At 40.0% G+C, this 110569-nt stretch carries 118 protein-coding genes, 1 rRNA gene and 1 other annotated feature (1 of these 120 only partly in view); of the genes, 86 read left to right on the forward strand and 33 right to left on the reverse strand.

What is annotated here, in order from left to right:
* The 9 genes from anmK to ACYSNU_RS04820 all read left to right on the forward strand — a co-directional run.
* Positions 1-49, forward strand: partial view of an anhydro-N-acetylmuramic acid kinase AnmK gene (anmK, locus tag ACYSNU_RS04780; protein ID WP_461736056.1) — the 3' end only. The gene continues 1097 nt to the left of window position 1, outside the view; 49 of the gene's 1146 nt are visible here — the last part of the coding sequence; the start codon falls outside the window, past its left edge; its stop codon occupies positions 47-49.
* Between the two features lie 70 nt (positions 50-119).
* Positions 120-1421 (forward strand): PTS sugar transporter subunit IIC, encoded by a 1302-nt coding sequence (locus ACYSNU_RS04785; RefSeq protein WP_461736057.1) that lies wholly within the window; start codon positions 120-122, stop codon positions 1419-1421.
* 63 nt (positions 1422-1484) lie between these two features.
* Positions 1485-2372, forward strand: coding sequence for a BadF/BadG/BcrA/BcrD ATPase family protein (locus tag ACYSNU_RS04790; RefSeq protein WP_461736058.1), 888 nt, complete (start codon positions 1485-1487; stop codon positions 2370-2372).
* Between the two features lie 183 nt (positions 2373-2555).
* Entirely contained in the window at positions 2556-2906 is a 351-nt protein-coding gene (gene rnpA, locus ACYSNU_RS04795) for a ribonuclease P protein component (protein WP_461736059.1), read from the forward strand.
* Between the two features lie 4 nt (positions 2907-2910).
* Entirely contained in the window at positions 2911-3738 is an 828-nt protein-coding gene (locus tag ACYSNU_RS04800) for a membrane protein insertase YidC (protein ID WP_265459440.1), read from the forward strand.
* 14 nt (positions 3739-3752) lie between these two features.
* Positions 3753-4529 carry an RNA-binding cell elongation regulator Jag/EloR gene (gene jag, locus ACYSNU_RS04805; protein WP_461736060.1) on the forward strand — a complete coding sequence of 259 codons (777 nt, stop codon included), beginning with the start codon at positions 3753-3755 and terminating at the stop codon, positions 4527-4529.
* Positions 4530-4789: 260 nt separating this feature from the next.
* Positions 4790-5239 (forward strand): LytTR family DNA-binding domain-containing protein, encoded by a 450-nt coding sequence (locus ACYSNU_RS04810; RefSeq protein WP_265459442.1) that lies wholly within the window; start codon positions 4790-4792, stop codon positions 5237-5239.
* Positions 5240-5359: 120 nt separating this feature from the next.
* The gene (locus ACYSNU_RS04815) at positions 5360-5884 is read left to right on the forward strand and encodes a CcdC protein domain-containing protein (protein WP_461736061.1); all 525 of its coding nucleotides are present in this window, start codon (positions 5360-5362) and stop codon (positions 5882-5884) included.
* Positions 5871-6254 (forward strand): DUF3021 family protein, encoded by a 384-nt coding sequence (locus tag ACYSNU_RS04820; RefSeq protein WP_461736062.1) that lies wholly within the window; start codon positions 5871-5873, stop codon positions 6252-6254. Before ACYSNU_RS04815 ends, ACYSNU_RS04820 begins: the two co-directional genes overlap by 14 nt.
* Positions 6255-6322: 68 nt before the next feature.
* Here ACYSNU_RS04820 and ACYSNU_RS04825 read toward each other — a convergent pair whose 3' ends face one another.
* Positions 6323-6628: a heavy metal-binding domain-containing protein gene (locus ACYSNU_RS04825; RefSeq protein WP_265459445.1), complete on the reverse strand. Its 306-nt coding sequence runs from the start codon at positions 6626-6628 to the stop codon at positions 6323-6325.
* Between the two features lie 214 nt (positions 6629-6842).
* Here ACYSNU_RS04825 and mnmE point away from each other — a divergent pair, with 214 nt between their 5' ends.
* On the forward strand, positions 6843-8237 hold the full coding sequence (gene mnmE / locus ACYSNU_RS04830; protein WP_461736063.1) for a tRNA uridine-5-carboxymethylaminomethyl(34) synthesis GTPase MnmE: 1395 nt from the start codon (positions 6843-6845) through the stop codon (positions 8235-8237).
* 27 nt (positions 8238-8264) lie between these two features.
* Positions 8265-10166, forward strand: a complete 1902-nt coding sequence (gene mnmG / locus ACYSNU_RS04835; protein ID WP_461736064.1) for a tRNA uridine-5-carboxymethylaminomethyl(34) synthesis enzyme MnmG — start codon at positions 8265-8267, stop codon at positions 10164-10166.
* Between the two features lie 70 nt (positions 10167-10236).
* On the opposite strand, the gene ACYSNU_RS04840 is transcribed toward mnmG, so the two are convergent.
* Together ACYSNU_RS04840 and ACYSNU_RS04845 are read right to left on the reverse strand one after the other, a co-directional pair.
* A complete protein-coding gene (locus tag ACYSNU_RS04840) occupies positions 10237-11403 on the reverse strand; it encodes a site-specific integrase (protein WP_461736065.1) in 1167 nt (388 codons plus the stop codon).
* Between the two features lie 129 nt (positions 11404-11532).
* Positions 11533-12135: a helix-turn-helix domain-containing protein gene (locus ACYSNU_RS04845; protein WP_461736066.1), complete on the reverse strand. Its 603-nt coding sequence runs from the start codon at positions 12133-12135 to the stop codon at positions 11533-11535.
* Between the two features lie 175 nt (positions 12136-12310).
* Here ACYSNU_RS04845 and ACYSNU_RS04850 point away from each other — a divergent pair, with 175 nt between their 5' ends.
* From ACYSNU_RS04850 to ACYSNU_RS04930, 17 genes are all read left to right on the forward strand, one after another.
* Positions 12311-12541: a helix-turn-helix domain-containing protein gene (locus ACYSNU_RS04850; protein WP_461736067.1), complete on the forward strand. Its 231-nt coding sequence runs from the start codon at positions 12311-12313 to the stop codon at positions 12539-12541.
* On the forward strand, positions 12529-13236 hold the full coding sequence (locus ACYSNU_RS04855) for a BRO family protein (protein WP_461736068.1): 708 nt from the start codon (positions 12529-12531) through the stop codon (positions 13234-13236). Before ACYSNU_RS04850 ends, ACYSNU_RS04855 begins: the two co-directional genes overlap by 13 nt.
* A 14-nt stretch (positions 13237-13250) precedes the next feature.
* A complete protein-coding gene (locus ACYSNU_RS04860; RefSeq protein ID WP_461736069.1) occupies positions 13251-13550 on the forward strand; it encodes a DNA-binding protein in 300 nt (99 codons plus the stop codon).
* A gap of 115 nt (positions 13551-13665) precedes the next feature.
* On the forward strand, positions 13666-13944 hold the full coding sequence (locus tag ACYSNU_RS04865) for a hypothetical protein (protein ID WP_461736070.1): 279 nt from the start codon (positions 13666-13668) through the stop codon (positions 13942-13944).
* 3 nt (positions 13945-13947) lie between these two features.
* On the forward strand, positions 13948-14073 hold the full coding sequence (locus ACYSNU_RS04870) for a hypothetical protein (RefSeq protein ID WP_461736071.1): 126 nt from the start codon (positions 13948-13950) through the stop codon (positions 14071-14073).
* Positions 14070-14309 carry a hypothetical protein gene (locus ACYSNU_RS04875; protein ID WP_461736072.1) on the forward strand — a complete coding sequence of 80 codons (240 nt, stop codon included), beginning with the start codon at positions 14070-14072 and terminating at the stop codon, positions 14307-14309. The genes ACYSNU_RS04870 and ACYSNU_RS04875 overlap by 4 nt, the downstream gene beginning before the upstream one ends.
* An 18-nt stretch (positions 14310-14327) precedes the next feature.
* Positions 14328-16871 carry a DNA primase family protein gene (locus ACYSNU_RS04880; RefSeq protein WP_461736073.1) on the forward strand — a complete coding sequence of 848 codons (2544 nt, stop codon included), beginning with the start codon at positions 14328-14330 and terminating at the stop codon, positions 16869-16871.
* 158 nt (positions 16872-17029) lie between these two features.
* Positions 17030-17338, forward strand: coding sequence for a hypothetical protein (locus ACYSNU_RS04885; protein ID WP_461736074.1), 309 nt, complete (start codon positions 17030-17032; stop codon positions 17336-17338).
* Between the two features lie 4 nt (positions 17339-17342).
* Complete coding sequence (locus ACYSNU_RS04890; protein ID WP_461736075.1) at positions 17343-17492, forward strand: hypothetical protein; 150 nt, start codon at positions 17343-17345, stop codon at positions 17490-17492.
* 162 nt (positions 17493-17654) lie between these two features.
* Positions 17655-17789 carry a hypothetical protein gene (locus ACYSNU_RS04895; protein ID WP_461736076.1) on the forward strand — a complete coding sequence of 45 codons (135 nt, stop codon included), beginning with the start codon at positions 17655-17657 and terminating at the stop codon, positions 17787-17789.
* A 122-nt stretch (positions 17790-17911) separates the two neighbouring features.
* Complete coding sequence (locus ACYSNU_RS04900) at positions 17912-18415, forward strand: hypothetical protein (protein WP_461736077.1); 504 nt, start codon at positions 17912-17914, stop codon at positions 18413-18415.
* A gap of 61 nt (positions 18416-18476) precedes the next feature.
* Positions 18477-19007 (forward strand): hypothetical protein, encoded by a 531-nt coding sequence (locus ACYSNU_RS04905; RefSeq protein WP_461736078.1) that lies wholly within the window; start codon positions 18477-18479, stop codon positions 19005-19007.
* Positions 18985-19554 carry a hypothetical protein gene (locus ACYSNU_RS04910; protein WP_461736079.1) on the forward strand — a complete coding sequence of 190 codons (570 nt, stop codon included), beginning with the start codon at positions 18985-18987 and terminating at the stop codon, positions 19552-19554. The genes ACYSNU_RS04905 and ACYSNU_RS04910 overlap by 23 nt, the downstream gene beginning before the upstream one ends.
* Before the next feature lie 84 nt (positions 19555-19638).
* Entirely contained in the window at positions 19639-19977 is a 339-nt protein-coding gene (locus ACYSNU_RS04915; protein ID WP_461736080.1) for a hypothetical protein, read from the forward strand.
* An 836-nt stretch (positions 19978-20813) separates the two neighbouring features.
* Positions 20814-21236: a hypothetical protein gene (locus ACYSNU_RS04920; RefSeq protein ID WP_461736081.1), complete on the forward strand. Its 423-nt coding sequence runs from the start codon at positions 20814-20816 to the stop codon at positions 21234-21236.
* 22 nt (positions 21237-21258) lie between these two features.
* Positions 21259-21762, forward strand: a complete 504-nt coding sequence (locus ACYSNU_RS04925) for an ImmA/IrrE family metallo-endopeptidase (protein ID WP_461736082.1) — start codon at positions 21259-21261, stop codon at positions 21760-21762.
* The gene (locus ACYSNU_RS04930; RefSeq protein ID WP_461736083.1) at positions 21756-23216 is read left to right on the forward strand and encodes a hypothetical protein; all 1461 of its coding nucleotides are present in this window, start codon (positions 21756-21758) and stop codon (positions 23214-23216) included. Before ACYSNU_RS04925 ends, ACYSNU_RS04930 begins: the two co-directional genes overlap by 7 nt.
* Before the next feature lie 451 nt (positions 23217-23667).
* Here the strand turns inward: ACYSNU_RS04930 and ACYSNU_RS04935 are convergent, their stop codons facing one another.
* Positions 23668-23952: a hypothetical protein gene (locus ACYSNU_RS04935; RefSeq protein ID WP_461736084.1), complete on the reverse strand. Its 285-nt coding sequence runs from the start codon at positions 23950-23952 to the stop codon at positions 23668-23670.
* Between the two features lie 373 nt (positions 23953-24325).
* Here ACYSNU_RS04935 and ACYSNU_RS04940 point away from each other — a divergent pair, with 373 nt between their 5' ends.
* From ACYSNU_RS04940 to ACYSNU_RS04950, 3 genes are read left to right on the forward strand one after another with little or no spacing between them, the layout of a single operon-like run.
* Positions 24326-24919, forward strand: a complete 594-nt coding sequence (locus ACYSNU_RS04940; protein WP_461736085.1) for a TetR/AcrR family transcriptional regulator — start codon at positions 24326-24328, stop codon at positions 24917-24919.
* Positions 24873-25592, forward strand: coding sequence for an MBL fold metallo-hydrolase (locus ACYSNU_RS04945; RefSeq protein WP_461736086.1), 720 nt, complete (start codon positions 24873-24875; stop codon positions 25590-25592). The genes ACYSNU_RS04940 and ACYSNU_RS04945 overlap by 47 nt, the downstream gene beginning before the upstream one ends.
* 7 nt (positions 25593-25599) lie before the next feature.
* Entirely contained in the window at positions 25600-25941 is a 342-nt protein-coding gene (locus tag ACYSNU_RS04950) for a YrdB family protein (protein WP_461736087.1), read from the forward strand.
* Between the two features lie 307 nt (positions 25942-26248).
* On the opposite strand, the gene ACYSNU_RS04955 is transcribed toward ACYSNU_RS04950, so the two are convergent.
* The 4 genes from ACYSNU_RS04955 to ACYSNU_RS04970 form a co-directional block, all read right to left on the reverse strand.
* Positions 26249-26410, reverse strand: coding sequence for a hypothetical protein (locus tag ACYSNU_RS04955; RefSeq protein ID WP_461736088.1), 162 nt, complete (start codon positions 26408-26410; stop codon positions 26249-26251).
* Between the two features lie 42 nt (positions 26411-26452).
* Entirely contained in the window at positions 26453-26626 is a 174-nt protein-coding gene (locus tag ACYSNU_RS04960; protein WP_461736089.1) for a PspC domain-containing protein, read from the reverse strand.
* Between the two features lie 200 nt (positions 26627-26826).
* Positions 26827-26961: a hypothetical protein gene (locus ACYSNU_RS04965; protein ID WP_461736090.1), complete on the reverse strand. Its 135-nt coding sequence runs from the start codon at positions 26959-26961 to the stop codon at positions 26827-26829.
* Between the two features lie 197 nt (positions 26962-27158).
* Positions 27159-28439 (reverse strand): MFS transporter, encoded by a 1281-nt coding sequence (locus tag ACYSNU_RS04970; protein WP_461736091.1) that lies wholly within the window; start codon positions 28437-28439, stop codon positions 27159-27161.
* A gap of 432 nt (positions 28440-28871) precedes the next feature.
* On the opposite strand from ACYSNU_RS04970, the gene ACYSNU_RS04975 reads away from it, so the two are divergent.
* Entirely contained in the window at positions 28872-29645 is a 774-nt protein-coding gene (locus tag ACYSNU_RS04975; protein ID WP_461736092.1) for an HAD-IIB family hydrolase, read from the forward strand.
* A 361-nt stretch (positions 29646-30006) separates the two neighbouring features.
* On the opposite strand, the gene ACYSNU_RS04980 is transcribed toward ACYSNU_RS04975, so the two are convergent.
* Positions 30007-30903: a LysR family transcriptional regulator gene (locus ACYSNU_RS04980; RefSeq protein WP_461736093.1), complete on the reverse strand. Its 897-nt coding sequence runs from the start codon at positions 30901-30903 to the stop codon at positions 30007-30009.
* Positions 30904-31027: 124 nt separating this feature from the next.
* On the opposite strand from ACYSNU_RS04980, the gene ACYSNU_RS04985 reads away from it, so the two are divergent.
* The gene (locus ACYSNU_RS04985; protein WP_461736094.1) at positions 31028-31870 is read left to right on the forward strand and encodes an aldo/keto reductase; all 843 of its coding nucleotides are present in this window, start codon (positions 31028-31030) and stop codon (positions 31868-31870) included.
* Between the two features lie 15 nt (positions 31871-31885).
* Entirely contained in the window at positions 31886-32737 is an 852-nt protein-coding gene (locus ACYSNU_RS04990) for an aldo/keto reductase (RefSeq protein ID WP_461736095.1), read from the forward strand.
* A 343-nt stretch (positions 32738-33080) separates the two neighbouring features.
* On the opposite strand, the gene ACYSNU_RS04995 is transcribed toward ACYSNU_RS04990, so the two are convergent.
* Positions 33081-33962 (reverse strand): AraC family transcriptional regulator, encoded by an 882-nt coding sequence (locus tag ACYSNU_RS04995; protein ID WP_461736096.1) that lies wholly within the window; start codon positions 33960-33962, stop codon positions 33081-33083.
* 116 nt (positions 33963-34078) lie between these two features.
* On the opposite strand from ACYSNU_RS04995, the gene ACYSNU_RS05000 reads away from it, so the two are divergent.
* Genes ACYSNU_RS05000 through ACYSNU_RS05020 form a run of 5 tightly spaced genes read left to right on the forward strand, consistent with a single transcriptional unit; the run spans position 34079 to position 38260 of the window.
* Entirely contained in the window at positions 34079-35701 is a 1623-nt protein-coding gene (locus ACYSNU_RS05000) for a glycoside hydrolase family 43 protein (protein WP_461736097.1), read from the forward strand.
* Positions 35694-36119: a PTS sugar transporter subunit IIA gene (locus ACYSNU_RS05005; RefSeq protein ID WP_461736098.1), complete on the forward strand. Its 426-nt coding sequence runs from the start codon at positions 35694-35696 to the stop codon at positions 36117-36119. The genes ACYSNU_RS05000 and ACYSNU_RS05005 overlap by 8 nt, the downstream gene beginning before the upstream one ends.
* 24 nt (positions 36120-36143) lie before the next feature.
* Positions 36144-36650, forward strand: a complete 507-nt coding sequence (locus ACYSNU_RS05010) for a PTS sugar transporter subunit IIB (protein WP_461736099.1) — start codon at positions 36144-36146, stop codon at positions 36648-36650.
* Position 36651: 1 nt separating this feature from the next.
* The gene (locus tag ACYSNU_RS05015; protein ID WP_461736100.1) at positions 36652-37443 is read left to right on the forward strand and encodes a PTS mannose/fructose/sorbose/N-acetylgalactosamine transporter subunit IIC; all 792 of its coding nucleotides are present in this window, start codon (positions 36652-36654) and stop codon (positions 37441-37443) included.
* A complete protein-coding gene (locus ACYSNU_RS05020; protein WP_265459486.1) occupies positions 37427-38260 on the forward strand; it encodes a PTS system mannose/fructose/sorbose family transporter subunit IID in 834 nt (277 codons plus the stop codon). Before ACYSNU_RS05015 ends, ACYSNU_RS05020 begins: the two co-directional genes overlap by 17 nt.
* A gap of 146 nt (positions 38261-38406) precedes the next feature.
* On the opposite strand, the gene ACYSNU_RS05025 is transcribed toward ACYSNU_RS05020, so the two are convergent.
* Complete coding sequence (locus tag ACYSNU_RS05025) at positions 38407-38592, reverse strand: hypothetical protein (RefSeq protein ID WP_461736101.1); 186 nt, start codon at positions 38590-38592, stop codon at positions 38407-38409.
* Positions 38593-38677: 85 nt separating this feature from the next.
* Between ACYSNU_RS05025 and ACYSNU_RS05030 the strand changes: the two genes are divergently transcribed.
* Positions 38678-39337: a cyclic nucleotide-binding domain-containing protein gene (locus ACYSNU_RS05030; protein ID WP_461736102.1), complete on the forward strand. Its 660-nt coding sequence runs from the start codon at positions 38678-38680 to the stop codon at positions 39335-39337.
* Positions 39338-39472: 135 nt separating this feature from the next.
* Positions 39473-39802 (forward strand): winged helix-turn-helix transcriptional regulator, encoded by a 330-nt coding sequence (locus ACYSNU_RS05035; RefSeq protein ID WP_265459489.1) that lies wholly within the window; start codon positions 39473-39475, stop codon positions 39800-39802.
* 49 nt (positions 39803-39851) lie between these two features.
* Here the strand turns inward: ACYSNU_RS05035 and ACYSNU_RS05040 are convergent, their stop codons facing one another.
* From ACYSNU_RS05040 to ACYSNU_RS05060, 5 genes are read right to left on the reverse strand one after another with little or no spacing between them, the layout of a single operon-like run.
* Positions 39852-40802 carry a zinc-binding alcohol dehydrogenase family protein gene (locus tag ACYSNU_RS05040; protein WP_461736103.1) on the reverse strand — a complete coding sequence of 317 codons (951 nt, stop codon included), beginning with the start codon at positions 40800-40802 and terminating at the stop codon, positions 39852-39854.
* A complete protein-coding gene (locus tag ACYSNU_RS05045; RefSeq protein ID WP_461736104.1) occupies positions 40803-41438 on the reverse strand; it encodes an ABC transporter permease in 636 nt (211 codons plus the stop codon). It abuts the gene before it with no gap.
* Positions 41435-42208, reverse strand: a complete 774-nt coding sequence (locus ACYSNU_RS05050; protein WP_461736105.1) for an ABC transporter ATP-binding protein — start codon at positions 42206-42208, stop codon at positions 41435-41437. Before ACYSNU_RS05050 ends, ACYSNU_RS05045 begins: the two co-directional genes overlap by 4 nt.
* Positions 42201-42836 (reverse strand): ABC transporter permease, encoded by a 636-nt coding sequence (locus ACYSNU_RS05055; RefSeq protein WP_461736106.1) that lies wholly within the window; start codon positions 42834-42836, stop codon positions 42201-42203. The genes ACYSNU_RS05050 and ACYSNU_RS05055 overlap by 8 nt, the downstream gene beginning before the upstream one ends.
* A gap of 2 nt (positions 42837-42838) precedes the next feature.
* Complete coding sequence (locus tag ACYSNU_RS05060) at positions 42839-43135, reverse strand: hypothetical protein (protein ID WP_461736107.1); 297 nt, start codon at positions 43133-43135, stop codon at positions 42839-42841.
* A 301-nt stretch (positions 43136-43436) separates the two neighbouring features.
* Between ACYSNU_RS05060 and ACYSNU_RS05065 the strand changes: the two genes are divergently transcribed.
* The 4 genes from ACYSNU_RS05065 (at position 43437) to ACYSNU_RS05080 (ending at position 46232) form a co-directional block, all read left to right on the forward strand.
* Positions 43437-44342 (forward strand): glycine betaine ABC transporter substrate-binding protein, encoded by a 906-nt coding sequence (locus ACYSNU_RS05065; RefSeq protein ID WP_461736108.1) that lies wholly within the window; start codon positions 43437-43439, stop codon positions 44340-44342.
* A gap of 13 nt (positions 44343-44355) precedes the next feature.
* The gene (locus tag ACYSNU_RS05070) at positions 44356-44715 is read left to right on the forward strand and encodes an antibiotic biosynthesis monooxygenase (protein ID WP_461736109.1); all 360 of its coding nucleotides are present in this window, start codon (positions 44356-44358) and stop codon (positions 44713-44715) included.
* A gap of 95 nt (positions 44716-44810) precedes the next feature.
* Positions 44811-45422 (forward strand): family 16 glycoside hydrolase, encoded by a 612-nt coding sequence (locus tag ACYSNU_RS05075; protein ID WP_461736110.1) that lies wholly within the window; start codon positions 44811-44813, stop codon positions 45420-45422.
* A gap of 141 nt (positions 45423-45563) precedes the next feature.
* Positions 45564-46232, forward strand: a complete 669-nt coding sequence (locus tag ACYSNU_RS05080; RefSeq protein WP_461736111.1) for a type 1 glutamine amidotransferase — start codon at positions 45564-45566, stop codon at positions 46230-46232.
* 81 nt (positions 46233-46313) lie between these two features.
* On the opposite strand, the gene ACYSNU_RS05085 is transcribed toward ACYSNU_RS05080, so the two are convergent.
* A complete protein-coding gene (locus ACYSNU_RS05085) occupies positions 46314-46643 on the reverse strand; it encodes a hypothetical protein (RefSeq protein WP_461736112.1) in 330 nt (109 codons plus the stop codon).
* 834 nt (positions 46644-47477) lie between these two features.
* Positions 47478-48335: a LysR family transcriptional regulator gene (locus ACYSNU_RS05090; RefSeq protein WP_461736113.1), complete on the reverse strand. Its 858-nt coding sequence runs from the start codon at positions 48333-48335 to the stop codon at positions 47478-47480.
* A gap of 237 nt (positions 48336-48572) precedes the next feature.
* On the opposite strand from ACYSNU_RS05090, the gene citD reads away from it, so the two are divergent.
* The 4 genes from citD (at position 48573) to ACYSNU_RS05110 (ending at position 51795) form a co-directional block, all read left to right on the forward strand.
* Complete coding sequence (citD, locus tag ACYSNU_RS05095; RefSeq protein WP_461736114.1) at positions 48573-48869, forward strand: citrate lyase acyl carrier protein; 297 nt, start codon at positions 48573-48575, stop codon at positions 48867-48869.
* Entirely contained in the window at positions 48870-49781 is a 912-nt protein-coding gene (locus ACYSNU_RS05100; protein ID WP_461736115.1) for an aldolase/citrate lyase family protein, read from the forward strand. It abuts the gene before it with no gap.
* A gap of 16 nt (positions 49782-49797) precedes the next feature.
* Positions 49798-51354: a citrate lyase subunit alpha gene (gene citF / locus ACYSNU_RS05105; RefSeq protein WP_461736116.1), complete on the forward strand. Its 1557-nt coding sequence runs from the start codon at positions 49798-49800 to the stop codon at positions 51352-51354.
* Positions 51355-51519: 165 nt separating this feature from the next.
* On the forward strand, positions 51520-51795 hold the full coding sequence (locus ACYSNU_RS05110; protein ID WP_461736117.1) for a hypothetical protein: 276 nt from the start codon (positions 51520-51522) through the stop codon (positions 51793-51795).
* Positions 51796-52148: 353 nt separating this feature from the next.
* Here the strand turns inward: ACYSNU_RS05110 and ACYSNU_RS05115 are convergent, their stop codons facing one another.
* Positions 52149-52976, reverse strand: coding sequence for a LysR family transcriptional regulator (locus ACYSNU_RS05115; protein WP_461736118.1), 828 nt, complete (start codon positions 52974-52976; stop codon positions 52149-52151).
* A 97-nt stretch (positions 52977-53073) separates the two neighbouring features.
* Here ACYSNU_RS05115 and ACYSNU_RS05120 point away from each other — a divergent pair, with 97 nt between their 5' ends.
* Positions 53074-54096, forward strand: a complete 1023-nt coding sequence (locus tag ACYSNU_RS05120) for a YeiH family protein (protein ID WP_461736119.1) — start codon at positions 53074-53076, stop codon at positions 54094-54096.
* Between the two features lie 70 nt (positions 54097-54166).
* On the opposite strand, the gene ACYSNU_RS05125 is transcribed toward ACYSNU_RS05120, so the two are convergent.
* The 3 genes from ACYSNU_RS05125 to ACYSNU_RS05135 form a co-directional block, all read right to left on the reverse strand.
* Positions 54167-54967 (reverse strand): TraX family protein, encoded by an 801-nt coding sequence (locus tag ACYSNU_RS05125; protein ID WP_461736120.1) that lies wholly within the window; start codon positions 54965-54967, stop codon positions 54167-54169.
* A gap of 190 nt (positions 54968-55157) precedes the next feature.
* Positions 55158-56756, reverse strand: coding sequence for a hypothetical protein (locus ACYSNU_RS05130; RefSeq protein WP_461736121.1), 1599 nt, complete (start codon positions 56754-56756; stop codon positions 55158-55160).
* A gap of 417 nt (positions 56757-57173) precedes the next feature.
* Positions 57174-60272, reverse strand: a complete 3099-nt coding sequence (locus tag ACYSNU_RS05135) for a coiled-coil domain-containing protein (protein ID WP_461736122.1) — start codon at positions 60270-60272, stop codon at positions 57174-57176.
* 1178 nt (positions 60273-61450) lie between these two features.
* On the opposite strand from ACYSNU_RS05135, the gene ACYSNU_RS05140 reads away from it, so the two are divergent.
* The 5 genes from ACYSNU_RS05140 to ACYSNU_RS05160 all read left to right on the forward strand — a co-directional run bounded on the left by ACYSNU_RS05140 (position 61451) and on the right by ACYSNU_RS05160 (position 65318).
* Positions 61451-62362 carry an ABC transporter ATP-binding protein gene (locus ACYSNU_RS05140; RefSeq protein WP_461736123.1) on the forward strand — a complete coding sequence of 304 codons (912 nt, stop codon included), beginning with the start codon at positions 61451-61453 and terminating at the stop codon, positions 62360-62362.
* Positions 62355-63113, forward strand: a complete 759-nt coding sequence (locus ACYSNU_RS05145; RefSeq protein WP_265459514.1) for an ABC transporter permease — start codon at positions 62355-62357, stop codon at positions 63111-63113. The genes ACYSNU_RS05140 and ACYSNU_RS05145 overlap by 8 nt, the downstream gene beginning before the upstream one ends.
* Positions 63103-63810 carry a hypothetical protein gene (locus tag ACYSNU_RS05150; RefSeq protein WP_461736124.1) on the forward strand — a complete coding sequence of 236 codons (708 nt, stop codon included), beginning with the start codon at positions 63103-63105 and terminating at the stop codon, positions 63808-63810. The genes ACYSNU_RS05145 and ACYSNU_RS05150 overlap by 11 nt, the downstream gene beginning before the upstream one ends.
* Positions 63811-63979: 169 nt before the next feature.
* A complete protein-coding gene (locus ACYSNU_RS05155; RefSeq protein ID WP_461736125.1) occupies positions 63980-64816 on the forward strand; it encodes a MerR family transcriptional regulator in 837 nt (278 codons plus the stop codon).
* A complete protein-coding gene (locus ACYSNU_RS05160; RefSeq protein ID WP_461736126.1) occupies positions 64809-65318 on the forward strand; it encodes a ClbS/DfsB family four-helix bundle protein in 510 nt (169 codons plus the stop codon). The genes ACYSNU_RS05155 and ACYSNU_RS05160 overlap by 8 nt, the downstream gene beginning before the upstream one ends.
* A gap of 239 nt (positions 65319-65557) precedes the next feature.
* Here the strand turns inward: ACYSNU_RS05160 and ACYSNU_RS05165 are convergent, their stop codons facing one another.
* Positions 65558-65857 (reverse strand): bacteriocin immunity protein, encoded by a 300-nt coding sequence (locus tag ACYSNU_RS05165; RefSeq protein ID WP_461736127.1) that lies wholly within the window; start codon positions 65855-65857, stop codon positions 65558-65560.
* Between the two features lie 271 nt (positions 65858-66128).
* Between ACYSNU_RS05165 and ACYSNU_RS05170 the strand changes: the two genes are divergently transcribed.
* The 3 genes from ACYSNU_RS05170 to ACYSNU_RS05180 all read left to right on the forward strand — a co-directional run bounded on the left by ACYSNU_RS05170 (position 66129) and on the right by ACYSNU_RS05180 (position 67769).
* Positions 66129-66710, forward strand: a complete 582-nt coding sequence (locus tag ACYSNU_RS05170) for a helix-turn-helix domain-containing protein (RefSeq protein ID WP_461736128.1) — start codon at positions 66129-66131, stop codon at positions 66708-66710.
* A gap of 469 nt (positions 66711-67179) precedes the next feature.
* Positions 67180-67434 (forward strand): AbrB/MazE/SpoVT family DNA-binding domain-containing protein, encoded by a 255-nt coding sequence (locus ACYSNU_RS05175; RefSeq protein ID WP_461736129.1) that lies wholly within the window; start codon positions 67180-67182, stop codon positions 67432-67434.
* Positions 67428-67769: a type II toxin-antitoxin system PemK/MazF family toxin gene (locus ACYSNU_RS05180; protein ID WP_461736130.1), complete on the forward strand. Its 342-nt coding sequence runs from the start codon at positions 67428-67430 to the stop codon at positions 67767-67769. Before ACYSNU_RS05175 ends, ACYSNU_RS05180 begins: the two co-directional genes overlap by 7 nt.
* Before the next feature lie 192 nt (positions 67770-67961).
* On the opposite strand, the gene ACYSNU_RS05185 is transcribed toward ACYSNU_RS05180, so the two are convergent.
* Positions 67962-68372, reverse strand: a complete 411-nt coding sequence (locus ACYSNU_RS05185) for a hypothetical protein (RefSeq protein WP_461736131.1) — start codon at positions 68370-68372, stop codon at positions 67962-67964.
* Positions 68373-68690: 318 nt separating this feature from the next.
* Between ACYSNU_RS05185 and ACYSNU_RS05190 the strand changes: the two genes are divergently transcribed.
* Genes ACYSNU_RS05190 through ACYSNU_RS05200 form a run of 3 tightly spaced genes read left to right on the forward strand, consistent with a single transcriptional unit; the run spans position 68691 to position 72729 of the window.
* Positions 68691-69140, forward strand: coding sequence for a MarR family winged helix-turn-helix transcriptional regulator (locus ACYSNU_RS05190; protein ID WP_461736132.1), 450 nt, complete (start codon positions 68691-68693; stop codon positions 69138-69140).
* Between the two features lie 51 nt (positions 69141-69191).
* Positions 69192-70958 carry an ABC transporter ATP-binding protein gene (locus tag ACYSNU_RS05195; RefSeq protein WP_461736133.1) on the forward strand — a complete coding sequence of 589 codons (1767 nt, stop codon included), beginning with the start codon at positions 69192-69194 and terminating at the stop codon, positions 70956-70958.
* On the forward strand, positions 70948-72729 hold the full coding sequence (locus ACYSNU_RS05200; RefSeq protein ID WP_461736134.1) for an ABC transporter ATP-binding protein: 1782 nt from the start codon (positions 70948-70950) through the stop codon (positions 72727-72729). Before ACYSNU_RS05195 ends, ACYSNU_RS05200 begins: the two co-directional genes overlap by 11 nt.
* Before the next feature lie 245 nt (positions 72730-72974).
* Here ACYSNU_RS05200 and ACYSNU_RS05205 read toward each other — a convergent pair whose 3' ends face one another.
* The 3 genes from ACYSNU_RS05205 to ACYSNU_RS05215 all read right to left on the reverse strand — a co-directional run bounded on the left by ACYSNU_RS05205 (position 72975) and on the right by ACYSNU_RS05215 (position 75736).
* Positions 72975-74006: a lysostaphin resistance A-like protein gene (locus ACYSNU_RS05205; RefSeq protein ID WP_461736135.1), complete on the reverse strand. Its 1032-nt coding sequence runs from the start codon at positions 74004-74006 to the stop codon at positions 72975-72977.
* Positions 74007-74200: 194 nt separating this feature from the next.
* Positions 74201-74842, reverse strand: coding sequence for a lactate utilization protein (locus ACYSNU_RS05210; RefSeq protein WP_461736136.1), 642 nt, complete (start codon positions 74840-74842; stop codon positions 74201-74203).
* A 60-nt stretch (positions 74843-74902) separates the two neighbouring features.
* Positions 74903-75736 (reverse strand): metallophosphoesterase, encoded by an 834-nt coding sequence (locus tag ACYSNU_RS05215; RefSeq protein WP_461736137.1) that lies wholly within the window; start codon positions 75734-75736, stop codon positions 74903-74905.
* A 455-nt stretch (positions 75737-76191) separates the two neighbouring features.
* Here ACYSNU_RS05215 and ACYSNU_RS05220 point away from each other — a divergent pair, with 455 nt between their 5' ends.
* From ACYSNU_RS05220 to guaB, 16 genes are all read left to right on the forward strand, one after another.
* Positions 76192-77088, forward strand: a complete 897-nt coding sequence (locus tag ACYSNU_RS05220; protein WP_461736138.1) for an ROK family protein — start codon at positions 76192-76194, stop codon at positions 77086-77088.
* 40 nt (positions 77089-77128) lie between these two features.
* The gene (locus ACYSNU_RS05225) at positions 77129-77944 is read left to right on the forward strand and encodes an AraC family transcriptional regulator (protein WP_461736139.1); all 816 of its coding nucleotides are present in this window, start codon (positions 77129-77131) and stop codon (positions 77942-77944) included.
* A 122-nt stretch (positions 77945-78066) separates the two neighbouring features.
* Positions 78067-79416: a carbohydrate ABC transporter substrate-binding protein gene (locus tag ACYSNU_RS05230; RefSeq protein ID WP_461736140.1), complete on the forward strand. Its 1350-nt coding sequence runs from the start codon at positions 78067-78069 to the stop codon at positions 79414-79416.
* 203 nt (positions 79417-79619) lie between these two features.
* Complete coding sequence (locus tag ACYSNU_RS05235; protein WP_461736141.1) at positions 79620-80492, forward strand: carbohydrate ABC transporter permease; 873 nt, start codon at positions 79620-79622, stop codon at positions 80490-80492.
* Positions 80493-80507: 15 nt separating this feature from the next.
* Positions 80508-81377: a carbohydrate ABC transporter permease gene (locus ACYSNU_RS05240; RefSeq protein WP_461736142.1), complete on the forward strand. Its 870-nt coding sequence runs from the start codon at positions 80508-80510 to the stop codon at positions 81375-81377.
* Between the two features lie 214 nt (positions 81378-81591).
* A complete protein-coding gene (gnpA, locus tag ACYSNU_RS05245) occupies positions 81592-83751 on the forward strand; it encodes a 1,3-beta-galactosyl-N-acetylhexosamine phosphorylase (RefSeq protein ID WP_461736143.1) in 2160 nt (719 codons plus the stop codon).
* Complete coding sequence (locus ACYSNU_RS05250; protein WP_265459537.1) at positions 83735-83890, forward strand: DUF6903 family protein; 156 nt, start codon at positions 83735-83737, stop codon at positions 83888-83890. Before gnpA ends, ACYSNU_RS05250 begins: the two co-directional genes overlap by 17 nt.
* A gap of 413 nt (positions 83891-84303) precedes the next feature.
* Positions 84304-85302, forward strand: coding sequence for an acetamidase/formamidase family protein (locus ACYSNU_RS05255; RefSeq protein ID WP_461736144.1), 999 nt, complete (start codon positions 84304-84306; stop codon positions 85300-85302).
* The gene (locus ACYSNU_RS05260; protein ID WP_461736145.1) at positions 85295-85660 is read left to right on the forward strand and encodes a nuclear transport factor 2 family protein; all 366 of its coding nucleotides are present in this window, start codon (positions 85295-85297) and stop codon (positions 85658-85660) included. The genes ACYSNU_RS05255 and ACYSNU_RS05260 overlap by 8 nt, the downstream gene beginning before the upstream one ends.
* Before the next feature lie 242 nt (positions 85661-85902).
* On the forward strand, positions 85903-86619 hold the full coding sequence (rsmG, locus tag ACYSNU_RS05265; protein ID WP_461736168.1) for a 16S rRNA (guanine(527)-N(7))-methyltransferase RsmG: 717 nt from the start codon (positions 85903-85905) through the stop codon (positions 86617-86619).
* Positions 86620-86709: 90 nt separating this feature from the next.
* Positions 86710-87471 (forward strand): ParA family protein, encoded by a 762-nt coding sequence (locus ACYSNU_RS05270; RefSeq protein ID WP_461736146.1) that lies wholly within the window; start codon positions 86710-86712, stop codon positions 87469-87471.
* Positions 87464-88357, forward strand: a complete 894-nt coding sequence (locus tag ACYSNU_RS05275) for a ParB/RepB/Spo0J family partition protein (protein ID WP_461736147.1) — start codon at positions 87464-87466, stop codon at positions 88355-88357. The genes ACYSNU_RS05270 and ACYSNU_RS05275 overlap by 8 nt, the downstream gene beginning before the upstream one ends.
* Before the next feature lie 53 nt (positions 88358-88410).
* A complete protein-coding gene (locus ACYSNU_RS05280; protein ID WP_265459542.1) occupies positions 88411-88599 on the forward strand; it encodes a DUF951 domain-containing protein in 189 nt (62 codons plus the stop codon).
* Positions 88600-88606: 7 nt separating this feature from the next.
* The gene (ychF, locus tag ACYSNU_RS05285) at positions 88607-89707 is read left to right on the forward strand and encodes a redox-regulated ATPase YchF (RefSeq protein WP_461736148.1); all 1101 of its coding nucleotides are present in this window, start codon (positions 88607-88609) and stop codon (positions 89705-89707) included.
* Between the two features lie 82 nt (positions 89708-89789).
* The gene (locus ACYSNU_RS05290) at positions 89790-90479 is read left to right on the forward strand and encodes a DUF1129 domain-containing protein (RefSeq protein WP_461736149.1); all 690 of its coding nucleotides are present in this window, start codon (positions 89790-89792) and stop codon (positions 90477-90479) included.
* 250 nt (positions 90480-90729) lie between these two features.
* On the forward strand, positions 90730-92214 hold the full coding sequence (guaB, locus tag ACYSNU_RS05295) for an IMP dehydrogenase (RefSeq protein ID WP_265459547.1): 1485 nt from the start codon (positions 90730-90732) through the stop codon (positions 92212-92214).
* A gap of 103 nt (positions 92215-92317) precedes the next feature.
* Here guaB and ACYSNU_RS05300 read toward each other — a convergent pair whose 3' ends face one another.
* Complete coding sequence (locus tag ACYSNU_RS05300; protein ID WP_461736150.1) at positions 92318-93133, reverse strand: helix-turn-helix domain-containing protein; 816 nt, start codon at positions 93131-93133, stop codon at positions 92318-92320.
* Between the two features lie 173 nt (positions 93134-93306).
* Between ACYSNU_RS05300 and ACYSNU_RS05305 the strand changes: the two genes are divergently transcribed.
* Genes ACYSNU_RS05305 through buk form a run of 5 tightly spaced genes read left to right on the forward strand, consistent with a single transcriptional unit; the run spans position 93307 to position 98960 of the window.
* The gene (locus tag ACYSNU_RS05305; protein WP_461736151.1) at positions 93307-94440 is read left to right on the forward strand and encodes an iron-containing alcohol dehydrogenase family protein; all 1134 of its coding nucleotides are present in this window, start codon (positions 93307-93309) and stop codon (positions 94438-94440) included.
* Between the two features lie 12 nt (positions 94441-94452).
* Positions 94453-95775, forward strand: coding sequence for an aldehyde dehydrogenase family protein (locus ACYSNU_RS05310; RefSeq protein WP_461736152.1), 1323 nt, complete (start codon positions 94453-94455; stop codon positions 95773-95775).
* Positions 95776-95809: 34 nt separating this feature from the next.
* Positions 95810-96694 carry a phosphate acyltransferase gene (locus ACYSNU_RS05315; RefSeq protein ID WP_461736153.1) on the forward strand — a complete coding sequence of 295 codons (885 nt, stop codon included), beginning with the start codon at positions 95810-95812 and terminating at the stop codon, positions 96692-96694.
* Positions 96695-96706: 12 nt separating this feature from the next.
* Positions 96707-97933, forward strand: coding sequence for an MFS transporter (locus tag ACYSNU_RS05320; protein ID WP_461736154.1), 1227 nt, complete (start codon positions 96707-96709; stop codon positions 97931-97933).
* On the forward strand, positions 97908-98960 hold the full coding sequence (gene buk, locus ACYSNU_RS05325; RefSeq protein ID WP_461736155.1) for a butyrate kinase: 1053 nt from the start codon (positions 97908-97910) through the stop codon (positions 98958-98960). The genes ACYSNU_RS05320 and buk overlap by 26 nt, the downstream gene beginning before the upstream one ends.
* 103 nt (positions 98961-99063) lie before the next feature.
* On the opposite strand, the gene ACYSNU_RS05330 is transcribed toward buk, so the two are convergent.
* Positions 99064-100830, reverse strand: coding sequence for a 1-deoxy-D-xylulose-5-phosphate synthase (locus ACYSNU_RS05330; RefSeq protein WP_461736156.1), 1767 nt, complete (start codon positions 100828-100830; stop codon positions 99064-99066).
* A 198-nt stretch (positions 100831-101028) separates the two neighbouring features.
* Between ACYSNU_RS05330 and ACYSNU_RS05335 the strand changes: the two genes are divergently transcribed.
* Positions 101029-102447: a helix-turn-helix domain-containing protein gene (locus tag ACYSNU_RS05335; protein WP_461736169.1), complete on the forward strand. Its 1419-nt coding sequence runs from the start codon at positions 101029-101031 to the stop codon at positions 102445-102447.
* A 3-nt stretch (positions 102448-102450) separates the two neighbouring features.
* Here ACYSNU_RS05335 and ACYSNU_RS05340 read toward each other — a convergent pair whose 3' ends face one another.
* On the reverse strand, positions 102451-105006 hold the full coding sequence (locus ACYSNU_RS05340; RefSeq protein ID WP_461736157.1) for an HAD-IC family P-type ATPase: 2556 nt from the start codon (positions 105004-105006) through the stop codon (positions 102451-102453).
* Between the two features lie 230 nt (positions 105007-105236).
* Between ACYSNU_RS05340 and ACYSNU_RS05345 the strand changes: the two genes are divergently transcribed.
* The gene (locus ACYSNU_RS05345) at positions 105237-105710 is read left to right on the forward strand and encodes an RNA polymerase sigma factor (RefSeq protein WP_461736158.1); all 474 of its coding nucleotides are present in this window, start codon (positions 105237-105239) and stop codon (positions 105708-105710) included.
* Complete coding sequence (locus ACYSNU_RS05350) at positions 105707-106372, forward strand: hypothetical protein (RefSeq protein ID WP_461736159.1); 666 nt, start codon at positions 105707-105709, stop codon at positions 106370-106372. Before ACYSNU_RS05345 ends, ACYSNU_RS05350 begins: the two co-directional genes overlap by 4 nt.
* 57 nt (positions 106373-106429) lie before the next feature.
* On the opposite strand, the gene serS is transcribed toward ACYSNU_RS05350, so the two are convergent.
* The 3 genes from serS to croR all read right to left on the reverse strand — a co-directional run bounded on the left by serS (position 106430) and on the right by croR (position 109879).
* Entirely contained in the window at positions 106430-107710 is a 1281-nt protein-coding gene (gene serS, locus ACYSNU_RS05355; protein WP_461736160.1) for a serine--tRNA ligase, read from the reverse strand.
* A 47-nt stretch (positions 107711-107757) separates the two neighbouring features.
* Positions 107758-107966: a binding site (T-box leader), on the reverse strand.
* Between the two features lie 34 nt (positions 107967-108000).
* Complete coding sequence (locus tag ACYSNU_RS05360) at positions 108001-109200, reverse strand: sensor histidine kinase (protein WP_461736161.1); 1200 nt, start codon at positions 109198-109200, stop codon at positions 108001-108003.
* Positions 109190-109879 carry a response regulator transcription factor CroR gene (croR, locus tag ACYSNU_RS05365; RefSeq protein WP_265459560.1) on the reverse strand — a complete coding sequence of 230 codons (690 nt, stop codon included), beginning with the start codon at positions 109877-109879 and terminating at the stop codon, positions 109190-109192. The genes ACYSNU_RS05360 and croR overlap by 11 nt, the downstream gene beginning before the upstream one ends.
* A gap of 604 nt (positions 109880-110483) precedes the next feature.
* Here croR and ACYSNU_RS05370 point away from each other — a divergent pair.
* Positions 110484-110569: ribosomal RNA gene (locus tag ACYSNU_RS05370) — 16S ribosomal RNA — on the forward strand; the annotation flags it as partial.

Here is a 110569-nt window from a genome sequence, read left to right on the forward strand (position 1 = left end):
TGCTATACGGCCAGTGATTCTCGGCAAAATAATTTACAGTCCATTTTGATTGTGACAGGTCTAAGCGACTAGCTGGCTTGAAGCAATTTTTAGGAAATATATTTTAGGAGGAAGAAAAAATGTTAGAAAAGTTTACCAATTTTGTTGAACTGCATTTAGGTGGTCCAATGGAAAAGCTAGCGAATCAACGACATTTGCGTGCGATTCGTGATGGGATCATTGCTACTTTGCCATTAATTATTGTTAGTTCTTTTTTCATGATCTTAGCCTTTCCGCCATTGCCGCAAGACTGGGGCATCTACAAGTTCTTGTCTGAAAATGCTGCAACGATTCTCTTACCATACCGCATGACGATGTACATCATGAGTTTGTATGCGGCCTTTGGGATTGGCCACAGCTTGTCGAAGTCTTATAAATTAGACGGCTTGTCTGGTGGGATTTTAGCAACGATTGCCTTTCTATTAACCTTTACACCTGTAAATATTCCCGCAGAAGCGGCCGATGCAGCTGGCGCAGTTGGTTTTGTTTTACCGATGGCCAACTTAGGCGGTTCAGGAATGTTTGTGGCAATTATTACGTCAATTTTAGCGGTTGAAGTTTATCGCTTAACTGACAAATCAAAATTCAAAATTACCATGCCGGAGCAAGTACCACCGGCAGTTGCCCGTTCCTTTGAAGCATTGACGCCTACTTTGGTAATTATTTTAGGTATGGGCATCATCACTTATTACATTGGCTTTGACTGGCATTCATTTATTTCCACTTTAGTGAGTCCTTTAGTGAAGGCCGCTGACTCATTACCAAGTGTCCTGTTGATTACCTTCTTGACAACCTTCTTCTGGTCCTTTGGGATTCATGGAATGTCAATTATCGGCTCATTGGCTCGACCTTTATGGCTGCAGCTTTTAGAAGGCAATACCACAGCTTTAGCCAATGGCGATGTGTTGCCAAATATTGCCGCAGAACCTTTTTACCAATGGTTTATCTGGATTGGTGGTGCTGGTTCAACAATTGGTTTGGCTATTTTACTAGCCTTCCGCACCAAATCACAATACGGTTCAAAATTAGGGAAGACGGCTTTAATTCCAGCAATTTTCAATATCAATGAACCCTTAATTTTCGGAACCCCAATCGTTTTAAATCCGATTTTAATTCCGCCATTTATCTTAGCGCCTTTAGTAAATGGTACGATTGCTTGGATTGTAACTTCTCTTGGCTGGGTCAGCCGGGTTACCGTCACTGCACCGTGGACACTGCCTGGGCCAATTGGTGCCTACTTGGCAACCGGTGGTGACTGGCGCGCAATTGTTTTAAACGTTGTCTTGATTATTTTATCCATTTTGATTTATTATCCATTTGTTAGAGTGTATGATAAAAATGAATTGGATAAAGAACACAAGTCAGAAACAGTTACTGAATAAGCTAAAGCGGCTGGGTCGATGCAGGGTGCATAGTCCAGCTGCTTTTTTTAAAGAGGTGGAAAAATGTCTTATGTGATTGGAATGGATTGCGGCGGCACCAAGACCAAATTAGTTGCCTATCGAGCCGGAGTGCCTTTTTATTCCCTGACCGGCGGACCGGGAAATATTATTTTGCAGCCGGCAGCCACGCAGGAAGAAATCAAAGGGCTTTTGAAACAGGCCTTGGAGGAAATCACGGGCGAATTAGTTGGCGTGGTCATCGGCATTGCTGGTTTGGCGACGTATGGTAGACAAGAGGCAGTCAAGGACTATTTATTGCAGGAGCTGCCGCTACCTCCTGCAAAAATGAAGCTGATGAGTGATGCGCAATTAGCATTATTGGCAAATTTCAAAGGTGCTGACGGCATTTCTGTGATTGCCGGCACTGGTTCGGTTGTCTATGGCTATTTAGCAGGTAAATTTTATCGGGTTGGCGGCTGGGGTCATCTGTTTGGCGACCAAGGGAGTGCCTATTGGATTGCCAAACAATTGTATCTTGAGTTGACCGCTCAGCTGGATCAAAATTTGCCGCTAAAAGCTTATCATCAGCTTTTTTTAGATTACCTGGAAGTCGCAACGGCACCACAGGCAATTGCAGAAAGTTATTCATTTTCCAAGGATCAATTTGCTCAAGCCACGCTCTTTTTGGCGACTTTAACTGAGCAGTACTCGGAAATTCAGCAAATTTTTTATCGAGCTGGCCAAAGTTTGGCCCAGCAAACCCGTCAGCTTTTAAAAAATGCTGACTATCAACACGAGCAGCTTGCCATTAGTTTCAGCGGCAGTGTGCTGACGAAAAATCCCGTGGTTGCCACAGCTTATCTGGCTGATTTGCAGCAGGATTTTGTTGTGGAACAAAATCCAACCGGGACCGATCCGACAAGAGCGGCCTTGGTTTTATTTAAAAATTAAAGAAGATTGCGGCGGCTGACTAGCATTTTAGCGGTCGCCGCTTTTTTATTGTCTGCGGCGACGGTTAAAGTCCGCGGGCAACTTTGATAAGTTTTTAGCTTCAGCTTTTAAAAAATGCTGAAGCTACCTCTTGAATATGTTATTATTGTGAAGTGAATGCAAGAAAGAAACGAAGGAAATTAAATGAAGAAGGCTTATCGAGTTAAACGTGAAAGTGACTTTCAAAAAGTTTTTAAACAGGGGCAGTCTTGTGCCAACCGTAAGTTTGTCATCTATACCCTTGATAAACCTGAAAATCAACATTTTAGAGTTGGTCTTTCTGTCGGGAAAAAAATTGGCAATGCGGTGACCCGCAACCGAGTGAAACGCCAAATTCGGGCGGCAATTTATCAGCTGAAGGATCAGTTAAAGCCTCAGCAGGATTTTATCGTGATTGCCAGACCGGCTGTCAAAGATCTCCCCATGGCAGAAATCCAAACCAATTTGCTCCATGTTTTAAAACTTGCAAATTTAATAGAAGCAAAGGAGAAATAATAATTTGAAGAAGAAGCATCGACGTCTCTTACTTTCGCTGGCTTTGGTCGGCTTAGTAATCGTCTTATCAGCCTGTGGCGCAACTGGTGAGGTTAATTCCAGCAGCACCGGCGTCTGGGACCGTTTTATCGTCTACAATTTTGCCCGGGCGATTCAAGCTCTGTCCTTTGGCAATATCGGGGTCGGAATTATTTTATTCACGATGGTCATTCGGATCATCCTCTTGCCGCTCATGCATTTCCAAACGAAGAATATGCGCAAGACCCAAGAATTGCAGCCGAAATTAAAAGAGCTGCAGCAAAAATATTCCTCAAGAGATCCTGAAACGCAAAATAAAATGCGGGAAGAACAGCAAAAACTTTACGCAGAAAATAATGTTAATCCTTACATGGGTTGTTTGCCATTACTAGTGCAAATGCCGATTTTAATGGCTTTGTGGCAATCCATTTCGCGAGTTCCAGAATTGAGCCAAGGAACTTTCTTATGGTTGAATTTAGGGGAACGGGACCCTTACTTTATTTTACCGGTCCTAGCGGCAATCTTCACCTTTGCCAGCACCTATTTATCTAGCATGAGCCAATTGGAATCCAACATGTCATTAAAGATTATGAACTTTGCAATGCCTGTGATGATTTTAGTCATGGGGGTTAACTTGGCCAGCGGGTTATCCTTATACTGGGTGATTTCCAATGCCTTCCAAGTTGGACAAACTTTATTAATTAACAATCCATTTAAAATTCGGGCAGAGCGGGCAGCAGAAGCTCAAAAAGTTAAAGATCGTCAACGGGCCCTTGAAAAAGCCCGCAATCCGAAGAAAAAACGGAGAAAATAAAGGAGCGAAGAAGCATGGCAGTTTTTGAAGGAAAGACAGTCGAAGAAGCAATCGAGAGCGGCTTACAGCAACTAGGCATTTCCAAAAAAGATGCAAAGATTACGATTATCGAAGAATCTAAAAAAGGCTTTCTCGGTTTAGGTAAAAAAATGGCGCAGGTGGATATTTCACCGAAGGAGCCAGTTGTTGAAGAGGTTATGACCGAAACTGTAACGGAAACCGCCGATCCAGAAGCAGTTGCAGTGATGGAAACGGAAATATTTGAGGCGGAACCGCAGGCAGCTGAAGAAGTTTCAGCACCGCAGCTGAAGGTTTTTGAAAACTTAAGTGATGACGAAGCTTTGACTGAATTAGCGTTATACATGACGAATATTTCGCAGGAATTAGGCGTGCCGGCCTTAGTAAAAATTTCCCGCAAAGCCGATGTGGTAACATTAAATCTCGAAAGCGACAAGCAGGGGATTTTAATCGGCAAGCACGGCAAAACTTTGAACGCTTTACAATACTTGGCCCAAGTCTTTATCCATCGGGCAGCGGCTAATAAATTATCTGTAGTCATTAATGTGGGGGATTATCGGGAAAAACGTCAGGCTATTTTAGAAAAATTAGCCAAGCGAACAGCCGATAAAGTTAAACAAACTGGTCAGGCGGTCTTTTTAGAACCGATGCCCGCTTACGAAAGAAAACAAATTCACTCTGTTTTGAGTCAGGATGAATACATCAAGACTCATTCTGAAGGGGAAGAGCCTTATCGTTACTTGGTTGTCGAACCCGCCAAAAAATACTTTTAATTTTTAGTTTACTGGCAAATGTGATTGACAAAGCCTGTGAAACAAAGTATATTTTACTAGAAATCATTCTTATCAAAGTAGTATACGACGCTGAAGTAATCATACTTTGATATTAAAAAAGCCCCCGGGAGACTGGGGGCTTTTTTGTGTTTAGAATTATTTTTTGCAGAGGAAGCTTCCGCAAGCTACATTTTCCTTTATAATGAAGTAAACGCTACTTAGTAAATCAGTAACTTAGTCAGGCTAAAGGAGAGTCGTCGATGAAAGTTGAAATCAAACACTTATCTGATCAGCAGCAGGAGGAGTCGGCTCTCTTGGAAATTTTTGAGCTGACGGCCAATATTGAAACGGCCGTTACGCTACTGCAAGAAGATGATTTTTTATTTGAGGCAAAAAATATCGAAACAGAAGCCTTCGTGAAATTAAAATTTTCCCAGCTTGTCTATGCGGAGTATTTGGAACGGAATATCTTTTTATATACAGCTGAGGCTGGCTATTCGATGCGGCTGTCTTTAAGTAATTTTCTCAAGCAGCTGCCGCAAAATTTTGTACAGATTTCTAAGAGTGTTGTCGTCAATTTATACGGTATTCAAAACTTTTCAGCAACCGGCAGCGGCAATCTGATTATCACCGTGACAACTGGTGAAAAGCTGGTGGTCAACCGCCGCTATGTTAAAAATTTAAAGGAATTATTGCACAGTCAGTCATAAAAAAGCCGGATGTGCAGCGGAAAAAACCGGATGTGTCTGAGGCTCTTCTTTTCTTTTAAAATCCCTTCTATACTAAAAGTGACCAAAGAACTAGTCACTAAAATGAAGGAGGAAAAGAAAATGATTGCTTTAGAAATGTTAGGAATGATTGTCCTCAATACACCGTTGTGGGCGTGGCTTTTATTATTATTTTTTATTAAGAAAGGTTTGGCTGCTAGAAAAGATCGCCCCGTCTCATTGAAAAATTCCATCTTGATGCCAGCAATTTTTATGCTGCTGGGACTGCAACAAATCATCATGGATTTTCGCTATTCAAAAGAAGCTCTACTGGTTTACTTAGGGATGCTGCTAGTTGGTTTAGCGGTCGGCTCCCTTTTATATGGAGCCACACAGAAATTTTATTGCCAAGCAGGTCAGCTGATGAAAAAAGGCAGCAATGTTCCGATGATTGTCAGCCTCTTAAATTATCTGGTGCGCTACGGTTTAACCGCAGCTAAAAGTGTTGATCCCGGACTTTTAAATCTGCTCGTTTTCAATATCGCCTCGGCAATGATTTCTGGTTTTACAGTCGGATTATTTATCGGCGGCATTTTAAATACGTTGAAGCATAAAAACTTACTGGAGGAAAAACATGAAATGGCATAAACGCATTATCGGCGGTCTTGAGCTGGGCTCATTTGTCTATCTGCTGCTTTGTCTTTTGGGAGATGGCGTTCTGGTCAGTCCAAAGACCGTCCTGATGGTCTTTGCCATTTCGGCTTTTGTCGGGCTGACAACGGTACTCTTTGATTTGGAAAAATTAAATTTCCTGCAGGCTTTAATTATCCATTATCTGTTAGTCAGTGCTTTTGTGATTGCCAGCTTTGCAATCTTTTACCGCATCGAAAGTTTACTGCAATTTTGGCTGAATCTGACAGGAATTTATCTGATTTCTTATCTAGTGATGATGGTCAAAACCAAACTGACCGCCCGCCAGCTGAATGAACAGCTAACGCAGCTTAAAAAAAATCAATAAAAAAATGAAGGCCGTTTTGCCAGCAATCCAAAATTTTCCAGATTGCTGCTAAACCTGCCTTCATTTTTTTAGCCGATGGTACTTTGAATAAATTGCACGACGGTCCCATAAGCCAAGACATCAATTTTATCTTGATGGCGATGATAATCAAAGTGACAATTGATAACTGCATCTGCTCCGTAGCTTAGGGCCTGTTGTTTTAAATCATTTTTTAAGGGAGTTAAAATAGCGTTTAAATCCGTTTCCGGGGCGAACAAGTTAGTGCTTGTTTCCGTTCCGCAAAAAATAATATCCCGCACGATGTATTTCCGGTCGACGTCGCCAGTGGACAGTACAATTTCTTCCAGGCGGTCAAAGTTTTCTTCAGTTGTCATAATGCATCATCCTCTCCTTCTAATTTTACCTAAGGGCAGGCGAGGCGTAAAGGAAAAGGTAAGAAAGGCAGAACTTTGTTGAAAATTTAGCCATTCTGTGATAATCTATTGCCAGTCAAATAAACAAGCAGTCAAAGTGCTTAATCCATTTCGTTTTTTCAAGGGGTGGAGTAGGCACTTTTTTGTGTCCAAAAATAATTAGGAGGCCCAATTCATGGCGAATATTACCTTAGAATTTGATACGATTGCCGCAATTTCAACCCCACCAGGCGAAGGGGCAATCAGCATTGTCCGTCTGAGCGGAGATCAAGCGATTGCGATTGCCGATCGGGTGTTTAAAGCCAACCAGACGTTGGCACAAGCCAACAGTCATACGATTCATTATGGTCATATCTATGACTCGACATCCGGAGATTTATTGGATGAGGTGATGGTATCGGTGATGCGGGCGCCTAAAACGTTTACTAGAGAAGATGTCATTGAGATAAATTGCCACGGCGGCATCTTAGTCACCAATCAAATGCTGCAGCTTTTATTACGAGAAGGCGCACGGCTAGCAGAACCCGGCGAATTCACGAAGCGGGCCTTTTTAAATGGCCGCGTGGATTTATCTCAGGCCGAGGCCGTGATGGATTTGATTCGGGCGAAGACCGATAAGGCGATGAGTGTCGCCATCAACCAATTGGACGGCAATTTAACCAAATTAATCCGCAGCCTGCGACAAGAAATTTTGGAAACCTTGGCACAAGTTGAAGTCAATATTGATTATCCGGAATACGACGATGTTGAGGAATTGACCACAAAATTATTATTGGAAAAAGCTTATTTTGTTCAAGAGCAGATTAATGCTTTGCTCTTGACCGCTAAGCAGGGCAAAATTTTGCGGGAAGGCCTCAGCACGGTGATTATCGGCCGGCCGAATGTCGGCAAATCTAGTTTGCTGAATCACCTTTTGCATGAGGAAAAAGCGATTGTCACCGATATTGCCGGCACTACTCGGGATGTCATTGAAGAGTATGTCAATGTCCGCGGCGTGCCGTTGAAATTAATCGACACAGCTGGTATTCGGGAAACCGAAGATATCGTGGAACGCATCGGCGTTGAACGCAGCCGCAAAGCCTTAGCGGAATCAGATTTAATTTTATTAGTTTTAAATCAAAGCGAAGCCTTAACTAAAGAAGACCGTGACTTGTTGGCAGCAACCCAAGGCTTGAAACGAATTTTATTATTGAACAAAAATGATTTAGCCAATCAATTAGACTTGGCCGAGTTAAGCGAGCTGGCTACTGGCGATCCGATTTTTTCAGTCTCCGTTTTAAATAATGAAGGGCTGGCGCCATTAGAAGAAGCGATTGCCGATTTATTCTTCGGCGGCAATGTCGGGGAAAAAGATGCGACTTACGTTTCTAATACTCGCCATATTGCCTTATTAGATCGAGCCAATCAATCTCTAACAGAAGTTATCAGCGGCATTGAAGCCGGCATGCCGGTGGATTTAGTCCAAATCGACATGACCCGCTGCTGGGATTATTTAGGGGAAATCGTCGGCGACAGCGTCCAAGATGAATTAATCACCCAATTATTCAGTCAATTTTGTTTAGGAAAATAATCAGCAGTTTTATGGAGGAATTTAAACATGCAGTATCAAGGAGATACTTTTGATGTGATTGTCGTCGGAGCCGGCCACGCTGGTTCAGAAGCGGCCCTAGCAGCAGCTCGAATGGGAAGTAAGACATTGCTGTTGACAATTAATTTAGATATGGTCGCCTTTATGCCTTGTAATCCGTCAGTCGGCGGACCAGCTAAGGGCGTTGTTGTGCGGGAAATTGATGCCCTCGGCGGTGAAATGGGAAAAAATATTGATAAAACCTATATTCAAATGCGGATGCTCAATACCGGTAAAGGCCCCGCAGTCAGAGCCTTACGGGCCCAAGCGGATAAACATGCCTATGCGACAGAAATGAAGCATACGATTGAACAGACGGAAAATTTAACGTTGCGCCAAGGAATCGTGGAAGAATTAATCGTTGAAGATGGCGTTTGTAAAGGTATTGTGACGGCGACCGGCACACGCTATGCCGCTCAAGCGGTGATTATTACTGCCGGTACAGCTTTGCGGGGAGAAATTATTATCGGTGAGTTGAAATATTCTTCTGGTCCGAATAATTCTCAGCCTTCAATTGGTTTAGCCAATCATCTAAAAGATTTAGGTTTAGAGATTGCCCGCTTTAAAACCGGCACACCACCCCGGGTTAAATCCAGCTCGATTGATTATTCTGTAACAGAAATTCAACCCGGTGACACCACGCCAAATCACTTTAGCTTCAGCACACCGGATGCTGATTATAAAACAGATCAAGAGCCCTGTTGGCTGACGTATACCAGTGAAACGACCCATCAAATTATTCAAAATAATTTGCATCGGGCACCGATGTTCACCGGGATTGTCGAAGGTGTCGGCGCCCGCTATTGTCCGTCGATTGAAGACAAAATTGTGCGCTTTGCCGACAAGCCCCGCCATCAATTATTTTTAGAACCAGAAGGCTTAAACACCGAAGAAGTTTATGTGCAGGGCTTATCGACTTCTTTACCGGAAGATGTGCAGGTGGAAATGCTCCACTCAATTCCCGGTTTAGAAAATGTCGAATTGATGCGAACAGGCTACGCCATTGAGTATGATGTCGTCGTGCCCCATCAATTACGGCCAACTTTGGAAACCAAGGTGATTGACGGTCTATTTACAGCCGGCCAAACTAACGGCACTAGCGGCTATGAAGAAGCTGCCGGTCAAGGCCTGATTGCCGGCATCAATGCGTCATTAAAGGTCCAAGGTAGAGAACCTTTTGTGATGAAGCGCAGCGATGGCTATATCGGCGTGATGATTGATGATTTGGTTACTAAAGGGACGCAAGAACCTTATCGCCTTTTAACCTCGAGAGCAGAATATCGATTAATTTTACGCCATGACAATGCTGATTTACGCTTAACAGAAGCCGGCCATCAAATCGGTTTAGTTAAAGAAGAACAATATCAGGCTTTTCAAAATAAAAAAGTTGCCGTCGAAGCCGAAATTGCCCGCTTAGAAAAAATTCGCATCAAACCGACAGCAGAAGTCCAAGCCTTCTTAAGAGAAATCGGCGGTGCCGAATTAAAAGATGGCGTCTTAGCCAGTGACTTCTTAAAACGACCAGAAATCAGCTACCAAGATTTGCTGAAATTTATTCCTGCTGACGAAGCTTTAAACAATAAAGAAATCGAACAAGTCGAAATCCAAATCAAATACGATGGCTACATCAAAAAAGCCCAAGAAAAAGTCGAAAAACTCAAACGGATGGAAGCTAAACGCATCCCCGATAAAATTGACTACGAAGCCATCAACGGCCTGGCGACAGAAGCCCGGCAAAAACTAACCAAAATTCAACCAGAAACAATCGCCCAAGCCAGCCGCATCAGCGGGGTTAACCCCGCTGATATCAGTATTTTAATGGTGTATATTGAACAAGGGAAGATTGCGAGGGTAAGTGAGGAAACGGCCTGATATAGAGCCGTTTCTTTTCTTTTTATCTACCCTTATTTTAGTTATTGACTGCATTTTGACTGCATTTGCTTTAAAAAGCCATATATTGAGCAAATTTTTCGGCTGTTTCATCTTGCTTAGATTGAGTAACCATGATGTAAATATCCATAGTAACTTTGGTTGATTTATGGCCAAGTCTTTGAGACACATCTTTGATAGTAGCTCCACTTTCAAATAGCAAAGAAGCATTTGTTTTTCTAAAGTCATGAACCTTGATAATCTTCAATTCTGGAAAGTGGCGATGAATTCTAGCCATAACATCATTTGCATAGTTCTTATACAAGTATTGCCGGTCACGGTATAGAACTGAATTTCTAAAGACTACAGTTTCTGAAAAATTGTCATCACGAATACCCAATTTTAGTTTTTCTTGGATAATATGATTACGCCAGTCTTTCAAAATCTCAACTGTCCGATCATCAATAGTTACTACCCGGTTAGAGCTTTGAGTTTTAGTATCTTGTACCAGGGGCTCCCCACTTTGCATTTCAGCTAACGTTTTGTTGATGATGATACTTTTATTGCTGAAATCAATATCTTTCCAAAGCAATGCTTGAGCTTCACCTTTACGCAAGCCAGCAAAAGCCAATACTCTAAAAAAGGTATAAGCTCTTTTATCATTGAGTAGAGCTAAGCACTCAAAGAATTGTTTGAGCTCTTCTTTTGTATAGTAGCTGTCAGCAATCTCACGCTTGTTAGTCTTTCGTTTAGGTATGATTGTCCGCTCCATAGCATTATCAGTTAACGCTCCTAATAAGAGGCCATAACCCAGCACCATCTTAGTATAAATTCTAAGTTGCTTATAGGTTGATAGTTCATCCGCCCATTTGTTTAAAGCTTTTTGGCAATATATCGGAGTTATCTTGCTGATGGTTAAATTACCGAAAACTGGTAAAATATGATTATCAAAATGGATACGGATACGCTGCTCAGTCGTTGCTTTAATACCTTTTTTATGTTGCTCAAACCAAAGGTGATAAAGCTCTTCAAACTTCATAGTGCTAGCATCTCTATCTAACGTTTTATTTTTATCGAAGTCCACTTGCATTCTCGATAGTGCAAGCTGGGCTTCTTTTTTTGTGCTGAAATTCCTCTTTGTAACATTAATTCTTTGGCCAGTGATTGGATTTACGCCAAGATAAGCTTTAAACATCCAATACTTGCCATCCTTCTTTTCATACTGCTTGAATGTTGCCATTGTGTTTTCCTCCCAGTACCTAGCGTGGGGCGCTTATGTATCGGGGGATATCCTATCTATAACTAACGCCAATTAGAGTAGATATGCATAAAGGAGTGTTGCTAATGGGGTACAAGCTAGAGAAGTTATTTATTTTGAATCATTATCTGATTCAAAGTTTATAGATACGCTGTAATCATATTTATCTTCTCTATTCTTTTCAATATCCTCTTTTTGCAATTGTTTTTTTACAAAAGATGCAAAGTCTTCTTTTAACTGAATTTGAAATGGAATTGACAATTCTTTGATAGACTCCTCGATGTTTTGTACTGGTTTTAAGCTAACAGTGAAACCGTAAACATGAGAATTATTGGAAATATAATCTACGGGGCCTATGTCTATCATTTCTCCTATAAACTCTATCGCATCAATCCTTTTATCGAACTTTGTAAGATTGATAAAACCAGTTACTCCAAACATAAAGGGCGCCCCTTTATTCAAATCAGATTGAGAAGTCAAGCTATCACCAATTTCGAAATAGAAAGTTGCATCAATTGGTGAGTACTCAAAAAAATCACAAGGTGTTACTTTTAAATATTTACAAAGAGTATTAATTGTATCCATCTGTATCATCTTATTATCGTTTTGATTAAGTGCGGTCAATGTGGTTCTTGAGATACCCGTATCGTTAGCAACGTGAGTTATTTTCAAATTTCTTTCTGTGAGCAACAGGGATAGATTATTTCTAATCATGTGTTTTCCTCCGATTCAATAATAGCTTTTGTAGACATATTGTAAACTATACTGAACAAAATTTCAATTTATATTAAAAAAAGACTTGACAACAAAAAAAAACGGAGCGTACTATTATCAAAGTAAACGTTCAGTTAAGTTTACAAAAATAAAAAAAGAAAGGGTTTTTGTGCGTATGGATAACAACTTATCAAAAATATTAGGTGAAAGATTACTTAAGATTTCGGACATCAATGTAAACACAGGTATAAGCAAATCGACATTGACACCATTTTATTATCAGCGATCAACAAATATTCAATTGGAAACGCTCATGAAGATTTGTGACTATTTGCAGATTCCGTTGAGTGAATTAATTGAGTATGTACCACAAAGAAAGGAGGTGCAAAAACAATGCAAGATTTAGTTTTAGCGCAAGAAGAATTGTTTCAAGGAATCCATTGTGATTTATGGATGGACAAAAAGCGTAATCCGTATATGACCATTCAACAGATGGCGGATGCTTTGGAGTATGAAAGTAAATCGGGAATTGAGAATATAATCACGAGAAATCCTTATTTGAAGGATAGAGAGTTTTCAAGTACCCACAAATTGGGGGTACTTGAGGGAAAGCGAATAGTTCAACGTGAAACAATTGTTTTTACGAAAGATGGAATCATGGAAATTGGGTTTCTATCTCATAAGCCGAAAGCTCGTGAGTTCAGAGCCTGGGCGAGAAAAGTTTTGACTGCTTTTATGGATGGTCAAATTATTTGGAAGGGTAAGAGAGAAAAAGTCAAAGAGACTAGCTTCACACTTAGAGATGCAATAAAAGATGCTGGGTACACTGGCCATTGGGATTATTCTAATTTCTACACTCTCATTTATAAAACGGCAATTGGATTTACAGCAAGACAGTTGCGTGAAGAACGGAATGCAAAACCTAAAACAGTAGCGGTCGATTTTATGACCACTGAGGAATTAGCTGCTGTAGATGCTAGAGAAAAAGAAGTCGTCACTTTATTGGGATTAGGTCTTTCTCGTGATGAAATGAAAACTATCTTTGAGCGTAAAGGTGTTTTATATCAAACCACGCTTAAGTTGCCTGAAACGGCTCAATAGGAGGAGGTGATAACATGGCCAAGTTGAGCATTGATGAATTAGACCTTTCTCCGGCACTTAAAGAGATGGTGCTAGAAGCGGCTGCAGAGGAAGGACGGCAACAAGCGAGTATCTTTATTGATGAGTACAAGAAAAAATTAGAAACGCCAGTAGCGATGAATTATAAGCAAGCTGCGAAGTATTTAGGTACAAGTTACAATACATTGACAAAAAAGCTCATTCGCAAAGGATTAATCAAAGTGATTTTAATTGATGGGTACGAACGGATCAGCAAAAAAGAAGCTGATAGATTTTTAAACGATAATGCAAAATAAATAATCATCGAGCGTGGGGCGCTGAAAAAACTCCTCAATCATGAGGACACATAATGTTGAGATGTCACAAAGTCAATTGATAGTTACTAATGAATGAAACAGGAGGAATTTAATTATGAATAGAAATGTGAAAGATTTAGTGAATCAAGTATTAGATTTTGAACCAGATACACCGCTGGAGTCCATTCAAGAGGAGATTATCCAGTTAGCTGATGAAGTGCTTTTCAAAGAAACGCCGACTGTAAAATCAGTATTAGAAGAATTGTATGAACTTAACCAAGCTACCGATATTACAACAGAAGGTAAACCAATCACTATGGAAGATTACCAAGATTTAGTGTATCAGTACATTGAACAATTAAGTGATTTATTAGGAATTGAGCTGGAGGACTAAACCGTGATTATGGCAATAAAAAAAGCCTTATCCATTCAAGTCTTGGCGGACAGGATAAAGGCAAACACGGGAGAAATCCCTATTTATTGCCATAATTATACCAAAGATTATGGAGGAAATCAAAAATGACTAAACAACTAGATATCGATGATGTAAGGAATGAAGTGAGGGAGGCAGAACATCTACTTTTCTTTCTTGGTGAGTCCTTAGACAGTATTCAAAGAGGAAGTGTAAATTACCGGCGGCAGAAAGGCAATTCTGCTAAATTACTAGCCTATGAAATTGATCGCAATATAGATCAGTTAGTGACGTTGCAATATATCTTAATAGGGAAAATTCAGTTATTAAGGGAGAGCTTTGAATGATGGGGATGGTGAGGCAAATTGAGTAATTCGCTTTATACAAGTGTTGGTTATAGTACAAAAAAAATGAAGAAAGTTCAAACAGAAAAGACACCATTCCAATATCTATGGGATTATACACCCAAAGAAGTTCCTATTGATGAAAACTTTTCAAAAGAAACTGTTGAGGCTACCAAAGACGCCATAGCACCGTTTAAAAAGAAAGTGGTGTATTTCTTAGCCGGCGAGCTTAAAAACGAACAGCGGAGCAATGAGCACCTTTTAGAGAAAGACATGATTGTCATTGATTACGATAGCATTGACATGATGTATTCAGTCTTTTTAGATCAGTTGCGGGACAGACTTCAAGACGTGAGATTTATTCTCTACCCCTCAATTTCTAATTATGTAGGGCAAATGGGAATGCGGTTTCGTTTGATAATTGAAACTAGCCGGCCATATAACAGAAATGAAAATGATAATTTACTTCAAAATGTGATGGATTATATCGGAATCCCTGCGGATAATGCTTCTAAAACTTGGGGGCAATTGATGGGAATGCCAACGCTTAATAAATTATCTCCTGCAAGTCTTATTACTAAACAAGAAGGAGAGCCTTTGGATGTTGAAAAATTTATTTTTGAACCATCAACAAAAACAGAGTATGTTTCAAGCGTTACTTTTACTGGTGAATTAACCCATGATACAGCTATTGCTATGGTTACGGCTTACACGCAACGAGTAGGAAACAAATTGTTGGACCGTGATTATTTCATCAAGTATCCGTACATGAACATCAAACATAATTTTGAAGTTGGTGCTATTGATTGGGAGACAGTTCAAGAATGTTTAACTATTTTGGCAATGGGAAATGACGATTGGGCAGTAAATAATATTGAACATTTCAAGCACGACACATCCCAAGTTAAAAATGGAACACCGTTTGCGGACTTCTTTGGTTGGGCATTAGGCACAACTCCGGAAGAAGATTTTGGAGATATTTCTAATTTTGATGATAAAGATTGGTCAAGAGAAGAAAATAACCTTAAATCATTTCATATAGGAATAGAGTTGAGACAAATAGAAAAGTCAATGCAATCTATTGCTTCCCTAGATGAACAGGCAGAATATATAAAAAACGCTTTAAACAGTCTTAATAAGCAAACTCCTGATTGGTTTTGGGCAGCACCGAATGTGAAAAAAGATTCCAAAGGAGGGGTTCAAAAAGTTAGTATTTCTCATGGCTATGATCATGTAAAAATGGGAGATAGTTTAATATCAAAATTTTATTTAGTAAGATTCCCAAGATTACTTCAAGGTGCAGTATATGACAATAAGCGTGGTTATTGGCGTTATTTTGGGAAAAATGAGATGCGTGATTTTGTTGAGCGTGAGACACTCCGAGAATTACAAAACTGGGGATATTATGACATTAAACACATTTCACCAACAAGAATCTATGTCCTTCAAAAAACTTATGACAAAAGTTATCCCAGCACCACACCATTTGAAAATAGTAAGCCTGAACTTGTTGTGTTTAGGAATGGTACTTACGACATCTTGACAAATAATATGAAGCCAAATAATCCGGAAGATTACATTTTGAATGCCTACGACTATGAATTAGATATGACAGGCAAGGAAACGTTTCGCACGGATGCTCTGCTTATAGGCCTAGTTGGAGAAAATGCCTTGTTTCTTAAACAATATATCGGTTATATGTTCTATCGCAGTCACGCACCAGCACAAGAAATGTTGTTTTTAAAAGGATCTGGCGGGGAAGGCAAAAGCACGTTTATTTCGTATATTGCTAATCATCTTCTAGGAAGTGATAACTATTCAGCGGTAACGCCACAAGATTTAGCCAATGATCGCTTCCAAGTGATTGAGTTACTAGGCAAAGCTGCAAACATAAGTGCGGATATAAAAGACGATTTTATTGATGATTCTAGTATTTTGAAACGTCTTACTGGTGGTGATCCTGTGTACGCCCAATTTAAAGGAATTCAAGGCTTCAAAATTCTCAGCTATGCAAAGATGCTATTCAGCGCAAACAGACTACCAAAGTTCAAAGATTCAACGGATGGTTTTTCTGACCGTTTGGCAGTGATTCCATTTATTAACGGAAACCAGCGGAAAGAAGGGGCTACGTTTTGGAAGGATCATGACATGGATCTAATCGAAAAAGAAGCGCCAGCATTCGCATTCGCTTGTATCCAAGAGTTTAAAAAAGTGTTTGATGGTAAGAAAGTGCAGTTTACAAAAAGTGAGAGTATGGAGAAGGAAAAGGCGAGATGGGCGCTAGATAACAATCATATTGCTGAATTTGTTATTAGTTCAACTGAAATCAATTTAGATGATCCAAGAGGCGAAATCGCTACTAAAGTGCACAAAGAATACAGTCAGTTTTGCAAAGATAATGGGTACTTTTCTAAAACGCCCCAAGCAATGCGTGATTATTTAGAATCGCTGGGTGTATATAAAGTAAAAGGTCGTAATGGTTTCAGTGATGGAGGAAGCAATCAATGGCGTTATCAGGGGTTGAGGATGACCATTTCGTACATTGCACAGTTGGATTTTGAATAGTGTTCCAAGCTGTTCCATAAAGTTCCATTAGTGTTCCATAAAAAAACGTTGATATATCAGGGTTGTTCCAAGAGTTCCATAAAATCGCTATTTCTTTAAGTTTAAAAAAAATAAAAAAAAGAAATATATGTATATAAAAAAAAGAATAGGGAGATTTTATGGAACTTATGGAACATTGCCTATATATCAGGGTTAGAGCTAGGAACAACATGGAACGTAATGGAACTTTATGGAACAGCGAACAAGAAAAGAGGCTAAAGCGAATGGCAACAAAGAAAAGCTTATGCTTTTGGGAATCAGATTGGGGAGCCAATTTGAATAAGATATCGTTGACATGGAAGGCGGATGAATTTTTCCGCGATAGGAATGTAGAATACATTGATATGAAAATCAATTCTACAATTGATGCAGAAGGAAATTTATATCAAACATTTATTATTGCTTATTATGAAATCGAGGAGGCGTAATCTTATGGCTATTAAACGACACTATTTACCTAGCGGAGACATTCGCCGTTATCACGGAGAAAAAGACCGCAGTGCTTCTAAAGGGGCATCGCCTAAAGAGCAGGAACATCGCAGACTTGCTAAACGGTTGAGAAAGCTTAAACGGAAATGCTAACAATTGGTAAGGTCATAATATAGGAATACTATTTTGTTAACTAATGTTAACCTTACGACTCGTTAAGAAAAGTTAAGGTTCATCGTATGTTGAGATTTAGAAAATGTTTAGAAATGTTGAGGTTTACACACACTATAGAAAATATTGAAAAGAGGGAAGAGAATGGATAAACTATATATAGATACAAATAAAAAGGCGGTCACAATTGACTTGCCAGAATATGGCATAGTGAAAGTTATTATCCAAGATGGCAAAGTGATTCGCACAGAAACAACAACTTCACAAAAAATTAAATAGTCTGACTAGAAAACTAGAGGACATAAGAGGTTAGCCGATTTTTTGGCCAGCCCCTTATGTCCTCTAGTAGTGTTTAGAAAAGAAATTAAAAAAGTCGGCCTTTTCGGCTGGCATAAAAAGGAGTGATTTGTTTGGATCCTTTTGATGAAATAATGCTTAAAAGCTATTTCAATATGAATACTATTTTTCAATCATTACAGCGATACAAAAAGAGGCTACGAACAATTTTCTATTCTCAAAACATGTCAACTCATATTGAGTATGGAGAGCTGGGAATAGTCACTAGAGGATTCAGACCAGACAGAGAAGTTGAAAAGCTTTTGGATTGTATGGACTTAGTTGATAAGCGGTTTAATCGCTATGTATACAGAGATAGGCATTTTAATAACTACCTAGATAGTTTATCACCCAATGAATGCAACTTGCTTTGTAAAGCGTTTAAAAGTGCTGATGTATCGCCAATACTCCCTAGGCAATTAATAGACCAGACAATTGACGAAATATACGAGATAGAATCTTCCTTGTGTTTTCGTGAAGGTATTGATCCTGGTGAGCTTGAAAGGATTGAGTTAGTTGAGGATGTAGATGAAAACTTAGAAAGGATGTGTGATTTTTTTGCTCTATGAGTCTGTTAGAGTACCCTTCCATCTTAAGAGATGGAAGTTTTACGAGGTAGCCAGATACGAATTGACAGAAATTGAAGTGACTAATGCCAGGATATTTTTTACCGGGCTTAAACAACTCACTGAAGAGGATAGGAAAGTATTAGCCGATAAATACTATTATTCCACCAACTTATGCTCGTTTGATGCGAAGAGAGATGTTTATCAAACTGTTGCTCCAGTCAATGACGTTGAGCTATCACATAAATATGGGTTGCCACTTCATCAGTTTAGAACTAAGAGAATTGAAGCTGAGGAAAATTTAGCTTCAGCAATGAAGCGTATATTGCGCCAAGGATATGATAATCTGCAAACATTTTGTCTTCAACTATCGGGCAAACTCTTTTTTTCGAGAATACCTTCTCAAAAACGGTTCATGTATCAAAAGGAGTTTGTTGTGACAAGTGAGGAAAGCTTAGCTAAGGTATTCCATTCTTTTGACGAGGATAGCTTAGTATTACAGCTTTTAAGCTTTGGGTTTAAGAAAGTTCCAGTATCAGAAAAAAATAAGAACAATCATAAGGAGAGTTACGATGAAAACATTAAATCAAATTAAAGAATTATTGAACGACAAGCTAGACGAGAACAAGCAGAGCATAGACGCAAAAAAGAATAATATCATGCAGACGGAGCAATGTATAAAAGCTATCAATGATGATTTAGTTAAAGCTCAAGAAAATGAGGATTTTAAAGCGTATGATGAAGCGAAAAAATCGCTATGGACTGCAGAAAATACAAAAGATTTACAGATTAAACAATTAGAGAAGATGCAGCAAACAAAAATAATCTCACCAGAAGAAGCTAAAGAACTGCACAAAGAGGTATTAACACTTGCGAATGCTGCTAGAAAAATGCAATTCAGACGAGCGTCTGAGCTTTTACAAGAGCTGAAAGAGATTTCTGATCAATCACTTGAATTAAAAGAGTTGACAAATGAACTATTGAAATTAATCAAGAATGACTTGCGAAGTGATTTTACCCCTGTATATAGTATCTCAGACGAGTACAAGCCGGATATGGTTTACGGACTATATGGACAAATTAAAGATACCCCAATGTTTGAACCGACAATGAAGGAAGGCTTAGACAATGATAGAACATAAACAAGGCAATCCGTATAGTTGGTATGACAACATGGTAAGTGGAGCAGAGTACGAATAGCAAGAGAAGACAAAGGAGAATAGGTTATGAAAGAACGAAAATATATTGATATTGAAGGCATGAAAAAACGTGCTGACGCTGAGCTTCAAGCGAGGGTGGAGGAGTCTAAGAATAGAATGCGTAAGCAACAAGAAGCTTATATAAAGAAGAGAGAAGAAGACCAGTCACTCTTCAATAAGTCGTTGGAGTCAATGCACGCTAAGAATGAGAAGAAGCGAGAGATTGAGGCGGAGAAAGAAAAAGCCAAAGCAATTGCTGAGGTTGAAGCAAAGTATGAAAGTAAAGGCGTTAAGTCAACAAAACGAATCGAATTAGAAAATTCTTATAGAAACTTGTTAGGTGGTCTAAAAGGATTGGGCGATTAAATAGATCATCAACAGTAATTAGAGAAGCTATGGAAACTAAAGGAGGGGGGGGGTACCTCCCCCTCCACGCCTGTGTCCGTACTTCACGCCGTCACTGTACATTTTTTCTCGTGTCCTATGCCAATATAAAGAAAGAAGGAATGTCATGAGCCTAAAAAAATGTGTAATTTGCGGTTGTTCTTTTGGAACACAGCGTGCGAATGCAAGATATTGTAGTGAAAATTGCAAGCGTATGGCACATAATGAAAGCCGTAAGCAATGGAGGCTGAAGAATCCTGAGTATATGAAAGACTATATGCAGTCTCGTAGAAAGAATTAAAAAAGTCGCTCAACTAATCTTGAGCGGCTCTTTTGAATTATATCATTTAGGCAAAAGGCCGAGTATAGATTTATTGAAAATGTTGATTTCACCGTGTTGGACAAAAATGTCATTATTGATATCTTAGTCTTTTTGAACCCTATTTGTGAATAGCTGTGGGTAAAAGTTCTTTAAGCTCAAATAAGTCGACAGCAGAAGTAAGAGAGCTCAAAATTTTGGCATCATGGTATAATCTTAGATTTAAGTAGAAAAAACGTGTGTGCAAAGAAAGAGCGAATTGCACAATGGATTAGGTATATGAGTTTATCTGTGGTTATTTTCTAGTTAATATCTCTCTTGAAGAAAAAAACGAACAAACGTTCCTTTTTTGTGGTATAATTTCACTAAAAGGTATATATGTCAATTATTTGAAGCAATATGGAGCTTTACTTTTTCTCATACTTATAGTTATAATTGCTTTACACAGAGAAATTTATGATTCTAAAATTAAATTCTTGAAAAAAAGGATGTACTTATAATGTATGAGAAAATATACAAGGATTTTTCTGATTGGTTAAAATTTACAGAAGCAAAAATATTAGCTACCCTTACAATTCAAATTGGTCTTTTGTACTTTATTTATAAAGTGGAAAATATGAACTATAAAAATCTGATGATTGCAATTGGGACTGTCGTTTGTATAATTTTAATATTTTCCATAGTTCCCAAATTAAATACTAAAAGCGATAATGTGTTATATTATGGTTCTTGGCTAAATAAAGACTTTAACACAAAAGATAAGACAATTGAAGATTTTGATTATTGGAAGCAGTGTAGTGATTTAGCTTATCTGATTAAGAAGAAAATGATTTTTTTTAGAGTTAGTATTATACTATTAATGCTGGAAGGTTTGGTTATTTTAGTTCCTTTTGTTCTTAGCATATGTGAGGCTCTTAAGTAAAAAAGAAAATGGTGAGTAAAAAATGCAAAATAAAAAATTAGTTATTGCTAAACTGGCCACAGAAGTTAGAAAAGAACTGAATATGAACGATAAAATTAACATTGATATGCTTAAGGTATTGGAAGAGCTTGATGTCACGTTAGAGGAGAATAGTTACAGAGGAGCTGAAGGTACTATACGTTTAAAGGATGGGAAATATATTATTTCACTTGAGCGAAGCTATAATGAAAATAATCCTAGAGATAAGTTTACCTTAGCCCATGAATTAGGACATTTATTTTTGCATATAAATGAAGACGAAGAAAGCAAAAATAAGGTGTTTACAAGAAATGGGACAACTCAGGCAGAATATGATGCAAATGAGTTTGCCGCTAATTTTTTAATGCCAGAAGGATTATTTAGAAAAACTGTAGAAGACCTAAAACATAACAACATGGTTGATGTTAATGACTTGGCAAGAAAGTTTGGAGTTTCATATGATGCTGCGCTTACTAGAGGAAGATTTTTAGGTGTATTCAAATGGTAGTTTCAAAAATTAATAACAAACTAACTAATTTGAAAAAAAAGAATGAAGATTTGCTCACTGAATACACAGAGTATACAGAAGAAGATTTGAGGCAAGAGAAAGAGCATTATTCGGGATTATATGTCTTTGCCTCTTTTGATATAGTTAATTCAACTCAATATAAATCTATTGAACAAGATTGGCCCAACTTAATTGATGCTTTTTACGACCGAGTAGCATCTGAACTTAAAAATCGTAAATCTACAGAATCATTTAATGTTTGGAAATATATTGGCGATGAAGTTCTTTTTTATGGCAAAGTAACAGATGCAAAGCAATTGGTAGAGATACCCAGAGATGTTATGATAACGCTTAATAAAACTACTAAATATATATTCGGAAATTTTGAAGAGTCAAAAGGATTGCTAGGTTTAAAATCTACTATTTGGTGTGCAGAGGTTGTTGAATTAGAAAAAGATAGTAATACAAAAAAAAGGCAAAATTATTTATTAAAAAAATTGAATTCTTATTTGTATGAAACATCTTTTCCGATGACTGTATATGACTTTTTAGGACCAGACATTGATGCAGGTTTTAGATTGGCAAAACAGTGTGCAAAAAAAAATCAAGTTGTTGTAAGTGCGGAATTAGCTTTTTTAATATTATCTGAAATAAATTTGTTAAGTGATGAAGACAAAATATTGGGATTAAAAAAATATAGAATAATGGAATTAGTTCCATTAAAAGGAATATGGCATGAGAGACAGTATCCAGTTGTTTGGTATAGGGAGCAATGGGATCAAGGTGTTTTTGAGTACGATCAAAATGATGATACTTATCCGTTTTATAGACAAAATTACTTATATTCAAAAGAACAAGCATTTGATACTTTTGCTCATTTAAGTTATATCATGTCCAGTGTTGGTAAGGATGAATTAGTTTCTAAGTTCTCTTACAGCATTAACAACTCATCTCAAGACAAGTTAGAAAGTATACATAAACCAGAAATGAACGATCCGGTAGAAGTACATTTAGTGGCTGTTACTTTTAATAAGGATAATCAAGTAATTGTATTGAAAAGAGGCCCTAAAAAAAATGATGCTGGAAAGTTTGATTTCGGTTGTGTAAATATGACGCATACAAAATGTGTTAAAGATTCTCTTACTGATTATTACAGTGAACTTTTTGGCATAAGTAAAGAAGATTATTGTATTTTAGAAGACAATCAAGGTAATCCAATACCTATAGCTACATACAATTATAAAAAAAGAAATGGTAATAGAGTTAGTGGTTTTATATTTACGGCAAAAACTGAACAAGAAATCCAAGTAGATTATAATAAATTAGAAAAATATGAATATGACAAGTACTTGTTTGAAGATATTGATTTGGAAAAATTGAAAAAAATCGATATGTATGATAATGGTGCGCAAAATATTTTAAAATGTTGGAAAATGTTGAATGAACAAAGATAGCGCCCCACGCTAGATGAGAAATTTTTTGACTGCATATTGACTGCATTTAAAATAATTCTATGCAATCAAATGAAATGTAATTTAGTTAAAATGCTTATTTAATAGGCATTTTAACATGGTATAACACATCATAAAAATCAAGCTGCAATCTATATTGAACAAGGGAAGATTGCGAAGGTCTAACAAAAAAACGGCGTGAGATAGCGCCGTTTTTTTTCACGTTTTATTTACAGAGCCGGCTAGATTGTGAAGGCTAAGCTAGTTAGTCACTTACTTAACTATCGGATGAAATCTGAGACTGATAGTTAAAAAATGACCTAGGTAAATTTTTTTATTTACAGTGTACGTTTAATTGGATTTTTACTTGTGAGCGTTCTGAGGAAATAGCAAATTTAAGCTACGGAATGCGTAAAACGGGTAGGAAGAACGAATAAGACCAACAAAATCAATTTTACATACTAAAAGCAGCATCTGAAAATTTAGCTGCCAAACTTTCATAAGTTCTAAAGGCTCTAGGATTTAGGCGTTCATAATAATCGGGCTTATCTTCTAACAAAGTTGCTAAAGAAGCGGGGTGAATATAATACGGCTCATCGTTTTTGAAGGCTTCTATCCAAGGAGCATAAAAGAAACAACCAAATTCCACAAGTTCCTGTTGCTTCTTAGTCAAATCAGAATATTTTTCAGCCCGCAAAATCGCTTCAACGGTTAAGTATTCCTCTTCTATGCTAAACATTTGAGGTCCTCCTTATCATTTTAATGGTTACCACCAGTATAGCATGGAAAGAAAATCCTCTTTTAGCATAAATTTAGCCAATATAACAAGATAAAGATTGATAATTCAACTTTAATGAAAATGTTTTAATTAATTTATTTTAATTTCTCGATTTTTAATAATTTTATTTATTATATTGATAAATAAAAATGAAATTAGCCAGATTTGTTAAATGAATTCTATCCTTTTCTGGCTCAATGTATTTTCCAAATATATTAAATGGGGAATTAATTTTCAAAAAATTTCTGAGTTCTGTTACAGAATAATTGACAATTAGTATTTCGACACGTATCATGTAACCAATGGTTAGGTGTTAATTTGAAAGGATTATTAGATGAATAATACAGAGAAAAAAATTTTAAGTGTATCCCGAAATTTATTTGCTGAAAAGGATGCGAGTCAAGTTACCGTGAGGGAAATCGCTGAAAAATCTGGTATTTCCCATACGACGATTTATTTGTATTTTAAAAGCAAGGAAGAAATAATTCGGGCAATTGCTTTGGAGCCGTTGGAAAATTTATTTGAAGAACTCTTGGAAATTACCAAAGGCAACGAAGAGTCAGCAGAAAAATTATTCAGCCTCTGCAATCATTACATTACTTTTGGCTTTGAACAGAAAAATATCTACAAATTGGTTTCGCTATATGAAGGAGAGCGGGTGGATTTGCCAAGCTATTCAGCTCTTTTGAGTAAAAATCGCATGAAGAGCCTAGAGTTATTGCGGGAAGCAATTTTTGAATGGCTGCCGGCGGATTTGGCGGAAGAGAAAAAAATTAATATTGTGCGGGGTGTTTTCTTTTTTCTCCATGGCATAATTATGACCTATGAAAATGAAGAGCAACAAGATTTGAAACGAATTCAAACGATTGTGAGGGACTATCTTGACTACACTATTTTATCCAATCATCACGAAGAAAAAAAATATTAGCCAACACATTGAAAAATTTGAATTCAACTTAGGCATCATGGTAGTTAGTTGTTGGCGAGTGGAGCAGGAGGGGCGCTATTACCTAATCGATTCTGGCATGGGCCAGATGACCAGCTACCTGCTAAACAACTTCATGGAAAATCAGCAGCTTGAGGCTGTCTTTTTAACGCACGGTCACTCTGATCATATCGGTGGAGTTGCCACAGTAAAACAGAATTTTCCTGACGCACCTGTGCTTATTTCTCAGCTGGAATTTCCCTATATTAGCGGGGAAAAACCATATCCTAAAAGGAAAAAAACAGAGAAAAAAGTTTTTCCTTTGTCGACCTTTTTAAGTTTGGAAAGTGAGTCGGGTCAACAGCTGCAAAAAGATGCGGGTATTGAGGCCGTCTTCACGCCCGGCCATTCACCTGGGCACCATTGTTTTTATCATGCTGAGGATGATGTACTGATTGCCGGCGATTTATTTACAACAAATCGTGCCGGCCAGTTAAAACCGCCAATGAAAAAATACACAGCTGATTTACCGTTGGCGCTGAAAAGCGGGCGTACTATTTTAGAAAAGTATCCAAAATCACTTTTAAGCATATGTCATGGGACTGAGGTTGAAAATAATTTTGGCGAAAGCGAGCAATTATCATGGCTGACTAATCCGACCAATAAGGAGCAGTAACAAGCAGATGGACATCATTTTTTTAATCAATTCTGGACTAAGGTTTCTGCTTGAAATAGGCAGCGTTGTGATTTTAGTCATCGCTGGTTTTTCAAAACAAAAATTTCAGCAAAATATTTTGGTTGGTCTTATACTGCCGACGCTTTTTATTCTTTTATGGGCCTTTTTTGTGGCACCGGCTTCGACAACTAGAGCATCAATTCCAATTCGATTATCTATTGAATTTGTGATCTATCTATCAACGGCACTGGTGATTTACAAAAGTTATACTGTTAGGCTGGCAGTCATGTACCTTATTTTTTCTCTACTCAACAGCCTATTAAATGTGTTCAGCGACACATATTTTTGAAAATTGATGGAGCTTTAGCTTAGTTGCGGAAACTTCCATTAGATTTCTTCTTGGTGAACCTCGGTAAAAGTTTGTGCAGTTATAAAATAAGTGGACATCAAAAAACAAATAAAAAAGAAACGGCTTGAGCAGCCGTTTCCACCAATATTCAGATGTTAAGTTATTACTACTTTAGTGCTCAACGTATCATTCATCAACCACGAAAAAATTAGAACATCAGAAATTCAAACTCCACTACCAAACATGATAACTAAAGCAAACCACTCAGCGCTGTTCCTCAACTATTCTTACCAAAGCTCAAAAATAGCTACTTACTGACTCTGGCTTTTCTAACATAGAAAAAGCTGTTCAAAATTGCATTCAGTAAAAACAGCACGCCAGCAATTTTTGTAAGGTTTCCCGGCAAAATCATAATAATAATCGCAGCAACCAGATTAATCGCGGCAGTAATTCCATAGTAATTTTTCATGTTAGCTTCTCCTTTCAGTCTAGTGAAAATTGCCTAGTGCAATCACCAACTATTTGAACTGGGTAAAAATAAAGCTAAGATAATGTACGGAATCACCAATCCAGGCAACAGAAAAAGCAGACGAAACATGATGGCCGGGGCTCCAAAGTATTCTGCTAAACCGCCGCAGACACCCGCAATCACTTTATCAGTAGATGATCTTCTTAGTTGTTTCATGCTCATTTCCCCTTTTAGATAATTATATCATAATGGCAAGTAGCTGAAGTGGGCTGAACAATAAGCCATTTGGCAGGCAAATTAATAGCGGCTGCCTTAAACTACGTGTTTTGATAGCTTTTTTACGGAGTAAATCGATTTAATTTTTTAGAAAGATATTTTTATACGAATAGGCTAAAAGCACAAGGCCTGTCAGCGTATTATAAATTTAGCGGAGTTACTTGAAATACAAAGAAATAAAGGATTTCTAAGGTTAAAATACTCAAGGCAATGACAAAAATAAATTTATAAAGTAATGGAACTAAATTTTTGTTTTTTTCTGGTTTATTCGACATGCAGCTCACCTCTTAGTTAAATTCTATCATAAAAGGACTCGCCGGTTTTGCATTTAAAAAAGCAATGCAAAATTTATTGGAATAACGGAAATTTCAAAATAGTTACACTAAAAAACATCCTGAACTGGATTGCAGCAATCAATTAGTGCGAATTGTTGCAGTAAGTTCAGGATGTTTAAATATATTTTGGCTAAAATTTATTCAGGAATAATCACGGCTTCATCAAGTTTCAGCTTAGAAAGCTTGGAGGTCATGATGGTAAAAATAATGAGTAGCAGGCCTGTTGCGACAAAAAGGATACTGCATAAAGCAACAGTCGAAACAGCTGTCAAATCAAACAAGTAACCAAAAAGTAAAATACTAATCGGCATGATGGCCATCCCGCAGGTGGACATGACGCTGAAAACCCGACCTTGCAGTTGGTGAGGAATGTTTTTTTGCAACCAGACAGTATAAGGCACATTTAAAGTTACAATTAAATAACCGTTAATAAACATCAAACCATAGACAGCTAGAATGCCTAGGAAATTAGCAGGTATCAAAACGACGAAGCCAAACAGAGTGATTAATAAGCCTAACTGTAGACATTTATTGTAGAGATGCTGGATTGGCTCTGAAACATCCTGTTGTTTTTTGATTAGGATGCCGCCGATTAAAAAACCAAAACCGTTAATGGCTTCACCAAAACCAAATTGTAAATTGCTGGCTTTTAAAGCTTGGAGAAATAAAACCGGTAAGCCAACACTGAAAATGCCTAAGAAAAAGTTGACTGACAACGCTAAAGTCATTCCGAAAAGTAGGTATTTTTGACCCTTGATAAATTGCAAGCCTTCTTTAAAGAGGGTTAGCTGGGATTGTTTTACTGGAGCGGCTTTTTCAGCCGCTTTTTGGAAGTTGAAATTTAATAGGCTTGTAAAAACTAAAGTCAGGATTTCAGTCATTAATTCTAGTAGGATAAACAAATAAAAAGGCAGCAGTGTGTAGAAAAAGGCGCCAAAGATTGATGAGATAACACCAGCGGTTGAAGAAGTCATCTGCGAATAGGCGGATAATTTGCTCAAATGTTTTTCAATCACTAAATGAATGGTGGATGCTTGACGTGCAGTTGAAGTAAATTGATCGCTGACTTTCAAAATAGCGATTAAGACAACAGACGCTGGCAATAAATGATTTTGAATATAAGGAAAAACCAGCCAATAAGCAAGCAACCCAACTATTGTGAAGGATTGACTAAGAATAATAATTAATTTTCTTGAATACTTATCAATCAGCGGTCCCACAAAGGGCAAAAGAACCAAGCCAATAATCGGAGAAATAATTGCTGATAATGCAAAGCTATAGACGGAGCCAGTTCGCTCTAATAACATAAAGCTCAAACCAAAAGTAAAAATACTGCTGCCAAAATCGCCAAACAAACTGCTCAAAACGGTTAAATGAAGTTGGCGGGCTGATTTTTTTTCTAAAGTAATGGTATTCATAAGTCTTCCTTCTCTCTGTTTTTTTCTTTGATTTGTATTCAGTGTACAGCTTTAATTCAATTGAAAAAAAATATGTTTCAGATTTGAAACAAATTAGTGGAAAGTTAGTTTGAATTTTTTTCCCATTGCTCAGGAGAATGTTGCCATATCCTCTAGTATAGTCAGAGGATTTTCTGCAACTGTTGTTGTAATGATATCTTTTTTTACCTCTTTTAAAATTTATTAATCCGCAAAAGGTTGTTTCTCTTCTTTAACGTTCCATAAAATATTTTGCTTCTTCCAATCGTGTCTTTTTTAAGCCGAATCGTCATGAAAAAATTGTTTTGCACCATGTTATATATTTTTTGATTTAAAGTTTTCAGGAACTTTAGTACGATATGAATAATTTAAAAAACTTTGGGAGTTGGGAGTTCAAAGAATGGAGGCAAACAGATGAAAAATATCATTGTCAGTGATTTAGATGGAACGCTTTTAAAAGAAGATAAAACCCTAAGCGAATACACGAAGATGGTTATCGAAAAACTTAAATCAGCGGGTTTTATTTTTGTGATAGCTACTGCTAGACCTAAGGATGCCGCTTTGAAACTGATAGGGGAGTTGCCCTTTGATGCGGCGATTTTTCAAAACGGCGCCCACGTCTTGTTGGCAGACTCCAAAGAGGAATACGCTGTAATCGAGCAACAGGCTGCGTATGCTATCATTCAAAATATCAGCGAAGTGACAGGCCAAGCAAATGTGGCCATCGAGACGATAACAAGTCGTTATGCTAATTTTGACTGTTCTTCCTTATGGCCTGATGTCACCTTTGCCAAGGAAAATTTCAGAACCGCTGCCCATGATGATATTTTGAAAATATTGGTACCATTAGGTGAAAATCATTTTTTCGATAAAAGTTGGTTAAATCGAGGACTGCATTTGTCTATTGCTGAGGGAAAATTGGCTATGATAACTAAAGAACAGGCTACCAAATGGGGCGGCTTAACGAGGATTCTCGCCTATTACAATTTGCCTGCGGAAAAGCTAATTTCCTTTGGTGATGATTTGATTGACTGTGAGATGCTTCAAAAAGCTGGCAGAGGCGTTGCCATGAAAAATGCTCTGCCTGAGGTTAAAGCGGTGGCAAATAATATTACCGTGGATGATAATAATCACGATGGGGTAGCAAGATGGTTAGAAGAAAATATTTTGAAAGATGAACTGAAGTAAAAATGAGAAGCTGTGATATTAATGAAAACAGAACTGATTTTTCCTAACAGAATCTAGCAAGCATTATTAACTATTGAGAATTTATGATGAAGACTTACTAGAGCGCAGCCGCACTGTTCTTTCTGTCTCAAGGACTAACTGGACCACAGAGACAAATACAATACAATTCGGGATTCCATCTGTTAACAGGATTAATGTCACAGCCGCTTAAGGTATTTTCAAGTAAAAATTTTTTAGCAAATCTAATTTTTTCCAAATGAAAAATTACCTTAAAGCAGTTTTGTGAGCTTAGACATCTAGTTAGATATTTCCGCTAGCTTAGCTCAAAAAGCGTGATTTTAAATAGCACGCTACAGATTATCTATTCTCTTCTCTGCACAAGAGCAACATACTCTAAAAACTTTTTCACCTCTCGGCTGGGATGCAAGGGGTATAGTAAGCCAAAAATATTTTGATAAGACCAATTGATAGGCAGCGTTACAAAATTCGGCTGCACGTATTGCCATTGGGGTAAAGAAAGTAATAATTTGTCGGACTGGTCATATTTATTAAAGACATTCATGTCGTAAAATTCTGATGTGATTTCCTGTTGAATTTCGGGATATTTTTCCGCTAAGTCTGCCTGTAGCTGGCCGACGGGGCGATTAGGCGAACTTTTTCCTGAGACCAGCGTTTCACCAAACAAGTCGCTGATTTCTAGTTTTTCCTTTTGGGCCAGCGGATGGCTTCTGGGCACGGCGATAGTAAATGTGACAGGATATAATTCCAAATAATTAGCCAGTTTTTCGGTGATATCGGCGGTATAGGAACCGGGAATGATGTCGTAAGTTTCTCCTAGTTGATGCAAAACTGAGATAATTGTTTCGCGATTATCATCGAAGGGGACAATTTCAAAGGAAAAACGATTATTTTCCTTTAGCACTTGATTCAGCAGTTGAGAAATTTGCTGGCTGGGATTCAAAATAGAGCTGCCAATTTTTATTTTCCAAGGATTGTCCGTTAATAAATTATCTGCACGAGTCATTGCTTCTTTCGAAAAAGCAATGATTCTTTTTGCGTCTGTGTAGACGGATTGGCCGACCTCGGTCAAGGTAATGCCTTGATGTGTCCGCTCGATTAATTGCAAATCCAATTGTTCTTCTAATAAATTCATCTGCTTCATCACAGCAGGGGCTGAGATAAACAGTGCTTCAGCGGCTTTGGCAAAACTGCCGGTGTCGGCCACTTTGATAAAGGTATCTAAGAGATGATTATACATAGCTAACTCCTTTGCATTAACTGTTAGTTAACGCCATCTTAACATTTTTCAAATTCTCAGACAAACGAGAAGGTGTTAATCTAAGTTCACAGCAACGAAGCAACACAGAAAGGAAGAAAATAAAATGGATTATGTTACTTTAAATAATGGTATCAAGATGCCGCAACTAGGTTTTGGCGTGTTTCAAATCCCCGATTTAAAAGAAAGTGAAGCAATTGTCAGCGCTGCGTTAACAGCTGGTTATCGCTTGATTGATACGGCGGCAACTTATTTAAATGAAGAAGCCGTCGGTAAAGCAATTGCCAAAAGTGCGATTCCCCGAGAAGAAATTTTTGTTACAACGAAACTTTGGCTGCAGGACGCCGGCTATGAGGCCACCAAAAAAGCTTTTCAAACATCATTGGATAAGCTGGGCTTAGATTATGTCGATTTGTATTTAATTCATGTCCCCTTTAACGATTATTACGGCTCATGGCGGGCCATGGAGGAATTATATAAAGCCGGCAAAATTCGGGCGATTGGTGTCAGTAATTTCAGCGAGGATCGTTTAGTCGATCTGATTATGAATAGCGAAATTAAACCGGCCGTCAATCAAATCGAAATTCATCCTCTGCGGCAACAACGCCGAGCTTTGGAAGTTATGAAGGAATACGATGTGCAGGCGGAAGCTTGGGCGCCATTTGCTGAAGGAAATGGCAATATTTTTCAAAATGATACCTTAATAAAGATTGCTGAAAAATATGATAAGTCTCCAGCACAAGTTATGCTTCGCTGGCAGCTGCAAAGGGGAACGGTCGTGATTCCCAAGTCAGCCAATGTCCAACGGATGCAGCAAAATATTGATGTCTTTGATTTTGAATTGAGTTCAGCAGATATGGAGGCAATTCAATTATTGGAGACCGGTTTTAAAATTGTCGATCATTTAACAGCAGACATTGCCCAATCATTTAATGAAGTCAGAATGTAAAAGGAGAAATTTATTATGGAATATGTAACATTAAACAACGGCATTCAAATGCCTATTATTGGTTTTGGAGTTTATCAACTAACAGATGATAAGGAAACTGAAAGAATTGTTGGCGAAGCTATCAAAGCCGGCTACCGTTCCTTTGATACATCATCAGCCTATTTCAACGAAGAAGCTGTCGGCCGGGCCATTGCTAACAGCGGCGTGCCTAGAGAAGAATTATTTATCACCTCAAAATTATGGGTCCAAGACGCCAGCTATGATAAAGCAAAAGCGGCTTACCAAGCCAGCTTGACTCGTCTAGGCTTAGATTATTTAGATTTATATTTAATTCATCAACCCTTCGGCGACTATTATGGTGCTTGGCGGGCCATGGAAGAATTATATGCAGTCAAAAAAGTGCGGGCAATTGGTGTCAGCAATTTTGATGATGCCCGCTTGGCTGATTTGATTTTAAATAATCAAATCACACCCGCATTAGACCAAGTGGAAACCCATCCCTTCTTCCAACAAAAAACAGCGCTGGAAACCATGAAAAAATACGGTGTTCAAATTGAATCGTGGGGACCTTTTTCACAAGGTGGCCAAGGCATTTTCACTCAGCCGGTTTTGGTTGACCTAGCAAAAACCTATCAAAAATCAGTCGGCCAAATTATTTTACGCTGGCATGTCCAACGGGGCGTGGTTGTAATTCCTAAATCCACCAACCCTGAACGCATGAAAGACAATTTAAATGTCTTTGATTTTAACTTGTCAGATACCGATATGGAAAAAATTGCCGCACTTGACTTGGGCCACAGTGAAGCTATCAATTATCTAGACGCAAGTGCCGCAGAAATGCTGAATGGTCTAAAAATTCACGATTGATGTTAGTGGTTTAAGAATAAGTGGGCAGGTTGATGGATGAAAAAATATTTTTTTGATAGGTTGCTATGCAGTTTGTGATGGCGATTAGAAACTATTCATAACGATGACAAGCTTATCACTTTAAGTTTTTTAAATAAAGATACTGAAAAAGAGGTTTCTGACTTTTCAGAGATATTTCGAGCTTTAGAAATATAAAAATAAAAAATTTCCAGACTATTATAGACACATCCTAATAAAACACAGTTTTGCTCATCGATTGCCGTCGATGAGCTTTTTTACCTTCAAGAAAATGATTGAGAGTCGTATCACTTTAAAAAAAGAAATTTTATAAACAAAGGTTTGATTATAAATCCGTGCTTTTTAATTTACGATATTGCAAAGGGGAGTGGCCACTCCAAAGTTTAAATTGCCGACTAAAGTGGCTGGAAGTACTGTAGCCTATTCGATCGGCTATTTGTTCAATGGAAGAAAATGGATATTGTAATAATAACTTGGCTTCTTGATACTTCAAATCATCTAAATATTTTTTTGGAGATATTCCATAAACCTCTTTAAAAACGTTGATAGCATGGTTTTGACTAATACCAATTTCTTTTATCATAGAATTAATACTCAATTTATTTTTGTCTCTAAAACCTTGACTAGTAGAATATTCTCTAAAATTTCGTTTTATAGTTTGAGCTAATTCACTTGCATAAAAAAAGCCCAAAGAGTTAGTGCTCTTTTTTTCGGCGATAAATAAGGTGGATAGAACAATCAGTAGCTCAGTAAAAATAGTTTGGGTTTTTAAACTATCAATTAAGTCAAAGGGACTTTCTTTATCTAATAAATTAATCCACTGAGCAATCACCGCATTTATTTGATCATAATTTTTAAAATCCTTTTTGATAATTAGAGGTAGGGAATTAACAAGGGCATAATTTAAAGTAGGTTCATCAATATGAAAGTGAATACAAAAATACGTTAAACCTGCTTCATTTTTACAGATATTATGATGCAACAACTTTGGTGGCAAGATTATGATGTCATCTTTTTTTAGGCGTATTTTATCTTCGTTGATATAAGAAATTTGTTCACCGTCAATTACTTTTAGTATTTCAAAGGAAGTGTGAATCTCTTCACCGACATCCCAGTTCATTTTTACAGTTTGTTTGTGAGCAGATGTTAGCCGGATGGAAATATCTTGATTGGGTAACATTCTGATATTAGTAAAATCAGCTTTCATCATAAACCTCCAGATTAAAAAATGGTAAAAACACCATGATTTTTGATATTTCAAACACCTTCTAAAAAAACTATAATTCATTTATAGAAAGCGTTTTAAATAGAAGGGAGTTTACAATGATTATAAACCCGATTTTAAAAGGATTCAATCCTGATCCAAGTATCTGTAAAAAAGGAGACACTTATTATATTGCCGTTTCAACATTCGAGTGGTTTCCAGGGGTCCGAATATATGCATCTAAGGATTTAAAAAATTGGCAGTTTGTAACAAGTCCGTTAAGTAGAGTGAGTCAGTTAAACATGTATGGTGTGCCTGATAGTGGTGGTGTATGGGCACCTAATCTAACTTATAGCGACAATAAATTTTGGTTAATTTATTCTAACATGAAAGAGCATCGCGCATTTAAAGATGTTTACAATTATTTGGTGATAGCAGACGAAGTAGATGGTGAATGGTCTGAACCTGTATTTTTGAACAGTAGTGGATTTGATCCGTCACTTTTCCATAATATTGATGGAAAAAAATATATGCTAAATCTAATCTATAATTATCGGAATTATAAGCCTTGGTATGGTGGAATTGCGATTCAAGAGTATTCACCACAAGAGGAAAAACTAATTGGAGAAGAAAAAATTATTTTCACCGGGACTGACTTAGGGAAGACTGAGGGCCCCAATCTATTTTTCAAAGATGGTTTTTATTACCTAATTACAGCTGAAGGAGGTACTAAATATGAACACGCAGTTACGGTTGCTCGTTCGAGGTCAATGTATGGTCCTTATGAAGTTCATCCTCAAAATCCTATTTTATCTACATGGTCAGACCCAAGAAACCCTATTCAAAAAGCAGGCCATGCTGATTTCTTTGAGACTGATTCTGGAGAATGGTATATCACCTATTTAATGGCACGACCAATTAAACGTGCTGGAAAAGCTATCCTAGAAGAACGTGGTTTTTGTCCTTTAGGTAGAGAAACCAGTATCGCAAAAATTTACTGGGATGATGATTGGCCTTATGTTGACGGTGGAAAAATTGCCAAAACCGAAGTAGATACTCCAAGAGGTCTTCCAGAAGATAAAATAGAAGTATCTAAATGGGACGGAGATTTTTCTGTTACTATCTTGCCAAATGAATTTCAAACTTTACGAGTTCCTTTTTCAACTAGCATGGGTAGTTTGAGTGAGCGACCAGGTTATTTACGCTTAATAGGTGGGGAATCATTGTATTCTGTTTTTCAGCAGTCACTGGTTGCTAGAAGATTTGAAAGTTTAAATTTTACAGCAGTTACTCAAATAGAATTTGAACCAGATAATTTTCAACAAATGGCGGGTATCACCTGTTTCTATAATACAAAAAATTGGATATCCTTGTACCTTTCTCGAGATGAAAAAATTGGTAAAGTTATCGATATTATGCAATGTGAAGGACAAGTGATGAACTGGCCTTTGGGTGAAAATAAACTACCTGTAAATCAAGGACCGATTTTTTTGAAAGTAGAAGTGACACCAGAAAAAATTTCATTTTTCTTCTCTCAAGATAATCAGAAATGGGTTAAGATTGAAAAAGAATTTGAGACATACAAACTTTCAGATGATTATATTGCAAAACCTTTCACCGGAAGTGTAGGGAGTGCCTTTACCGGAAGTTTTATCGGATTACACTGCAATGATTTATCGGGAAAGAAAAAAGTCGCAGATTTTAAATATTTCAAATATATCGAGGAGGAGAAGCATGAATAAAAAAATTGCGATTGTTACCCATGGAAATTTAGCAACTGGTTTTGAGAGCGCCTTAAAAGTTCTAATTGGAAATCAAACAGGTATAGAATTAGCGGCGATCCCAGCCTATTTAGAGGACGACCAGAGTTGGCAAGACTCTCTAAAGGATTTTTTGGGAACAATTGACGAAGAAAATTTAAATATCGTATTCACTGATATATATGGTGGTAGCGTAAATCAAAATACATTTATTGAGTACAATGAAAAACCCATCACCATTATTACAGGAACAAATTTACCCATACTCATGGAGATTCTGCTAACACCATTTGAGACAGTAGCTGAGTTTACACGAGGGTTAGCCGCAATCGTTGAAAATAGTAGAAATCAATTGAAGATTACCAAAGTTGAGGAAACAGAAGACGATTTTTTTGATTAATATTGAAAATATGGAGGGAAAAAAATGATTGTAGCATTACGCTTAGACGATAGACTGATTCATGGACAGACTGGAATGATGTGGACAAAAGAGCTTAAAGTTGATGGAATCGTAGTAGCAAATGATACTGTAGCAAATGATAAAACACAGCAAATGGCTTTGAAAATGGCAACTCCTAACAATGTAAAAGTTATCATAAAAAGCGTGCATGATGCTATTACTTTATTAGAAAATCCTAAAGCCAAAAATATGCGGATTTTGTTATTGGTTAATAATTTAGACGATGCCTTAGCCTTAACTCAAAAGTTATCAGAAATTGAGTATGTAAATTTAGGTAATTATGGAAGAATGGTTCAGTCTGATAAGAAACGAATATCTATATTACCAAAAATGAGAATTACGATTGACGATTATCGAAAAATTCAGCAACTAGAGTCTTTGAATGCTGAAACTTATTTTCAAATGTTACCTGATGATAAGAAGACCAAGCTAGCTGATTTAGTAAAAGAATCAGATTTTAAGGAGGAATAATATGTTAGGCACAGCAGCGTTATTAGCATTAGTAACCTTTGTAACATTTGGTGGTAACTGGCTTTTAGGTCAGAGCATGCTTGACAGACCAATTGTGGTTGGCTCTTTGGTCGGCTTAGTTCTAGGGGATTTAGAAAAAGGTGTGATGATTGGAGCGGCTTTAGAGGCTGTTTTCATGGGAGCGGTCAATATTGGCGGAGCTGTTTCGGCTAATCCTAGCGTTGGGACTGTTTTTGGAGCAGGTTTTGCCATTATTTTAGGTGGTGGTAACGAAGTGGCACTTGCATTAGCTTTGCCGATTGGTATTTTAGCTGCCTACGTTGAAACACTAATGAATGTAGTCATGAGTGTTTTTGCACCCACTTATGACCGATTGGCTGCAGAAGGTAAAGATAAAGCGATTTTTCGAATGCATTATGCTTTGTGGGTAGTTAAATTTTGTGTGTTTCCAATAATTGTCTTTATTTCAGTTTTAATTGGCTCAAGTGCAGTAGAAGTTTTTGTAGATAGCATCCCTGAAGTAATTATGAATGGTTTGCAAGTATGTGGAGGTTTGTTACCTGCTGTCGGAGTGGCAATTTTACTAAAAATGCTGTGGACGAATTCTTTAGCTGTCTATTATTTCTTAGGATTCTTAGCTGTCGCATACTTAAATATTCCTTTAATAGCGTTGGCAGGATTTGGTCTAATTTTTGTTATTACTATGGCAGTTAATGACTTTAGATTTACTAAAGTTAATACGGTAACACCTGAAGAAACTGTTTTATCAGAGGGGGATGAATTTTTTGGCTAAATTCGATAATATAACTGCGGATGAGAAAAAAATGATTAGAAAAATGTTCTTTAGATCATTTTCATTATATGCTGATGGTAGTTTTGCAAAATCTGGTGGAGTAAACTTCTGTGTTTCTTTAATGCCCTTTATCAATAAATTTTATAAAAATGAAGAAGACCGCAGACAAGCATTGCAACGACATATGACTTGGTTCAATACAACAGGAAATGTAGTTCCCTTTATTATGGGAATATCAGCCGCAATGGAAAAGGAAAACAGTATAAAACCTGATTTTGATGTCGAATCTATTCCAGCTGTTAAAACAAGTTTAATGGGACCTCTTGCAGGCATAGGAGATTCGATTTTCTGGGGAGTTTTACGAGTGCTAGCTGCCGGAATTGCTATCAATCTTGGACAACAAGGCAATATTTTGGCGCCTATTGTTTTTCTAGTTTTGTATAATGTACCCTCAATAATTGTTCGATATTATAGTGGTTTTATGGGTTATAGTCTGGGAGCAACCTATATTCAAGAATTATATGATAAAGGTTTAATGGATATTCTCACTAAAGCTGCCTCCACGCTTGGACTTATCATGGCCGGTGGGATGACCTTTAATACTGTTTCGTTTACAACTATCTTGGAATATACGGCAGTTGAAGACAATCCACTCGTGATTCAAGATATTTTAGATCAAATTTTTGTTGGTTTGGTTCCTCTAACAGTAACCTTACTCTCACTATATTTTATGAAAACTAAAAAAGTAAATTTGAATTGGGTCATTTTGGTCATAGTAATTGTATCTATGCTACTATCGGTTCTCGGTATTGCATAAAAACTAAAATGATTTATCTTTGAGGTATAATCATTATATTGCTTAGATTATTCTATTTGGTAAAACATTGGGAAATGAATGATCTCATATACGCAACCCACAAAAAAACTCAGCTTAAGGTTTGAAGGAACCGAAGCTGAGTTTTTTTATTCTGCATGTAATTGTTTCCGATAATATTTCAAAGCGTTAGTCTTTTGATAGCGGATTTCATTTTGTTGGACTTTTTTGGCTTGCTGCAACATTTTTTTGGCCGTATTAACACGGACTACTTTAACAACGAGCATAGTCACTGCCAGCATGAGCAAAGCAAGTATCAATTCGATTGAGGTCATTTCCCTCACCTCCTGTAAGTTCATGATAACGGAAATTGTTTTACAACAACTAGGACATATGTCATACTTTTTGCGAGGTGATTTGATGAAACGAGAGAAATTTTCAAAAAAATATGAAAATGTGTTAACTCGCTGGCAGTTAGATCCAATTGATTATCAAAAATGCGAAATTTTCACTTATAAACCGCGGGAAACAGTTTTAGACGAGGGCAGCCAAGTCGATTATGTTTTTCTGGTGGTTTCTGGCCTGGCCAAGGTCTGCAATTACACCACAAATGGTAAAAATTTGGTGCTAAGTTATTTCATTTCTTCAGGAATTTTTGGCGATATCGAATTGATTTCAGAACATCAAACCGCTACAGCGACGATTATCACTGTCTCGGAATTTGTCTGTATTGGTATTCCAAAAAATATTTATCAACAGCGGTTGTTGAATAATTTAGGATTTGTGACTCTAATAGCCAAGGGTTTGGCGGAAAATGTCGTGACCACCTCTAAAAATCAGCTGGCTTCTTCTTTTTATGCCGGCGAAGAGCGCTTGGCCTTTTATCTCTGGCAAAATGCCTATAAAAATTATTTTGAAGATAATTTAACAGACACAGCGGCCTCTGTGGGTCTGAGCTATCGCCATTTATTTCGGATTCTCAATCAATTTGTCGCTGAGGGTTACTTAAAAAAAGAGGGCAAAGGCTATCTGATTTTAAATGAAGCGGCTTTGAAGGCGCTGAGTTTTCCGGAGAATTAACGAAGAAAATTCACAGCAGGGATGGAAATTTTTTGACTTTAGTTTTGGTTTGCAACTCCCCGTTGAAAAAGTCAAAAAGAATTGCTAATATAAAATTAGTTAGTTACTTACTTTTTGAAACCAAGGAGACGCTGCATGCTTACAAAAGATGAATTACCCTATTGTCCAGTAGCCACAACGGTGGACTTGATTGGAAATAAATGGAAATTATTAATTATGCGGGAGTTGCTGAAGGGGACACAACGCTTCAATGCGATTCACAAGGCAGTCGATGGCATCAGTCAAAAGGTGCTCACGGAGAATTTAAGAAAAATGGAACAGGATGGCATTGTTGCTAGAGAAGTTTTTCCTGAAGTTCCGCCCCGTGTCGAGTATTCTTTGACGGACTTAGGCGAGTCATTACGGCCGATTATCAGCTCAATGAGTGATTGGGGCACAGCCTATATTCAAGAAAATTTAATGTAGAAAATTTGTGGGACAAGCGAAAATATAAGCTTGTCCCACAATTTTTATTTTAAGGGAGCACTACCACTTTGCCGAAGCTTTGGCTGCTCTCTAAATACTCATGGGCTTTGGCAGTATCTTTTAAAGGAAATATTTTTTCTGGAGTGACAGTAAGCTGATAATTATCAATGAAAGCAAAGAGTTGCTGTATGCGGGGGGCATCGACATCGCCGGAATGAAAGCCGGTCAGATATGCGTTATTGGTGTCAAAAATCGGATCAAAGCCCTCTAGGTACCATTGACCGCCTAATAATCCTGTGTTGCAAACAATACCCTCCGGCAAAATATGCTGAAAACTATTTTTGATTGTGACCGGGCCGATTAGTTCAAAAATTTTATCGAATTTTTGCTCTGTTTGCAGTTGGCCTTCTTGATCCAAAATGACCTCGGTAAAACCAGCAGCCAAGAGACTGTCTTTTTTGCTGAGGCTGCGGCTGGTGCCGACAATTTTGATATCAGGAAATTGGCCTTTAACTAATTTTAAAAAGGCCAAGCCAACACCGCTAGTACCGCCACGCACTAAAATTTTATCTTCAGCTTTGATTTTCAGGCGCAAATAGGAACCAAAAGCGGTGTAATAAGTCTCTGGTACGGCGGCTAGGTCAGCCCAAGATAGCTGAGTGGTCACTGGAAAAATTTGTTTATTCGGCAGTAAAACATATTCGGCATAGCCGCCATCAAATTCCCGGCCCATTTCCCCCATAATCGAGACGACTTTTTGGCCAACAGGAAGGTGTTGCTCATCGGTGGTTGCAGTAATTTCCCCGACTGCTTCAATACCTAAAATGCGGGGGAACTTTACCGACGGAGAGAGACCTTGGCGGGTGAAAATTTCCGAGTGATTGACACCGAAGCCCTTCACTTTGATTAATGACCAACCGGGTTTGACTTTGGGCGTAGGCACTTCTGTGTAAATTAATTTTTCTGGTCCGCCGGCTTCGTAAACGACAATAGCTTTCATTTAAATTTCCTCCAGTGCTAATTTTTTTATGGTGATATATTCGATAATTTTTAAGATGCTGCTGCTTAAGAGGCACAGCAAAATTGTCAGCAACGTTCCCCAAACAATTTTTATCAAGCTTTGTGTTCGCAAGCCGTCAAAAAGAATGGTGCCTAATCCGCCGGCATTAATGGTGGCGGCGATAGTGGCGATGCCGATGATGGAAGTCAAGGCTAAGCGAATACCGCTGAAAATTCCTCTCGCAGCTAAAGGCAGTTGAATTTTTTTAAAGACTTGCTTCTCGGTCATACCCATACCGGTGGCCGCTTCAAGTAAAAGCGGGTCAATTTGCTGGATGCTGGTGACAAAGGTGCGCAACAAAATATATTCGCTATAAAGGCTTAAGACTATTATAGCAGTTGTGTTCCCTAAACCGGTGAAGGGAATCAGCAGTGCAAAAAAAGCGTAGCTGGGGACTGCATATAAAGCGGAAAAGAAATAAATAAAAGTAGTCAGCCATTTAGGTTTGGCTGAGAAAAAAAGAATCAACAGGCCGGCCGCCACCAAAGCTACCACTAATGAAAACAAGACCAGCTGTAAATGTTGTACCAGGGCCGTCGTTAAACGCCCGTGAAAGTTTACCCAATAAGCAATCATTGATACTGCCTCCAAATTTCTTCTTCGGCATAAACAGTGGCCAAAAGATTTTTTACAAATGTTGTTTTCGGCTGGCGAATGATATTTTCAGGGGTGTCAAATTGTTCGATTTGACCAGCCTGCATAATCATCACCTTCGTGCCGAGGAAAAATGCTTCGGTGATATCATGGGTTACAAAAAGAAACGTCTTGCTTGCTAAACTTTGGTGCAATTGTTTTATCTGCTTTTGCAATTCTTTTCTAGTAATCGCATCGACAGCTCCAAATGGTTCATCCAGCAAAAGGATGTCGGGATTTGCCGCCAATGCCCGAGCCACGCCGACTCGCTGTTGTTGTCCGCCGGAAAGCTGACGAGGGAAACGCTTGGCAAATTCTTCGTAGGGCAGTTGGATGGTCGCCATCAATTCTTTGATGCGAGCCGTTGTTTTTGTTTGTTCCCAATTTAATAAATCAGGAACAGTGGCGATAATTTTTTCGATTGTGTAATGGGGAAAGAGGCCAATTTGCTGGACAACATAACCGATTTGCCGCCGCAGTTGATTGACATCAAAACTTGCGACAGCTTGTCCATAAACTTTAATTTCACCAGCGTCTGGCTCAATCAGGCGATTGACCATTTTTAAAGTGGTGGTTTTTCCAGAGCCGGAAGTTCCGAGAATGGTGACAAATTCTCCTTGGTGAATTGTAAAGGAGAGTTGGTCAATAGCCGTTTCTGCGGCTCCGATAAATTTTTTTTGAACATGTTTAAAGGAAACTGCTACATTAGACATAATTTTTTTTCACCTTTCTAATCATCAGGTCAAAGAGGGCAATGCTAAGCAGCGACAACAGAGTGACTGAGCTGCCGCCAATCAAAAGTAAATCCATACGATACAAACCTAGTCCGGTAAAAATTAACGTCCCCAGCCCGCCAGCGCCGATGTAAGTTGCTAAAGTGGCACTGGCTAAAATTTCCACCAAGGCTAATTTTAAGCCGTTCAAAATAAAGGGCAGGGCCAACGGGATTTCAATTTTAAAAAATAATTGCCGCTGATTCATGCCAAGACCGCTTGCGACCTCTTTGGTAATTTTGGACACTTCATGAAAGCCCAATGCAGTATTAATCAAAATTGCAGGGATGGCCAAAAAAGTTAGCGCAATCAGCGCCGGCAATTCTCCCACGCCGATTAGCGGAATTAGCAAAAAAAGCACCGCTAAACTGGGTATGATACGCAATAATTGTGACATCGTTTGAAATAATTCAGCCAGCGGTTTAATGCGATAACTTAAAAAACCAAGGGGCAAACCGATTAGAGCTGCAAAGAAAAGGGCTTTACCGCTGATGAGTAAATGGGTAATAAGGTAGCCGCCATATTGCGGGCTGCTGGTTTGAAAATAGGTTAAAATTTCTGACAACATGACTAATAGCCTCCATAAAATTGATGTTCCTTTGACCAGATCAGCAGCTGGCCGACAATTTTCAAATAGTCTTGGCCCATGTCGGTTAGCTGATAAAAACAAGTGGTAGAAGTTATTGTTTTGCTGACTAAACGAGCATTACAGAGCTCCCATAAGGCTTGCGTGGCTTCTTTTTTATTTCGCCAAAAATGCAATTGAATAGCCGGCATACTTTGAGCCGGCTGATAAGCTAAAAAATTTAAAATGAAAAGTTTAATCCGCGGTTCAATCATCGTAATAAAAAGTTCCTCTGGCTTCATGTGCCTGCTCCTTAGTGCATCTATTTAGTAGCAATGCTAGCTAATTATTTCCTCCAATAATTTCAGCGGAAAAAAATCGTTGAGTGAAATAAAGAATTAAATCAATTCATCGTATTCGTTTAGCTGAAATTTTTACTAACTAACTTTTGTTGTTCTCAGCATAACTTGAAAATAATCAGAAAAATAGTAGGCACTTTTTTATTAGATAGTTACTAAAAGGTAAGTGACTAATAAAAAAGTGCCTACTTCTCAAAATATTTTCCACCGGTTAAGATGATTTTAGCGAAACGGAGGAGTAGAAATGAAAAAATTAATCATCAGCGGGCTTGTCGCCCTAACAGTAATGGCTTTAGCCGCCTGTGGCAATAGCTCCGGTACTGCCAGCAGTTCAGATGCTGAAAAAGGAACGATTAAAGTTGGTTCAAAGGATTTCACTGAAAGTTTGGTAATCAGCGAAATTTATGCCGATGCCTTGGAGGACCACGGTTATACAGTGGAGCGGGTCCAAAATATTGCCAGTTCCGTTATCCCCCAATCAATTGAAGCTGGCGAGGTTGATATTTATCCTGAATACACCGGCACGGCACTCTTGAGTATTTTTGATTTACCTTTAGAAACGGATCCAGATGCGGTCTTTGAAACGGTTAAAGCAGCCTATGAAGCAGATGGCGTGTTGACTGTTCTAGATTATGCACCGGGAAATGACGGCCAAGGGATTGCCATTAAAACTAGCGTGGCCGAGGAATACGGCATTGCCACCATCAGCGATTTACAGGCTAATGCTGATAAAATTCGCTTTGCCTCTCAAGGAGAATTTGACGAACGGGCAGATGGACTCAAAGGTTTAGCGGAGGCTTACGGGGAATTTAATTTTGCTTCTTCAACGGTCTATGACAATAGTTTGAAATATCAAGTTTTATTGAGTGATGAAGCCGATGCGACCCCCGCCTACACAACAGAAGGCCAACTATCAGATAAATCTGAGTTCACCGTTTTGGAGGATGACAAACAATTTTGGCCGCCTTATAATTTAATGCCAGTTGTTCGCCAAGCTGTTTTAGCAGACAATCCAGAAGTCGCCGAAAGTATTAACCAGATTGATGCGGGCATTGATACTGATACTTTAATCGAACTCAACGCTAAAGTTGATTTAGACGGCGAAGATTATGCCACGGTTGCTAAAGAATATTATGAATCTGTCAAATGAAGGAGCTATTCAAATGAAGGACCAAGTATTGTATGCTATTGAACTTGCAGTAGTGGCGGGAGAAGAAGCGGAGATGGAGCAGCTGATTGAAGCTTTAATGGCGAGTACGGCTAAAGAAACGGGTGTCCTAAACTATCATTGGGCCAGAAATGCCAATGTCTACACCTCGTTAGAGCATTTTGAATCCAGTCAAGCAGCCTATGACCATCTAACTAATTTTGCGAAAAAATTTGCTGAGGACTATCTATCATTAGGCCAGGTCTTAAGCACAAAAGTGTATGGCAATCCTAATGTAGCAGTCAAAAAAAATTTGGATGGCTTTGGCGCAGTCTATGAAGAAACTGTCGCAAGTTATGCAAAGATGTTAAACTGATTTTGAAATGTTTAAAGGCTTTTAATTGAAGATTATTTTTTGCGGAATAATTTCGCAACTAGCTAAATAAGAAAATAAATTTAAGGAGCGAGATTATGAAATCAGAAAAAATTCCCATGAAGGCTGAGCTGTTTACTGCCAATGATGTATTTTTCACGGAAGAAGTTTTAGCAGGAGAGCAAGTGTTGCGGGTCACGAAAAATCCCGAAGTTTTAGCGGATGATGAGGCAACTTTTGCCCAGTTTGCCACCGATTTTAAAGATGGCACCATTGAGGTTGATGTTTTGAGTCGGCTTTTGCCAGATGCGCCAGAGCATGCTCGGGGCTTTATCGGAGTTGCTTTGAGAATTGATGACCAGAAAAATTTTGAAGGCATTTACGTTCGTCCGACAAATGGCCGAGCTAAAAATCAACTGCGGCGCAACCGAACTGTCCAGTATTTTTCTTATCCAGAGTATAAATTTGATCGCTTTCGGGCAGAAAATCCTGGCGAGTATGAAACCTATGCCGATATTGATATCAATCAATGGATTCATCTCAAAATTGTAGTTAAAGGGACGACTGCTGAATTATTTATCAATGATGCCCAAGAGCCTTCCTTCAACGTCACAGATTTAAAACACGGCGAAGATCAACATGGCGCTATTGGCTTGTGGGTTGATTTAGGCACAGAAGGATTCTTTAAAAATTTAGTCGTATCAAACTAATTTCTGTAGACTTTTACACGGATTTTTATTAAAAATTTCTTTGGTGGACTAAATATCAGCTGGCTGTTAAAATTTTGATATCAAAGGGTATTTGCAGGCGAAACCTAAGTCAAACATTGCCGTTGTTGAGAAAGGATGCTTATGCGAATTGCTATTTTGCAGCACACACCAAACGAAGGCCCTGGATCGATTAAAGACTGGGGGCAGCTTCACGGACACGAACTGTCTATTTATCATCCCTATCAGTTTGGAATTTTGCCGACTGCCAATCAAATTGATTTGTTAATTATTTTGGGCGGACCCATGAGTCCCAATGACGAGTTCCCATGGATTATTGCAGAACGAACCTTAATCCAAGAATTAATGGAACAAAACGTCCCAATTTTTGGGGCCTGCTTTGGCGCTCAACAAATCGCCAAAACACTTGGCGCCGCTATCACCAAAGCCCCTTATAAAGAAGTCGGTTGGGCTCCAGTGTATCTTAAAAGTCAGAAAATTACCGGCCTTTCAGAGAAGTTCACTGCTTTACATTGGCACGAAGAAATGTTTGAGATTCCTGATGGAGCTGAGCTGTTATTCAGCAGCGATTTAGTTGAAAATCAAGGCTTTATTTTAGGGGAGAAAATTCTCGGACTGCAATTTCATTTTGAACCGCAGGCAACAGATGTCCGAGAAATTGCCCTAAATGATGTGGACTATCCACAGGAAAACAATGCTTTAAATCAGACTGCTGCTGATATTTTACAGACGGCAGTGCCTAAAGAAAATAAAGCGCTGATGTTTACCTTGTTGGATTATCTGGTGAAGTAGACTATAGAATTTTTACGCCATCCAATTTTTTGGATGGTTTTTTTGTTGGGGATAGGGGGGATTGGGAAATATTTTTCAGAATTAAAAATAAACCGCTGAGATAGTCCATTCTAGAAGAATGACAAATGCAGCTAGCACCACGGAAAGCAAGCGGATAATCTCCCAAGTTCCTGCACTTATGCGTTCATGCTTTGGTTGGAATCCGGGATTGAGGCTCCGTGTCTGGTAATCGACACTGGAGGAAAATAGCCCACCTTTGGGAATTAAAAAGAAGATGAAAATCACAAAGATAGCCATAGTTGTCAGGTGCCAGTCCTGATTTATTAGCAGTGAAAGGATGATGCCGATTATTATTGGAATGATAGCGTAGAGCAAGCAAGTTCCTACTTGCTTTAAAGAATTATTTTTCATAAGCACTCCTTAAATGAGATATTAATAAAAATTCTACACATCATTTTAATCGTAGTCAAATTTATTTTGTGTTAAAGTTAAATGGAATCGTTAGTCCATTTGCGATGAAAAAAGTATTTTATATGCGTTGCAGAATAGTAATTATGATAAGCAAACTGCAAGCAGTTGAGGTTTGAACTTGTTTGCGCTAAAGTCATCTGCAGTCACGCTTTAAACTTTCTTACAAAATCTTCCAATAATCGCTAAGCACCAAACACAAAATCTTCACAATTTCCGGTTATTATTAACTCATCCCAATAAAACAAACCCAATAAAACACTTTTTCATTTTTTACTCCTAGCCCATCGGTCCCCGCCGATGGGCTCCCTTTTTGTCTTCAGAAAAAAGAGCTCTTTCTGAAAAGCATTGGGTCGCATACAGTCCAACTAAGAGTGAAGCGGAAAATTGTATAAGAGTTGATGGAAGTTGAACTAGCATCCTAACCCGCCAGTCCCTGCTGGCGGGTTCCCTTTTGTCCTGAGAAAAAAGGCTTTTTCTCAGATACACCGGGCCGTATACAGTTCAACTAAGAGTGAAGCGGAAAATTGTATAAGAGTTGATGAAAGTTGAACTAGCATCCTAGCCCATTGGTCCCCGCCGATGGGTTCCCTTTTTGTCTTCAGAAAAGGGAGCTTTTTCTGAAAAGCACCGGGACGCATACAGTTAAACTAAGAGCGAAGCAAAGAAGTCGTTTAAGTGTTGATGAAAGTTGAACTAGCATCCTAGCCCATCGGTCCCCGCCGCTGAGCTCTCTTTTTGTCTTCAGAAAAGAGACCCTTTTCTGAAGAACAACGGTTAATTAGAAAAACTACGAACAAGCTCAATAAATTTTTCTATTTGCGGTAGCTTCAAAACAATCGGTGAAAACATTAAGTATGTTGGTCTGACGAAGGGCTCGCCGTTGGCAAATTTTAACGGTAAAATATCACCGTCAAAATCCTGCAAACAAATTTCTGGGACAATCGCCCAGCCGCCATCATTTTTAACCATCTCAACACAGGTGGTAATATTATCGACGTAGAGTCCGTTTATTTGCTTTGTATAATCATTTTCATGCATCCATTGGAGCAATTCTCGCTCAAAGGCCAAGTCTGTTTTTCTGCCAATGTAAGGAAGCTCCCTAAAAGGAATCGAGCTGTTGCCTTTACTTTTAATGGCACAGATACTCTCTCGGTCTAAAAGAATTTTCTCGCCCTTCCAAGGGTAATCTCCTCTGACAATAGCGACATCAATACTGCCCTCTAAAAGCTGGTTATATAATTTACGACTATGATCTGTGGTGACATGCATGTGTACTTCAGGAAATCTTTTACGGTATTCCGTTAAAATTTGCGGTAACTTATACAAAGAATAATTTAAGGAGATGCCTGCCTTGAGAAATCCTGAAATAATATTTTTGGATAAATCAAGTTTTTCTCTCATCAGTTGCAATTCCTGTGCGATATTTCGTAACGAGCTTAAGACGATTTCTCCCTCAGGCGTAAAGTAGACACCATTACGGGAGCGAATTAAAATCGTGATATTCAATTCCGTTTCAATTGCAGTGATTCTTTTTGATAAAGAGGATTGGGAGACATATAAAAGTTTAGCGGCATGGGTAATGTTTCTAGTTCGATCTAGTGTTAATAAGATTTCAAAATCTCTTTCATCCATAAAATATCACCTCTTGCTATTGATTTTTATATTTATAAAACCACTTAATCATTCCGTTTAGTAATGGAATGATTTTTTTGTTATGCGCTTTCTTGTTTTGATTATAACTTATTTGCTTTGGATATCGAATGTTTTTACAATTCTCTTTCGGAATGGCTGAAGAAGAAAAAATGGACTTTTACACTTTTTACACTTTGTTGTTTACTTAAAAGTAAGAAGAGAAAGGACTGGTAATGAATGAAAATTGAAAAGAATGCTATTGCCGGAACGTTAGAATCTAGTGATGTTCAAGTGACGATTCGCCCTTTAAATCAAGGATTGGATGTGTCCATTCAAAGCAGTGTGATGAATCAATATGGACGGCAAATCAAAAAAGTCGCACTAGAAACCTTAGAAAAATTGGAAGTTGAAAATGCCTCAGTGACAATTGTTGATAAGGGAGCTTTGGAATGTACCTTAAAAGCGAGAATTGAATGTGCAATTTTTCGTAGTGTCAATCAATCAGAAAAAAATATTTCTTGGGGGGTAATGTAGATGATAACTAGACCAACACCTCAAAAAATTCGTTTAAGAAGAACAATGATGTTTATGAACGCCCAAAAGCCCGGCCTTATCAAAGACGCCTACATCTACGGCAGCGATAGTATCATTTTAGATTTAGAAGATGCCGTAGCTGAAAATCAAAAAGATGCTGCTCGGTTTTCGCTGTATCAAGCGTTGAAAAATATCGATTATGGTACAACGGAAGTGTTAGTAAGAATTAACGGTCTGGACACCCCCCATTGGCAGGAAGATATTCGGTGTGTAGTTGCTGGCGGAGCGGATGGCATCCGCATTGCCAAATGTGAAAGTGCGGCAGATGTTAAGCTGGTGGAAGAACATGTAGAAAAAGCTGAAAGGGAATTTGGTATCGAAGTTGGTCGCACACTTTTAATGGCGGCTCTGGAAAGCCCGCTAGGAATTCTGAATGCTTATGAAATTGTTACTGCATCAGACAGAATGTTTGGCTGTGCGATTTCTGGTGGCGATTTTAGAAAGAGTATGCATGTTCAAATTGAAAAAGATGGTATTGAGATGCTGACTGCTCGAGGACAAATGCTTTTAGCTGCCAGGGCTGCGGGTGTTCAATGCTTTGATACGATGTTTCCGAATATTGATGACATGGAAACATTTAAAGCAGAAGTGATTCAAAATAGAAAAATGGGCTTTGATGGGAAAAGCGTGGTAAATCCGAAACAAATCCGTTTCGTTCACGAAACGTTTGCTCCGACGAAAAAAGAAATTGCCTACGCTGAAAAATTAATTCGCTCATTTAACGATCAGGCTGATTCTGGTGTCGGCGTTTATACCGTTGATGGAAAAATGGTGGATATTCCATTTTTTGAAGATGCTAGACGGGTATTGGCATTGGCAAAAGCAACTGGTGTTTATCACGGAGACCTTTAAGAGGAGGGAAAACAAGATGAAGAATGCTGTAAATAGAGAGATTCCAGACACGGTATTAACTAACGGTAAAGAAGTTTATCAAGGAAAATATTATATGGATGGGAAATATATTAAAAAAGATTCTCCAAGAAGCCGTCGCAGTGTCAAACCTGTCGAGACTAAACTATGTCAAAGTATTCGTGAGGCCTGCGAGCGTTGCGGTGCTCATGATGGTATGACTTTTTCATTTCATACAGAATTTCGTGAAGGGGATTATGTGGCTAGCATGGTCGCAAAAGTTTTAGTGGAGGAGATGGGCTTGAAGGATATCACAGTAGCCGCCACTTCTTTAGGTAATGCCCAAGAAATTATTGCTGACTATATCGAAGAAGGAAAAATTATCGGTGTGCAAACTTCTGGCGTTCGTGGAAAAATAGGCGAAGCAATCTCTGCAGGAAAATTAGCAACACCAGCTATTATTCGTAGTCATGGGGGACGGCCTCGGGCAGTCGAAGCAGGCGAAGTTCATATCGATATTGCGTTTCTGGCCGCTTCAACAGCGGACATTTTTGGTAATGCAAAAGGTGTTGATGGAAAAAACAATTGTGGTTCAATGGGCTTTGCTGTTCACGATTCTCACTATGCAGATCACACAGTAATTATCACTGATACTTTAGTTGATTTTCCCAACCTGCCTTCATCCATTTCAGCTATTGATGTCGACTGCGTTTGTCTTGTCGAGGATATCGGGGATGCGGCAAAAATTTCGACTAAAGAAGCGCGGATGACAGATAATCCTCGGGAGCTGATGATGGCTGAAGACGTAGCTAAAGTTATCGCAGCTACGCCTTATTTTAAAGATGGTTTCTCTTTTCAAACAGGTGTTGGCGGACCGTCTTTGGCCGTCAATCGCTTTTTAGAACAATATATGGTCGAGCGTAAGATTAAGATGAGTTTCGCTTTAGGTGGCACAAGCAGTGCAATTTGTGAACTGCAGGATAAAGGTCTGGTAGGGAAAATTTTAGATACACAGGATTTTGATCAAGGAGCAATAAGTCATATTTTTAAACATCCTGATCATTTAGAAATTGATTTGAGTGAGTATGCTAATCCAGCAAATAAGGGCGCCTATGTAAATAATTTAGATTTTGTTGTACTTTCAGCATTGGAAATAGATACAGATTTTAACGTCAATGTTATCACAGGCTCAGATGGTGTCCTGCGGGGTGCCCCTGGGGGACATCCTGATACAGCAGCCGGGAGTAAATGCTGTATTATCGTTACACCACTAACTCGCGGGCGGATGGCAACTGTCTGTGACAGCGTGGTGACTGTTGCTACACCAGGTGATTGCGTGGATGTTTTAGTGACCGATTATGGCATTGCGGTCAATCCATTGCGAAAAGATTTAATTGAAAATCTTGACGCCGCAGGAATCGCCCATGTCACTATTGAAGAGCTGAAGGAAAAAGCATACGAACTAGTCGGAACTCCGGATAATTTGGAATGGGAAGACAAAGTTATCGCAGTCGTCGAATCAAGGGATGGGACAATTCTAGATGTCGTGAAACAGGTCAAACCTTTTGAATTTTAGCCCGCTGTAGGAAAATTGTGTATGAATCACTTTAGAACTTTGGCAAAGCTGAGATATACGCATCTTTCTTTTTGGATTTAAATTGAAATGAAGCTTAAGTTGCCATCGTTTCATAAAATATTCTCTTTCAAATGTAGAGACAAAAATTAAGGTGGAGGGGTTATTATGAGTGAAGATATTATGATTCAAGAAGGGATATTCTTTGGGATGAAGCTAAAAAAGAGGCAAGACAGCTCAGAAATTTTGCAAAGAATTGAGCTTGAGGCTCAGAAACCATCTGCTTCCTCCGATAAATATTATGAATTTTTCAATCAATATATTGCAGCCTGTTCAGTCCTATGCTTGAGAGCTTCCAATCTTCTTTATCAAGCAATTGACAGCGATAATTCGAGTGAGTTAATTTTCTCATTCCTAATCGGAGCAAAAAAAGGTGCACGGTAAACTTTCTTACAAAATCTTCCAATAATCACTAAGCACCAAACACAAAATCTTCACAATTTCCGGTTATTATTAACTCATCCCAATAAAACAAACCCAATAAAATACTTTTTCATTTTTTACTCCTAGCCCATCGGTCCCCGCCGATGGGCTCCCTTTTTGTCTTCAGAAAAGGGAGCTTTTTCTGAAGAGCAACGGGCCGTATACAGTTCAACTAGGGGTGAGGCAAAGAATTTGATTAAGCATGATGAAAGTTGAACTAGCATCCTAACCCATCGGTCCCCGCCGATGGGTTACCTTTTGTCTTCAAATTACAGCCATTGCGTTTGACTCACCACAATTAAAACCCACTCACCTCATCGTCCTAATCTCCGCAATTCAAACCAATGCAAAATTGCTTTTTGGCAATCATCACTGAAATCAGCTGTTGCTTGTTTTTTTCTGAGGAGATAAAAGGCCCGCTGATATTTTTCAGGAAGAATTTGATAAGGAAAATCTTCAACGGCTAATTGCGAGATAATCGAGCGGCCGATGCCTCTATTTAACAATTGGAGGATGACTGCATTGCTATTGATTTCCATAAAGGGGCCGCTGATATTATTTTCCTCCAGAAAAGCTTTAGTGTAATGAAAAACGCCGGAGGTACTTTCTCGAATCAGCCATAAATTTTGATCGGCTTGTCCGGCTAAGACTAATTGATCTTGTTGCAGCAGGGTCCGTTCAAGCTCACGGGAGACTAGCGGCTGTTCAATAAAGGCAAAATCAGCGGAGTGCTTGGTGACCGCATCAAAGGCTTCAAAGGAATTGCAGATGGTCACTTGAAATTGCAGATTGGGAAACTTTTCCAACAGATAATTTAATAAATCCGGTAGCAGATAGCTGGCAAAAGTTTGTGAGACTGCCAGATTGCAAGGGGTCAAAGCGGCTTTTTCTTGTTGCAGCGACTGAACGGTACTATGCCACTGGTCCAAGATTTCCAAAGCTTTTTGATACAATAAATCCGCTTGTGGGGTAGCGACAATTTTTGAGCGGCCGTTGCGCACAAAGAGGCTGACCCCCAGCTCGTTTTCCAAGGCTTTTATTTGATTGGAAACAGTTGGCTGAGATAAAAAAAGTTGTTCAGCGCTGAGGGAGAAGCTTTTAGTTTCATAGACGCTGCGAAAGGTTTCCAGATAATGCATCATGTAATCACTTCCATAAAAATTTTTTTCCTATTCATTATAGTAGTCTATCCAAGTGACAGAATTTTACAAGTATAGTGGTAGTCGAGGAGGGAATAGGATGATAATTTTGAAGGAAAAACCAAGCCAGTTAGTTCTGCAATTAAAAAAAATTTTGCCGGGTTTGGCCCTCGCAATTGCCGTGGCTGTAATCAGCAAGTGGTTGGAACCAGTTTTCCCCAAATTTGGTTCTGCGACAATTGCAATTTTCTTAGGCATTATTTTAGGCAATACTTTTTTTAAAGGAAAGAGACTTGCACACGGTACAAAATTTGCAGAAAGTCGTTTGCTGGAAATCTCGGTGGTACTGCTGGGAAATAGTGTGACCTTTCAGACGATTAGCCAACTGGGATTGAGTGGAGCGGCTTTTATTTTGTTGCAGATGACGGGCACGATTATTTTTACCTATCAAGTGGGCCGCAAACTCAAGTTTAATCAGGAAATGTCTTTAATGATGGCGGGAGGTAATGCTGTGTGTGGTTCTTCGGCGATTGCTTCTATTGCGCCGGTGATTCGCGCTAAAGATGCTGAAAAAGGGCAGATTATTACCTTGGTTAATCTTTTGGGGACGGTGATGATGCTAGTGCTGCCAATGATTGCGACCAGTTTTTTTCAAGAAAATATCTTATCCAGCAGTGCACTTTTAGGCGGTACGCTGCAATCAGTTGGTCAAGTGGTGGGGGCTGGTAAAATGTTGAATGACTCCGTGGTGGAATTTGCGATGCTTTTCAAGCTGCTGCGGGTGGTGCTGATTGTTGCGGTTGTGATTTTGTTTGAAAAATTTGTCAATCAAAAACAAGCTTCACCTGTTGTAGGGCAGAAAAAAATTAATCTGCCCTGGTATATTTTAGGCTTTTTGGCGCTTTGTCTGTTTCACAGTGTCGTTGGTTTTCCTGAAATTTTGAAAGCCGGCGCCCACGATGTCAGTAGTTGGTTGGAGCTAACGGCTCTCGCGGCGATCGGATTGCGTCTGGATTTCACTGTATTTCTTAAGGAAGGGCCTCGCTTTTTAAAATACATTCTCTGTGTTGGCAGCTTCCAGATTATCTTGGCTTTGAGCCTAATCTACTTTTTCATTATTTAAACTTTTCTGATGCAGAATAAAAGAAGACCGCTGGAGGCAATCCAAATTGCTCCGGCGGTCTTCTTTTAAATTATTGTCGTAAGAAAAAGCTGATTATAGCGAAGGCAATGATGTGCAGCGGGTAAAAATAATAGAAAAAGTTGCGCATGCTGCGGCCCTTTTCACCGTTGTATAAAATAATCGGCACGGCGGCGATAATCATCATCCATTGATAATTTTCCGTGAAGGGATTGCCGCTGCCAAGCACTAGATTTAATAAAGCTATAAATAACAGACTAGCAATTTGCCAGAATTTTTTTCCATGGAATAGATAGAACAACACCGCCAATAAGACGAACACGACGCTGCCTTCTGTAGTCAGCAGTGACGGAATGAGTATGCTTAAAATTTGTGTGATTCGACCAGCGATTTGATTGCCGGGAGCTATCAGAATCCCAAGAAATGGAATAACGCTAGCGACAATCGGCAATAGAAATACCAGCAGTCCTTTTGCAATATCTTTGCCTTTTTTATGTTTGAAGCCAGCTTTAAAATAGTCAACGCTGAGCATGTAAATGGTTCCTAAGAATAATGTTTCAAAAATATTATTAAGGACAATTTCATTGTCGACAGAAAAATATGTATTGAGGATTTGATTGGCAATTCCCATAATCCAGAAGCCGTAAAGTAAGCGCAGCATATATTTCTTGCGATTGCGGGTATAGACAAATCCTTCAGAGCTTTCAAATAAAAAAATCGGAGCGGCTATCCGTCCAATCCAGTGAAACCAGAGGGGCACGCCTAGAAAGGAAAAAAATTCAGCCAGATGGTCAATCACCATCGTGACGACACCGAGCATCTTCATTTGAAAACCATTGAGCATTTTGTTCATTGTGAGCACCAGTCCTTTTTTAATCTTTAAATAAAATAACAGATTTTTCTGGTAGCTTCGATAGAATCAGATGACACGCAACGAACAATTTTGTTAGGTGAGGAGAAGCTTCTAACAGTTATTCAACATAATAAAACAGCTTCCCCCAATCATTGGCTTAAAGTAACCGCCAATCAGGGAAAAGCTGTTTTTACAATTTATAAAAGCTGTTAAGGAAATGATAAAATGCTCGGTAGCCATCGAGAAAGGCCAGGTTTCGTTTGGAAATCCGTCCGTAGCCGCCGCTCTCTAAATCGGTGGTGCCGGCATTTTCTTCAATGTCAGTAACTAGCGCTGGGATTGCGGCAATCCAAGAATCCAATAGCTCAAAAGTTCCGCTATCTAATGTGGTGCATTGTTTTAAGTCAATGACATCCCAAAAATATTTGCAGTAGCCGATTTTTGAAATGCCGTCTTTAAGAATGCGGGAGCGAATCTTTTTTTTGCTGCGATTCTGGGTGTTTTTAGCAATCTCAAATTTATTTTTTAGATGCTTAATTTCTTTAACGCAGTCGATTTTTTCCTGATCGCCAGCCATTATCTGTGGGTCCCACGCAAATCTTTCAGGCGGTGGAGCAGTTCGTGTCAAACTGCTCTCTGTATCAATAATATCGGCAAAATTGAATTCAGGAATGTCAGCTGAGGTCTTCAGCTGCTGATTTTCGACAGTCAGTTCGCGGATTTTTAATTCCAGCTGCGTATTGACAGCTTCTAACTTTTCTACTTGCACCGTCAAATTATGCACTTGAATATCGAACTGGCGATTTTCTTTTTGCAGCTGTTGATGCTTCAGCTCAGTTTGATGCTGGAGAATTTTCAGCTGTCGATTTTCAGCCTGCAGGGCCTCTTTGCGGATAATCAGCTGCTCTTGAGCAGTGGATACCTGCTGCGATTTTTCCTGTAGCTGCAGCTGGTCGGCTTTCAAAAGTGCTAACTCGGTTAACAACTCTTGCTTTTCATTTCTCAGAGCGGCGGTCTCAACGCCAGTTAAGTCTGCTTGCTCCTTTGAATTTGACGCTAAATGTTCATCTGCGTCAGTCCCTTTCCCTTGAAGGGTGCGTTCTTTTTCAGACAAGGCTACTTCCAATAAAGTTAGCTGCTGATCCTTTGTCTGCAAACGTCTTTTTTCTTCTTCTAATTGAGCCGCCATTAGCTGTAATTCATTAGCAATGGCCGGGTCTCCATTTGGTGAAGAATTGCCAGCTGCCAGCATTTCTTGGTTGGCAGTCTTTAATTGAAGATTTTCTTGCTTCAGGGTAATTTTTTGTTTGTTTAACTCATCTAATTCGGTGTCCAGCAGCGCTTTATCAAAAATCAGCTGCCGATTTTCACTGTCTAAAATTTTTTTATCCGTGTGGAGTTGTTGTTTTTCCTGCTGTAATTTTTGATTTAGGCGGTCAGCTTTTTTGGTGGACTTTTGCTGTTTTTGCAGCAATTTTTGGGCATGGCTGTAAAAAAGCTGATAGAAAAATTCATAGACTTGTGGCTTGAATTCCCCTAAATTCAACGCAGAATCATCTTCTAAATAAATGATCAAAGAAAAGTCGTCGCCTTCTTTTAGCTTCCACCGGTACAAACGCAGTTGACCGTCGGCTTGATTCAGCACTTTAATTAATCGCTGTACATCCTTTTGCGTGACTTCCTGTAAAATAGTTTCGGAGGATGAAACGGTAATTTTCCGTAAAACTAGATTATCAGAACGCTTGCGGGGATGATAAATTTTTACTGTAAATAAATTCCCAATAACCATAAGCTTTCCCTCTAACGTTAAAAATTCGAAAATGATATCGCTTAGCCTCAATTTAATGGTACATGATTGGTCGTTAAATAACAAGTTAATTTTATATTTTGATAAATGACTAGCTAAATTTAATAAAATGCTGATAAAAATAATAGTTTTCTAGATTGACTTAAAAAAATTTTTTCAAAAATTTAATTCAACTGGTTTAAGGCTTCTCCTACTGAATAGGCCTTACCGTTGTATTTTTAGAAAAGAAGCCACTCAGCTAGGTTTTAAAAAATTATCTTTATTAAAACAGAAAATAAGAAATGTTCTCCTCTGGATTTTATAAATAACATTTTTAATAGTTTGAAATTTTTTTGTTCTATTCTAAAGAAGCAGCGCACCTGAATTTTACTGAAAAATTCAGGTGCGCTGAAGAGCTACTTATAATTTATAAAAGGTGCCTAAAAAGTCATATAGGGCAGTATAGGCTTCAATATAAGCGGCATTTTGGCTGGATATTTTGAAGGTGCCTTTGGTTTCTGCATGCTTGTAATTGGTCTCAATCTCGATTTTTTCAATAAAATTTGGAATATTGCTAATCCAAGAATTGAACAAAATATAAGTTAGATTGTCTAGGTCGCAGATATTTTTTAAATCGACAACTTCCCAATAATACTTACAATATTCGACTTTGGACATATCGCTTTTTAAAAATTGCGCCTTAACTCGCTTTTTCGTCCGCAGTTTTACCCCTTGAGCTCGTTTGAATTTTTGCTTCAACTCTTCAATGTCCTGAGTCGTTTCTAAGCGGGACTGTCTGCTGGCAGGCTCAGTTGCTTCAACAATTTCATCCTGTTGAATAATTTCTTTGTTGGCCAATTGCAGCAAACGTGATTCAAGATCTTGATTAGTCGCTTCTAACTCTTGAACTTTTTCCTTCAAACTAGCTGTTCGGTCGGCTTTATATAGGCGGACATATTTATCATTGAGCTCTTCGAATTTTAAAACCAGCTGTTGATTTTTTGAAGCTAATAGCGAGCGCTCATCCTCCAACTGCTGTCTTTCCATTTCCCAAAATTCCCTTTCCTCCGAAAGTTTAGTATTTTCACTGAGGAGTTCGCTAGGGTCAGTTTGCAGCCGCTGATTTTCGTTTTCCAAATAGTGGCTTTCTTCGATGAGCCGTTGATTTTTCTCTTCGATGGCCTCTTTCTCTTGGGCTAATTGCAGGCTCTTTTCTTCTAGCAATTCTTTTTCAGCCTGTAATTGTTGAACGATGGTATCAAAATCATCCTTTTGTCCTAAGAGCTGCTGATTTCTGGCTGTTAGCTCTTGTAATTTTTGTTGAGCTTCCTGCTGATCTGATGCAAGCGGGGGAGTCATTTCTAAACGTGCCGCTTCATTTGCCAATAATTCTTTTTCATCTGTCAATTGTTGGTTGGCAGATGCTAATTGTTGTTTCTCTTCAGCTAATTGTTGATTGGCATCCTGTAATTGCTGAACTTCATTTTTTAATTCTTCAACTTCAGGGTCAGCTGTTCTTGGACCAGTCACCGGCAAGAGAGCAGCAACGGAAAATTCTTCATTTTCTGCTTGTAGCTGCTGATTAGTGGCGGCTAATTGATTTTGCGATTGCTGCAGCTGTAAATAATCTGCCTGCAATTGTTGGTAATCAGTCTCAAGCTGATTGAACTTTTGCTGTTCTGCGAGTAATTGAGTTGCTTGTTGCTGCCAATGTTCCTTCTCTTGGCTAAGCTGCTCGACAGAGGCCTGTTGCTGTTCTTTTTCGGTTGCCAAAGCTTGATTGGCAGATTGCAAGGCCTCTTTTTCTGTTGCTAATTGTTGGCTAGCTGTTTGTAAGGCTTCTTTTTCAGCGGCAATTTGTTGCGCTGCTGCTTGTAAGGTTTCTTTATCTGCATTTAATTGCAGGCGCGTCGCCTGCAAGCTGTCTTTTTCTGTCGTGAATTGTTGATTTGCGGTCAGCAAACTTTCTCTTTCAGTAGTGAGCTGCTGATTAGCACTGCTGAGGGTTTCTTTTTCAGCGGCCAAAGCTTGATTAGCAGTTTGCAGAGTTTCTCTTTCTGCGATTAATTGCTGGTTCATTAATTTCAACGAATCGTGTTCGGCTTTTAATTGCTGCGCTTCAATGCTGTTAGGGCCGGCTTCACTTTGCAGCCGTTGATTTTCCTGCTGCAGCATTTCTTTTTCGTAGCCCAGCTGCTGATTTTTAGTTTCAAGAATTTCCTTTTCAATTTCAAATTGCTCGGTTTTGGAAGCAAAGCGTTCTACTTCGCTTTCCAACTGACTGTAATTGCGGGTCAGCTGAGCCTTTTCCGCCGTCAATTGATTAAGTTTTTCTGCCAATGGTTGACTTTCGTTTTTCAATCGGAGAATTTGTTCGGCTAATTGACTCTTTTCTTGGGCTTGCTGAGTTTTTTCTGCCTGCAAAAGATTACTCGTTTCAATCAATTGCGCTTTTTCAGTTTGCAATTGCTGAACTTGGATTTCCAAAGTTTGACCAGTCTGGGCTGTTTGCTGAAGTTCTAGCGTGAGTTGTTCCTTTTCAGCCTGCAATTCTTGAAGCGTCTTTGTTAACGTTTGTTTAGCGTTATTCAGCTGTAAAATATCGGCAGTCAGCTGCTGTTTTTCCAGCTGGAGCGTTTCACTCTCCTGTGTTAATTGCTGAATTTTATTGGTTAAAACTTTTTCGGAATTGTCCAGCTGCAGGTTAGTCGCAGTCAATTGTTGTTTTTCCAATTGAAGCTGTTCTTTTTCCTGGGATAATTGCTGAATCGTACCGGCTAAAACTTGCTCTGATTTATTTAAGTCGTCATTGGCTGCGGCCAGCTGTTCTTTATCCTTTTGCAATTGACTGATTTGCATACTAAAGGCTTTGGTTTCAGTCTTAAGCAATTCATTTTTAGAGGCCAACAGCTCTTTTTCCCGAGTGAGTTTTTGGTTTTGCGTATCCAAGTCAGCTTTTTCGGCCTCTAGCTGTTGTTTAACTTCGTTGAGCTGGTTAGTGTCAGCAAGCGAAGCTACTGTTTCAGCCGGTAGTGGACTTAAAAGCTGCTGCTGATTTTCTGCAGCGAGGCGGTCTTTTTCCAGCGCTAGCTGCTGGTTTTTGACATCCAGCAGTTTGCGGTCCTCCTCCAACAAATCATTTTTAGTCGTCAACAGACTAGCTTTCTTTTTCAGCTGAGCCAACTCTTCCTGCGTTTTTTGGAGAGTCTGCTGATACAATTCATCAGAAAAATGGCGATAGACAAGGTACTTCAAATCAGGGGCATTTAAAGACGCACGCTCCCGTAAGAGAATCGTCAAAAAATACTCCTGTTGCTGATTGGATTCTAATTTCCAGCGATACAATTTAAAATTATTGTAGGCTTGGTTCAGTTCGTGGACCAATTCCAGTAAATCTTCCTCTTCAATTTCAAGAAAAGCCGGGTTGGTGGACTCGATTTCGATTTTTCTAATCAATAAATTTTTCGGATTTTTCCGAGCTGAATGGACAGTTACGTGTAGAATACCTCGGTTAGGCATATAAATTCCCTCTTATTTCAAATATATCTGCGTTCATTTTCATTTATGTTTATGTTAACTTATTTGTCTTAAAATAACAAGTTATTTTAATATTTTGGACAATATTTGCCAAGCTCATTAAAATGTAAAATAATAATCCCCTATATAATTTTTAGCTAATAAAATTAACCAAAAGTAAGGGAGGGGAGTGTTATATTTCTGCCTAGGGTTTCTTGTCTTGGGTATCTGTTATTTTAATTGCAACAGCTCATCATATCTCCAGTGGTTATGAAGGCGTAAAATTGAAAAGAATTATTTTTAAAATAACAAAAAAACTTAGCAATAAGCAAAAAGAAGAATATCAAATAGTTTGGCTCAAAACTAATTTTAATACTTGATTAGCTGCTGCAAATTTTTGAAAGCTGCGTAAAGAAAAATAAGTAGTTTTTATCCTATAAAGAAAAAGTGAGTATGACAATTTGCCTTTGGGTACCCTTCGGCTGTAGAAAACCAAAGGCAAGACTAAAAGGTTTCTTCAAAGGGTATTTGGAGAGCGCTGTTCAAATAGACAGCTCAAAAAGATTCTTGTTTATAACTTGTAGCATTTTTTCTAACACCAATCAGATGCAGTTGTTTGTTTTGTTAGACACTCTTATAAGATGAGAAATTCTGAACAGTCGTAGCGGCGAGAAGGCTGAGAGTTATAAAACGGGAGGGAGTTTAAAAGGCGACATGTTGTTCTGACAAATAAGTTTGTCATTTCGCAACTAAAACTACCGCCAGTTGAGAGCTGCAGTTCTTTTTTGAAGCAAAATAAAAAATTTTGACTCAAATCAGCGCTGTTAGTTTCAACTAATTTTGTTATAAAGGTCTAATCGGAGGCGGCCTAATTAAAAGAATAAAAGGTTGGCAGGCGTATCTGATATAAAAATAAACTTAAGCCATTTATCGTGAAAAATTTTTTTAAAATGATAGCTCAGAATTATTTCAAAAAAAAAATTCCAGTTCTCTAGATTGAAAATTGCTCAGAATGTCCTTACACTAGCAAAATTTCTGGACAATTCTAATATTAGTTTACGACTTATTTTAAGCAAAAAGATTTATTTTTGGCTTTTTTCAAGAAAACAGCCCCAACTGTGCAAGTATTCGATATAATTAAAATTATAAGAAAAAGATGAAGGACTGTATGGGGAAGCTAAATGAAAAAAGTCATTGATTTTATTGATGTTCAGAAAAGTTTCAATAAAAAAATAGTGCTATCAATCCCACAGCTGCAGATTTACCAGCAGCAGGCAGTCGGGATTATCGGGAAAAATGGTTCAGGCAAATCAACGCTATTAAAAATTGCCAGTGGCCTACTGTATCCAAATCAGGGGAGCGTGCGCATTCTGGGCAACAGTTCTCAGCATAAACGGGTCAAGGAGAAGGTCCGCTTTGTTTTGGAAAGCGGCCAAGGCTATTATGATTACCTGACAGCTCGGGAAAATATGGATTATTTCTTGGCAATCAATGGTTTTTCTTTGCAAAAGCTCAAGGCTGAGGCCAAGCGTTTGGGGGATTATTTGGATTTTTCTCAGCACATGGATAAAAAAGTTTCAGCGCTGTCACAGGGCAATCGGCAAAAAATGTCGTTGATCATTGCTTTACTGCAAAGGGCGCCGATTTTGGCATTAGACGAGCCGACTAATGGCTTGGATATTCCCACCAAGCAAAAATTGGTGCGAGTCTTGCAGCAATATATTCAAGAAAATATGGCGGTCGTTTTATTGACGAGCCACGATGTGGAATTTTTACGGCAATTTACCACACGGATTCTCTTATTAAAGGACGGGCGGATTACCTTTGACGATGCACCGGGGATTTTATTTCGTAATCAGTCGCTGGAGAAATTTGAATTTCAAATTCACTATCAGGAATATCTGGAAAAAAGCTCGTTGATTGCTAATCGTAAAAGTATTCGTGTTCAGCAAACAGAAGGGGGCATCACGACGCTCATCTGTTTAAGCGAAGAGGATAAGCGCTTTTTGCTAAATCACTTTGACATTTTAAACATGAGTTTAGCAGAGCGGACGATGGAGGATATTTTTAGCGAGGTTCTGACCTATGGGTAAATTTTTCTGGTATGAAGCCTTAAGGGAGCTTCGCGAGCTGCAAAATTATCGAGTCAATTTAATTTTTGCTAATCTGTCATTGGTCGTTTTATTTTGGGGCTTTACGAATTATTTTAGCAGCGGCAATCCAAATGCCATGTTTTTTCTGCTATTTGCTTGGTATTTCGCTACCCACAGTACGACGGTACCGACCTTCATTATTGAAGATGAAATAAATGACCGAACAATTATTTCCCTTTATCAAAGCAAGTATTCCATTGAACGGCTAGTTCTTTGGCGCTGCGGTGTCCAGATTTTTGTCGATACCCTCAAAGCGATTCCGCTATTTGTCCTATTAGCCTTTATCACAAAGGCCTCCTTAGGCGACATCAGCATCTGGTCCATTCTGTCGATTTTATTTTTGGATTACTTGGTGATTATTGGACTCTATGGGTTGGGGATTTTTTTCAGCAGCTTTACGCTGTTTTTCAGTCGCACCTCTAGTGTTGTCAGTTTATTAAATTATTACATGCTGTTTTTCAGCGGCTTAACCAATGAGCGGCAACTGTCACCGATTTTAAAAAAAATTGCCGACTTGTTTCCTTTTCAAGAGCTGAATCTTTTAATCAGCAGTATTTTACAAAACCAAGTGCCAACGAGAATTTTGCTGATTTTATTGGCAAAAGTGGTCGCCTATTGGCTTTTAGGGCTACTTATTTTTCGCGGGGCGCTGAAGTTGGCCATCAAGGGAGGGAAACTTTTTGGGACGTAAGCTCTTTGCTGAAGTCAAACGCTTTATTTTAATGAAGAAAAATTATGGCTTGGACACACTTTTTGATTGGATTGGAGAATGGATTTTTGTGGCCGGGCTGATTGTCACGGCCCTGACTTTCCAAGAAGACGTTGCTGTAGGCCAGCTTTTCATCTGGTATGTCGGCTGGGTGCTAATCTTTGAAGGAATTCAAGAGCTGGAACTGGAAATCCGCCGCAATCAAATGAAAAATTTACTGAGTTTGAAAAACAATTTATTTGGTACTTATCTGTATCGAGGGTTAATTTATTTAGTGTTTGGCAGCTTATTATTTGTCGGCATATTATTTTTGGTGCGACCTGCTTCACTACCGGAGTTGGGCAGTTTTCTTGTCAGCGGCAACGGCTTAAAAATGTTGTCGTTAAATGCCCCATTACTACTCTTAATGTATTTGCTGCTCTTAACGTGGGCGCAATATTTTGAAAGAATTAGCACTGCTGTCAGCTTTATCAATACGCTATCCTTGATGCTATCAGGTTTAGTTTTCCAAACTTTACCCTTTAAATACTTTACTTATGCAGCCATTTTAGAAGGTGTCATCAATTGGGAGCCCCTTGAAGTCATCGTCTATCTGTTTCTACTTTTATTATTAAGCGGACTGTTGGTGAAAAGTTATCGCAGCTGCCAGCGGAAAATTTATTTAGCGGGCGGCATTTAGCAATTGCCGCCTTATTGATGAAAATAATATCTGAAAAATTACTTAACCTGCAAATTTAGAGCTGTTTTATTTCCCGCTGAAATATTGCTTTTTTTAGCTTGACCTTGTCACTATGTCAAAGTTTACAATAGGTTTAACAAATCAAAAGAAAGTTAAACGGGGTGGGGAAATGTTTCAGATTGGTGAATTTTCAAAACTGTCCGGTACTAGCACTAGAATGTTGCGGCATTACGAAAAGTTGGGCTTGCTGCTGCCGCAAAAGACGGATGAGTACACCGGCTATCGTTTTTACAATGCCGGACAGCTGCAAAAAATCAACCGCATAAAAAAATTGCAGGCAATGGGCTTGTCCTTGGTAGTGATTCAGCAGATTTTATCAGAAGAGGACCCACAGGTATTAAAAAAACATTTGGCAATTCGGGAAGTGGAAGCGGCGGAGGAACTAAAAAAAATTCAACAGCAGCAGGCTTTGATGAATAGTTTGCAGGAGGTCTTAGGCTCAGAAAAAGCGCTGGATTATCATGTGGTCCAAAAAACACTGCCCGCCAATTTTGTGATGAGCACTCGGCAGGTAATTGCTGATGCCGCTGGTGAAAGCGTCTTGTGGCAGAAGTTATTTACCATTGCCGAGGAGCAAAAGGTTCAATTTGCGACGCCAGCTCTGGCCCTCAGCATCTATCATGATCCAGAATACCATGAAGAAAATATTGATTTAGAAATTCAGATGGCTGTCTTGAGGGACTACCAAGAAACTGAAACCATAAAATTTTTTGAAACACCGGCATTGCCAGTGGCTTCCGTTACTTTTAACGGGCCTTATGAACAAATGCCCGACGTGATGGCCGCTTTGGGTCAGTGGTTAGAAATCAATCACCATCGTTTAGCTGGCCCCATGCTGAACATCAATCATGTTTCCCCCGCTCAAGATCCCAATCCCGAAAATTGGGTGACCGAAGCCTGCATCGTTATTGCGCCGATTAATGGAGAGGATGAGAGAAATGGCTAGACCACAGGATAAAGCAACACTAATTGCCCAATCACAGGAATACTATGAGCGTCTGATAAAATTAATTGAAAGTCTTTCACCGGCGGAACAAGCCGGCACCTTTCCTTTTGATGACCGGGACCGCAATTTGCGGGATGTCCTGATTCATTTATACGAATGGCATCAGATGTATTTGACTTGGGTTCATAAAAATTATGACGAGGGCATCAGTGCCAAATTTTTACCGGCACCTTATACGATGAAGATGACGCCAGAATTGAATCAGCATTTTTGGCAGCAGCATCAAGAAACATCTCTCGAAACTGCGAAAAAACTACTGGCTGAGAGTCATCAGGCTGTGATGGCCGAGTTTGACCGTTTTAGTGACGAAGAACTTTTCACCAAAAAATATTTTCCGTGGACGGGGACAACTTCTCTGGGTAGTTATAGTGTTTCCGCCGCTTCAAGCCATTATGACTGGGCCTGGAAAAAAATTCGCAAATACCAAAAAACTTTGAAGTAAGGGAATTTGAATCATCTAATTCTAAACTAGTTGCCACTCGTTAATTTAGGTAATTGAATATTAGAAAAACTTTTAAATTTTTAAAAGCTGGATTTTCCGATATGGGTAAGCCAAAATTAACTCCCTTTTCAACCAAAAAAACATCGTTTGCTAAGGACATCTAGTGACCTTTTTCGGGTCATTAGATAAAAGCAAACGATGTTTTTTTGCAGGTAAGAGGACAAAACTTCCACAGAAATTTAAAACCAAATCGGTATCATCATACAAGAAACGGCAATGCCTTTGTATTTAGCAGCTGCAGGTTTCAGATGATTGAATAAATCAATCAAAGACCGAGGACAGTCCCGTTGATGTCCAAGAACATAAATTGCAATTTCATCACATAGTTGTGCCGCAATAAGATTTGCATCTCCCTGTTTTTCTAAATCGTGGGCAGCCGTAAAAATCATTTTTTCTAACTCGGGATTTCCCTTCACTTGGGGGTCCTGATACGTGCTACTTAAGAAATCCATCGTCTTTTCAATTGTTTCTTTTGACATAATTATCAGCTCCTAGTCTCAGCTTACTCCGATATCAAGCAAGTTCAAGGGGATGCCATTAATATGACGAAAGTGTTAGATTTTTTGGGTTGAAGAAAGCTTTCCGCTTAAAAAATAAAAGACCTGAAATTTATGGATTCACAAAAATAAAAAATGCAAAAAAGCCCATTCTAACAACATTGCAAGCGACTCTTGCTTGCGGGAGCAAAAGAGATTTGCTAGTATTTAGAAGGACTTTTGTTAGAGTAAAAGTAGCTAGGGAGGGATGCAGATGTTTAGCGAGATGATTAAGAAACGTCGAAAAGAATTGGCCTGGACGCAACAGGATTTAGCCGACAGATTATTTGTGACCCGGCAGACCATTTCAAATTGGGAAAATGGTAAAAATTTTCCGGACATTCCCACACTTATTCAAATCAGCGATCAGCTGGAACTTTCCCTCGACTATTTACTCAAGGGAGATGCCAATTATATGAAGAAAGTTGAACAGGACTATGCCATGATTGCTCGCGAGAAAAAAGCCAGAAAGTTGGGCAGGGTTGTTGCTGCTTTAACCATCGCCGTAATATTAATAGCTTTAAGCGGGACAACTTTAATTAATCAGCAAATTTTAAGTGAAAAATGGCTGGTTGTCATTATCCTGACGCTGTGTCTGCCGCTGGAAATTTTTAGCTACATACTTTACAAAACCTATTTCAAAGACGACTCAAATCCGCTGCAGCCGCTATGGGTACCTAAAGCATATGGCGTTGGCCTCGCCATCAATCCCAATCATTTTATCGGCAAGTTCATCTGGTTGATCATCTTCATCTTTATTTTTGGATTATGGTTTTATGCTTTGTTCTTTTTGTGAGGCGGGTTTTCAAAAAAATTGTTAAATCAATTTGGCTTGGAAACATTTACCTGATGAGTTGAGCGAGTTGAGTTGGTAAAGATTTTTTTATAAAAAATTTTGTCAGTGATCAGCACCCTGTTAATCTGTTTGGATTGGCTGGGTGCTTTTTTTGGAGGCATTTTATTTTTGAAATCTATTTTGAATAACCCAAAAATAGCAGGATTTCAGGTGATGCTTGGTTATCCTTCACGTTTAAGACCTTTTTAAAATACCTTAAAAAGTAGACTCCTCAAATGAAAACAGCAGGAAAATTATTATTTATAAAGAGATAGTAGCGCTAAAGGTAATTTTTCTTTGTTAGAAAATCATCAAGAAACAGTGTTAGCCTGTTAATTAATTTTGTAGGGTTAACTTTCGAGAGGATTTAGCAAAAAATATCCGGAAGATATCTTTCGTGATATACTAAAGGAAAAAGGAGGCCAATTCGATGACTAAAATTACCGTAAATAATTGGGGAAACAGTTTGGCAATTCGTATTCCAAAGGATATTTCTCAAAAATTTAATGTTGAGAATGGCGACAAGTTAAATATTGAAATTAAAGATAATCAACTAATCATTACCCATACAGTTGAAGAAGAAAAAACGCTGACCTTTGAGGAGCTTTTTGCAGAGTATAATGGCGAAAGCTTTAAGACGGAATTGATTGATTTTGGTGAAAGCACAGGCAATGAGCAATGGTAGTTAAACAAGGGGATATTATTAAAATTAATTTGAAACCTAAAAAAGGACATGAACAGCAAGGGTATCGCCCCTGTATTTGTCTAAGTTATAAAGGTGTAGTTAAATATTCCAATGTGGCTATTTTTGCTCCTATCAGCAACACCAAAAGAAATTATCCACTTTATGTTGAGCTGAGAGGAACAGAGACAAGCGGCAAGGTGTTGCTGGATCAGTTGGTAACTTTAGATTTTGAAGAAAGAGGCTATACCTTTGTTGAAAGTGTCCCCGATGATTTGATTCAGGAACTATTGATGAAATCTAAAGTAATGTTCCAAAAGGATACAAATAAAGCCTGAGACATTAGTTAGAACAAAGCTGAACTTTTACGAAGGACATCTAGTGAAAATTACTAGATATTGTTAATTTGCGACGAGGACCTACTGGATTGCAGGAGCAAATATGACATAGTTCGAGATTTCATCTGAAAAAAAACTAATGTCACAGCCTCAGATGTGGACTGCTATTCTCCGAATTTTCAAAACGCTCCACTACTTTCCACCAAACTCGCCGTCAACTTCGCTAACTGTCAGCCAATTTTGCTGCTGCCATAGTTCGATTTCCGCAAAGCAAGGCACGGCTGGACTCGGCTGTTCCTTTAAAATTATCTGAAGCCGTTTTTGATGAAGTAATTTTTGGCCTAAAGCATAAGTGGCTTCAGCAAAAGCAGCGGCACCGATGTAACCAGGAATACCATTTTTTTCTTTATTGTACAAATAGAAAATATCAGCAGCTTCAATATCACGAAAAAATTGTGTGAAAATTTGTGGGTACTCTGCAACTATATTATCGGTTTCCTTGGGATAATTTAACACTTGATAACCTTGCGCTTGGAGTGATTTGGCTAAATGTTGAAAGTCTGCTTGGAAAGTGATGCTACCGGATATAATAATTTTTGTCATGGCTGAAAATCCTTTTTTTATCCAGTATAGCAAACGACACTAAGAGTTGTTGGATTTTTCTCAATAGGTTAGCAGCCAAAAAAAATTTAGCAGTATCAATAAATTTTGCAGTTTCGACAACAAATAAAATAGTTCGACGGAAAATAAATATTGAGTTATTGGAATGAAGCGTAAAAACAATAAAATGAAAACTCTCCTGACTGTTTTTCTGTAAAAAATAGAAAAACAGTCTTTTTTCGTATGCTTTTTCTTGACTTAAATTAAAAGGCGCTATATAGTTAGTCAGGTAACTATATTGAGATGAACGGAGGTGTGCAGATGAATCCGCCAAAGGAACATCGAAACGAATTGGGCTATGAAATTCGCGAATTATCGATTTTACTGGGACGCTACATTGAAAATGAAAGTGCGAAGATGGGTGTTCAGCATATGAAAGGTCCGCAGGCTTGGGCTTTAGGTTTTATAAAAAATCAAACGGGTCCGGTTTATCAAAAAGATTTGGAGGAGGAATTGTCGATTCGCAAACCTACCGCCAGTCGCCTAATTGATCGACTCGAGCAAAAAGGTTTTGTTAAACGGGTCGTTTCCACAACGGATAAACGTTGGAAGCAGATTATTTTAACAGAGAAGGCCCAAAAAGAAATGGAACAGGTGGATGGTTTCATTGCTTCTGTTGAAAAGAAAATCAAAGCAAATTTATCTGCTGAGGAAATTGCCGCATTTAAGAAAATTGCCGGAAAAATCAAAGCCAATTTTGCAGCCGATTAAATTAGAAAAAGCAATTATAGTTAGTTGACTAACTTGTTACAGGAGGAACTTATGTTTAAAATTTTTAAAAAGATGAGCCAGACCGAAAAATGGCTGGTCCTCGTCAGTCTGCTATTTATATTATTACAGGTTAGTTTGGAGTTAAAGATTCCCGATTACATGTCGGAAATAACGCGGTTATTACAAGAAGACGGCACTAAAACCAGCGATATTTTGATTCCCGGCGCTAAAATGATTTTGATGTCCTTAACCAGTTTTGCGGCATCGGTTGTGGTCGGTTATTTTGCCGCTAAAATTGCTGCCGGTTTAACACGGCGGCTGCGGGGCGAAATTTTTGACCGGGTGACGGATTATTCGGCTAAAGAAATTCAACATTTTTCAGTGCCCAGTCTGGTGACCCGCACCACCAATGACTTGACGCAAATTCAAATGTTAGTTGCGATGGGACTGCAGGTAGTAATCAAAGGCCCCATCACAGCTGTTTGGGCGATTACCAAAATCGCCAATAAAAATTGGGAATGGACCACTGCGACGGCTGTCGCTGTTGGCGTGTTGCTAGTCTTGATTACAGTGATTATGACATGGGTGCGCCCTAAGTTCACTTTAGTGCAAAGCTTGACGGATAATTTAAACAGTGTGACGCGGGAAAATTTAACAGGAATTCGCGTGATTCGTGCTTATAATGCCGAAGCCTACCAAAATCAAAAATTTGAAACGGCCAATGATGAGTTGACGCAGGTTAATTTATTTACTGGACGGATGATGTCTTTTATCAGTCCGACGATGACTTTAGTTTCCAGCGGCTTAACGCTGTCAGTTTATTGGCTAGGCTCCACCTTGATTCAAAATGCTGCAGCTGCAGACAAGCTGACTTTGTTCAGTGATATGGTTGTCTTCACTTCCTATGCTATGCAGGTGGTAATGGGCTTTATGCTGATGACGATGATTTTCTTTATTTTGCCAAGGGCCTTGGTGTCTGCTAAGAGAATTAATGAAGTGCTCGATTTAAAACCTTCAATTGAATATGTTGCTGAAGCGACAGAGGATTTGCAAGAGACTGGCACTGTGAGTTTTGAAGGAGTTTCCTTTGCCTATCCAGAAGCTAGCGAAGATGTTTTGCATCACATTAGTTTCTCTGCGAAAAAAGGTGAAACAGTCGCCTTTATCGGTTCAACCGGTAGCGGGAAGAGTACCATTTTGAAATTGATTCCTCGCTTGTACGACATTACCTCTGGCACGATTCGTGTAGACGGACAGGACATCAAAGAATTTCAACAGGAACAGTTAAATAATATTATCGGCTATATTCCCCAAAAAGCTGTGTTGTTCAGCGGTGACATTCGCTCAAATATGGATTTAGGAACGAGCAACGATTCTCCGCTAGATGATCAAAAAATTTATCAAGCGTTGGAGATTGCTCAAGCTGCTGACTTTGTCAAAGCTGAACCGGGTCAATTAGACGCAGAAGTGGCTCAAGGAGGAACCAATTTTTCCGGTGGTCAAAAACAACGGCTGGCGATTGCGCGAGTTATCGCCCGTAAACCAGAAATTTTGATTTTTGATGATTCCTTCTCGGCTTTAGATTATCAAACAGATAAAAAATTGCGAGGCATTTTAAAAGAAGAAGTACCGGAAACGACAAAACTAATTGTCGCTCAGCGGATTAGTACGATTATGGACGCTGATCAAATTATTGTATTAAATGAAGGTCGGATTGCCGGCAAGGGGACCCATCGGGAATTACTGGCGGGCAACCAAATTTATCAAGAAATTGCTTATTCGCAATTATCGAAGGAGGAATTAGAAAATGAAGAATAGTTCAGCGGAGCATCTTAATTTCGCCAATATTAAAAAATATGCTGGCAACTATACAATTCCCTTAATTGCCGCTGTGATTTTTGCGACGGTGGGCAGTATTACTTCGATTTTAGGTCCGGATAAATTAAGCGAAATTACCGATACAATTACGGCGGGTCTTTACACGACCATCGACACTGACAAAATTATGGAAATTTGTCTGTATTTAGCTATTTTATACGGTGTGGGCTTTTTGATGAGCTATTGCCAAGGCTTTTTAATGGCTACTATCACCCAACGTTTTTCCAAAAAATTACGGGGTCAGGTTTCTGAAAAAATCAATAACCTGCCGCTGCAATATTTTGATTCCCATCCTCAAGGGGATACTTTAAGTCGCGTGACCAATGACTTGGATACCGTGGGTCAATCCCTAAATCAAAGCTTGGGCACATTAGCACCGTCAATCACTTTAGTCATTGGCTGTCTAGTGATGATGTTCCACAACGACTGGATGCTGAGTGTCACAACGATTCTCTCTGTCTTTTTGGGCTTTTTTATGGTGGTTGTCATCTTGACAAAATCCCAAAAACATTTTGCCGCTCAACAAACAAAACTTGGGAAAGTTAGCAGTTTTGCCGAAGAAATTTATTCTGGCCATAGTGTGATCAGCACTTATAATGCTGAAAAAGAAGTCAAAGGCGATTTTTCTAAATTAAATGACGACTTATACAGCAGTGTTTGGCGGGCGCAATTTTTATCCGGCATCATGCAGCCGATGATGGGCTTTATCGGTAACTTTGGTTACGTGATGGTCTGTGTAATTGGTTCGATTTTAGCTTTGAACGGTACGATTTCCTTTGGTGTTATCGTGGCCTTTATGATTTATGTCCGTTTATTCACCCAACCTTTGTCACAATTGGCACAGGCTTTCAGTACGCTGCAATCAGCAAGTGCAGCTTTAGGTCGTGTTTTTGAGTTTTTAGATGAAACGGAAATGGCTGATGAGTCGCATCTCAGCCAACGTTTAACCGATACTAAAGGGGATGTTACCTTTGAGCATGTTAACTTTGGTTACGACCCAGCGCAACCGATTATCCACGATTTTTCCGTTGAAGCTAAAGCCGGCAAAAAGACGGCAATTGTTGGGCCGACCGGTGCTGGTAAGACGACCATCGTTAACCTGCTGATGAAGTTTTATGAGGTCAACAAAGGAACGATTGCTATCGACAATCAGCCTTTGAGTGAGATGAAACGCGAAGAAGTGCATGATCAATTTTGTATGGTGCTGCAGGACACTTGGTTGTTCGACGGCACTGTCAAAGAAAATTTAGTCTTTAATCAAACCGGCGTTACCGATGAAGAAATTATCAATGCCGCTAAAGCAGTCGGCATTCACCACTTTATTCGCACGTTACCAAAGGGTTATGATACCGTTCTAGACGACAGCATTGAATTGTCAGTTGGGCAAAAGCAATTGATGACCATTGCCCGGGCTTTGATTAAAAAAGCACCGATGCTGATTTTAGATGAAGCGACCAGTTCAGTCGATACCCGGACGGAAGAACTGATTCAAAAAGCAATGGATAAATTAATGGAGGAAAAAACTTCCTTTGTTATCGCCCATCGTCTTTCGACCATTCGTAATGCCGATAATATTTTAGTGATGAATCACGGGGATATCATTGAACAAGGGAATCATGAAACCTTGATGGCTAAAGATGGTTTCTATGCTAACTTGTATAATAGTCAATTTGCCAAACACGGCAATGCTGGCGATATCGAACTAGCATAATTTAAAACGAAAAAATTGTAGGATTTAAATGGCGTGTTCATTTCTGAAATATCAGGACGTGTCTAATATCCACAGTCAAAAACCGCCAACTTGTATAACTCACAAGTTGGCGGTTTTTTTGCGATTAGATTAATTATTCTTTGAAGTTGTTCCTTAAAATTAAAGAAGTTTATTTTTCAACATTCCATTTAAAAAAATTTTGAAGTAACCCTTCGTTAGATTTTTCGATTTTTTATTTGGCAAATTTATTGCAGCAATGGCTGTACCGAACCGATGGCCATGTATAAATTTACACCGGTGAAAATCAATAGACCTGCAGAAGTCAGCACGCTTTTGACAGCACCGGACTCTGTCGGTTGATTTTTAAAGAAAGCAGCGATTTGCTGGCGCTGTTTTATTAGAAAATAAAGGGCAATCACAAGGCCAATCACTTGGATGCCGACTAAAAGGAGCGTTTGGGTAGTGGCCGGCAGGTTAGCAGTTGCAAAACTAAAGAGGTCGCCTAAAACAAAATTATTGAACATGTGCAGCACAATGGCCCATTTCAAAGAAAAACGCAGTGCCGTATAACTAAGAATCATACCGGCGCAAAAAGCAAAGACGCCTTGAGTGAAATTCCCGTGATAAATACCAAAGAGAGCCGACGAAACAATCATGGCAAAGGGGCGGCCAAATTTTTCCAGTGAATGCAGGACGGCTCCCCGGAAAACTAATTCTTCACAAATCGGCGCTGCCAGAGAAGAATAAATCAGCATCGAAAGCGTTGTGCTGCTGGCAGAAGCAGCCTCCATTTGGCTTTGCAACGAAAGGCCAAACAGATTAAATAAACTTTCCACAGCAGCACTGAAATAAGGAAAAATAAATTGAATGCCAACAAATGCACAGAGTAAAATCAGAAAAACTTTGACATTGATTTTTTGGTGGACACTGGTGATGTCTTGAAAAAATTGCTGCCGGCGAAAGCCCCAAATAATCAGCAGCCCAACTGCTAAAGCCAGCAAGTAAGGCAAGCCGCTTTCACTAACTGCTTCCCAAGCGACTTGAGAAAGCATGCCACCATTTTCGGCGGCCGCCTGCTGAATTAAAAAATTTGCTACAAGATACGATACCCCACTGAAAATCAGTGTGTATAGACAGAGCATCCAACCGGTCCGTTTAATTTCCTGATGATTTGAATAATTTCTTGGTAAAGTGTGTTCCATATTGTCATCCTCCAATTTAATCCAGCTGCAATCCCATCCGAATTGCCCCGCAGCTGCTTGCTGTCCCAAGCCCAAGTATCAAATCCCTCCTGCTGTTTATTTTAAATTAACAGCAAAGTGTGAAGATTAATTGAAGGTAATGCAGTGATTTTTAGCTTTTCACAACAAAAAAATCTGTTTCATGAAAATGAAATGCTCATCAGTCGTTAGTTTTTCATCTAACTATTGTGAGTCAGTTCATTTTACAAAACAGATTTTTTATGGAAATTTTAATAGCCGTGATCCTCTAAAATCAAAAAGATTGTCAGCCGTTCAGCCTGCCAAGAACGACGGGTGACAGCGATTGTGTTGCAAATACATTCTTCAAGAAAACAATCGCCGCAGACGCCTTTTTTGATGCAGGGCGTCTTTTGTAAATTCAAACGAGTAGCATTGAGGGGCGCCGTTTTTTTGCGGACCATTTGAATCGTGGTTTCTAAATCGCCATAGACTTTGTTCATGCCGACAAAGGCCAAAACTTTATCCGGCCCATAGGTGATGGCTGCAACCCGATTGCCGACACTATTTACATTGACCAATTCGCCATCTTCAGAGATACCATTGATGCTGGTTAAAAAATAATCCGCTGTTAGCGCTTGTTTCATTAATTGATGACGTTCGGCTATGTCTTTGGCTAGCTCCCGATTGATAATCGGCTGCTGCCGTTCGTATAATGCTTCAATCAATTGGGAATCTTTTAGTGTTTCGGAGCCTCCGAAGGCCACAACTTTTTGGGGATCAATCAGAGCTAAAGCTTTTTCTCTGGCTTCATTGAGATTTTCACAGATGACCACTTGAAAATTTCGGTGCAACAATTTTTTGCTAAGAGTTTTAGCGGCGGCTTGGTAAAAAGTTTTATGAATGGTTGTCATAGGTCCAGCTCCGTTTTTTACTTTATTGTGCGTTAAAAGCTTCACAATGACAATAGTTTTTTAAATACTTAAGCGAAAAACACTTAGCTGCGGCGGATTTAAAAAGCGCGCATGAATCATCGTAGTACCAATACCGGTATTCACATAGAGTTGTGTGTTGTCTGCTAGCTGATAACTGCCTTTAGAATAAGTTTTGGCCAATTGATTTTTTACTTGATAAAAGGGCAGCCAAATTTGTCCGCCGTGGCTGTGGCCCGCTAAAATTAAACTGGGAGTCGCTGTCACCAAGGCGTCTGCAACATCCGGCTCATGGGTTAAAAGCAATGAAAAATCCGCTTGACTCTGATAACTAAACATTTCTTCTGGATCAGAATTACCTAAGAGAGCATCGTCCAAGCCACCGACAAAAAGTTGTCGGCCATTGGCTAAGCTCAAGGTTTCGCCACTATTTTCCAGCAGATTAAAATTCGCTTCCTGTAAAAGCTCATCGATAACCCCCGCAGCACCGCCGCCGTAATCATGATTACCTTTGACGGCGTACTTGCCGATAGTCGCTTGGATTTGGGCCAGCTGTTGCTTGACTTCCGTTTCCAAACCAACTCCATAACGGGCATAATTATCAAATAAATCTCCGGTAAAAACTACAATATCTGCTTGTTGTTGATTGATTTTTTCAGTAACAGCGGCAAGATTTTGAATGGTAAAATTTTCTGCTAAGTGAATATCAGAAACTTGAACAATTTTCAGTTCCACGCTGTCTGTTTCGTTAGTTGGGGAATGATCGAGGGCCACCTCTTTGACAGTCAGCTGATAAGGTTCAATCTTAAAGGCATATACGACAAGGATTAGAGCGAATACAATCATAATTCCCGCAAAGATAATAAATTTGCGCATTTGTTTTCTCCGTCTTTTGTTATTTTTGTTTAGCTTAGCACAACTTTTTAGACCAGCTAGCGGTCATTACCGACTCTTAATCCTTTTAAGTAAAAATTATAAAAAGGAAAAGTTTTCTTAATCATTGAAGGTCAATCATTGTGGAAGAAAAGCTGTTTTACAATTTGCGAGGTCAATTTTTGGAGGAAATAAAAAAGAAACCTTGCTGGCTCACGGTTTTTGATGAATTTTCTTGAAGGACGCCTAGCGGGAGGGCGGCCCGTCTCTAGATTGCTTTTACGATTTTTATCCAAGCTTTTTTAATTGTAAAAGGATGAAGGAATAATTATAAAATCCCCTTGAAAGATTAAATTTCAAATATTTATAAAAAATTTAACTGGTTACAACCAGATTGTTCTTTACTATCCCCATTAAGCCTGTTAAGCTACAATTAACAAGAAATGGGAGGTTCCAGAATGAAAAAAGCATTGGGAATAGATATTGGCGGTACGAAAATTGCCGTTGGTTTAATTGATGAAAATGGAAGCGTTTTAGTAGAAAACAAAGTTACCAGCAATATTTCTACAAAAGAGACGATGTTTGCCAGTTTAACTGAAGCGATTGACCAACTGATAGAAAAAATCGATGTGCCCCTTTCACAGCTATCTTTTGGGATTGGCGTGCCGGGCTTAGTTGATCGGGAGCAGGGGATTGCGGTCTTTCAAAATAATTTACCGTGGGAAAATTTTCCAATTGTTGCCCGCCTACAAGAAAAATATCCAGAAATTTTAGGGGTGACAATTGATAATGATGTCTATCAGGCTGCCTATGCAGAATGGAAAGCTGCTAAATTATCGGCTGGTGATACGTTAACATTTATTACGGCGAGTACCGGTATTTCTAGCGCCTCGTTGACTAATGGCGCCTTTATTCGCGGGCAGGGCTTTGCTGGTGAAATCGGCCTCTTGCCTCGGCCGAAAAATGGTGAAAATTTAACACTGGAGGATTCCGTTGGAGGTAATAATTTAGCTGAAAGAGCCGCCGAAAAATTAAATCGTCCAGGGATTACCACCAAGGAAATTTTTGCCGGCTATTATGCACAGCAGCCAGCAGAAACCGCAATTGTAACAGAGTGGATTGCCGATTTTGCCTATGGCATTTATGCGATGATTACGGTCTTAGATCCAATGGTCATCGTACTCGGCGGCAGCATCATTAAATTAAATCCAGATTTATTGCCTACTATTAAAGAAGAAATAAAAAAATTAATGATTCCGGCCCAGTACCGCAGTCTCGAGCAGATAAAAATTTCTAATTACGACAATAATGCCGGCTTGATTGGTGCCGGCTTGAGTGGTATGGATAAATTTTAAGGATGTGATTTTTTAGATTTAGCAAGAAGGGGTTGGGAGCATGAAAAAAATTGAAGATATTTTAAAGCAGATGGAGCCGATTTACATCCATCATTCCATCTATGAAAAAACCGATTGGCACAGTACGCTACATACCCATTATTTTTCGGAAATTCTTTATGTACTGAATGGGCAGGGCGGTTTTTTGGCGGATGGCCAAATCACGCCGATTGAAAAGGGCAGTCTGATTGTTGTAAACCCTTATGTTTCCCACACGGAGGTTTCCAGTGAGAACACGCCTTTGGAATATTTTGTTATCGGGATTAATAAGGTTCAATTTACTAATGAAGACCAGCAGAAAAATTTTTATGCCATCAAGCATACTCAAGAGGTCTTTAAGAATTTAATTCCGCTGATTTTAGAAGAAGCTAAAAATGGCAATAGTCATGATTTGTGTAAGCAGCCCTTATGCCAGCTATTTTTGATTGACTTGATGAAGCTTGAGGATTTTTCCGTGGAAAATGTTGACAATAAACGGCTGAACAAAGATGGCGCGTTTATTAAGGATTATATCGACCATCATTTTAAAGATCAGATTAGTTTGGAATCGATTAGTAACAGTCTACATTTAGATAAGTATTACATCATTCATATTTTTAAACAGACCTACAATGATACACCGATGAATTATCTGCTGAAGGTTCGCCTGATGAAGGCCAAGGAATTGTTGATTAACACCGATTATTCAGTCGCCGAAATTGCCGAAATTGTCGGCTTCAGTTCGCAATCCTATTTTAATCAAGCCTTCAAAAAGGCCTATTCGCTAGCGCCGGGCAAATATCGGAAACAAGAAAAAATAATTGCGAATTTTATTTAGGAATATTATGAAATATTACTCTTTTGGAAATTAACCAATATTTCTAAAAAAGAGTGCAACTTAACTAAATAAAACGCTTACACGTTATGTTATACTGAATTCATCAAAGGGGGTAAAACTTTATGAAAAACAAGAAAATCTTATCTTTATTGGCATTATCAGCAACAGGAGTTTTATTGGCAGCATGTGGCGGAGGCAGTGACAGTGGTAGCAGTACTGACAGTTCTGGCGGAAGTTCAAGTGATAAAACCGTTGTGAAGGTAGCCGCTTTAGAATCTGCTTATGGCGCTGACATGTGGGCTGAAATTGAATCCGCTTACGAGGCAGAAAATCCAGATGTGGACATTGAGCTTACTATTGACAAAAAATTAGAAGATGTCATCAGCCCTGATATGAAGGCCGGCAACTATTCAGATGTTATTTTGTTAGCAACTGGCCGGGAAGCCGGTTTAACAGAAACCTTTATTAAAGATAAAAACTTAGAAGACTTAACAGATGTTTTTGATATGACAGTGCCGGGAGAAGACGTGACAGTCAAAGAAAAATTAATTCCTGGTTTTATCGACACGTTAGCAACAAATCCTTATAACGATGGCAAAACCTATTTAGCACCGATGTTCTACTCACCAACTGGTTTGTTCTATAACTCAGGCCTATTAGAAGAAAAAGGCTGGGAAGTGCCAACTACTTGGGATGAAATGTGGGAATTAGGCGATAAAGCAGCCGCTGAAGATATTGCTTTATTCACTTATCCAACCACTGGTTACCTAGATTCCTTCTTCTTTAGTTTATTACCAGCAGTTGGCGGGCTTGATTTTTATAATGATGCAATGTCTTATGTTGATGGAACTTGGGCTTCAGCTGATGCTACCGAATCCTTCGACATTGCGACTAAATTAGCATCTTACACAGCTGAAACAACACCAGCAAATGCTAATGACCAAGACTTTACTAAGAACCAACAAATGATTTTAGACAATCAAACAATCTTTATGCCAAATGGAACTTGGGTAGTTGAAGAAATGAAAAATGCACCAAGAGCAGATGGTTTTGCTTGGGGCATGACTGCTTTACCAGCAGCAGAAGCTGGCGGCGACCAATATTCTTACACATTCTTTGAACAAATGTGGATGCCAACTGGTGCTGAAAACAAAGATGGCGGGAAAGACTTCATCGCTTGGATGTATTCAGATGCAGCGGCAGATATCTTTGCTAAATCCGGCGCCGTTCAACCAATCGAAGGTATGAGTGATAAATTAACTGGCGACAATCAATTGTTCTACAGTATTTATGACAATGGCGCTAAAGCAGTAATGGGCGGCTTTGAAAATACAGCGACTGTTGAAGGTGTCAGCGTGCGGGATACGTTATTCGGCACTTACGACTCAATCGTAAGCGGCACGAAGACAGAAAAAGAATGGCAAGATGATGTTATTAGTGTTACCGATCAATTGCGGGAAGCAGCAGAATAATAGCTGAATAAGTTTGAAAGTGGCTGTGACTTTAGTCAACAACCCTTAATGATTCGCGAATTTTCATAAGTGTATTCTTAGCTTGTTGGCCTTTTGCGGCGAGTAGCCACTGCAATGCAGAGGGGCAAAGCACTGACTTCGGGAAACAATTATTAAGGCGACTGGCGTCACAGTCCCTTTTTATGAAAAAAGGTGGGATTCAGATGAAAAGAAATAAAGAAAAAAGAATATTTATGGCTGTTTGCCTGGTCCCGGCAGTTTTATTAGTCTTAATTTTTATGTTTTATCCAACGTTGAATGTCTTCTATATGTCCTTGTTTAAATGGGGCGGTTTTTCACCGGATAAAACCTTTGTCGGCTTAGACAACTTTAAGACGCTGCTTGGGGATATGCAATTTATTCGTTCTTTCCAAAATACGCTGGTCTTAATCGTGCTGGTCACGGTCATTACCTTGAGTTTAGCACTCATTTTTGCGGGGATTTTAACCCGTGTGAAATTTAAAGGCGAAAATTTCTTTAGAATTGTTTTTTACATTCCGAATATTTTGTCAATCATTGTCATTGCGGCAATTTTTTCCGCAATTTATGATCCAGAACGGGGCTTGTTGAATTCATTGTTCAATTTGAAAACTCTGTGGCTCGGAGACCAAAATATTGTCATTTATTCCGTTGCTGGCGCTTTGATTTGGCAGGCAATCGGTTATTACATGGTCATGTACATGGCCTCCATGTCGGCGATTTCTGAAAGTGTTTATGAGTCAGCGTCTTTAGAAGGGGCTGGCGCAATTCGTCAATTCTTTTCCATCACGCTGCCTTTGACTTGGAACACGATTTCGACAACGTTAACCTTCTTTGTGATTTCAACCATCAATTTGTCCTTCCAATTAGTCAAAGCGATGACTAGCGGCGGACCGGATGGATCAACGGAAGTATTCTTAAGCTACATGTATAAACAAGCATACACCAATTCATCATACGGATACGGGATGGCTATCGGGGTAATTGTCTTTACCTTCTCCTTCACTTTATCTGCTGTCTTGAAACGGATTACTAAAAGACCAATTTACGAATTGTAGAAAGGAGACTGGCTTATGAGTAAGGGAAATAAATTATATAAAATTTTTGTCTATGTGGCATTAATTACATTAGCAGTCTCAATTCTGATTCCGATTGCTTGGGTATTTTTAGCGTCAATTAAAGAAAATGCAGAGTTTTATGGCAATCCTTGGGCGATGCCAAAAGGCTTTTATTTCCAAAACTTTGTCGATGCCTTTGAAAAAGCCAATATGGGGGCCTATTTAATTAATTCCTTCTTGGTGACTTTCTTAGCTTTGGCGATTTTAGTCGTGGTCGCATTACCAGCGGCCTATGTCTTGGCCCGTTTTAAATTTAGAGGCCAAGGATTTTTAAATAATTTATTTATGATGGGTCTGTTTATCAACGTCAACTACATTGTGGTTCCAATCTTTTTGATGCTATTAGACGGAGATAATTTCCTGAGAAATCTGACGGGCAATGGCTTCTTTTTAAACAATCTGTTTGTCTTAGCCTTGATTTATGCAGCAACGGCGCTGCCATTTACCATTTATTTATTGTCCAATTATTTCCGCACCTTGTCTTCAGCCTATGAAGAAGCGGCTTATATTGATGGGGCGGGTTATTTTTCCACCTTTATTAAAGTCATGGTGCCTTTAGCAAAACCAAGTATTATCACAGTTATCCTGTTTAACTTCTTAAGCTTCTGGAATGAATATGTCATCGCCTTAACCTTGATCACTCAAGATGACAAGAAAACTTTGCCAGTTGGCTTGATGACCTTGATGACTGGTCAGCGGGCAGCTGCTAATTACGGCCAAATGTACGCCGGATTGGTAATAGTGATGCTGCCAACCTTAATCCTTTACATGATGGTTCAACGCCAATTAACCCAAGGCATGACCGTCGGCGGGAACAAAGAATAAGAATTAACCTGAAAATTTGATTGGCTTCAGCAGTTGAGACGTGCGCCTTGTCTTAAACTTTCTAAATCATTTGCAATCAGCATTGTTTAACAGCGGGAATTTAGGACGAAATTCAACTGGATTGTCGCTGGAGACTAAGCTAGTTTGCGAATAAAAAAAATTTGATGCAGCTAACCAATCATTTTCTTAAAACCAAGTAGGAGGAGCAAACGCCATGAGTAAAGGACGTGTAACGATTCCCAGCGAAGCCAACTTCTTTGAAGAAACAAAGCGCTTGATGGAGCTGTGGGGTGCAGATGCCATTCGGGATAGCGATGGCACAAAATTAGATGAACAATTAAAAACGATTGGGGCCAAAATTTATACCACTTATTTTGTCGCCCGTAGTCATAATGAGTTTATTGAAAAATTTCCAGAAGAAGTTCAGCAGATGTATCTGATGAGTGAACGGACGCTAGCGACTGAGACTAAATTAGTGATTGACATTACTAAAGGTTACTTGACTGAACAAGTCACGCCTAATCCGGCTGTTGATGTCAAAAAATATTGGGAAGTGATTGACCGAACCACTGGTGAGGTAGTTTCTGTCGAGCAGTGGCAGGTGTCGGCTGATTTCACAGAGGTGACGATTCAAGATACCATTCCTTATCATGAATATACAGTGGCCTATTTGGCTAGTATGATTTGGGATCCGACGCAAATGTACAATCACATCACCAACGATTGGGGGGACAAGCCCCATGAAATTCCCTTTGATGTGCGACAACCGCAATCCAATCAATTTATGTCCAGCTATTTAGAAAAATGGCTGGCGGAAAATCCTGATGTCAACGTGGTGCGCTTCACGACCTTCTTCTATCATTTTTCTTTGGTGTTTAATAATCTCAAAAAGGAAAAATTTGTTGACTGGTTTGGCTATGGGGCGACGGTTTCTGTCAAAGCCTTAGAGGATTTTGAAAAGGCTAAGGGCTATGCGTTGCGTCCAGAAGATTTTGTCGACGAGGGCTATTACAATTCAACCTTTAGAGTGCCGAGTCCAGCCTATCTGGATTACATTGATTTCATTCAAAAATTTGTGGCGGATGAAGCCCGCAAATTAATTGAAATCACCCATGATGCCAATCGGGAAGCGATGATGTTTTTAGGGGACAACTGGATTGGTACGGAGCCTTACGGCAAATATTTCGGCGAAATTGGTTTGGATGCTGTCGTGGGTTCAGTCGGCAACGGCACAACCCTGCGGATGATTTCAGAAATTCCCCATGTAAAATATACGGAAGGCCGCTTTTTGCCATACTTTTTCCCAGATACTTTTTACGAGGGAAATGATCCGACGATTGAAGCCAAGGAAAATTGGCTGACGGCACGACGGGCAATTCTACGCAAGCCTGTAGATCGTATCGGTTATGGCGGCTATCTTAGCTTGGCCAATCAATTCCCTAAGTTTGTCGATTATGTAGGAGAGGTGACCGAAGAATTCCGCAATATTTACGATAAGATTGCTGGTAAAAAAGCTTATACGGGTGTGACGGTCGGCGTCTTGAACGCTTGGGGCAAACTGCGCTCGTGGCAAACACATATGGTCGCCCATGCTTTATGGTACAAACAAATTTATAGCTATACGGGTATTTTAGAATCTTTAAGCGGCCAAAAAGTCAACGTGGTCTTTATGGATTTCGAAGATGTAAAAAATGGCGCCTTGAAGGATGTTGATGTAGTCATCAATGCCGGCATGGCCGGCACCGCTTATTCCGGCGGTGACAAGTGGCTGGATGCAGAATTAGTCGCACGGCTAACTAAATGGGTGGCAGACGGCGGCGGCTTTGTCGGCGTCGGTCAACCGAGTGCCGCGTTGAAAAATGGCCGTTTCTTCCAAATGGCCCATGTCTTAGGTGTCGATCAGGAGCTTGGCTTTAGTTTGTCGACGGATAAATATTTCAAAGCCACTAGTGTCGATAGTCAAATTGATGTCTCGCAATTTACCGATGGCGAGCCAGTGTGTCACATCTATTCGCTAGCAGCTGACACGGAAATTTTGCTGGAGGATCAAGATGACATCAAAATTTCGGTTCATGATTTTGGCAAGGGTAAAGGCATTTATCTCTCCAGTCTGCCTTACACGCCGGAAAATGCTCAGTTGTTGTTAAAATTATTGTTTAAAGCGGCTGGCAAGTCTGCTGAATTGTATCAATGGTATGCGGAGAATCCGGCAGTGGAAATCCATTATTATCCAGAGGTGCAGGAATATGCTATCGTCAACAATACCGACCTGCCGCAACGCTCAGTCATCTATGTCGATAATCAAGTGAAAGTTGTAGAATTAACGGCCGGCGAGATTCGATGGGAGGCAAGCAAAGATGAAAACAATCATTAAAGTCATTTTATTCTTTGTCTTTTTAGCGATGATGATTATGGGTCAAAAACACGTAGGCTATCCCGGCCTCGGTGTAATGATGCTAGGACTCATCGGCTTATTAGGACTGTTGTGGGATTACAACCGCAAATATCAATAATCCAATCACGTTAATCGAAGTGGCGCTTCTACCCGCCACTTTCCATTATACTTTGGCTCAGGAAGCCGCCCCCTTTTTACAAAAGGCTTCCTGAGTCTTTTTGTGTTCAATCAGTGTTGCTGAAACAAAATCAGGTGCATAATTTAAGTAGCAGGCCCGCTTTTTTTGAAGGCGATTTTTTCCTTCAGGGGGTTATAAAATTCTAAGAAGTGAAAAGCTGAGTGGAGTGTATCAGAGCTTTTTTTGCGGAAATTTTACATAAAAAAATTTTGAATTTGCTGATGAGTAGTAGTTTGTAATTGTCAAAATAGTTTTGAACAGGCGGCAGGGCTTCAGTCACAGTTTTTTCACAGGCAAGTGCTATAATTTAGAAAAAGTAGCTCTTTAAAAACTAGCAGAGAGAAGTGGTTCAAATGTTAGAAATTCCTTCAACACCGGAAACAGTGCGGGTCGGCTATTTAGATCCGACGGCGGCAAGCATTGCTGAGGTTGCCAGCGGGACGACTGTCAGCTATGTCAATACATGGACTCATTGGGGTAACGGGGCAACTTACGGAATGAATTTTGCCGAGCGGGAGCCTTTGCGACATCAATTTCCGAAGGGCCCTTTTTCAATGGTGGGGCCAGTCAGTGTGACGGATGCACAGGTCGGTGATACCCTGGAAATTAAAATAAAAAAGCTGCGGCCGATTAGCTGGGGTTGGAATTCTTTTCCCTTAGGCGTTGGGGCATTGCCAGCGGATTTTACGGAACCTTATCTGCACTATTTTAAATTTAACGAGGCTAGAACCCATACTCATTTTGTCAAAGGGGTAAGTTTTCCGCTAAAAACTTTTTTAGGCTATGTAGCACTTGAACCGGCCGGTGATGAGGAAACTAGCGGCAATTTTGCAGGGAAATTTGGTGGCAATTTGATTTATCCCGACTTAGGCGTAGGCACGTCACTATTTTTGCCGGTATTAAAACCCGGCGGTCGGTTGTGGATCAGTAACGTTAATGCGCGGCAGGCGGGGGGCGTGGTGGACCAAACCGGTATCGAAACCGCTGCTGAACGGATTGATTTGGAATTAAGTCTGCATAAAACGACAATTGATTTTCCAATTGTCGAAAAGCCAACTCATTGGGTGGTCTTTGGCTTTTCCGATGACAATTTAGATGAGGCTTTGGTTAATGCCGTCAGAAATGTGATTAGTTGGTTGTCTGGGGCAACAGACTTAGATAAATCAGAAGTCTATGCGCTCTCCTCCATGTTAGTCAATTTTGAGGTTAATCAGTATGCCAATCAAACCCATAGCGCTTATGCCACCAAGCCGCCTAAAGCTGTGCAGGCGCTGATTCCGAGAGATGTTTTTGACCAACATCTACAAGCACAAATCAATATTTCCTTGAGGGGAGTGGCCAAGAATGACTGACTTTGAATTGATTACCAATTTAATCAACCAAGCTGACCAATTGGCCAGCGAAAAAAATGTTGCCGCCTATCTGCAATTGTTCACGGAAAATGGAGCGATTACCGGCGCTGAAGGAACTGCACAGGGCCAAGGGGATTTGGAAAAATTTTTAACGAAGACCTGGGAAAAAGAACCTTTGACCCAACACTTGACAACTTCTGTTATAATAGAAGACATTAATGCGACCAAGGCTCATGCTAGTTCGGCTTTGCTGATTGTCGATGCAAAGAAGTTAAAAATTCTCGGCGTCAATCAAGTAGAGCACACCTTAGTTAAACAAAATCAGAAATGGCAGTTTAGTCACCGCCTTATCAAGTGACTAGGAAAAACCAGATGGCTGTCGGATAGATGGCCCTCTGGTTTTTTATTTGCAAGAGCTGAATCACAAGGGTTAACTGCAAGCGGAGAAAAGCTCAATTCAAACAAAAATTTTCCCCGGTAAAGCAGCGGGCCAAAAGAATTTTTAAGAAGTTTTAAAAACATTGCTTACAGCGGCAATATGCGTTAAAGTAGGAAAGAACCGTGAAACATTTTTTTGTTTCACAGAAGAAAGGAACGACTATGACACCTGAAGAATTTCGTCAGCAAATGACCCAGCAAGGCTTTACCTTGAGCGAGCGGCAGATGGACCAATTCCAACAGTATTTTCAACTGCTGGTAGAATGGAACGAAAAAATAAATCTGACCACGATTACCGCCGAAAATGATGTCTATCTCAAGCATTTTTATGATTCGGTGATGACGGCCTTTACACCGCAATTTTCTGGTACAGGAAGTCTTTGTGATGTCGGCTCTGGTGCGGGCTTTCCTAGTATTCCTTTAAAAATTGTCTTTCCGGATTTGCAGATTACGATTGTTGATTCCCTTAATAAACGAATTAATTTTCTAAAAACAGTCGCAACGAGCTTGCAACTGGAGGGCGTGTCTTTGTACCACGACCGGGCAGAAACCTTTGGTCAAAACAAGGCGTTTCGTGAGAGCTTTGATTTTGTGACTGCCAGAGCGGTGGCCCGTTTAAATGTTTTGGCGGAATTATGTTTGCCGTTAGTCAAAAAGGACGGCTACTTTTTAGCTTTAAAGGCGGCTAAAAGCCAAGAGGAGTTGACGGAGGCGAAGCCGGCGATTGCTTTATTGGGGGGCAAAGTCATTGAAGAAATTGACTTGGCATTACCACAAACAGGAGACGAGCGGCATATTTTGGTGATTCAAAAGAAAAAAGTCACCCCGAAGAAATATCCTCGTAAGCCCGGCCAGCCAAATAAGCAGCCGCTTCAATAATTTTTTGCATTTTTGGATTAGACGCATTTATTCACGGGGATAAATGTTTACATAGCAGTGACGTGACATCAATATAGGAGGACGTAGAAAATGGCACGAATTATCTCAGTAGCGAATCAAAAGGGCGGTGTGGGAAAAACCACCACGACAGTCAATTTAGGGGCTTGTCTGGCGTATAATGGCAAGCGAGTTTTATTGGTAGATATTGATGCTCAGGGCAATGCCACTAGTGGTATCGGCGTGCGCAAACCTGATGTCGCCCAAGACATTTACGATGTCTTGGTGAATGAAACGCCGATTAGAGAAACGATTTTACCGACTTCCCGTGAAGGGTTGTCAATTGTACCGGCGACCATTCAGCTGGCAGGTGCGGAAATTGAATTGACTTCTATGATGGCTAGAGAGACCCGTTTAAAAACAGCTTTAGCCGAAATCAGCGATGCTTACGATTATATTTTGATTGATTGCCCCCCTTCCTTAGGGCATTTGACGATTAATTCTTTTACAGCCAGCGATTCAATTTTGATTCCGGTTCAGTGCGAGTATTATGCTTTAGAGGGGCTAAGCCAGTTGTTAAACACGATTCGCTTGGTTCAAAAGCATTTTAATCCAGAGCTGAAAATTGAAGGAGTGCTGTTGACGATGTACGACGCCCGTACGAATTTAGGGGCGGAGGTCGTTGAGGAAGTCCGCAAGTATTTTAGAGAAAAAGTCTACGACACAATTATTCCCCGCAATGTCCGTCTGTCAGAAGCGCCGAGCCATGGTTTGTCGATTATCGATTACGATATCCGCTCCCGCGGGTCCGAGGTTTACCTATCATTAGCAGAGGAAGTGTTAGCCCATGAGTAAAGGAAAAGGTTTAGGTCGTGGAATTGATGCCTTGTTTGAGAATTTTGCTGATTTGGAAAATGTCGACGTGCAAAAAGAAGAAGTCATCAATATTCCTTTAAGTGATTTGCGGCCGAATCCTTACCAGCCCCGCAAAACCTTTGAAGAGGCTTCTTTACAGGAACTAGCTAACTCGATTGAACAATCGGGCGTCTTTCAGCCAATTATTGTCCGCAAGTCGGCGGTCAAAGGCTATGAAATTATCGCAGGCGAACGGCGCTTCCGGGCGTCCAAACTAGCCAACAAAGAAACGATTCCGGCCATCGTGCGGGACTTCACCGAAGAAGCGATGATGCAAGTGGCGGTGTTGGAAAATCTTCAGCGGGAGGATTTGAACCCGATGGAAGAAGCCGAAGCCTATGACATGCTGATGAAAAATTTAAAGCTGACGCAGGCGGAAGTGGCGGAGCGCTTAGGAAAGAGCCGCCCATACATCGCCAATTATTTACGGCTCTTGACCTTGCCAAAATTTGTTAAGGATATGGTTCAAGAGCAGCGTTTATCAATGGGACAGGCTCGGACTTTATTGGGCTTGAAAAACAAAGACTTGATTATTAAATTAACCAATCGCGCCATCAAAGAAAATTTGACGGTGCGGCAATTGGAACAAATTGTGACGGACTTAAATGAAAACAAAGAAAAGCCTAAAAAGAAAACGCCGCGTCTAGTAAAGGAAAAACCTTATTACCTGAGGGAGAGCGAAGAACGCCTGATGGATAAATTCGGCACCAATGTTGAAATCCAAGAAAAAGAAGGCAAGGGCCGCATTGAGATTGAATATTTATCCGCCTCTGATTTGACACGGATTTTGGATATTTTAGATGTCCATTTTGACGATGAGGCTTAAAGTAAGAAAAAGATAAATTTTTGCGGTTTTATAATGAAAAAGGAGGAGTCCTCATGTATGATTTAGGGGATGTCGTCGAGATGAAAAAACCCCACGCTTGCCAAACCAATCGCTGGGAAATCATTCGGATGGGGGCGGATATCAAAATCCGCTGTCTGCATTGTCAGCATATTGTCATGCTGACTCGACGAGACTTTGAAAAGAAATTAAAAAAAATTCTAGAGAAAAAAGAGAAAGAGTGAAGAATTCATGGCATTAACTGCTGGTATCGTTGGCTTGCCGAATGTCGGTAAATCAACGTTGTTTAACGCAATTACAAAAGCTGGAGCAGAAGCAGCAAATTATCCTTTTGCAACGATTGACCCGAACGTCGGTGTGGTAGAGGTTCCGGATGAACGCCTGCAACGCTTAACAGAACTAGTGCATCCGAAAAAAACAGTGCCGACAACTTTTGAATTTACCGATATTGCCGGCATCGTCAAAGGCGCCAGCAAAGGAGAGGGTTTGGGGAATCAATTCTTAAGCCACATTCGCCAAGTGGATGCCATCTGTCATGTGGTTCGCTGTTTTGATGATGATAATATCACCCACGTTGAAGGTCGGATTGATCCCTTAGCTGATATTGACACGATTAATTTGGAATTGGTGCTGGCGGATTTAGAATCTGTCAACAAGCGCTATACTCGGGTGGCCAAAGTTGCCAAGACTAAGGATAAAGATGCCGTTGCTGAACTGTCCATCTTAGATAAAATCAAACCAGTTTTAGAAGAAGGCATTTCTGCCCGCAGTATTGAATTTACAGAAGAAGAAGAAAAATTAGTTAAGAGCCTGTTTTTGTTAACGACAAAACCAGTTTTATATGTTGCTAACGTTGCCGAAGATGAAGTGGCGGACAGCGACAGTAATCATTATGTGCAGGAGGTCCGCAATTTTGCGACCTCTGAGAATGCTCAAGTAATTGTTGTCAGCGCCAGAGCGGAAGAAGAAATTGCTGAATTAGACGATGAAGACAAAGCTGAATTTTTAGAAGCGTTAGGCATTGAAGAATCTGGTTTGGATCAATTGATTCGAGCAGCCTATGACCTCTTAGGCTTGGCGACTTATTTTACTGCTGGCGAACAAGAAGTGCGGGCTTGGACCTTTAAAAAAGGCATGAAAGCTCCGCAAGCAGCAGGGATTATTCATTCTGACTTTGAACGGGGCTTTATTCGAGCAGAAACAGTTTCCTACGATGACTTGAGTCATTATGGCAGCATGCACGCGGCAAAAGAAGCCGGCAAAGTTCGTTCTGAGGGCAAAGAATATGTCGTTCAAGACGGCGATGTTATGCTCTTCAGATTTAATGTGTAAAAACACGGGCACTGGGGGCTATTCTATGCTAGAATAGGCTTTACGAAATCCTGTCGGCTTGTTTGTGAAAGGGGAACAAAGAATGGAACCAGAGAAGTTACGTGAATTTGTTAGCGAAAATCGTCAATGGGAAGAACAATTGACGAAACGTAACGAACAATATATCTTTGACTTAAAAAAATCAATGAATGCGGCAAATTTATCAGAAGCAGATCAGGCAGAAGCTTTGCATGACATTTTGCCCACCTTGGTGGAAGGTCAGAAAAAAGGCATCACGGCCCGTCAATTATATGGTACAGTTTCAGAATCAGTGGAACAAATTATGAACAAACCCAAAGAATCAAAAGTCAACGCACCTGTCATGATGTGGCTGGACAATTTCTTATTATTCTTAGGAATTTTCGCTGCCATCTTTGGTTTGATGAATCAATTTGCAGCTTCCAGCAATAGTGGCAGCTTCGGCTTAGTCACTTTAATTGTCGGTGCAGCAGCTGGGGGCTGGGTGATGTATTTAATGTACAAATACGTTTACCAATATGACCGTCCCGGTGCTGATAAAAGCAAAAAACCTAAAATGTGGAAGTCCATGCTCTTGATGGTGGGAGCCACACTAATTTGGTTAGTCGCCTTTACAGCTTCAGGTCTTTTACCAGCCGTTATTAACCCAGTATTAGATCCAATCGTTATGTTAGTGCTTGGTGCTGCCGTGTTAGGTTTGCGCTGGTACCTGAAAAAACGCTTAGGCATCGTCGGTATGTTCTCTATGCGTTAAGTAGGCAACAGAAATTTTTATATTGAAATAGAATCCAAAATTCTTTTTTCGCAGCTGTTGAGTGGAACAGCTGCAAGGAGGGTTTTGGATTTTTTTGTTGCCGACTGTTTTCTGAGGGGCTAAAGCGTTTTTTTCATGATTTCTAAATTTACTCCTAGATTTTCATGAAAGTTTTATCGGCTTTCTTGACAAGACTTTAAAAAGCTGATATGTTTTTTGTTAAAAAATTAATAGGGAGAGGTTCACAATCATGTCAAACTGGGAATCAAAATTTGCTAAAAAAGGCTTAACCTTCGATGATGTTCTACTTATTCCAGCTGAGAGCCACGTCTTGCCAAATGATGTCAATATGGAAGTGCAATTAGCGCAGAATATCAAATTAAACATCCCTATCATCAGCGCCAGCATGGATACCGTGACGGACAGCAAAATGGCGATTGCCATGGCCCGCCAAGGCGGTTTAGGGGTTGTTCATAAAAATATGAGCATCGCCGAACAAGCGGATGAAGTTCGCAAAGTTAAACGCTCTGAAAGCGGCGTTATCATCGATCCTTTCTTCTTAACTCCAAGCCATTTAGTTGCAGATGCAGAACATTTAATGAGTCGCTATCGCATCAGCGGTGTGCCGATTGTTGAAACAATGGAAAATCGCAAACTTGTCGGTATTTTAACCAACCGTGATCTACGTTTTGTAACTGATTATCAAATTCCCATCAATGACGTGATGACTAAAGATGATTTAGTCACAGCTCCTGTCGGCACTTCTTTAAAGGATGCTGAGAAAATTTTACAACAGCATAAAATTGAAAAATTACCGATTGTCGATAATGACGGCGCATTAAGCGGCTTGATTACCATCAAAGATATTGAAAAAGTCATCGAATTTCCTAATGCAGCCAAAGATGAACACGGTCGTTTATTAGTGGCCGCAGCAGTCGGTGTGACTAGCGATACTTTTGAGCGGGCGGAGGCTTTATTAGATGCCGGAGCTGATGCAATCGTAATTGACACAGCTCATGGTCACAGCGCTGGCGTGATTCGCAAAATCGCTGAGATTCGTAAAACTTTCCCGAAAGCAACTTTAATTGCCGGCAATGTTGCCACAGCTGAAGGCACCAAAGCTTTATATGATGTCGGTGTCGATGTAGTCAAAGTTGGGATTGGACCGGGTTCGATTTGTACCACCCGGGTAGTTGCGGGTGTCGGTGTTCCTCAATTAACAGCAATTTATGATGCGGCCTCAGTGGCTCGTCAATATGGCAAAGCCATTATTGCCGATGGCGGTATTAAATTCTCCGGTGATATCGCTAAAGCTTTAGCAGCTGGGGGTCATGCCGTGATGTTAGGCAGCATGTTGGCCGGTACGGACGAATCACCGGGTGAATTTGAAATTTATCAAGGTCGTCGTTTCAAAACTTATCGGGGCATGGGTTCCCTTGGCGCAATGGAAAAAGGTTCTAGCGACCGCTACTTCCAAGGCGGCGTCAATGAAGCCAATAAACTTGTTCCAGAAGGAATTGAAGGGCGGGTTGCCTATAAAGGCAGCGTCTCCGATATTATTTTCCAAATGATTGGTGGCCTGCGTTCTGGTATGGGTTACGTTGGAGCAGCGAACTTGAAAGAATTACGAGAAGATGCCCAATTTATCCAAATGAGCGGCAACGGCTTGAAGGAATCGCATCCTCATGATGTTCAAATTACCAAAGAAGCACCAAATTATTCAATTGAATCCTAAACAGTAAACAAAAAGCTTGCAGCATAAGTTTCCTCAGACAGTCAGTTGTCGAGGAGCTTTTGCCGCAAGCTTTTTTATTTTTTTTATAAAGAGCAGCCCATTTTTACGAATGGGCAAGGGCATGGCGTTTCTTTTTAATATAGGAAGTCGGTGAGACGTTTGCATATTTGGTAAATGTGCGAATGAAATGAGAATCATCGAAAAAGTCCAACTTACCAGCGAGGTCTTTTGTAGTCTGGAGATTTTCCTCTTCAATTAAATTGATGGCGCGCCAAAAACGCAGCACTTGAATAATTTCTTTGCTGGAAACGCCTAAAGTATCTTGAAAAATATTGCGAATTTGTCTGGCTGAATAATTAAATTTTTCAGAAGCGGATTTTAATGAGGTGGTCTGGGAAACAGTGTAATCGATGAAATCGTAAATTAATGTCGGGCAGGAATAATAAAAAGTCGGTTGCAATAAAGTGATGACGGCTTCCGCCTGTTGGCTTAGAGGCAGGTCAAACAGCGGAATCAGCTCATCAATTAGCTTTTGGTCGAGGTATTTATTCAAAGAAAACATTTTGTTTTTAGTATCGCTGTCAAAGCTATGGAATTTAACACTGCCCAACGGGTTAAAGCGAAGTGCGAGGTAACGATGGTTGGCTTGATAGGTAACCGTTCTTGAGATGGTGTGTTTGCCAAAAAAAATCAGATTTAGTTTTTTTCCAGTTGGCGGCAGTTCGAGGCAGAGGGTTTCAATCAGGTCAGGTAATAACTCAATTTGGATATCTTTTTTCCCTACGTGATAATCTTCAAATAAAATATAATTTAATTTCTCCTGCTGGGTAGGATAGTCAAAGATTTTCCAATAAGAGGCCCGGTGGGTAAATATCTTGGAGTGAAAGGGTTGCGAGAGCGTCAAAAAATCCTTCTTCAACAAAATAACCTCCTTTATCTGTTGCAATTCAATGGGGTCAAGACGGTCTTCATCTTAACTATAAGACATTAAAAAATAACAGTCAATCGAATATGTAGAAAAAATTGCCGTTTTTTACAATAAACGGATAGCGTTTTCATTTAAACTAGAAGTAAAGAATAGGAGGGGTTAAAATGATTCGATTTAGTGCAACGACAGCTATTATTTTTGGCGAAGGGGCTGTCTTAGAATTATCTGCTGAGCTAGAAAAGCTGCAAGCAAAAAGTGTGCTGGCAATCTATGACCAAGGAATTAAAAGCACGGGACTGATTGATACTATTTTGGGCCGCTTGATTGCAGAGGGCTTGACGATTTATCAGTTTGACCAAGTGATTGCCAATCCGACAGATGTCTCAATTGAAGCAGCTGCAAATGATTTTAAAGGAAAACAAATTGATGTGATTGTTGCAATTGGCGGTGGCAGTTCGATTGATAGTGCCAAAGCAATTAATGTGCTGTTAACAAATGAAGCACCGATTCAACAATACGAAGGCATTGATCAAGTGCCTAATCCGACGGTGCCGCTGATTGCGATTGAAACGGCGGCTGGGACAGGCAGTGAAGTGACAAGCGTTTCGGTGGTAACCTGCACAAAACGGAAAAAGAAAATGGTGATTTCCGGCAAGTATACAACTCCGACAGTTGCAATTTTAGATCCTCAGTTGACGGTGGGCTTGCCGCCGCAAGTGACAGCCTCAACTGGCTGCGATGCCTTAACCCATGCGATTGAATCCTATGTTTCGACTTTAGGCAATCCATTTACGGAAATTCATTCATTAAAAGCGATTGAATTAATCTATCAAAATCTACCAACAGCGGTTAAGGATGGTCAAAATTTGACTGCCCGTTCCCGGGTTCTAATGGGCAGTACGCTGGCAGGGATGGCCTTCAACGTGGCAATTTTAGGAATTGCCCACTCGATTGCCCATCCATTAGGGGCTCATTTTAATGTTCCCCACGGCTTAGCCAATGCCATGGCCTTAGCAGAAACCGTTAAATACAATGCCCGCTTTGCCGCTGAGAAATATCAAAAAGTTGGGGTGGCAATGGGGTTAGGTGCTGATTGCCAGGCAGAAGATGTCGTCAAAGCCTTAGAAGAATTAAATGTGGAATTAAATATTCCAGCTTTAAATACGACGGGCATTCAGCGGGCTGATTTTGATATTATCGCAAAAGCTGCCATGGAAGAACCTAGCAATGATATGAATCCGGCACCGGTCTCTTATGAAATGTTTATGGACGTGTTGGAAAAAATTTACGAAAAATAAGGAGGGAGCCTTATGATTGATCAAAAAATTTTGCGGGCCAAACAGGCGATGACAGAAATTAGTCATTACACGCAAGAGCAGACGGATGCGTTAATCGCCGCAATTTCTGAAACAATTATTGCCAATGCAGAAATGCTGGCAAAAAAAGCGGTGGCTGAAACGAAAATGGGCCGCCTAGATCATAAAATTGGTAAAAATACAGTGGCGGGCACCAATTTGCCGACATTTTTAAAAGGTAAAAAATCGGTCGGCGTCATCAATCGTCTGCCTGAGCTGGGGCTTGTGGAAATTGCCCACCCGGTCGGTGTCATCGGATCGGTGACGCCAACGACGAATCCAACGGTGACCTCTGTCGGTAATACAGTGGTTTCCTTGAAAGGTCGCAATGCGATTATTATCTCGCCTCATCCACGAGCAAAGGCCACGACTATTCATACCGTAGAATTAATGCGAGAAGCGATTGCCGCTATCGGCGCACCGAAGGATTTAATTCAAATTATCGAAGAACCCTCCCAGGAATTAACTAAAGAATTGATGAGCAAGTCAGATATGAATGTGGCAACCGGCGGCCCTGGTTTAGTTCATGCCGCTTACACTAGCGGCATTCCATCCTATGGCGTGGGGCCGGGGAACACCCAAGGGATTTTGACAGAAGATTTTGATGTGGCGGCTGCCGTTGAACTGAGTATCATCAGCCGTTCCTTTGACAACGGGCTGATTTGTGCCTGCGCCCAGACGATTATTTATCCAGAAAAACGGCAGGCGGAATTGTGCCAAGAGTTTGAAAAAAGAACCGCCGTCTATTTTGATCAGCCTGCGGATGTGGAAAAAATCCGCCGTGTGTTGTTTATTGATGGGCAGCTAAATCCTGCGGTGGTTGGACAAAGCCCACAATTTATTGGTGAACTGGCGGGATTACCGATTAAGGATGAGGCCGAAATTATCGTGGTCCAAATTGAAGAATTTGGAGCTGCCGATGTTCTCTGTCAAGAAAAAATGTGTCCGGTCTTAGCGGCGATTCCGTATCGGGAGTTTGCCGATGCTTTAGAAATTTGTCAAGCCAACTTGGAGGTGGCTGGAAAAGGCCATAGTGTTGCGATTTACAGTCACGATGATGATAAAATTTTACAATTAGGTTTGGCGATGCCGGTTTGCCGCATCATTGTCAATCAACCTAGTATCGATGCAGCCGGTGGTCCCGGCAACGGCTTAAATCCAACACCATCTCTAGGCTGTGGCTCATGGGGGAAAAATATTATTTCCGAAAATTTACGCTACGATCATCTGCTAAATATTTCGCGGATTGCCCACCCGTTAGCGAGGGAAACTTATTAGCTTAAAAGTTTAATAGGTTAGAAAGGAGCAGCTTATGGTCATTCACTCCTTTGAAGAATTACGGCAGCGGGAGCCTCTTTCAAATCAGATTCAAACTGTTGGGGTCGTCGGGGCTGAAAGTGATGGGGCACTGGCGAGTATTTTGAACTATCGCCGACATAGGCCGCTAAATATTTTTTTGATTGGTCAAAGAGAGCCGGTGGATGCCTTAATAAAAAGGCATCCCGGTTTGGATAATTTGCAAGTAGCCTATGTTGATACTTTGGAGGCAGCAGCTACAAAAGCCGTGGAGTTAGTAAAAGCTGGTCAAATCAATTTATTGATGAAGGACCAGATTGCGACAGGAAAATTATTGCAGGCTGTTGTTGCAGAAGCGGGCATAAAAAAAGCAGCACTACTTTCCCATTTGGCCGTTTTAGAAAGTCCTTATTATCCTAAACTACTTTTTTTAACGGATAGCGGAATGCTGCCGGTGCCAACCATTGCTGAAAAGATTCAATTGACTAAGACGGCTCTCGATTTTTTAAAAAAATTAGGTTACGCCCCTTGCCGAGCAGCCATCTTAGCGCCAGCTGAGGTTGTGCAGCCGAAAATTCCAGCCTCACTGGCAGCAGCAGCGGTCAAAGCAGCGTTGCAAGAAACTCCCGATGCTTTAATAGACGGTCCGCTTTCTTTAGATTTAGCCGTGAGTCCAACTGCAGTAGTAAAGAAAAAATATCAAAGTGCGGTGGCGGGACAAGCGGACTTGCTGGTGGCGCCGGATTTGACTGCCGGCAATTTATTGGGAAAGGCGCTGACCTCTTTAGGTGGGGCCAAAATGGCTGGCATCATCTTAGGCGCTGAAGTACCGATTGTGCTGACCTCCCGGGCGGCAGCTGCTGAAGAAAAGGAAAATTCGCTTTTTCTGGCTGCTTTATAAAGGAGGGCTGTCATGAAGACTTCGAATCGATGGATTGAATTAATAGCGGGCATCTTTGTTCTATTTAATCTGGGACTGATTTACAGCTGGTCGATTTTCAGTCGGCCGCTGAATCATCATTTTGGTAATGCTTGGAGTCAGGGGCAGCTAGCCCTCGTCTTCACACTTTCAATGATTTTCTTTTGCATCGGCGGTTTTTTAAACGGCCTGCTGAGAAAAAATATAAAAAAAGTTTTAGCTGGCTCGGCCCTGCTTATCAGCGGTGGTTTTTGGCTGATTTCGCTGGCGGATACTCTTTCAATTCCGCCGTTGTATCTGCTGTACGTTTGCTACGGCGTCTTGGGTGGTCTTGGAATTGGTCTGGCCTTCAACAGTGTGATTGCCAATGTCAGCCAGAAATTTAAAAAAAAACAAGGGCTGGCTTCCGGCGCACTATTGATGGGTTTTGGTATTGGCAGTGTCTTTTTAGGCAGTGCTTGTGAAAAATTAATTGCCGCATTCGGTGTGTTGCCGACTTTTCGTGCGCTAAGTATTTGGATTCTGATCAATGGCTTAATCGGCGTCATTTTTTTACATGGTGCTTTGCCTACATCAGCTGAAGCCAGACTGGCGACAGGTCTGGCGCCGAAACAAATGCTCAAGCAGCCCTTATTTGGCTTATATTTTATCTGGGTAACTCTAGTGTCGGCAGCCGGTTTAATGGTGATTAACGATGCTGCCAATATTGCGCTGGCGGTCAACTTGAGTGGAACGATTGGGTTATTGATGCCAGCCTTCAGCGGCATTGGCAAATTAACTTTCGGTTATCTCTATGACCGGCTAAAAAGAAGCAGAACAATGCTTTTGGGAAGTTTATTTTTAGCGGTTGGCGGCTTTTGTCTAGCTGGCGGTAGCTACTCAGGTCAGGCAGCTTTAATCATCTTAGGCTTAATTTTCCTAGGGCTGAGCTACGGAAGCGGCTCAGCAATCACGGCAGCTTTTATCAGCCAGTATTACGGCTCAAAATTTTACGCTGCTAATTACAGCTTAGCGACGTTTAATTTAGTTTTTTCAGCGTTGATTGGCCCTAGTCTAGCTGTACAGGTTGAAGTAAATTATGGAACATTTTATCTGTTTTTAGTCATTCTCTTGCTAGCAGCGGTGGCACTAATTTTATTACTGCTTATGAAGTTTATTGAGACAAAGGGTGAAAAAAGTCGAGGAGGGGAAGTCTGTGGCAAAAAAGATTTTAGCAATTAATCCCGGGGCAACATCCACCAAAGTGGCCGTCTATGACCATGATAAATTGCTCTTTTCTGATGAAGTCATTCATGAATTGGCGACAGTCAATCAATTTGAGACCATTCCTCAGCAGCTACCGTTTCGGCTGGCAACCATTCATCAGATTTTAGAAAAGCAGCATATCCAGCTGACCGATTTGGATGCGGTGGTTGGTCGGGGGGGTGCTCTGCCTCCGGTCAAGGCAGGTGGCTACTTAGTCACGGAAAAAATGATGGACTATCTGCTTTATGAGACTATCAACCAACACGTGTCTAATTTAGGTGCTGTGCTGGCTTATCAATTGGCAGAAGAAGGTCAGGCGCTGCCGTTAGTTTACGACTGTGTTTCTGTCGATCAGCTGTGGCCAATTTCCCGCATTTCCGGTTTAAAGGGAATGGAGCGCAAAAGTTTGGGCCATATTTTAAATTCCCGGGCCAGCGGAATCAAATACTGTCAGCAAAATGGCTTGGATTATCAAAAACAAACTTTGATTGTGGTGCATATGGGGGGCGGCACGACAACTTCAATTCATGTAAATGGCGAAATTGCCGATTTGATTTCTGATGATGAGGGGCCGATGGCGGTAGAACGGACCGGTGGCCTGCCGATTCACCAAGTCATCAATTGGTGCTATCAGTATTCAAAAAAAGAAATGCTGACCTTTTACAAACGGCAAGGCGGCTTGGTATCGTATTTTGAAACCAATGATGCTAGAAAAATTGAGGCCCAGATTGCCGATTCGCCTCAGGAAAAAGTCATTTATGATGCGATGATTTATCAACTGGCCAAAGGAATTGCCAGTTTGGCAGCGCTAGTGGCGGGTCGCGTCGATCAAATTGTTTTAACCGGCGGCTTGGCATATTCGGCCTACGTGACAGTGGCCTTAACGAAACGAATTGATTTTATTGCGCCAGTCAGCCTTGAACCCGGGGAAAATGAGTTAGAGGCTTTGGCGATGGGGGGCCTGCGGATTTTACAAGAACAAGAAGTCCTCCATGAGTTTTAGCAGATTAGTAAGTGCTAGAAATGAATTACAAAAAAGACATCAATGAGCAGACTGTCCTAAAAGCAGTTAGCTCGCTGATGTCTTTTATTAGTTTATCCAGCGCTTATACAGCAGCTAAAATATTTTGAACAATATTGTCAACGGTTAAGCCGTTTTCTGCCAATAGTTCTGCTGGATTATAACGGTCATGAAACGCTTTTTCGAGACCATAAGTTTGCACCTTCAAATCAGAATTACCGAAGAAGCCGGCGACAGTTTGACCATAGCCGCCATCTAAAAGGCCGTCCTCGAGGGTCACAACTAATTGATGAGTTTGCTTCAAGCTGTTCAGTAATACTTGATCAAGACCTGAAATAAATTTAGGATTGATGATGGTGGCATGGATTGCTGCAGTTTCTGCCAGCTTTTCAGCGACAGCTGCGGCTAATCCATAAAAATTACCGACACCAATCAAGGCAACTTGCGCCCCCACCTGTGAGATTTGATTTTTATAGAGTTGTCCGTAATCGGTTGTGTCAGGAGCACCGATTTCTACCAACGGGCCGACCGGTACACGAATAGCTACGGGATGTCCTGTTTGTTCGATGGACCAGTCCAGCATCGCCAAATATTCTTCCTTATTGGTTGGTGCTAGATAGACTAGGTTTGGAATATGGCTTAGAAAAGGAATATCGAAAAAGCCGAGATGACTTTCATCATTCATAGCGCTGGCGGATGCCCCGTAAACTAGAATTGTTCCCGGTAAATCATTTAGGGCCAAATCATGGGAAATTTGGTCAAAGCTCCGCTGCATAAAGGTTGAATAAACCGCCCAAACTGGTTTGGCGCCATTTTTCGCAAGACCAGCTGTCATGGTTGCGGCTTGTTCTTCAGCAATGCCGACATCGACAAATTGTTTACCCGCCTGCAAGCGTTGTGCTTGGTTGAATAAAAGCATCGGCGTACCGGCATTGATGGCGACAACGGTTGGATCTGCTGCCATTTTTTCTAAGAGAAAGTCTGTCGTCACGCTGCTGTAAGTTGCTTCACTGCTTGCGGCAGCTAAGTATTCACCGGTTTTTAAACTAAAAGGACCGCCGGCGTGAAATTTTTCCCGATTGGCTTCGGCATAAGCGAAGCCTTTGCCCTTCACTGTGTGAATGTGCAGCAAGACCGGGTGCTGGCTGTCTTTGACTTCTTCAAATAAAGCAATCAAGGCAGCTAAATCATTGCCATTTTCTAAATAGTAATAATCGAAGCCTAATGCTTTAAAGAAATTATCTTTAGCTTGGCCGTTGGAATTTCTTAAATCTCGGAGATTTTTGTAGAGGCCGCCAAAATTATCAGCAATAGATTGGTCATTATCATTGACGATGACAATCGTGTTGCTGCCTTGTTCAACAATATTATTCAGCCCTTCATAAGCCAAACCACCAGAAAGTGAGCCGTCACCAATCACAGCGACGACATTGCTGGTTTCTTTTTTCAAATCCCGAGCCTTCGCCACACCGTTTGCTAAAGACAAAGAAGTCGAGGTATGCCCGACAGTAAAGAGGTCGTGCTCGCTTTCTTTTGGATTGGTGTAGCCGGAAACATCATCATAGTGAGCCGCATCGGTGAAGGCTTGGCTGCGTCCCGTCAGCATTTTATGGACGTAAGATTGATGGGAAACATCAAAGATAAATTTATCTGTTGGTGAATCAAAAACATAGTGCAGGGCGACAGTCATTTCAACCACGCCTAAGTTGGGACCGTTATGCCCGCCGTGGCTGCTGATTTTTTCTAATAGCGCAGTCCGGGCTTCCACCACAAGAGCTGCCAATTCTGTTTGGGTTAATTTTTTTAAATCGCTGGGTTCTTGAATAGTCGTGATAATTTTTTCTAATAACATAAAAAAGCTCCTTTCCTTATGACTGCCATAGAATACAACTTGAACTGGACTCTAAGTCAAGCGGAAAATGAAACTTTTTTGAATTTTTTCGGAAAAGGGTGGATGTCACCTAAAATAATTCCCAGCAACCTTCCTAATTGACCCCTCTGTCAATTACCCTTATTCTATTTGAGAAGGGGTGATTGTGTTATGTATTCCATGCTGAAAAAAATGATTACCGAAAAAGATTTGCGGCGCCAGATTTCCCTCTTGGAATTATTGCTGAATCATCCGCAAATAACCGCCAAGGAAATCGCTCAGCAGTTGAAGACGACTGAACGAACCGTTTTTTCTGATTTGCAGCTGATTCGTGAGCAGCTGCCAGCAGGCTGGCAGATTTCCGCTGACAGTCAAGGTATTCAGCTGATCTTAACGGAAAATCAGCTAGCCAATCAGCTGTGGGATTTGTTTTTGCCTCAATCCATCAGCATTCAATTGATTAAAGCCCTCTTCTTTGAAAAGGAGCTGGCCACCAGTAAATTTTTAGCAGAAAACGGCGTCTCCTTAGAAACTTTGAAACGCCACACAAGTAAAATCAATCGGCAATTAAAGCCCTATGAGATTAAAATCAAAGTCTCAGCTAAAACTGCTGAGCTAATCGGAAACGAAAGCGCCGTGCGGATTTTCTTCCACCGGCTTTTGTTACCCTTCACCCATAATAATTATTTTTTTGAAGAATACAGTATTCATGAGGAGCATTATTTTGATTATTTAAAAAAACTCAATCGCTCGCCTCTGGCTGTTGATACGGAGCAGATTTTTGGCGTCTGCTGGTTTTTTATCAATACGATTCGGGTCAAGGCCAATTGCCCGATTGACGAGTTCAAGTTCAATCAAGCAGATTTTTTGTATCAACAGTATCAAACTTCTTTGGCTGCTTTGTATCAGCTAGAAGGTATTTATTTGCAGGAGGCGGAGCGCTTTTTTGCCTTTTTCTGCTTTTTAGAAAGCTGGAATTACAACAATAGCTTCGGGGCAGCGCTGGACTTAACTCAGGCTTATCCCCAGTTGGGTAACGTGGCAGAACAGTTAGCTAGTGAAATTGCCCAGCGCCAGCAATTGGATTTTCAAAAAACGCAGTTAACTGAAAATCTGCTGTTACTACTTTTGAAATATAATGAATCCACCTGGCTGTCGGAACAATTCCAATTGGAGTATCAAGAACTGCTTGCAGAGCGAAAAGAACATACTGGCAGCGATCAAAAGCTATTGGCGTTGATTGATTCAGTGGTCCATCTGGATAATCCGCTGTATTTATTAAATCTGATTTCCTTATTGGAACAGCAAGCTGTGTTTACCGCCCGTCCGCAAGTGATGACCCTGTACTTTATTTTCCAAGGGGAGCCGGCGTGGAAAGCTTTTTTACAGCAGGAATTGGCGGATGCTTTTGGTCGGCGGGTGAAATTAGTCAGTGTTGAAATTTCTCAGCTGACTGAGCTGAACTTTAATGAGAACGACATCGTTGTTTCTAATTTTCCTTTGGCACCTTTAGCAGTTGAAGTCATTTATATTTCCAGTCTGCCAACCAAAAATGAGCTGCGGCAGTTAACCGAGCTCACTTGGCAGCACTATTTATAAAACTTAATTCAGATCACTTGAGGTTTGGGACTGACGGCGGGTAATCCGTTTAGTCAGTCCTTTTTCGATTTCAACAATTAAAAAGAGTAAAGCAACATTGACCAAAATAATTAATTGTTGGCCGCCGCTCAAGGCAGTCGTTCCCATCCATTGCTGCATAAATGGCAGGTAAAGGACGGCACTTTGCAGCACCACTAAGATTGCTAGAGAGATAAACAGCGGTTTGTTCTGGAACAAGCCTTTATTAATCGAAGGCTCCGTCAGCTCACGACAGTTAATCATGTAAACGGCCTGTGCGACAACAATATTTTGTAATAAAATAGTCTGTTGCAGCAGCTGGCTGTCAAATTGCATGGCTAAAAAGTAAGCCGGCAGCATGATTAATAGAGACACATAGATGACTCTAAACAGACTATAGCCAGATAAAATACCTTCATTGACAGGGCGAGGTGGCCGTTGCATGGTATCTTGGCTCGCTTTTTCAAAGCCTAGCGCATAGGAAAGGGTAATTGTCGTGACCATGTTGACCCATAAAATTTGAATCGGACTTAAAGGTAAAGGCTGATTTAGTAAAAGGGCGATGATAACAATCAACCCTTGGGCTAAGGCGGTTGGCAAGAAGAAGTTAATGGTCTTTTTCAAATTGTCAAAAATGCGGCGGCCTTCTTTAACAGCCTTAGCAATGGTGTGAAAATTATCATCGGCTAAGACCATATCAGCTGCCTGCTTACTGACCTCGCTACCTTTAATACCCATGGCAATCCCGATGTCAGCTTTCTTTAAAGCCGGCGCATCATTGACGCCGTCGCCGGTCATGCCGACAATTTCGCCATTATTTTGTAAAGCTGTCACAATTCGTAACTTATGCTCTGGAGTTGTCCGTGCAAAGACATCGACTTTTTTAACTTGTTGAGCCAATTCTTGATCGCTTAGATTGTCGATTTCAATGCCCTGCAAAACTTTATCCGTGTGGCGCAGGCCAATTTCTTTTCCAATAGCCCGTGCAGTATCCTTATGGTCACCGGTAATCATCTTGACGGCAATTCCCGCCGCCTGACTTTCTTTGACCGCCTGAATTGCACTTTCCTTCGGCGGATCAATAATGCCGGCTAGACCGACAAAGTCTAAGTCTGTTAAATCTTCATGACTGAGTTCAGTTTTTGGGGCAACTTGTTTAAAGGCAAAGCCTAAAACCCGTTGGCCTTTTTTGGCAAATTGTGTCGCTTGATTTTGCCAAGCCTGCTTTTCAGCAGCCGTTAAATTGGTTTTGTTCAGCAAGACTTCTGACGCACCTTTAACAAAAATCAGCGAGTGTTGAGCTTCAGCATGCAAAGTCGCCATATATTTATAGCTGGAACTAAAGGGGATTTTACTGGTTTGTGTTTTTAATCTAAGTGCTTCGCCGTGCTTTTCAACATAATGAAGCAGGGCTAATTCAGTGGGGTTCCCTTTTAAATCAGCAGCATTTTGCTGGTCAGAAAGTTTTAACTCTTGAGTATTATTCATAATTTCCAGCATCAATGCATCATCTTGTGTGGCGGTCTCCACAACCGTCATTTCATTTTTCGTTAAAGTACCGGTCTTATCTGAGGCAATGACTGTCATCGAGCCCAAAGTTTCCACCGAGGGCATACTCTTAATGATGGCATTTTCATTGGCCATCTCCTTGACACCCATCGACAAAATCATTGTCAGGACAGCCGGCAAGCCTTCAGGAATCATCGCGACAATCAGAGCAATCATCGCAGAAAACATCAGCTGCCAGTCCATGCCATAGCGGAAGGTTGTAAAGAAAATCAAAAAGACAATCAGGGCGATAATCCCTTTGAAAATATTTTGATTCAACTGGTGCATTTTTTTAACGAGGGGTGTCGTTTGTTGTTGGACTGATTGCAAAGCTTGATTGATTTTACCAATCTCCGTTGTATCGCCAGTTTCAACGACAATTCCTAAAGCGGAACCGGCTTGAACTAAAGTACCTGTAAAGGCCATATTTTTCTGGTCGCCAGCCGGTAAGGTGTCGTTCAGCGGCGCGACATCTTTTTCTGCCGCCTCAGATTCACCAGTTAAAATGGATTCTTCAATCAATAAGTCATGGCTTTCTAGTAAACGCAGGTCGGCCGGCACTACATCACCAGCCTTCAAGGTGACGATGTCACCTTGAACCAAATCTTCTGTCGGGACTGTCTGTTTCACGCCAGCCATTAAAATCACGGCTTCTTGCCCCATCATCTGCTTTAAACCGTCCAAAGATTCTTCCGCCTTGCGCTCTTGCCAGTAGCTGACAAGACCGTTCACGATGACCACCAGTAAAATAATACTAGCTTCAACATAATCGCCGGTCGCAAATTTCAAAATTGCGGCGACCATCAAAACAATCATCAGCAAATCTGTAAAATGCTTCAGAATTTTTTGCCACGTTTTCAGCTGCTTTTTTTCCGCCATTTTATTTGGGCCAGCTTTTTCTAAACGCTCTTTGCGCTCTGCCGGGGTCAAACCGCCTGCAGCTGTATGTAAATTCTCAATAATTTCTTGTCCAGGTAATTGATACCATTTCATGGACATTCCTCCTCTTTTTTTCTTGATAAGTCTATTATAGGGGGAAATGCTGCTTAGTATCAGGCGATAATTTCAGCGGGGTCTGAAATATTTGCGGAAGCTTTTGCGCTGATTTTTCCGCAAATCAGTCAGAGCTTCTTTGCTATACTTAAACTATTAGAAAAAATTTCAATTTAGACTGTTCACTTTTTAACAGTTCACTTGTTATATAGATGAAGGGTGGGGTGAGGATGAAGCTTGGGGGCTATGAGGATATTATTTTCCAATTGCTGCAGGAGGTAACTGGCTATTTAATAAAAATCGGTGCCGAGATAGAAGATGCTAAAGATGTCACACAAGAAACAGTGGTCAAGATGCTGGAGGTGGAGGCCGTGATTCCCCCGGAAAAAATCCGTCCATGGTTTTATCGAGTCGCCCTGAACCTGTATTTCAATCTTTACCGGCAGACAAAACGCCGGCGGGAAATTTTACAGCTGCACTTCAATGAAGATTTTTTTTCTGAAATGCCGCTGCCTAATGAAGAACTAGAAACGGCCTTAAACCAGTTGGATTTAGCCAGTGCCAATCTGCTGATTTTAAAATATCATGAGGGACTTAGCCTGCAGGAGATGGCCTTTATTTTAAATCGCCCACCGGAAAGTATAAAAACGGCCTTGTACCGCAGCCGAAAAAAACTCAGACAGTTAATGGAGGAATTGGGATGAACCTACAAGATCAAGAATTTAACAAATTAATCAAGCAATCCCGCAAGAAAAATTTCTGGCGGACCTTAGGCATCACGCTGGGTGTTTTAATTGTTGTGGTAATCTTGCCAGCGCTGTTTTTTTTACAGCGCTATAATTATCCACCCTTCGGTGAACACCAAATCAGCGGTTTACAGGATAATCATGCCCGCTTGCAGGAAGGCGATTTAGGCGTTGCCAGTCTCTTATTTAATCAAAGCTATGATATTCAGTTTAATACCGATGCAAAAAGAATTAGTTTTTTTATTGAGACTTACGACCATGGCGAATTGAGTTATTCGGAACAAGTTTTTCACGGTGTCCCTGACATGAATGGTGTATTGAGTGGCACTATGAAATTTGGTATTTTGCGGGATGCCCAGACCCTCCTAATGAATTTGCAGGTGGGGGGTGCTACCATGAACTTTGAAAAACAATTTAGTGAATTAGGATTTGCAACAGATGATCAGCTAGCCACCATGTGGTATTTAGAAGAAGGTCCTTTAGAGCTGGACCAAAAATATTATTTCTTTTATGGAAACAATACGGATCACATGCAAGGCGGTGGTGCAGAATCCTTTCAAGGAAATCTGCAGGATGAAACAATTCCGCTGGGGATTGTCTTTTACTTTATTTTAGAATAAACCAAAAACTCAACTGGAACAGGAGCTGTAACAGCCCTGGACCAGTTGAGTTTCTTTTTACGCTTCTTTTTTAATCACAGTCACGCCGCCCATATACGGCACTAAAGCTTCTGGAATCGTAACAGAGCCATCAGCGTTTTGATAATTTTCTAAAACGGCTGCGACGGTCCGCCCGACAGCTAAACCAGAGCCGTTTAAAGTATGCAGGTAATTCACTTTATTATCGGCATCACGATAGCGAATCATCGCCCGGCGAGCCTGAAAGTCCTCGGTATTAGAGCAAGAACTAATTTCCCGATACATGTCTTGAGCGGGAATCCAGACTTCTAAATCATAGGTCTTGGCAGCACTAAAGCCCATGTCGCCAGTGCTTAAAATAATTACTCGATAAGGTAAGCCCAATTTTTGCAGAAGAACTTCGGCGTCATTGGTCATTTTTTCTAATTCTTCATAAGAATGTTCCGGGGTGCTGAATTTAACCATTTCAACTTTGTTAAATTGATGCAGGCGAATCAGTCCACGGGTATCTCTGCCGGCACTACCAGCTTCAGAACGGAAAGATGGGCTCAAAGCGGTGAAATAAACCGGCAATTGCGCTTCATCTAAAATTTCATTGGCAAAATAATTGGTCAAAGGGACTTCCGCTGTCGGAATCAAAGTCAAATCTGTTTCAGCCAGTTGGAAGACATCTTCTTTAAACTTCGGAAATTGACCGGTGCCAAACATTGATTGGCTGTTGACAATATAAGGAGTCATCATTTCAGTATAGCCCTGCTCATAGACGTGCTCATCCAACATAAAATTGTACAAAGCCCGTTCTAAGCGGGCGCCTAAGCCTTTGTAATAAACAAAGCGGCTGCCGGACACTTTAGCCCCCCGTTCAAAGTCAAGAATTCCCAAATCCTCCGCAATTTCCCAGTGGGGCTTTGGTTCAAAATCAAATTTGCGGGCTTCACTCCAGCGGCGAATTTCCACATTGTCGTCTTCGCTTTCCCCCACCGGCACATCTGCATGGGGTAAGTTTGGCAAGGTCGTCGCAATATCGGTGATGGCTTCATCAATTTCCGCAATTTCCGTATCGAGTGTTTTAATTTCAGCGCCGACCGTTTTCATAGCGGCAATTTTTTCAGCAGCATCTTCTTTGGCCCGCTTTAATTGAGCAATTTCCTCAGATACTTGGTTCCGCTGCTTTTTCAACTCCTCTACGACAACTAATTTTTTCCGCCGAGCTTCATCCAACTCCATAAACTTGACTAAGACTTCTTCCTTCACTCCGCGGGTCTTTAATTTTTCAGCAACTTCTGTAAAATTCTGCCGTAAAACTTTGACATCTAACATTTCCATTCCTCCTCTGTAAAATAAAAAAAGCCATTCCATCCCATAAATCTTGGGACGAAATAGCTGTAATCGCGGTACCACCCAAGTTCAGCCGTAGCTGCCCTTGAAACAAAATAACGGTTGTTAACCGAGCTGACTTACTCATTGTTTTCGTCAGTGACCTTTAGAAATTGGATTCCTTTACTCCTGCTATTGGCTCGCACCTGCCGCCAACTCTCTAAAAACAGAAAATAAAGTACTAGTTTTCCAGTCGTATATTACGTTTAGTATAGTGAATTCCCGCTAGCTTGTCAATTTCGAGTTTTAGGATTCTTCAATTTTTGACCCTGTTGTTTTTTAGGCAAGTGAATAATGAAGGAAGTCCATTTGTCATTGGACTGGGCGTAAATATAACCGCCGTGGAGTCCGACAATATTTTGCGAAATTGCCAAGCCCAGACCCGTGCCGCTGATTTCTTGGGAACGGGATTCGTCCACCCGATAAAAGCGGTCAAAAAGTTGATTCAACGACTCTTTAGGAATCGGCGTACCATTATTTTTAACGGTAATCACGACTTCATTGGGCTGTTCGAGGGCTTCAATCACGACTTGATTGGCCCCTTTGCCGTATTTTAAGGCATTGGTCAGCAAATTATTAAAGACCCGCACTAATTTATCCGTGTCGCCATCCATCATCAGATGCTCAGTATTAGAAATAACATTGATGGCGATGCCTTTTTTATCGGCCTCCAACTCAAAGTCAACCGCCAATTGCTCAATCAGCTGAATCATATCAAAGCTTGTATAATTCACCGGTACAGAAGGCTGACGGACCCGCGTATATTCAAAGAGGTCGTCCACTAAATATTTCATCTGTTTGGCTTTCGTGTAAGCGATGTGGGCGTATTTTTTTAAATCCTCTTCACTGTGATACTGTTGGTCCTCGATTAATCCCAGATAACCGATAATCGAAGTCAGTGGTGTGCGGATATCATGGCTGACATTGGTAATCAGCTCATCTTTAGATTTTTCAATTTCCCGCTCATCTTCAATGGCCGCCGCCGTACTATCCACCAGCGCATTAATACTCAAGATAACCTTGCTCAAATCCCCCTTTAATTCAAAGGGAATTCGATGGTCATAGTTTCCATTGGCAATATAATGTAGCTCGCTGATAACATGGCGCATCTGCATCTGCCGGTAGCGACGAATCAAGCGCCAGTATACAATAATCGCATCAATAATCGCAAAGACTGGAAAAATAAAATTACGGCCACTGTAAAAAATGTCCGAGTTTAATTGTTCCATAAAAACATTCTTCGTGCCCCAGACAGCTCCCTCCAAATTAGGAGAGTTTTCGATGACCGCCGATAAGATGACCATAATTGCTACATTTAATAGTAGCAAAAGGACAATTGTAATAATGCCCTCTGCCAATAATTCACTGATTTCCTTAGAAGTCAGCGTAATCCGCTTGCGTTTTTCATTTTGCTTTACGCGGCTATCTTGCATCGATCTTATAACCAACACCCCAAACAGTTTGAATTATTTTTTCGCCGTTGGTAGCTTCTTCAATTTTGTCCCGCAAATGACTAACATGGACCATAACTGTTTTCGCAGAAACAATGCTCTCTTGTTTCCAAACCCGCTCAAAAATTTCATCGGCGCTAAAGACCCGATTAGGATGGCTGGCCAACAAATACAAAATCCCAAATTCTAAGGCAGTCAATTGAATATCTTTGCCATCGACTGTTTTCACTTCGTGGGAATCACGGTTAATGATTAGCGAATTAATTTCTAACACATCCGGTTCATCCGCGGTCACCTGCATTTGCGTGCGGCGCATCAAAGATTTTACCCGCGCCATAACCTCTAAAGGATTAAATGGTTTGGTTACATAATCATCTGCACCAGCCACCAAGCCTTTGATTTTATCCATGTCAGTCGTTTTAGCAGTCAACATGATAATCGGAATTTGCGATTCCTTCCGTAGCTCCTTCACAACCTGCATCCCGTCCATTTCCGGCATCATAATATCTAAAATCAACAATTCAATATCCTGATCCGTGCGAATTTTCGATAGAGCTTCTTTCCCATCATAAGCTTTGACTACTTCATAACCTTCGTTGTGGATATAAATACTCAGTAACTCAACAATTTCTTTATCATCATCTGCTACTAAAATCTTCATCAGTGAATCCTCCAATTATTCTGTTTTATTCATTTTAGCAAATAATCAAGAATAGAAGAAATTCAACCATCCGCTTTAGGAAAAAGTTTAAAAGTGCTAAGTTTAGCGTAAGAACAGAACTTAAAATATCGGCTTTTTTATTGCAAAAAGGAAAAAAAAAATCACTCTTATAGGAAAGTAAAAAAAATCTGCAAAAACTTCATTTTTTTCACAAAATTATCTTGACGGGTTCATGCTCCCGTGATAGACTAACAAAGTCGCTTAGGACAAGAGCTTCTGGTTGCTTTCCAAGCAAGAAGATTCCGATGTTTTGCAGCGAGTTTCACAACTTTTATCTCAATGAAAAATACAAATTTTTCTAAAAAAACTTTTTGAAAAGTTGTTGACAATCAGTTGAAAAGCTGATAAGATATAAAAGTTGCTGAAACAACAGATTCACTTCTTTCAAGAGACTGAATCGCAACATGTAGACCTTTGAAAACTGAACAAAGCAAACGAACCAATGTGTAGGGCGTTCTTGATATTCAAGAACAAAATAAACATTGCAAGCAAAAGCTAGCAAACAATTAATGAGCTAACAATCGCAAGATTGTGCAAACACTTTTATTATGAGAGTTTGATCCTGGCTCAGGACGAACGCTGGCGGCGTGCCTAATACATGCAAGTCGAACGCTTTTTCTTTCACCGGAG

The sequence above is a fragment of the Enterococcus sp. LJL120 genome (assembly GCF_054871765.1).

What these genes read in the sequence shown, in the direction of transcription:
- ACYSNU_RS04785 (WP_461736057.1), top strand. Translation starts at nt 120, where the DNA reads ATGTTAGAAAAGTTTACCAATTTTGTTGAACTGCATTTAGGTGGTCCA.
- ACYSNU_RS04790 (WP_461736058.1), top strand. Translation starts at nt 1,485, where the DNA reads ATGTCTTATGTGATTGGAATGGATTGCGGCGGCACCAAGACCAAATTA.
- rnpA (WP_461736059.1), top strand. Translation starts at nt 2,556, where the DNA reads ATGAAGAAGGCTTATCGAGTTAAACGTGAAAGTGACTTTCAAAAAGTT.
- jag (WP_461736060.1), top strand. Translation starts at nt 3,753, where the DNA reads ATGGCAGTTTTTGAAGGAAAGACAGTCGAAGAAGCAATCGAGAGCGGC.
- ACYSNU_RS04810 (WP_265459442.1), top strand. Translation starts at nt 4,790, where the DNA reads ATGAAAGTTGAAATCAAACACTTATCTGATCAGCAGCAGGAGGAGTCG.
- ACYSNU_RS04815 (WP_461736061.1), top strand. Translation starts at nt 5,360, where the DNA reads ATGATTGCTTTAGAAATGTTAGGAATGATTGTCCTCAATACACCGTTG.
- ACYSNU_RS04820 (WP_461736062.1), top strand. Translation starts at nt 5,871, where the DNA reads ATGAAATGGCATAAACGCATTATCGGCGGTCTTGAGCTGGGCTCATTT.
- ACYSNU_RS04825 (WP_265459445.1), bottom strand. Translation starts at nt 6,628, where the DNA reads ATGACAACTGAAGAAAACTTTGACCGCCTGGAAGAAATTGTACTGTCC.
- mnmE (WP_461736063.1), top strand. Translation starts at nt 6,843, where the DNA reads ATGGCGAATATTACCTTAGAATTTGATACGATTGCCGCAATTTCAACC.
- mnmG (WP_461736064.1), top strand. Translation starts at nt 8,265, where the DNA reads ATGCAGTATCAAGGAGATACTTTTGATGTGATTGTCGTCGGAGCCGGC.
- ACYSNU_RS04840 (WP_461736065.1), bottom strand. Translation starts at nt 11,403, where the DNA reads ATGGCAACATTCAAGCAGTATGAAAAGAAGGATGGCAAGTATTGGATG.
- ACYSNU_RS04845 (WP_461736066.1), bottom strand. Translation starts at nt 12,135, where the DNA reads ATGATTAGAAATAATCTATCCCTGTTGCTCACAGAAAGAAATTTGAAA.
- ACYSNU_RS04850 (WP_461736067.1), top strand. Translation starts at nt 12,311, where the DNA reads ATGGATAACAACTTATCAAAAATATTAGGTGAAAGATTACTTAAGATT.
- ACYSNU_RS04855 (WP_461736068.1), top strand. Translation starts at nt 12,529, where the DNA reads ATGCAAGATTTAGTTTTAGCGCAAGAAGAATTGTTTCAAGGAATCCAT.
- ACYSNU_RS04860 (WP_461736069.1), top strand. Translation starts at nt 13,251, where the DNA reads ATGGCCAAGTTGAGCATTGATGAATTAGACCTTTCTCCGGCACTTAAA.
- ACYSNU_RS04865 (WP_461736070.1), top strand. Translation starts at nt 13,666, where the DNA reads ATGAATAGAAATGTGAAAGATTTAGTGAATCAAGTATTAGATTTTGAA.
- ACYSNU_RS04875 (WP_461736072.1), top strand. Translation starts at nt 14,070, where the DNA reads ATGACTAAACAACTAGATATCGATGATGTAAGGAATGAAGTGAGGGAG.
- ACYSNU_RS04885 (WP_461736074.1), top strand. Translation starts at nt 17,030, where the DNA reads ATGGAACTTATGGAACATTGCCTATATATCAGGGTTAGAGCTAGGAAC.
- ACYSNU_RS04890 (WP_461736075.1), top strand. Translation starts at nt 17,343, where the DNA reads ATGGCTATTAAACGACACTATTTACCTAGCGGAGACATTCGCCGTTAT.
- ACYSNU_RS04895 (WP_461736076.1), top strand. Translation starts at nt 17,655, where the DNA reads ATGGATAAACTATATATAGATACAAATAAAAAGGCGGTCACAATTGAC.
- ACYSNU_RS04910 (WP_461736079.1), top strand. Translation starts at nt 18,985, where the DNA reads ATGAAAACATTAAATCAAATTAAAGAATTATTGAACGACAAGCTAGAC.
- ACYSNU_RS04915 (WP_461736080.1), top strand. Translation starts at nt 19,639, where the DNA reads ATGAAAGAACGAAAATATATTGATATTGAAGGCATGAAAAAACGTGCT.
- ACYSNU_RS04920 (WP_461736081.1), top strand. Translation starts at nt 20,814, where the DNA reads ATGTATGAGAAAATATACAAGGATTTTTCTGATTGGTTAAAATTTACA.
- ACYSNU_RS04925 (WP_461736082.1), top strand. Translation starts at nt 21,259, where the DNA reads ATGCAAAATAAAAAATTAGTTATTGCTAAACTGGCCACAGAAGTTAGA.
- ACYSNU_RS04930 (WP_461736083.1), top strand. Translation starts at nt 21,756, where the DNA reads ATGGTAGTTTCAAAAATTAATAACAAACTAACTAATTTGAAAAAAAAG.
- ACYSNU_RS04935 (WP_461736084.1), bottom strand. Translation starts at nt 23,952, where the DNA reads ATGTTTAGCATAGAAGAGGAATACTTAACCGTTGAAGCGATTTTGCGG.
- ACYSNU_RS04940 (WP_461736085.1), top strand. Translation starts at nt 24,326, where the DNA reads ATGAATAATACAGAGAAAAAAATTTTAAGTGTATCCCGAAATTTATTT.
- ACYSNU_RS04950 (WP_461736087.1), top strand. Translation starts at nt 25,600, where the DNA reads ATGGACATCATTTTTTTAATCAATTCTGGACTAAGGTTTCTGCTTGAA.
- ACYSNU_RS04955 (WP_461736088.1), bottom strand. Translation starts at nt 26,410, where the DNA reads ATGAAAAATTACTATGGAATTACTGCCGCGATTAATCTGGTTGCTGCG.
- ACYSNU_RS04960 (WP_461736089.1), bottom strand. Translation starts at nt 26,626, where the DNA reads ATGAAACAACTAAGAAGATCATCTACTGATAAAGTGATTGCGGGTGTC.
- ACYSNU_RS04965 (WP_461736090.1), bottom strand. Translation starts at nt 26,961, where the DNA reads ATGTCGAATAAACCAGAAAAAAACAAAAATTTAGTTCCATTACTTTAT.
- ACYSNU_RS04970 (WP_461736091.1), bottom strand. Translation starts at nt 28,439, where the DNA reads ATGAATACCATTACTTTAGAAAAAAAATCAGCCCGCCAACTTCATTTA.
- ACYSNU_RS04975 (WP_461736092.1), top strand. Translation starts at nt 28,872, where the DNA reads ATGAAAAATATCATTGTCAGTGATTTAGATGGAACGCTTTTAAAAGAA.
- ACYSNU_RS04980 (WP_461736093.1), bottom strand. Translation starts at nt 30,903, where the DNA reads ATGTATAATCATCTCTTAGATACCTTTATCAAAGTGGCCGACACCGGC.
- ACYSNU_RS04985 (WP_461736094.1), top strand. Translation starts at nt 31,028, where the DNA reads ATGGATTATGTTACTTTAAATAATGGTATCAAGATGCCGCAACTAGGT.
- ACYSNU_RS04990 (WP_461736095.1), top strand. Translation starts at nt 31,886, where the DNA reads ATGGAATATGTAACATTAAACAACGGCATTCAAATGCCTATTATTGGT.
- ACYSNU_RS04995 (WP_461736096.1), bottom strand. Translation starts at nt 33,962, where the DNA reads ATGAAAGCTGATTTTACTAATATCAGAATGTTACCCAATCAAGATATT.
- ACYSNU_RS05000 (WP_461736097.1), top strand. Translation starts at nt 34,079, where the DNA reads ATGATTATAAACCCGATTTTAAAAGGATTCAATCCTGATCCAAGTATC.
- ACYSNU_RS05005 (WP_461736098.1), top strand. Translation starts at nt 35,694, where the DNA reads ATGAATAAAAAAATTGCGATTGTTACCCATGGAAATTTAGCAACTGGT.
- ACYSNU_RS05010 (WP_461736099.1), top strand. Translation starts at nt 36,144, where the DNA reads ATGATTGTAGCATTACGCTTAGACGATAGACTGATTCATGGACAGACT.
- ACYSNU_RS05015 (WP_461736100.1), top strand. Translation starts at nt 36,652, where the DNA reads ATGTTAGGCACAGCAGCGTTATTAGCATTAGTAACCTTTGTAACATTT.
- ACYSNU_RS05020 (WP_265459486.1), top strand. Translation starts at nt 37,427, where the DNA reads ATGAATTTTTTGGCTAAATTCGATAATATAACTGCGGATGAGAAAAAA.
- ACYSNU_RS05025 (WP_461736101.1), bottom strand. Translation starts at nt 38,592, where the DNA reads ATGACCTCAATCGAATTGATACTTGCTTTGCTCATGCTGGCAGTGACT.
- ACYSNU_RS05030 (WP_461736102.1), top strand. Translation starts at nt 38,678, where the DNA reads ATGAAACGAGAGAAATTTTCAAAAAAATATGAAAATGTGTTAACTCGC.
- ACYSNU_RS05035 (WP_265459489.1), top strand. Translation starts at nt 39,473, where the DNA reads ATGCTTACAAAAGATGAATTACCCTATTGTCCAGTAGCCACAACGGTG.
- ACYSNU_RS05040 (WP_461736103.1), bottom strand. Translation starts at nt 40,802, where the DNA reads ATGAAAGCTATTGTCGTTTACGAAGCCGGCGGACCAGAAAAATTAATT.
- ACYSNU_RS05045 (WP_461736104.1), bottom strand. Translation starts at nt 41,438, where the DNA reads ATGATTGCTTATTGGGTAAACTTTCACGGGCGTTTAACGACGGCCCTG.
- ACYSNU_RS05050 (WP_461736105.1), bottom strand. Translation starts at nt 42,208, where the DNA reads ATGTCTAATGTAGCAGTTTCCTTTAAACATGTTCAAAAAAAATTTATC.
- ACYSNU_RS05055 (WP_461736106.1), bottom strand. Translation starts at nt 42,836, where the DNA reads ATGTTGTCAGAAATTTTAACCTATTTTCAAACCAGCAGCCCGCAATAT.
- ACYSNU_RS05060 (WP_461736107.1), bottom strand. Translation starts at nt 43,135, where the DNA reads ATGAAGCCAGAGGAACTTTTTATTACGATGATTGAACCGCGGATTAAA.
- ACYSNU_RS05065 (WP_461736108.1), top strand. Translation starts at nt 43,437, where the DNA reads ATGAAAAAATTAATCATCAGCGGGCTTGTCGCCCTAACAGTAATGGCT.
- ACYSNU_RS05070 (WP_461736109.1), top strand. Translation starts at nt 44,356, where the DNA reads ATGAAGGACCAAGTATTGTATGCTATTGAACTTGCAGTAGTGGCGGGA.
- ACYSNU_RS05075 (WP_461736110.1), top strand. Translation starts at nt 44,811, where the DNA reads ATGAAATCAGAAAAAATTCCCATGAAGGCTGAGCTGTTTACTGCCAAT.
- ACYSNU_RS05080 (WP_461736111.1), top strand. Translation starts at nt 45,564, where the DNA reads ATGCGAATTGCTATTTTGCAGCACACACCAAACGAAGGCCCTGGATCG.
- ACYSNU_RS05085 (WP_461736112.1), bottom strand. Translation starts at nt 46,643, where the DNA reads ATGAAAAATAATTCTTTAAAGCAAGTAGGAACTTGCTTGCTCTACGCT.
- ACYSNU_RS05090 (WP_461736113.1), bottom strand. Translation starts at nt 48,335, where the DNA reads ATGGATGAAAGAGATTTTGAAATCTTATTAACACTAGATCGAACTAGA.
- citD (WP_461736114.1), top strand. Translation starts at nt 48,573, where the DNA reads ATGAAAATTGAAAAGAATGCTATTGCCGGAACGTTAGAATCTAGTGAT.
- ACYSNU_RS05100 (WP_461736115.1), top strand. Translation starts at nt 48,870, where the DNA reads ATGATAACTAGACCAACACCTCAAAAAATTCGTTTAAGAAGAACAATG.
- citF (WP_461736116.1), top strand. Translation starts at nt 49,798, where the DNA reads ATGAAGAATGCTGTAAATAGAGAGATTCCAGACACGGTATTAACTAAC.
- ACYSNU_RS05110 (WP_461736117.1), top strand. Translation starts at nt 51,520, where the DNA reads ATGAGTGAAGATATTATGATTCAAGAAGGGATATTCTTTGGGATGAAG.
- ACYSNU_RS05115 (WP_461736118.1), bottom strand. Translation starts at nt 52,976, where the DNA reads ATGATGCATTATCTGGAAACCTTTCGCAGCGTCTATGAAACTAAAAGC.
- ACYSNU_RS05120 (WP_461736119.1), top strand. Translation starts at nt 53,074, where the DNA reads ATGATAATTTTGAAGGAAAAACCAAGCCAGTTAGTTCTGCAATTAAAA.
- ACYSNU_RS05125 (WP_461736120.1), bottom strand. Translation starts at nt 54,967, where the DNA reads ATGAACAAAATGCTCAATGGTTTTCAAATGAAGATGCTCGGTGTCGTC.
- ACYSNU_RS05130 (WP_461736121.1), bottom strand. Translation starts at nt 56,756, where the DNA reads ATGGTTATTGGGAATTTATTTACAGTAAAAATTTATCATCCCCGCAAG.
- ACYSNU_RS05135 (WP_461736122.1), bottom strand. Translation starts at nt 60,272, where the DNA reads ATGCCTAACCGAGGTATTCTACACGTAACTGTCCATTCAGCTCGGAAA.
- ACYSNU_RS05140 (WP_461736123.1), top strand. Translation starts at nt 61,451, where the DNA reads ATGAAAAAAGTCATTGATTTTATTGATGTTCAGAAAAGTTTCAATAAA.
- ACYSNU_RS05145 (WP_265459514.1), top strand. Translation starts at nt 62,355, where the DNA reads ATGGGTAAATTTTTCTGGTATGAAGCCTTAAGGGAGCTTCGCGAGCTG.
- ACYSNU_RS05155 (WP_461736125.1), top strand. Translation starts at nt 63,980, where the DNA reads ATGTTTCAGATTGGTGAATTTTCAAAACTGTCCGGTACTAGCACTAGA.
- ACYSNU_RS05160 (WP_461736126.1), top strand. Translation starts at nt 64,809, where the DNA reads ATGGCTAGACCACAGGATAAAGCAACACTAATTGCCCAATCACAGGAA.
- ACYSNU_RS05165 (WP_461736127.1), bottom strand. Translation starts at nt 65,857, where the DNA reads ATGTCAAAAGAAACAATTGAAAAGACGATGGATTTCTTAAGTAGCACG.
- ACYSNU_RS05170 (WP_461736128.1), top strand. Translation starts at nt 66,129, where the DNA reads ATGTTTAGCGAGATGATTAAGAAACGTCGAAAAGAATTGGCCTGGACG.
- ACYSNU_RS05175 (WP_461736129.1), top strand. Translation starts at nt 67,180, where the DNA reads ATGACTAAAATTACCGTAAATAATTGGGGAAACAGTTTGGCAATTCGT.
- ACYSNU_RS05180 (WP_461736130.1), top strand. Translation starts at nt 67,428, where the DNA reads ATGGTAGTTAAACAAGGGGATATTATTAAAATTAATTTGAAACCTAAA.
- ACYSNU_RS05185 (WP_461736131.1), bottom strand. Translation starts at nt 68,372, where the DNA reads ATGACAAAAATTATTATATCCGGTAGCATCACTTTCCAAGCAGACTTT.
- ACYSNU_RS05190 (WP_461736132.1), top strand. Translation starts at nt 68,691, where the DNA reads ATGAATCCGCCAAAGGAACATCGAAACGAATTGGGCTATGAAATTCGC.
- ACYSNU_RS05195 (WP_461736133.1), top strand. Translation starts at nt 69,192, where the DNA reads ATGTTTAAAATTTTTAAAAAGATGAGCCAGACCGAAAAATGGCTGGTC.
- ACYSNU_RS05200 (WP_461736134.1), top strand. Translation starts at nt 70,948, where the DNA reads ATGAAGAATAGTTCAGCGGAGCATCTTAATTTCGCCAATATTAAAAAA.
- ACYSNU_RS05210 (WP_461736136.1), bottom strand. Translation starts at nt 74,842, where the DNA reads ATGACAACCATTCATAAAACTTTTTACCAAGCCGCCGCTAAAACTCTT.
- ACYSNU_RS05215 (WP_461736137.1), bottom strand. Translation starts at nt 75,736, where the DNA reads ATGCGCAAATTTATTATCTTTGCGGGAATTATGATTGTATTCGCTCTA.
- ACYSNU_RS05220 (WP_461736138.1), top strand. Translation starts at nt 76,192, where the DNA reads ATGAAAAAAGCATTGGGAATAGATATTGGCGGTACGAAAATTGCCGTT.
- ACYSNU_RS05225 (WP_461736139.1), top strand. Translation starts at nt 77,129, where the DNA reads ATGAAAAAAATTGAAGATATTTTAAAGCAGATGGAGCCGATTTACATC.
- ACYSNU_RS05230 (WP_461736140.1), top strand. Translation starts at nt 78,067, where the DNA reads ATGAAAAACAAGAAAATCTTATCTTTATTGGCATTATCAGCAACAGGA.
- ACYSNU_RS05235 (WP_461736141.1), top strand. Translation starts at nt 79,620, where the DNA reads ATGAAAAGAAATAAAGAAAAAAGAATATTTATGGCTGTTTGCCTGGTC.
- ACYSNU_RS05240 (WP_461736142.1), top strand. Translation starts at nt 80,508, where the DNA reads ATGAGTAAGGGAAATAAATTATATAAAATTTTTGTCTATGTGGCATTA.
- gnpA (WP_461736143.1), top strand. Translation starts at nt 81,592, where the DNA reads ATGAGTAAAGGACGTGTAACGATTCCCAGCGAAGCCAACTTCTTTGAA.
- ACYSNU_RS05250 (WP_265459537.1), top strand. Translation starts at nt 83,735, where the DNA reads ATGAAAACAATCATTAAAGTCATTTTATTCTTTGTCTTTTTAGCGATG.
- ACYSNU_RS05255 (WP_461736144.1), top strand. Translation starts at nt 84,304, where the DNA reads ATGTTAGAAATTCCTTCAACACCGGAAACAGTGCGGGTCGGCTATTTA.
- ACYSNU_RS05260 (WP_461736145.1), top strand. Translation starts at nt 85,295, where the DNA reads ATGACTGACTTTGAATTGATTACCAATTTAATCAACCAAGCTGACCAA.
- rsmG (WP_461736168.1), top strand. Translation starts at nt 85,903, where the DNA reads ATGACACCTGAAGAATTTCGTCAGCAAATGACCCAGCAAGGCTTTACC.
- ACYSNU_RS05270 (WP_461736146.1), top strand. Translation starts at nt 86,710, where the DNA reads ATGGCACGAATTATCTCAGTAGCGAATCAAAAGGGCGGTGTGGGAAAA.
- ACYSNU_RS05275 (WP_461736147.1), top strand. Translation starts at nt 87,464, where the DNA reads ATGAGTAAAGGAAAAGGTTTAGGTCGTGGAATTGATGCCTTGTTTGAG.
- ACYSNU_RS05280 (WP_265459542.1), top strand. Translation starts at nt 88,411, where the DNA reads ATGTATGATTTAGGGGATGTCGTCGAGATGAAAAAACCCCACGCTTGC.
- ychF (WP_461736148.1), top strand. Translation starts at nt 88,607, where the DNA reads ATGGCATTAACTGCTGGTATCGTTGGCTTGCCGAATGTCGGTAAATCA.
- ACYSNU_RS05290 (WP_461736149.1), top strand. Translation starts at nt 89,790, where the DNA reads ATGGAACCAGAGAAGTTACGTGAATTTGTTAGCGAAAATCGTCAATGG.
- guaB (WP_265459547.1), top strand. Translation starts at nt 90,730, where the DNA reads ATGTCAAACTGGGAATCAAAATTTGCTAAAAAAGGCTTAACCTTCGAT.
- ACYSNU_RS05305 (WP_461736151.1), top strand. Translation starts at nt 93,307, where the DNA reads ATGATTCGATTTAGTGCAACGACAGCTATTATTTTTGGCGAAGGGGCT.
- ACYSNU_RS05310 (WP_461736152.1), top strand. Translation starts at nt 94,453, where the DNA reads ATGATTGATCAAAAAATTTTGCGGGCCAAACAGGCGATGACAGAAATT.
- ACYSNU_RS05315 (WP_461736153.1), top strand. Translation starts at nt 95,810, where the DNA reads ATGGTCATTCACTCCTTTGAAGAATTACGGCAGCGGGAGCCTCTTTCA.
- ACYSNU_RS05320 (WP_461736154.1), top strand. Translation starts at nt 96,707, where the DNA reads ATGAAGACTTCGAATCGATGGATTGAATTAATAGCGGGCATCTTTGTT.
- ACYSNU_RS05330 (WP_461736156.1), bottom strand. Translation starts at nt 100,830, where the DNA reads ATGTTATTAGAAAAAATTATCACGACTATTCAAGAACCCAGCGATTTA.
- ACYSNU_RS05335 (WP_461736169.1), top strand. Translation starts at nt 101,029, where the DNA reads ATGCTGAAAAAAATGATTACCGAAAAAGATTTGCGGCGCCAGATTTCC.
- ACYSNU_RS05340 (WP_461736157.1), bottom strand. Translation starts at nt 105,006, where the DNA reads ATGAAATGGTATCAATTACCTGGACAAGAAATTATTGAGAATTTACAT.
- ACYSNU_RS05345 (WP_461736158.1), top strand. Translation starts at nt 105,237, where the DNA reads ATGAAGCTTGGGGGCTATGAGGATATTATTTTCCAATTGCTGCAGGAG.
- ACYSNU_RS05350 (WP_461736159.1), top strand. Translation starts at nt 105,707, where the DNA reads ATGAACCTACAAGATCAAGAATTTAACAAATTAATCAAGCAATCCCGC.
- serS (WP_461736160.1), bottom strand. Translation starts at nt 107,710, where the DNA reads ATGTTAGATGTCAAAGTTTTACGGCAGAATTTTACAGAAGTTGCTGAA.
- ACYSNU_RS05360 (WP_461736161.1), bottom strand. Translation starts at nt 109,200, where the DNA reads ATGCAAGATAGCCGCGTAAAGCAAAATGAAAAACGCAAGCGGATTACG.
- croR (WP_265459560.1), bottom strand. Translation starts at nt 109,879, where the DNA reads ATGAAGATTTTAGTAGCAGATGATGATAAAGAAATTGTTGAGTTACTG.